84 protein-coding genes are annotated in these 83275 nt (G+C 39.1%); 38 read left to right on the top strand and 46 right to left on the bottom strand.

The window, feature by feature from the left end:
• Positions 1-30: 30 nt before the first annotated feature.
• A protein-coding gene (locus ACR2F3_RS15445; protein ID WP_432710882.1) for an IS3 family transposase occupies positions 31-1208 on the bottom strand; the annotation gives its coding sequence in 2 pieces (ribosomal slippage) (positions 31-938 and positions 938-1208; 1179 coding nt in all).
• A gap of 454 nt (positions 1209-1662) precedes the next feature.
• Between ACR2F3_RS15445 and ACR2F3_RS15450 the strand changes: the two genes are divergently transcribed.
• A complete protein-coding gene (locus ACR2F3_RS15450) occupies positions 1663-1932 on the top strand; it encodes a 4a-hydroxytetrahydrobiopterin dehydratase (protein WP_432710883.1) in 270 nt (89 codons plus the stop codon).
• A 22-nt stretch (positions 1933-1954) separates the two neighbouring features.
• Here ACR2F3_RS15450 and ACR2F3_RS15455 read toward each other — a convergent pair whose 3' ends face one another.
• Genes ACR2F3_RS15455 through ACR2F3_RS15465 form a run of 3 tightly spaced genes read right to left on the bottom strand, consistent with a single transcriptional unit; the run spans position 1955 to position 5446 of the window.
• On the bottom strand, positions 1955-2617 hold the full coding sequence (locus ACR2F3_RS15455; RefSeq protein ID WP_432710884.1) for an HAD family hydrolase: 663 nt from the start codon (positions 2615-2617) through the stop codon (positions 1955-1957).
• A complete protein-coding gene (locus ACR2F3_RS15460; protein ID WP_432710885.1) occupies positions 2610-3200 on the bottom strand; it encodes a biliverdin-producing heme oxygenase in 591 nt (196 codons plus the stop codon). Before ACR2F3_RS15460 ends, ACR2F3_RS15455 begins: the two co-directional genes overlap by 8 nt.
• A 26-nt stretch (positions 3201-3226) precedes the next feature.
• Positions 3227-5446: an ATP-binding protein gene (locus ACR2F3_RS15465; protein ID WP_432710886.1), complete on the bottom strand. Its 2220-nt coding sequence runs from the start codon at positions 5444-5446 to the stop codon at positions 3227-3229.
• 143 nt (positions 5447-5589) lie between these two features.
• On the opposite strand from ACR2F3_RS15465, the gene ACR2F3_RS15470 reads away from it, so the two are divergent.
• Together ACR2F3_RS15470 and ACR2F3_RS15475 are read left to right on the top strand one after the other, a co-directional pair.
• Positions 5590-6393, top strand: a complete 804-nt coding sequence (locus ACR2F3_RS15470; RefSeq protein WP_432710887.1) for a metallophosphoesterase family protein — start codon at positions 5590-5592, stop codon at positions 6391-6393.
• Positions 6380-6985 (top strand): hypothetical protein, encoded by a 606-nt coding sequence (locus ACR2F3_RS15475; protein ID WP_432710888.1) that lies wholly within the window; start codon positions 6380-6382, stop codon positions 6983-6985. Before ACR2F3_RS15470 ends, ACR2F3_RS15475 begins: the two co-directional genes overlap by 14 nt.
• Here the strand turns inward: ACR2F3_RS15475 and ACR2F3_RS15480 are convergent.
• Entirely contained in the window at positions 6976-7197 is a 222-nt protein-coding gene (locus tag ACR2F3_RS15480) for a hypothetical protein (RefSeq protein ID WP_432710889.1), read from the bottom strand. The genes ACR2F3_RS15475 and ACR2F3_RS15480 overlap by 10 nt on opposite strands.
• Positions 7198-7369: 172 nt before the next feature.
• Here ACR2F3_RS15480 and ACR2F3_RS15485 point away from each other — a divergent pair, with 172 nt between their 5' ends.
• Both ACR2F3_RS15485 and ACR2F3_RS15490 read left to right on the top strand, forming a co-directional pair.
• Positions 7370-9136 carry a thiamine pyrophosphate-requiring protein gene (locus tag ACR2F3_RS15485; protein WP_432710890.1) on the top strand — a complete coding sequence of 589 codons (1767 nt, stop codon included), beginning with the start codon at positions 7370-7372 and terminating at the stop codon, positions 9134-9136.
• A gap of 403 nt (positions 9137-9539) precedes the next feature.
• A complete protein-coding gene (locus tag ACR2F3_RS15490; RefSeq protein ID WP_432710891.1) occupies positions 9540-10073 on the top strand; it encodes a lipocalin family protein in 534 nt (177 codons plus the stop codon).
• A 2-nt stretch (positions 10074-10075) separates the two neighbouring features.
• Here ACR2F3_RS15490 and ACR2F3_RS15495 read toward each other — a convergent pair whose 3' ends face one another.
• The 3 genes from ACR2F3_RS15495 to ACR2F3_RS15505 form a co-directional block, all read right to left on the bottom strand.
• Positions 10076-11377, bottom strand: a complete 1302-nt coding sequence (locus ACR2F3_RS15495; RefSeq protein ID WP_432710892.1) for an ABC1 kinase family protein — start codon at positions 11375-11377, stop codon at positions 10076-10078.
• Positions 11374-12030 carry a TetR family transcriptional regulator C-terminal domain-containing protein gene (locus tag ACR2F3_RS15500; protein ID WP_432710893.1) on the bottom strand — a complete coding sequence of 219 codons (657 nt, stop codon included), beginning with the start codon at positions 12028-12030 and terminating at the stop codon, positions 11374-11376. The genes ACR2F3_RS15495 and ACR2F3_RS15500 overlap by 4 nt, the downstream gene beginning before the upstream one ends.
• 63 nt (positions 12031-12093) lie before the next feature.
• Entirely contained in the window at positions 12094-12765 is a 672-nt protein-coding gene (locus ACR2F3_RS15505) for an HAD family hydrolase (protein ID WP_432710894.1), read from the bottom strand.
• Positions 12766-12906: 141 nt separating this feature from the next.
• On the opposite strand from ACR2F3_RS15505, the gene ACR2F3_RS15510 reads away from it, so the two are divergent.
• Positions 12907-13257 (top strand): hypothetical protein, encoded by a 351-nt coding sequence (locus ACR2F3_RS15510; protein WP_432710895.1) that lies wholly within the window; start codon positions 12907-12909, stop codon positions 13255-13257.
• Between the two features lie 63 nt (positions 13258-13320).
• On the opposite strand, the gene ACR2F3_RS15515 is transcribed toward ACR2F3_RS15510, so the two are convergent.
• Both ACR2F3_RS15515 and ACR2F3_RS15520 read right to left on the bottom strand, forming a co-directional pair.
• Complete coding sequence (locus tag ACR2F3_RS15515; RefSeq protein WP_432710896.1) at positions 13321-13911, bottom strand: superoxide dismutase family protein; 591 nt, start codon at positions 13909-13911, stop codon at positions 13321-13323.
• A 68-nt stretch (positions 13912-13979) separates the two neighbouring features.
• Entirely contained in the window at positions 13980-15542 is a 1563-nt protein-coding gene (locus ACR2F3_RS15520) for a M28 family metallopeptidase (protein ID WP_432710898.1), read from the bottom strand.
• A gap of 289 nt (positions 15543-15831) precedes the next feature.
• On the opposite strand from ACR2F3_RS15520, the gene ACR2F3_RS15525 reads away from it, so the two are divergent.
• From ACR2F3_RS15525 to ACR2F3_RS15535, 3 genes are all read left to right on the top strand, one after another.
• The gene (locus ACR2F3_RS15525) at positions 15832-16272 is read left to right on the top strand and encodes an Hsp20/alpha crystallin family protein (RefSeq protein WP_432710900.1); all 441 of its coding nucleotides are present in this window, start codon (positions 15832-15834) and stop codon (positions 16270-16272) included.
• 136 nt (positions 16273-16408) lie between these two features.
• On the top strand, positions 16409-16582 hold the full coding sequence (locus ACR2F3_RS15530; protein ID WP_432710901.1) for a hypothetical protein: 174 nt from the start codon (positions 16409-16411) through the stop codon (positions 16580-16582).
• Positions 16583-16691: 109 nt separating this feature from the next.
• Positions 16692-18134, top strand: a complete 1443-nt coding sequence (locus ACR2F3_RS15535) for a trypsin-like peptidase domain-containing protein (protein ID WP_432710902.1) — start codon at positions 16692-16694, stop codon at positions 18132-18134.
• Between the two features lie 15 nt (positions 18135-18149).
• Here ACR2F3_RS15535 and ACR2F3_RS15540 read toward each other — a convergent pair whose 3' ends face one another.
• Complete coding sequence (locus ACR2F3_RS15540; RefSeq protein ID WP_432710903.1) at positions 18150-19301, bottom strand: hypothetical protein; 1152 nt, start codon at positions 19299-19301, stop codon at positions 18150-18152.
• Positions 19302-19462: 161 nt separating this feature from the next.
• Between ACR2F3_RS15540 and ACR2F3_RS15545 the strand changes: the two genes are divergently transcribed.
• Together ACR2F3_RS15545 and ACR2F3_RS15550 are read left to right on the top strand one after the other, a co-directional pair.
• A complete protein-coding gene (locus tag ACR2F3_RS15545) occupies positions 19463-20587 on the top strand; it encodes a hypothetical protein (RefSeq protein ID WP_432710904.1) in 1125 nt (374 codons plus the stop codon).
• A gap of 66 nt (positions 20588-20653) precedes the next feature.
• Complete coding sequence (locus ACR2F3_RS15550; protein ID WP_432710905.1) at positions 20654-21022, top strand: YccF domain-containing protein; 369 nt, start codon at positions 20654-20656, stop codon at positions 21020-21022.
• Here ACR2F3_RS15550 and ACR2F3_RS15555 read toward each other — a convergent pair.
• From ACR2F3_RS15555 to ACR2F3_RS15565, 3 genes are all read right to left on the bottom strand, one after another.
• A complete protein-coding gene (locus ACR2F3_RS15555; protein WP_432710906.1) occupies positions 21012-22673 on the bottom strand; it encodes a mechanosensitive ion channel family protein in 1662 nt (553 codons plus the stop codon). The two genes, ACR2F3_RS15550 and ACR2F3_RS15555, sit on opposite strands and share 11 nt — an antisense overlap.
• 183 nt (positions 22674-22856) lie before the next feature.
• Positions 22857-24122, bottom strand: coding sequence for a BamA/TamA family outer membrane protein (locus ACR2F3_RS15560; protein ID WP_432710907.1), 1266 nt, complete (start codon positions 24120-24122; stop codon positions 22857-22859).
• Between the two features lie 105 nt (positions 24123-24227).
• Positions 24228-24524, bottom strand: a complete 297-nt coding sequence (locus ACR2F3_RS15565; RefSeq protein WP_432710908.1) for a hypothetical protein — start codon at positions 24522-24524, stop codon at positions 24228-24230.
• Between the two features lie 185 nt (positions 24525-24709).
• Here ACR2F3_RS15565 and ACR2F3_RS15570 point away from each other — a divergent pair, with 185 nt between their 5' ends.
• Positions 24710-25687: a 2-hydroxyacid dehydrogenase gene (locus tag ACR2F3_RS15570; protein WP_432710909.1), complete on the top strand. Its 978-nt coding sequence runs from the start codon at positions 24710-24712 to the stop codon at positions 25685-25687.
• 8 nt (positions 25688-25695) lie between these two features.
• Here ACR2F3_RS15570 and ACR2F3_RS15575 read toward each other — a convergent pair whose 3' ends face one another.
• The 6 genes from ACR2F3_RS15575 to ACR2F3_RS15600 all read right to left on the bottom strand — a co-directional run bounded on the left by ACR2F3_RS15575 (position 25696) and on the right by ACR2F3_RS15600 (position 32766).
• The gene (locus ACR2F3_RS15575; RefSeq protein ID WP_432710910.1) at positions 25696-27609 is read right to left on the bottom strand and encodes an ATP-dependent DNA helicase; all 1914 of its coding nucleotides are present in this window, start codon (positions 27607-27609) and stop codon (positions 25696-25698) included.
• Between the two features lie 69 nt (positions 27610-27678).
• Entirely contained in the window at positions 27679-30210 is a 2532-nt protein-coding gene (locus ACR2F3_RS15580; RefSeq protein ID WP_432710911.1) for an LruC domain-containing protein, read from the bottom strand.
• Positions 30211-30239: 29 nt separating this feature from the next.
• Positions 30240-30767 carry a hypothetical protein gene (locus ACR2F3_RS15585; protein WP_432710912.1) on the bottom strand — a complete coding sequence of 176 codons (528 nt, stop codon included), beginning with the start codon at positions 30765-30767 and terminating at the stop codon, positions 30240-30242.
• A complete protein-coding gene (locus tag ACR2F3_RS15590; protein ID WP_432710913.1) occupies positions 30764-31102 on the bottom strand; it encodes an STAS domain-containing protein in 339 nt (112 codons plus the stop codon). The genes ACR2F3_RS15585 and ACR2F3_RS15590 overlap by 4 nt, the downstream gene beginning before the upstream one ends.
• Positions 31089-32231: a SpoIIE family protein phosphatase gene (locus ACR2F3_RS15595; protein ID WP_432710914.1), complete on the bottom strand. Its 1143-nt coding sequence runs from the start codon at positions 32229-32231 to the stop codon at positions 31089-31091. Before ACR2F3_RS15595 ends, ACR2F3_RS15590 begins: the two co-directional genes overlap by 14 nt.
• Positions 32224-32766: a hypothetical protein gene (locus tag ACR2F3_RS15600; RefSeq protein ID WP_432710915.1), complete on the bottom strand. Its 543-nt coding sequence runs from the start codon at positions 32764-32766 to the stop codon at positions 32224-32226. Before ACR2F3_RS15600 ends, ACR2F3_RS15595 begins: the two co-directional genes overlap by 8 nt.
• Before the next feature lie 38 nt (positions 32767-32804).
• Here ACR2F3_RS15600 and ACR2F3_RS15605 point away from each other — a divergent pair, with 38 nt between their 5' ends.
• Both ACR2F3_RS15605 and ACR2F3_RS15610 read left to right on the top strand, forming a co-directional pair.
• A complete protein-coding gene (locus tag ACR2F3_RS15605) occupies positions 32805-33719 on the top strand; it encodes a glycosyltransferase family 2 protein (protein ID WP_432710916.1) in 915 nt (304 codons plus the stop codon).
• 4 nt (positions 33720-33723) lie between these two features.
• Positions 33724-34890: a glycosyltransferase family 2 protein gene (locus ACR2F3_RS15610; protein WP_432710917.1), complete on the top strand. Its 1167-nt coding sequence runs from the start codon at positions 33724-33726 to the stop codon at positions 34888-34890.
• Here the strand turns inward: ACR2F3_RS15610 and ACR2F3_RS15615 are convergent, their stop codons facing one another.
• The 5 genes from ACR2F3_RS15615 to ACR2F3_RS15635 all read right to left on the bottom strand — a co-directional run bounded on the left by ACR2F3_RS15615 (position 34891) and on the right by ACR2F3_RS15635 (position 39299).
• The gene (locus ACR2F3_RS15615; protein WP_432710918.1) at positions 34891-35097 is read right to left on the bottom strand and encodes a hypothetical protein; all 207 of its coding nucleotides are present in this window, start codon (positions 35095-35097) and stop codon (positions 34891-34893) included.
• 224 nt (positions 35098-35321) lie between these two features.
• A complete protein-coding gene (locus ACR2F3_RS15620) occupies positions 35322-35876 on the bottom strand; it encodes a hypothetical protein (protein ID WP_432710919.1) in 555 nt (184 codons plus the stop codon).
• The gene (locus ACR2F3_RS15625; RefSeq protein ID WP_432710920.1) at positions 35863-36507 is read right to left on the bottom strand and encodes a hypothetical protein; all 645 of its coding nucleotides are present in this window, start codon (positions 36505-36507) and stop codon (positions 35863-35865) included. Before ACR2F3_RS15625 ends, ACR2F3_RS15620 begins: the two co-directional genes overlap by 14 nt.
• Before the next feature lie 277 nt (positions 36508-36784).
• Positions 36785-37033: a hypothetical protein gene (locus ACR2F3_RS15630; RefSeq protein ID WP_432710921.1), complete on the bottom strand. Its 249-nt coding sequence runs from the start codon at positions 37031-37033 to the stop codon at positions 36785-36787.
• A 97-nt stretch (positions 37034-37130) separates the two neighbouring features.
• Complete coding sequence (locus tag ACR2F3_RS15635) at positions 37131-39299, bottom strand: S46 family peptidase (RefSeq protein ID WP_432710922.1); 2169 nt, start codon at positions 39297-39299, stop codon at positions 37131-37133.
• 450 nt (positions 39300-39749) lie between these two features.
• Between ACR2F3_RS15635 and ACR2F3_RS15640 the strand changes: the two genes are divergently transcribed.
• From ACR2F3_RS15640 to ACR2F3_RS15695, 12 genes are all read left to right on the top strand, one after another.
• Positions 39750-40226, top strand: a complete 477-nt coding sequence (locus tag ACR2F3_RS15640; protein WP_432710965.1) for a GAF domain-containing protein — start codon at positions 39750-39752, stop codon at positions 40224-40226.
• Positions 40219-40827: a DNA-3-methyladenine glycosylase gene (locus ACR2F3_RS15645; protein WP_432710923.1), complete on the top strand. Its 609-nt coding sequence runs from the start codon at positions 40219-40221 to the stop codon at positions 40825-40827. Before ACR2F3_RS15640 ends, ACR2F3_RS15645 begins: the two co-directional genes overlap by 8 nt.
• A gap of 56 nt (positions 40828-40883) precedes the next feature.
• Positions 40884-41372 (top strand): pyridoxamine 5'-phosphate oxidase family protein, encoded by a 489-nt coding sequence (locus tag ACR2F3_RS15650; protein WP_432710924.1) that lies wholly within the window; start codon positions 40884-40886, stop codon positions 41370-41372.
• Positions 41373-41375: 3 nt separating this feature from the next.
• Positions 41376-42278 (top strand): histone deacetylase family protein, encoded by a 903-nt coding sequence (locus tag ACR2F3_RS15655; protein WP_432710925.1) that lies wholly within the window; start codon positions 41376-41378, stop codon positions 42276-42278.
• A gap of 111 nt (positions 42279-42389) precedes the next feature.
• Positions 42390-44231, top strand: coding sequence for a DNA topoisomerase III (topB, locus tag ACR2F3_RS15660; protein WP_432710926.1), 1842 nt, complete (start codon positions 42390-42392; stop codon positions 44229-44231).
• 83 nt (positions 44232-44314) lie between these two features.
• Entirely contained in the window at positions 44315-44692 is a 378-nt protein-coding gene (locus ACR2F3_RS15665; protein WP_432710927.1) for a response regulator, read from the top strand.
• Positions 44693-44713: 21 nt separating this feature from the next.
• Entirely contained in the window at positions 44714-45049 is a 336-nt protein-coding gene (locus tag ACR2F3_RS15670; protein WP_432710928.1) for a hypothetical protein, read from the top strand.
• Positions 45040-45846 carry a hypothetical protein gene (locus ACR2F3_RS15675; RefSeq protein ID WP_432710929.1) on the top strand — a complete coding sequence of 269 codons (807 nt, stop codon included), beginning with the start codon at positions 45040-45042 and terminating at the stop codon, positions 45844-45846. Before ACR2F3_RS15670 ends, ACR2F3_RS15675 begins: the two co-directional genes overlap by 10 nt.
• Positions 45843-46772 (top strand): tRNA (adenosine(37)-N6)-dimethylallyltransferase MiaA, encoded by a 930-nt coding sequence (gene miaA / locus ACR2F3_RS15680; RefSeq protein WP_432710930.1) that lies wholly within the window; start codon positions 45843-45845, stop codon positions 46770-46772. Before ACR2F3_RS15675 ends, miaA begins: the two co-directional genes overlap by 4 nt.
• Positions 46773-46854: 82 nt before the next feature.
• Positions 46855-47394 carry an outer membrane beta-barrel protein gene (locus ACR2F3_RS15685; protein WP_432710931.1) on the top strand — a complete coding sequence of 180 codons (540 nt, stop codon included), beginning with the start codon at positions 46855-46857 and terminating at the stop codon, positions 47392-47394.
• Between the two features lie 94 nt (positions 47395-47488).
• Positions 47489-48019 carry a DUF3347 domain-containing protein gene (locus ACR2F3_RS15690; protein WP_432710932.1) on the top strand — a complete coding sequence of 177 codons (531 nt, stop codon included), beginning with the start codon at positions 47489-47491 and terminating at the stop codon, positions 48017-48019.
• Positions 48020-48071: 52 nt separating this feature from the next.
• Complete coding sequence (locus ACR2F3_RS15695; RefSeq protein ID WP_432710933.1) at positions 48072-49358, top strand: citrate synthase; 1287 nt, start codon at positions 48072-48074, stop codon at positions 49356-49358.
• 78 nt (positions 49359-49436) lie between these two features.
• Here the strand turns inward: ACR2F3_RS15695 and ACR2F3_RS15700 are convergent, their stop codons facing one another.
• From ACR2F3_RS15700 to ACR2F3_RS15715, 4 genes are read right to left on the bottom strand one after another with little or no spacing between them, the layout of a single operon-like run.
• Positions 49437-50702 (bottom strand): nucleoside permease, encoded by a 1266-nt coding sequence (locus ACR2F3_RS15700; RefSeq protein WP_432710934.1) that lies wholly within the window; start codon positions 50700-50702, stop codon positions 49437-49439.
• Positions 50703-50746: 44 nt separating this feature from the next.
• Positions 50747-51361, bottom strand: a complete 615-nt coding sequence (locus tag ACR2F3_RS15705; RefSeq protein ID WP_432710935.1) for a bifunctional nuclease domain-containing protein — start codon at positions 51359-51361, stop codon at positions 50747-50749.
• Positions 51362-51400: 39 nt separating this feature from the next.
• A complete protein-coding gene (locus tag ACR2F3_RS15710; RefSeq protein ID WP_432710936.1) occupies positions 51401-52372 on the bottom strand; it encodes an electron transfer flavoprotein subunit alpha/FixB family protein in 972 nt (323 codons plus the stop codon).
• A 36-nt stretch (positions 52373-52408) separates the two neighbouring features.
• On the bottom strand, positions 52409-53146 hold the full coding sequence (locus ACR2F3_RS15715) for an electron transfer flavoprotein subunit beta/FixA family protein (protein WP_432710937.1): 738 nt from the start codon (positions 53144-53146) through the stop codon (positions 52409-52411).
• Between the two features lie 46 nt (positions 53147-53192).
• On the opposite strand from ACR2F3_RS15715, the gene ACR2F3_RS15720 reads away from it, so the two are divergent.
• Both ACR2F3_RS15720 and chrA read left to right on the top strand, forming a co-directional pair.
• Complete coding sequence (locus ACR2F3_RS15720; RefSeq protein ID WP_432710938.1) at positions 53193-53528, top strand: tetratricopeptide repeat protein; 336 nt, start codon at positions 53193-53195, stop codon at positions 53526-53528.
• Positions 53529-53539: 11 nt separating this feature from the next.
• Complete coding sequence (chrA, locus tag ACR2F3_RS15725; RefSeq protein ID WP_432710939.1) at positions 53540-54739, top strand: chromate efflux transporter; 1200 nt, start codon at positions 53540-53542, stop codon at positions 54737-54739.
• A 12-nt stretch (positions 54740-54751) separates the two neighbouring features.
• Here chrA and dnaB read toward each other — a convergent pair whose 3' ends face one another.
• Entirely contained in the window at positions 54752-56314 is a 1563-nt protein-coding gene (gene dnaB, locus ACR2F3_RS15730) for a replicative DNA helicase (protein ID WP_432710940.1), read from the bottom strand.
• 131 nt (positions 56315-56445) lie between these two features.
• Between dnaB and rlmB the strand changes: the two genes are divergently transcribed.
• Positions 56446-57213: a 23S rRNA (guanosine(2251)-2'-O)-methyltransferase RlmB gene (rlmB, locus tag ACR2F3_RS15735; protein ID WP_432710941.1), complete on the top strand. Its 768-nt coding sequence runs from the start codon at positions 56446-56448 to the stop codon at positions 57211-57213.
• A 115-nt stretch (positions 57214-57328) separates the two neighbouring features.
• Here the strand turns inward: rlmB and ACR2F3_RS15740 are convergent, their stop codons facing one another.
• Positions 57329-58420: a mannose-1-phosphate guanylyltransferase gene (locus tag ACR2F3_RS15740; protein WP_432710966.1), complete on the bottom strand. Its 1092-nt coding sequence runs from the start codon at positions 58418-58420 to the stop codon at positions 57329-57331.
• Positions 58421-58436: 16 nt separating this feature from the next.
• Positions 58437-59402 carry a KpsF/GutQ family sugar-phosphate isomerase gene (locus tag ACR2F3_RS15745; protein WP_432710942.1) on the bottom strand — a complete coding sequence of 322 codons (966 nt, stop codon included), beginning with the start codon at positions 59400-59402 and terminating at the stop codon, positions 58437-58439.
• An 87-nt stretch (positions 59403-59489) separates the two neighbouring features.
• On the opposite strand from ACR2F3_RS15745, the gene recQ reads away from it, so the two are divergent.
• Both recQ and kdsA read left to right on the top strand, forming a co-directional pair.
• Entirely contained in the window at positions 59490-61679 is a 2190-nt protein-coding gene (gene recQ / locus ACR2F3_RS15750) for a DNA helicase RecQ (RefSeq protein WP_432710943.1), read from the top strand.
• A gap of 26 nt (positions 61680-61705) precedes the next feature.
• A complete protein-coding gene (gene kdsA, locus ACR2F3_RS15755; protein WP_432710944.1) occupies positions 61706-62521 on the top strand; it encodes a 3-deoxy-8-phosphooctulonate synthase in 816 nt (271 codons plus the stop codon).
• Between the two features lie 58 nt (positions 62522-62579).
• Here kdsA and ACR2F3_RS15760 read toward each other — a convergent pair whose 3' ends face one another.
• The gene (locus ACR2F3_RS15760; RefSeq protein WP_432710945.1) at positions 62580-63203 is read right to left on the bottom strand and encodes a 7-carboxy-7-deazaguanine synthase QueE; all 624 of its coding nucleotides are present in this window, start codon (positions 63201-63203) and stop codon (positions 62580-62582) included.
• Positions 63204-63314: 111 nt separating this feature from the next.
• On the opposite strand from ACR2F3_RS15760, the gene ACR2F3_RS15765 reads away from it, so the two are divergent.
• Positions 63315-63647 (top strand): Rieske (2Fe-2S) protein, encoded by a 333-nt coding sequence (locus tag ACR2F3_RS15765; RefSeq protein WP_432710946.1) that lies wholly within the window; start codon positions 63315-63317, stop codon positions 63645-63647.
• A gap of 57 nt (positions 63648-63704) precedes the next feature.
• Here ACR2F3_RS15765 and ACR2F3_RS15770 read toward each other — a convergent pair whose 3' ends face one another.
• The 6 genes from ACR2F3_RS15770 to ACR2F3_RS15795 form a co-directional block, all read right to left on the bottom strand.
• Positions 63705-64586 carry a bifunctional 5,10-methylenetetrahydrofolate dehydrogenase/5,10-methenyltetrahydrofolate cyclohydrolase gene (locus ACR2F3_RS15770; protein WP_432710947.1) on the bottom strand — a complete coding sequence of 294 codons (882 nt, stop codon included), beginning with the start codon at positions 64584-64586 and terminating at the stop codon, positions 63705-63707.
• Between the two features lie 38 nt (positions 64587-64624).
• On the bottom strand, positions 64625-66412 hold the full coding sequence (gene lepA / locus ACR2F3_RS15775) for a translation elongation factor 4 (protein WP_432710948.1): 1788 nt from the start codon (positions 66410-66412) through the stop codon (positions 64625-64627).
• 29 nt (positions 66413-66441) lie between these two features.
• A complete protein-coding gene (locus ACR2F3_RS15780) occupies positions 66442-67245 on the bottom strand; it encodes a nitrilase family protein (RefSeq protein WP_432710949.1) in 804 nt (267 codons plus the stop codon).
• A gap of 32 nt (positions 67246-67277) precedes the next feature.
• Positions 67278-68423: a methionine aminotransferase gene (locus ACR2F3_RS15785; RefSeq protein ID WP_432710950.1), complete on the bottom strand. Its 1146-nt coding sequence runs from the start codon at positions 68421-68423 to the stop codon at positions 67278-67280.
• Between the two features lie 2 nt (positions 68424-68425).
• Complete coding sequence (locus ACR2F3_RS15790; RefSeq protein WP_432710951.1) at positions 68426-69271, bottom strand: CvfB family protein; 846 nt, start codon at positions 69269-69271, stop codon at positions 68426-68428.
• Positions 69272-69427: 156 nt separating this feature from the next.
• On the bottom strand, positions 69428-69784 hold the full coding sequence (locus ACR2F3_RS15795) for a YtxH domain-containing protein (RefSeq protein WP_432710952.1): 357 nt from the start codon (positions 69782-69784) through the stop codon (positions 69428-69430).
• Positions 69785-69962: 178 nt separating this feature from the next.
• Between ACR2F3_RS15795 and ACR2F3_RS15800 the strand changes: the two genes are divergently transcribed.
• The 4 genes from ACR2F3_RS15800 (at position 69963) to ACR2F3_RS15815 (ending at position 74856) form a co-directional block, all read left to right on the top strand.
• Positions 69963-71108, top strand: a complete 1146-nt coding sequence (locus ACR2F3_RS15800; RefSeq protein ID WP_432710953.1) for an MFS transporter — start codon at positions 69963-69965, stop codon at positions 71106-71108.
• A gap of 160 nt (positions 71109-71268) precedes the next feature.
• Complete coding sequence (locus ACR2F3_RS15805) at positions 71269-73680, top strand: AsmA family protein (protein WP_432710954.1); 2412 nt, start codon at positions 71269-71271, stop codon at positions 73678-73680.
• 119 nt (positions 73681-73799) lie between these two features.
• Positions 73800-74108 (top strand): RNA recognition motif domain-containing protein, encoded by a 309-nt coding sequence (locus tag ACR2F3_RS15810; protein ID WP_432710955.1) that lies wholly within the window; start codon positions 73800-73802, stop codon positions 74106-74108.
• Between the two features lie 61 nt (positions 74109-74169).
• Positions 74170-74856: a lysoplasmalogenase family protein gene (locus ACR2F3_RS15815; RefSeq protein ID WP_432710956.1), complete on the top strand. Its 687-nt coding sequence runs from the start codon at positions 74170-74172 to the stop codon at positions 74854-74856.
• Between the two features lie 4 nt (positions 74857-74860).
• On the opposite strand, the gene ACR2F3_RS15820 is transcribed toward ACR2F3_RS15815, so the two are convergent.
• Both ACR2F3_RS15820 and topA read right to left on the bottom strand, forming a co-directional pair.
• Positions 74861-75265 (bottom strand): hypothetical protein, encoded by a 405-nt coding sequence (locus ACR2F3_RS15820; RefSeq protein ID WP_432710957.1) that lies wholly within the window; start codon positions 75263-75265, stop codon positions 74861-74863.
• Between the two features lie 13 nt (positions 75266-75278).
• A complete protein-coding gene (gene topA, locus ACR2F3_RS15825; protein ID WP_432710958.1) occupies positions 75279-77882 on the bottom strand; it encodes a type I DNA topoisomerase in 2604 nt (867 codons plus the stop codon).
• 254 nt (positions 77883-78136) lie between these two features.
• On the opposite strand from topA, the gene ACR2F3_RS15830 reads away from it, so the two are divergent.
• Positions 78137-78649: a glutathione peroxidase gene (locus ACR2F3_RS15830; protein ID WP_432710959.1), complete on the top strand. Its 513-nt coding sequence runs from the start codon at positions 78137-78139 to the stop codon at positions 78647-78649.
• Positions 78650-78704: 55 nt separating this feature from the next.
• Here ACR2F3_RS15830 and mnmA read toward each other — a convergent pair whose 3' ends face one another.
• On the bottom strand, positions 78705-79796 hold the full coding sequence (gene mnmA / locus ACR2F3_RS15835) for a tRNA 2-thiouridine(34) synthase MnmA (protein ID WP_432710967.1): 1092 nt from the start codon (positions 79794-79796) through the stop codon (positions 78705-78707).
• 343 nt (positions 79797-80139) lie between these two features.
• Between mnmA and ACR2F3_RS15840 the strand changes: the two genes are divergently transcribed.
• On the top strand, positions 80140-81003 hold the full coding sequence (locus ACR2F3_RS15840; protein WP_432710960.1) for a sigma-70 family RNA polymerase sigma factor: 864 nt from the start codon (positions 80140-80142) through the stop codon (positions 81001-81003).
• A 36-nt stretch (positions 81004-81039) separates the two neighbouring features.
• On the opposite strand, the gene ACR2F3_RS15845 is transcribed toward ACR2F3_RS15840, so the two are convergent.
• The 4 genes from ACR2F3_RS15845 to ACR2F3_RS15860 all read right to left on the bottom strand — a co-directional run.
• Positions 81040-81357: a hypothetical protein gene (locus tag ACR2F3_RS15845; protein WP_432710961.1), complete on the bottom strand. Its 318-nt coding sequence runs from the start codon at positions 81355-81357 to the stop codon at positions 81040-81042.
• A gap of 85 nt (positions 81358-81442) precedes the next feature.
• Positions 81443-82057 (bottom strand): IMPACT family protein, encoded by a 615-nt coding sequence (locus ACR2F3_RS15850; RefSeq protein WP_432710962.1) that lies wholly within the window; start codon positions 82055-82057, stop codon positions 81443-81445.
• Entirely contained in the window at positions 82047-82910 is an 864-nt protein-coding gene (locus ACR2F3_RS15855) for an EamA family transporter (protein ID WP_432710963.1), read from the bottom strand. The genes ACR2F3_RS15850 and ACR2F3_RS15855 overlap by 11 nt, the downstream gene beginning before the upstream one ends.
• The coding region (locus tag ACR2F3_RS15860) for a dihydrofolate reductase family protein (RefSeq protein ID WP_432710964.1) at positions 82907-83275 on the bottom strand (369 nt) is incomplete at its 5' end. The genes ACR2F3_RS15855 and ACR2F3_RS15860, both read right to left, overlap by 4 nt.

Genomic DNA, 83275 nt, shown 5'->3' on the forward strand with positions numbered 1-83275 from the left:
TGGAATTGCAACAATAAAGTAGACATTCGGTTAAGCTGCAATATTTTGTTTGTTTAAGTTTTTTCCAAATTCTTCTGGGGACAAGTACCCCAGTGTAGAATGCAGTCTTTTTCGGTTATACCAAGTTTCAATGTATTCAAAAACAATACGGGCTGCCTGCTCCTTGTCGGTGAACTTATGCTGGTATACACATTCGGCTTTAAGCGTCTTGAAGAAGCTTTCTGCCACCGCATTGTCCCAACAATTACCTTTTCTGCTCATACTCCTGATAATCAATGGATTTTTTTCCAATAACCATCGGAATTCATTGCAGGCGTATTGAACACCCTGGTCTGAATGGAAAATCAGCTCCTGAGTAATCGGTCGCCTGGATTGTGCCATTTTAAAGGCAGGAATTGCCGTATGATTTGCTTTCATCGTTGTGCTTAATGCCCAGCCAATGATTTTTCTATCTCCAAGATCTATCACCGTTGTCAGGTATAGCCAGCCTTGCCTGGTCCTGATATAAGTAATGTCGGACACCCATACAGCACCTAATATTCCTGGCTTAAAATCACGATCCAATACATTGTCCGGCACAGGGAATTTATGACTGGAGTCTGTAGTAACCTTAAACTTCTTCTTCACAATGCTTCTCAGCTTTGCTTTTCTCATGATTCTGGCAACTCTCGGTCTGGAGACTTTAATCGCTTTTTTACGGAGTTCTAGAGTGATCCTGGGACTGCCATATATCTTTTTGCTGTTTTCAAAGGCTTGTAATACTTCGGCTTCAATCATCTGATTTTCAACACTTCTGTTTGATGGGCTGCTAATCATCCACTTATAAAATCCAGCCCGGCTAACTTTAAATACTGAACACATCTTCCCAACTAAAAATATCCTGCTGTGATCCTTTATGAACCCGAATATTTGTTGTCTCCCTTGGAGAAAATGCTGATAGCCTTTTTTAAGATATCACGTTCCATCTGCGTTTCACGCAGTTCTTTTTTCAATAAAGCCAGCTCTTGTTCAACTTCGCTGAATATAACCTTCCCGTTGCCAGGAAAACTGCTGCCTTGTTTGCTGCTAAATTCCTTCCGCCAGCGATACAACAATGCTGGGCTGATATCCAATTCTCTGGCTAAAGCACTCAGGTCTGTGCGGGTATTACTGAGTTCAACACTCATCACCTTGAACTCTTTTGGATACGCTTTTCTTTCTCGTGACATAATTTCTGTTAAGTTATCAAATTCACTTAACTTGTTGTCTACTCAAAGGTAGCAACTCCACTAAGGCCTTTCCAGCTAATGATTAAAAGGATGAATAAAAAGCTTTTTATCATTATAACTGCTTTAATTTAAAAACTCCTGTACTTTTTTAGTGTTTATAATTATACAGTCTACCAGAACATTTTGTTTGACCTTTAAACCCTTTTGATGAAAGCATTATATTGTCTCGAACACTAAAGAAAAACGGGCTCTTCAATACAGAGACTTTATCAGAATCTGTTGCTGATAAACTATATCGACAGTAGCGTGCGCAAGGTGTAGGTAATACAACAAAAGCCCTGCTAAACGATGATTACGCATTTGTTAAGGTTTACTAAGATGCCGTATAACTGACTCGATATTAAATTATAAACTGAATTTGAACCTTTACAAAAATAGTAAGTAAATACCCGATATGGAAAACTTCATTCAAAAACAATGGGAAGAAAAAGATGGTAAATTATACAAAGCGGTAATCTTTAAGGATTTTCAGGAAGCTTTTTCCTTTATAGTGAAGGTTGCCTTTCTCGCTGAAAAAAGCAACCATCATCCTAAATGGTCTAATGAATTTAATAAAGTAGAAATTTGGCTTTCCACCCACGACGCTGGCGGGGTGGTGACAGAAAAGGACCGTAAAATGGCCTCCGAAATTGATAACCTACTCTTTCACGATCTGGAGGAGTAGGTTTCAATTTTATTTACTTTTGTTATGCTGTTAACAGCGTTTTAACCTCGTTAAACGAGAGAGCTGTATAATCATTGATATACATACTGCATGGTGGGAGTTCTTCTTTTATATGTGATGTTAACACACCAACAACTTTCATTCCTGCATTTAAGGCAGCACTTATCCCAGAGAAAGAGTCTTCAAAAACCAGGCATTGTGAGGGCTCCACCTGAAGATTCCTTGCAGAGGTTAAATATACTTCTGGATCAGGTTTATGTTTAGTGACGTTTTCACTGGCAAGGATTGATCCGAACATTTCCCTGATGGGTACTTTGCTCAGGATCAGATCAAGATTCGCTTTTGGGGCCGATGTTGCAACGCCAAGTTTAACGCCATGCGTATGTAATTCTTCAATAAACGGCACGATCCCCGCAATCGGGTCAACATGTGATTCATAAATTTTCCTGAACAAGCCCTCTTTTTCTTCTTCAAGTTCCAGTAATTCAATACCTTCAATCTTTCGCTTTAAAAAGTGGCTCATGATATAGCTGTTGCTCTTACCATACATATGGGCAGAAAATTCTTCGTCGGTCGGATGGAGGTTTCTAGTGGAAAAAAATTCGCGGAAAGCGAGTGAATGATATGGATTAGTATGACAAATTACACCATCCATATCAAATATAATGGCAATTTCTTTATTCATTTTCCAAAGTTAGCTTAAGCCGAGGATAATGTTCCATCCAATGTTTAAACTTTACAAAAGTTTCATTTGCTGCAGATATAATTTCTTGTTCCTCTGCTGAACTACTAGCCTGTTTGTTCAGATAGTCTTTAAAGTCCGACCACATGGTCATGGTATTCTCTCCGTATCCGTTAAAAAAGCTGATGCCTGCAGCGTCATTACCGAGATCCAGCTGTTTGCTTATCATCTGGCTTATGTATATTCCACCCAAGGTAGATCCTTCAATAACATATAAGGCACCAACCGCCTGCAGGTGATTCTCGATTCTTGGTAAATCACTTTCCGTTGCAAGAGGGGGTATGGCCTCTCCGAAATGCGCTAAATCGGCAGCAAGGTCATCAGCTTTCCTACGTTCGGCTAGTGCGAAATTATCATGAAGCTGCGTTTTAATTTGTCGTTCAAGGCCACCAAAATAACTATAGAATATTTCAAGAATAGCGGTGTAATCAGCTATCAATTTTATCGACTTTAACTGGCGTACCATCAGGGCTTCGAGGGCCTGGTGGTGGGTTAGTGTATCTTTTTTAATTTGATCAGCTATCATTGTAATTTTTTGCTTCTAGTTGCTAATTAATTATTGAAGGAGATATAAAAGGTAGTTCCTACGCCAAGCGCACTTTCTACCCATATATTTCCATCATGTTTCTCTATTATTCTCTTCACAATTGCTAGACCAATTCCTGTGCCTTCAATATTTTTCACATTATCCATGCGTTTAAACAGGTCGAAAACATTAGGGAGTTGTTGTTCCTCGATTCCTATTCCATTATCAGTGATGCTGTAAACAACTTCGTTTCCCTGTATTTTCCCTTCAATCGTAATACATGGGTATTCATTTTTACTGGAATACTTTATGGAGTTACTTAATATATTAGAAAATACCTGCGAGATCATCAGCGGTTCGCCCTTTATCTGCGGGGTCTCGCCAATAATGACTTTCAGGTTATCCGTTTGGTAGGCAATACGCAGCTCTTTTAACAAGTCCTCCAACAAAATCTTTACATCGATTTTGACTTTACTGAGGTCTCCCTGGTTAATTCTTGAGTACTCAAGCACTTCCTTTATCATGTAATTCATTTTATCGGTAATGGTGATAATTCTGTCAATTACATTGGAGGAGTGCGCACTTAAAGTTTTATCACGTTTTAATATCTGGGAAAAACCTTTAATGGTGGAAAGGGGAGTTTTCAGATCGTGCGAAATGGTATAACTGAATGTGTCCAGTTCCTGATAAGCTTTTTGCAGTTTTTCATTTAACTGTCTGATTTGGTTGGCTTTGAAATTGATAGTGTATACTATTTCTTCCTTGAGGTGTTTTACGGTCTTAATTTCCTCCCTTGTCCAGTTTTTGGATTTTCCACTAACAGTCTCGGCCCATACTTCAAAGGATTTCCTTGGTGAAATGTTCAGGAGGCCAGTACTATCGATGGTGTGTTCTTTTTGCTGCTTTCCTGCCCAATGTATGGTTTGGATATACTCCGGTTTAAACCATAATATGTACTCATTTAATTCTTTCGATAATATACAAACCATCAGCCCGCTTGCAATATTTTGAAAACTTTCAGCTTTTGGAAAAGCAATTTTGAGGTTGTCTGTATGGTAAAAACGGTCGTGAACTGATTCTTTAATCCATTTCACCAGACTGTTAATTTGGGGGATAGTAGGCGTTGTGCCGAGTGTTTTAATACTTCCCTCGTACAACAGCGCCGCACCTGAACAATCTGTTACCTGTAGTAAGTTTACTTTATGAGCTGTTAGCGCCTCTATAATATGGCTTCCAGGTTGCATCAGTTCTTTGGACAAAGTATCGATACTTTCCCTATACTGCTTCATCTTCTGCTCATTTTCTTCATCCTGTCTAAACTCAAGTGCAGAAGACAGTATCTGGCTGATAAGTTTGGAAGATTCCCTTGATTTATAATCTATATATCTTGGACTGTAATGGTGGCAGGCAATTAACCCCCATAATTGATCATGAGAAATTAATGAAATACTAAAGCTGGTATTGACCTTCATATTTTTTAAATACTCGATATGAATAGGTGATACTGCACGGAGCTGGGCGTGGGTTAAGTCTAACTGGTAAGCTTTGTTTTCTTCCAATGTAATTAGCCTGGCCGGTGTAGCATGAACGTTGGTAATCAACCTGATCCGGTTAATCTTATACAGTTCGCGTGCCTGTTCGGGGATGTCGGTTGCAGGATAATGTAAGCCAAGCCACGATTCTAACCTTTCATCGCGTGCTTCTGCCACTACTTCACCATGGAAATCAGCCGCAAAGCGGTAAATCATGACACGGTCAAAGCCCGTTATTTTTTTAATTTGGTTAACACTATTATTCAGTAAGTTATTTAGGTTTTTGTCGGAGAGCATCTCAGCAATGGAACGGCCGATCACCTTATTCACATCAACGGTCGCTTCGGTTTGAATCGGTTCAAATTCTAATAAATAATAGTTGCCTGATGTGCTGATTATTAAGTAGAAAGCCTTTCCGTTGATTTCTATTGGGAACGGATTGATTTGTTCTAATCCGTTGGTTTTACCAATTGTCAATAATTGCTCTAGAATCGGATGGCGAAGCTGCTGACTTAAGATCCCGTCCAGTATGCTGATGGTTTTACCTGGCAGATTATCTGGTGCCGATGGTAAAAACGTTTTTATGTTTTCACTGGAAAACTGAATCACCATATGATGGTCTATCCCAATCAAGAAGCCATGAGATTGTATCATCCCTGGCGCATGAATAGGTTCCCGCTCGCAATTGGTTATGTCTACATTAAATTTATCCATTTACTTTTGAATTATGCGAAAGTAATGAAACAGTATTTTAAAGATATACATTTTTATTAATTGTCGTCCCATTGTTACGTTTTGGCTTTTTAGTATAAAAAGTAAATATATTTAGTCAATTTTGATTGCTCAAAGGACCCTCTATGTTTAAAAAAATCATTCTTGCCATTGGCATTATAATTTTATTTCAGTCTTGCGGAGGTTTTGAATACAGTCCGAATCAAAGTTTTAGTGGAGATACACGCAAAGACATTAACAATAAAAATATCAAAAGGTTGCAGGAATCTCTAGGTGATGACCGCATTTGCTTTGTGCTCACAGGAGATAGCCAGCGGGCCTATAAAGATGCTGTAGATCTGGTTGACGTCGTTAACAAACTACCCCAGGTAGACTTTGTTTTTTTGGCTGGTGACATATCAGATTTCGGTCTTTCCCAGGAAATGGAGTGGGTTGATCAGATTTTTTCTAAACTTCACGTTCCTTATTTTGGCGTCATTGGCAACCACGATATGGTCTCTACAGGGCAGAAGTCTTATAAAAGGCTGTTTGGAGAAATGGATTTTTCTTTCGTTTACCAGGGTGTAAAATTTATTTGCCACAACACCAACAGCCGTGAGGTTTCCTTTTCCGGCACGATACCTGATTTACCCTGGTTAAAAAAACAGTTCCTTCCTGAAAACGGGGTGGATGCTTATGTTGCTGTTGCACATATCCCTCCTGGAAGTGGGGATTTCGACCCCGCACTGAGTGACGAGTATGTTTCTATTGTAAACAAGTCACCCAACACTCTTGCCGCTTTATATGCCCATATGCATACAAGCGCGGTGTTTTACCCAGGGTATCAGTCTAAAATACCATATATTGTTACGGATGCCATCCAGAACCGGAAGTTTGTATTAGTAGAAATCGTTAACGGAAAATTAAAATTTGAAAATGTCCTTTACTAAATACCTTATTTTCGGCTTTGTAATGCTGTTGTTTTTTCCTGCACCGAAAGTGCATGCACAATTTTCAAAGGTCCTGATTCCACAAGATGTAACTTTACAACATGCTGGCAGCAACGGTTTCATGAGTGCTGGTTTTGGCTATAACTTTTTTAAGAATAAACGTGGGCACCTTGATCTTGGTTATGGTTTCGTTCCTGAAAAAAGGGGTGGTGAGTTACATATTTTAAGTTTAAAGTTCAACTATCGCCCATGGGAGATCCACATCACCGATGGGATAAAACTCTACCCGGCTAATCCTGGCGCCTTTGTAACCTATCATCTGGGTCCGCAGTTTGATTTCTATTGGGACAAAGATACTTATGAAGATGGCTATTACTGGTGGTCAACGGCGTTAAGACCACATTTGTCGCTTAGTACAGAATTCAATTTTGATATGAAAAAACTGTTTAAAACCGACAAAATTAAAAATATTAGTGTGTATTCAGAGTTCAATACGAATGAGCTGTATTTGGTCAGCTATTTTCAAAACGCGGGAACTTTAAACCTTACAGAGATTTTTAAGCTAGGGGTGGGAATACGGGTTCATTTGTAGTCCGGTCTGTCTCGATAAGCCCATTCCTGATCTTCAGGTAATTCTGGATAATCTTTTTTGTCGGTGAGCACCACATAGACGGTCCAGATGACAAGGAATGGCGCGATCAAAAACATTAGGGCAATGGTGCTTGATCCACCAAGTTGAGATAAGGCAATATACACTACTAAATAGGTGGTGAGGATGATTATCCAGATTACTGATTTATTCATAAAAAGCAGTTAGAATAGTTTAACAGTTTAGCTATTAATTAGTTTTGCAAAAGAAAATTTAATACCACCTCTGATTACCAATTCATTACTTCAAATCTTACAAAACTGAATCTGCGCTTTGTTGTTGGTTTTATAAGGATTATGACTCCTGAAACCAAAAATGCAAAGCAGTATGAATGTAAGTGATTTTTTTATTCAGCGACTTTCAGAGTGGAAAATAGAACGGTTGTTTGGCTATCCCGGTGATGGCATAAATGGCTTGCTCGGTGCATTGAACCGCTCTAAAAAAATACAATTTATTCAAAGCCGACACGAAGAGATGGCTGCCTTTATGGCTTGTGCCCATTCAAAGTTTACCGGTGAAGTAGGCGTGTGCCTTGCTACATCAGGTCCTGGAGCCATCCACCTGCTCAATGGTCTATATGATGCAAAAATGGATCATCAACCCGTTGTTGCCATTATTGGTCAGCAGAAAACTACCTCATTGGGTAGTGATTACCAGCAGGAGGTTGACCTCAACAATTTATATAAAGATGTGGCATCTGCATATGTACAGATGATTGTTGATCCTGCGCAGGTGAGACAGGTGATTGACCGTGCATTTCGGATTGCAAAAGCAGAGCGGACAGTAACCGCAATTATCATTCCTAATGATATTCAGGAAGAATCCGCTGTAATGGAGCCACCCAGAAAACACGGTAGTGTTTTTACGGGGACAGGCCATGCAAATCACACCATGGTACCTCTGGAAGCCGAACTTCGAGCAGCAGCCAATGTGTTGAACGAAGGCAAAAAAGTAGCCATCCTCATTGGTGCCGGTGCCATGCATGCAGCTGCTGAAGTACAAGAAATAGCAAATATATTGGGGGCCGGTGTTGCTAAGGCTTTGCTTGGGAAGACGGCAATCCCTGATGATCTTCCATACGTTACAGGATCCATTGGCATGCTGGGCACTAAAGCCAGCTGGGAAATGATGGAAGCTTGTGATACCCTGTTAATGATTGGCAGTAGCTTTCCCTACGCAGAATATTTACCCGAGCCTGGAAAAGCCCGCGGTGTACAAATTGATCTGGAATCGAAAATGTTAAGTTTGCGGTATCCAATGGAAGTAAACTTATGGGGAGACAGTAAGGATACCCTTCGTGCACTGATACCCTTGTTAAGGCAGAAAGATGACCGCAAATGGCGTGAAGATATAGCACAACACGTTAGTGACTGGTGGCAGACGGTTGAAGAGCGCGCAAAGCAACGAGCTAATGGCGTGAACCCCAAGTACCTCTTGCAGGAACTTTCGCAACTGCTACCCGACAGGTGTATACTCACGGCCGACTCCGGCACAGCAGCGTTCTGGTATGCCCGGAACCTGAAAATCCGGGAAGGAATGAAAGGCTCGTTATCGGGAAATCTTGCCACTATGTGTCCGGCAGTACCCTATGCAATTGCGGCAAAATTTGCCTTTCCCGACCGTGTACCAATTGCAATTGTGGGCGATGGTGCCATGCAGATGCTTGGTATGAACGAATTGATTACCATTTCTAAATACTGGCAGGAATGGAGTGACCCACGACTCCTTGTTATCGTGCTCAACAACCGCGATCTTAATATGGTCACTTGGGAACAACGTTTACAGGCTGGCGACCCGAAATATAATGCTTCGCAAGATATTCCTGATGTTCCTTATGGAAGCTTTGCTGAGTTGCTTGGTTTAAAAGGTATCCGCATAGAAACTCAGGATCAGGTGCAGGTTGGATTGTTGGAGGCGTTAAGTACCGACCGGCCTGTAGTATTAGATGTATTGGTAGATGCTAATGTTCCAGTATTCCCGCCAATTTTGGATAACACACAATTGCTAAATTTTAGTAAGGCTATGTTAAAAGGGGATTCGGAATCTGCCGGGGTAATCAAGCAAATGATTCGTGATATGATGAGAGGCAATTAGAGCTAGTTTCACGGTAGCTAATCACAAAATCCTTCTGAAATCAATTATGATTACGTCCTTATTTTTACCAAATAAAATTTTGCGATCGAATATTTTGAATTTTTACTCTAAATGTAAATACTAATAAAATTAGTATAAATTATATTCTATTCGGTCTGGATGTGGATGCCTGCATACAGTACTGGCGACCACGGATAATAATGAATTTATACTTTAATAAAGGATTATATTGTATTAAAAATCAAAAGTTTAAATGGTTTATATAAACTAATAATGTAGTATTATTTGTAGCGGATATCCTTCAATTTTAGACACATAAGCCGCACAAGAGAAAAACATTCCCACTAAATCGGTGTTGTTTTATCAAGTCTTTATCGAACATATTTTAAACCAATTTTTTATTATGAAATTAAATAAATGGTTCGTTGCCATAGCCCTTGGGGTTATCGCTATAAATCTTTCAAGTTGCAGATCTATACCTAAAGGTGCTGTCGCTGTTAGACCATTCGACAAGCAAAAATACCTTGGAAAGTGGTACGAGGTTGCCCGGTTAGATTTCAAGTTTGAAAGAAACTTGAATAATGTAACAGCCGAGTACTCGATGAAAGATAATGGAAAAATCCGTGTCGAAAACAGGGGGTATAACTACAAAGATAAGGAGTGGAAAGAGAGTATTGGCAAGGCGAAGTTTAGAGGCAGTAGTGAAGTTGGTCGTCTGAAGGTGTCCTTCTTCGGACCGTTTTATTCACCCTATAATGTACTGGCCCTTGACGACAATTACCAATACGCCCTTGTTGCCGGGAAGAACCTGAAATACCTATGGATCCTATCTCGTCAAACAACAATCCCCGATAACATTAAATCAGCGTATTTGCAGAAAGCAGAAAGTCTGGGTTATGATACCGGGGACCTGATATGGGTAGAACACAATAAATAGTATTACAAGTGCTGTGGTTTAAATGAGTCAGTTTTAACCACAGCTCCTAATTCATGAAGAATGGTATACAGACCAAAGTTGGTTCGGTTAACATAAATGAAGTGTTTTACCCCACGTGCCTGTTTAAACTCTGGCATCTTTGCCATCTTCTCGCCATACGCATATAGCTGGTTAAAAAATTCTGGCTTGCTGAAGTCGAAACTAGTAACTGTATACGGTTTTGCAAACAGTTCAATCATTTCCCGGTAGGCATTATAATAGAACTCTACTTGTGCTGGCGTATCGCCCACATGGATCATTTCTAACTTCCTGAATGCTTTCAGTGTCTTCTCCTTATCCTGCATTACATCAGTAGATACCAGAGAAAAAAATGGGTAATAAAAATCTTCCGGCATTTCTTTAATACAACCGAAATCAATCACACCCAACTTTTCATCAGGTGTAATCATAAAATTACCAGGATGTGGGTCTGCATGTACTGCACGAAGTTGATGCTGCTGGAAGTTGTAAAAATTCCACAATGCCTGACCGATTTTATTACGTAGTTCCTGTGATGGATTGGCCTTGAGAAATTCTTTGAGGTGCAAACCTTCAATCCAGTCCATAGTAATTACCCTTTTGCCGGAAAGTTCGGGGTAATAAGTAGGGAATACCACATTATCAAGATTTTTGCAAGCGGTGGTAATTTCCATGGATCGTTTTACTTCAAGAAGATAGTCGGTTTCTTCCAACAGACGCTCTTCCACCTCTTTGATGTAAACGTTAAGTTCCCTTTCACTCATTCCTAATAAACGGAACGCAAAAGGTTTCACTAACTTCAAGTCTGACGAAATGCTGTCGCCAACACCCGGATACTGGATCTTTATGGCTAATTTCTTTCCGTTAAGTTCAGCTTCATGCACCTGCCCGATGGATGCGGCATTGGTGGAAGCTAAGTTGAACTTATCGAAGACCTGCTCTGGCGACTTCCCGACATTTTTAGTGAAGGTTCTGACGATGAGTGGTCCAGAAAGCGGTGGTGCATTATATTGGGACTGCGTAAATTTATCTACGTAGGACTTGGGCATGATGTTTTTGTCCATGCTAAGCATCTGGGCAATCTTCAAGGCACTGCCTTTTAGTTCACTCAGCGACTTATAAATGTCAGTTGCATTATTTTCGTTCAGTTCATCTCGGTTAAGGTCTGGGTTAAATAATTTCTTAGAATAATGTTTAATGTAGTTACCTCCAATTTGAAAACCGGTTTTGACAAACTTAGCTGATCGTTCTGTTTTAGTCGTTGGAATTGATTGTTGTTCATTCATGATTTATACCTCATTTTTTCTTGGAGTTTTCCATTTCTGGATAAGAACTTCCCATATTCGAATAGGTTATCGAGAGGCGATCGCTGGAACAAATCAAACGTCACATTAATACCGCGCTCTATGGCCTCATCTGTCTTTTCAAAGCCATCACTGTCATCTGTTATCCAAAAGTTGATTATAAAGGCGAATTGCACCCATAGAGCGTCTTTGTAGCGCTTGGATAAAAACTTCCTGTCTGCAAGCTCCCCGCTTTCGAGCCCCTCATTGATAATGTTGGTAGCAAAGTCCTCAAAAATGGGCTTAACGCCAGACAACACCGGGGGAGTGCTCAACTGTTTGTGGGCTTTTAATGTATAGATTACGAAGCTTCTTTGTCTTTTTAAGGCTTCTACGTAACTGTAAAAGAATGCTAGCATTTTATCTCTGGAGGAATATTGGGACCAAACCTCCTGTTGTTGAATGGTGTAAATGGTTTCAATGGTAAAATCCACCCATATTGTCTTTTCGATACTCTCAAAAGAGCCGAAAAACTGGTAAAATTCACCCTCTGATATTTTAAGCTTTTTTGCAAATGTATAAACAGACTTGGGCTTTTCATCATGTGTAAGCACATAATCAACATAGCCGTTTCTTATTTGTTGAGACGTTGCCATATAGTATTTTTCTTTAAATAACGTAAATAATGACCATTTAGTTCTTTTTTATTGGTTGAAGCTTTAAACCAACCCCTGGGAAAGTAAATAATCTTTAGCCTGTTCAAAGTTCAAAAATATGCGATCAGCCTGGTGGAGACTTGCATGCTGCTGTTCATGTCTTTGGATGGCAATGCAAGTTAGTTGGGCTGCTTTTGCGGCTTTCAGTCCATTAACAGTGTCTTCAAACACCAGGCAATCTTTTTTTTCCAATCCTAATTGTGTACGGCATAAATTATAGCATTCTGGATTTGGCTTGGGTTGTTTTACGTCATTGTTGGTGACTATAATTTCGAAGTATTTATTGAGTCCATTCTTCTTGAAAAGGGTGTTCACCTCATCCTTATTACTACCGGTAACCAGGGCCATCGTTAGTGGCATTTGACTGAAATAATCAAGGATTTCCTTCGTGTAATACATTAAAGGGACTTCCGTATCCATCATCCGCTGTATGCTCAGAATCTCCCTGCGCCGTATAAGTTCGTCAAGAGTTGTGTTTAGGGCATACTTTTTAATTAATGTCGACGCATTTTGTGCGAGTGGGATACCGGCATAGGCGTTAAGCCAATCGCTATAAGTCAGGCGCACTTCAGATTCCTTCAATATTTCATTCCAGCACTCAAAATGGAACAACTCTGAATCAACAAGTGTTCCGTCTAAATCGAATAATATTGCCTTGAATTTCATGTCTTTCATATAAAGGTTAATCTTACGATGTTGTAATTACGTACGCTTGTGGAAAACACGTATTTAACAATTATGTTAAACTTACTCTCATGAATCCTGTTTTCCATAGAATTAACTTGATTTTTACTAAGATAAAAATTAACAACAATTATGGTGAAACAATTATTAATGGTCTTTGCATTAGCGGGAATAGCTGTTGCGGGATGTAAGTCTGACAAAAACAGTACCGGTAATACAGATTCCCTGATTACCGACACGACTATGATTGAGTCTGAAACCGAGGTTATAGACTCTGTAACCATGGTAGATAGCGCCGCAAGAACAGATACTATTGGCCAAGGTGCTGCAAGTAGTGCTGGCGCTGGTGGCGGCGGCGGTGCCGGTGGTGCTGCAAGTGGTGCCGGCGGTGGCGGTGGTGCCACTGGTGGAGGAGGTGGCGGTAATAACACAGGCGGAAGTAGTACAGGATCGGGTGGTGGTAGTACAGGGAATAGCCAATAATGAACCCACAAAAAAGCCGTTACTACAATTTGCAGTAACGGCTTTTATTTTATTAAACTGGTGTTAAACTTTAACGATTACTCCACAACCTACACGAGGACCGGAGTTGCCAGTTGGTTGGGTTTTATAGTCATCTGTTCCACCGTGAACGATAATGCCACGACCGATAATGGTTTTGATTTCGTCACCATCTACTGTCCATCTGTCAGTGGTGATTGTAATCTCACCATGGCCCTTGCTATCCAATTGGATATTCCCAATATCTCCAGCATGAGAAGCTGCTGAGCCCCATTTTCCATGATTTTCTTTTGTAGGGTTCCAATGGCCATGTGCGTTCTCGCCCATATTACCACAATCACCATGTTCGTGAAAGTGAACCGCTACAGTGCTGTCTGCACGCAAAGGGTAATTAATCACCAAATCCATACGTATTTTACCATCTTCTAATTGATAAAACCTAGCGGTTCCCATGTCTTTCGAATCTGCCGTAGTAGCTAATTTAGCTGAAGCTATTTCGGTACCAGAATTTGCGGAATCCGTACCCATACTTAGGGAGTCTTTTCCAGCATTGTCGGATGCTTTTTCATTGTTTCCAGAGCATGAAGCAAACACAGTAGAAGCAGCAAGTAAAGCAATAATAAGATAATTTTTCATATTTTTTCCTTTAAATAATTTTACCAATAACAACTCTTTTAACAATTAGTTTGGTTTATAAGGCCAAACTATGGCTTTGCATCAGGAGCCTGTGGTAGTGGTTTACGTGGAATTTGCGCAGCACGTTCTGAAGTATGGTATACAAATGACGCGACGATTGTTGCCGAACGTTTAAGCGCTTCAGCATCCAGACGGTCGTAAGTATCCTGATTAGAGTGGTGTGTTCGGGTTCCATAATCCATTGGGTCTTGTATAAACTGGAAGCCTGGAATACCAACTGCATCAAATGCCAAATGGTCTGTACCTCCAGTATTACCAATGGTTACAGTTTTTGCACCAATATCGTGAAAAGGACTCAACCACTCCTCAAAGATTGGCTTAGCTGCTTCATTGCCTTGCATGTAAACGCCTCTGATGGCACCTGTTCCATTGTCAAGGTTGTAATAAGCACTAACTTTCTTTTGATCTTTGGTGAGTACCATCGTTTTTGGATCACCATAATGTTTAGCTACATAACCTCTGGAACCAAACAATCCTTGTTCTTCAGAGCTCCATAGCACGACACGTAATGTTCGTTTTGGTTTGAAATCAATAGCTTTTAAAATACGCATGGCTTCCATCATCACAGCCGAACCTGCAGCATTGTCTGTAGCTCCGGTTGCTGCATGCCAGGAATCGTAATGGCCACCAATAATTACCACTTCATCTTTTAATTTTTTATCAGTACCTGGAATTTCAGCAATTACATTATAACCTTGTGGGTCTTCAGCGTAAAACGAGGTTTTGATATCTGCCTCCAGTTCTACTGGATGTCCTGCACGTAGTAAACGCAGCATATGTAAATAATCCTCTGCTGATACTTCCAGCTCTGGTGAAGCAGGTTTAGCATCTAATGCATAGGAAGCGCCATTACTGGTAAAAAGAGTACCATGGTTACCCCGGGCGAAACTAAGTAAAAGACCTATATTTTCTTCCTGTAAACGCTGGGCAATTGCTGCACGATTGGCTCGCTGACGCATCATGGCTGTCATTGCTGTTGGTGTTGCCCCACGTCGCTGTGCGCTTCCTTGTAAGGTAACTGTAGCCATTGCCTGTAAGGTAGAATCGCTATGAATGATTGCATCAGGTTTGTATGAGTTTTTTAACGGCTGTACATTGCTCTGATCAATCATTACAATTTTGCCAGCCAATTTGCCTTTATATTGGTCTAAATCACTTACGGTATCCGCTTTAATCAAAATAACTGATGATTTAATAAGACCGTTGGTACCGGTAGTCCATGCTTTAGGCGAAGCAATAATCGCTTTATAGAACGGAGCAGTAGTAGCAGCATAGTACTTGTCAATTTGCCAGCCTTTTCCAAATGTGCCCCATGCTTCCAGACGGGCATTTCTTAAACCCCAATCTGTAAATTGCTTTACTGCCCAATCCTGGGCCTTTTTTAATCCTGGTGAATTAGAGAGGCGGGGGCCAAGCACGTCCGTTATTTGAAAAGCAATATCCATTACTTTGGAGTTTTCCAGACCTTCTTTTCTGATTTTCTCTACGGCAGACTGGTCGACTTTCTCCTGTGCAATTGCAGAAACGAAAAGACCAACAGCCATCAAGGTTGCGGCAAATTTTTTATTCATGATTAGTTGTTTGTTTATTATGGCCTGAATTTATGCTTAATACAGATAATAAGTGTTTGTTCACTACATTTTTACACAATCCTGGTAACGTTCGAGCTGAAAGATTGGCGTTTTATACCATTATTACAAACTGTCAATATTTCCTCAATTATGAAAAAATTTCAGGAATAAGCTGCTTTAAATGCGATTTAGGACGCATTTTTCAATTGGCACAACGCTTGAATATACCCAACCAGATTTGAAAGTTTATTTAAAATTGTGATTGTCTAAATAAAAAGGAGGGTTTGTTATGTCACTTATTAAATTCAATAACGGTACAAAAGATAATAACTTAACCAAAGGATTTAATGACATTTTTGATAGTATGTTCCAAGACAGCTTTATGTCAGACAGGTTAATGTCAAAAGTTCCTGCGGTTAACATTTCTGAAACTGTGGATCACTACCATATAGAAATGGCAGCTCCAGGTTTAAATAAAGATGATTTTAAAATTAAATTGGACAGAAATCTTTTAACTGTTTCTGTAGAGCAGCAAAAACAAAACGTAGAGACAAATAAACAATACAGTAAACGGGAGTTCAGTTACAGTTCTTTCGTACGTTCATTTGCTTTGCCAGATACAGCTGATGACTCTGGTATCGAAGCTACTTACAAAGATGGTATTTTGAACATTGCCGTGGCTAAAAAAGAAGAAGCCAAACAAGTGGTTCGTCAAATAGAGATTAAATAATTAAATTTTTTACTTGCTTTCAAATCTTCTGGCCCATGCCTTTTTTTTAATAGGCGTGGGCCTTTTTTATAATGGTAGTCAATGTTTTCGGCAAAACCTTATGCACGCCACTATTGTTAAGACAAAAACAATCATCATGGAAGAACAAGATAAAGACAATAGACAAAACCAGGAAGACGTAATACCAGGAAGTGCGCTAGATAAAATTGTGGACGATCCGGAAAAAGGTAACCTGCCTAAAACCAATGGTACAGGGGCAAATAATCCAGTACCTACAGACGGTTCAGTAGTCATAAAAAAGGAAGACTAGGTTACAACAATTTGGTGTAATGCCTTATTGGTGGGGTAATTACCGTTTTGATGAACGTTAGTAATTGATTAGCATGATTTACGTATATTAGTGTATAGTATATACGCCTATGAAAACGTATAAACAGATTTTGATTGCCTTGCTCATCGTCGCTTTTACCACCGCAGGCACCTATTATGTGACGCAATATACCGCTCATAGGGAGAAGCCCCGCGTAACTCCAACTAGTAGGCTGATGAAACAAGAGGTGGATTTCGTGGAGGCAGCGCGTCTGGTAACACCTGCAGTGGTTCACGTGAATACCGTTTATGAAACCCCTGTAGATCCTTATGCTTTATTTCGCATGGATGGCCAGACTCCGGTGAGGAAAGGATCTGGCTCCGGTGTGTTGATTTCCACCGACGGTTACATTGCTACCAATAATCACGTGATTGAGGATGCTACGGCGATTGAAGTTATTTTGCCAGACCGCAGGGTGTTTTCGGCAAATCTTGTTGGTCGTGATCCAAACACAGATCTTGCCTTGCTTAAAATTAAAGGAAAGGATTTTCCAATCATTGATTTTGGTGATTCGGATTTACTGGAGGTAGGCGAGTGGGTACTGGCTATAGGTTATCCATTCTCTTTGAATACTACTGTCACTGCAGGTATTGTGAGTGCTAAAGGTAGAAGCATCGGTATCATTAACAGTGGACAGTCAGGCATAGCTTCGGAAGCAAATACGGCCATTGAATCTTTTATCCAAACAGATGCAGCTATAAACCCCGGTAACAGCGGGGGTGCATTAGTGAACATCAGTGGTGAACTTATCGGCATTAACACCGCTATTGCATCGATGACGGGAAGTTATGCTGGTTATGCGTTTGCTATACCGGTAACCCTAGCCAAGAAGATCCTGGATGACCTCAAGCAATATGGAAAAGTAAAAAGAGGGGTGCTTGGCGTGTCTTTTCCAGCACCGTCTGCTGAAGATGCCTATCTAAAACAACAAGGAATATCACCGGGAAGCATTACCGGAGTCATTGTGATGGATATTCTGCCTAAAAGTGCTGCTGCAAATTCAGGTCTGAAAGAAGGCGATATTTTACAGGGTATAGATGGCATATCTATTAATTCGTCGGCCGATTTCTCTGAACGTATCGCCAGGCTACGGCCTGGCGATACGGTTAAGCTTGATTACCTCCGTAATGGCAAAAAAAATAGTACAATAGTAACTCTCGAAAGCGAAGAAGCCATGGAAAAAGCAAATGGCAGATCGCGTGAAGAGATTTACCAAAGACTGGGTGCAACCTTTGCACCATTAAGTCTGGCACTAAAACAACGCCTTGAACTTAATGGTGGTGTGGTAGTAACTCAAGTTTTCCCCGGGGGTTTCTTTAGTCAGATTGGTATTCCTACAGGTACTATAATTGCTTATATAAATGGTCATGCGGTGAATACACCTGATGATATTGAGAAAATTTTAATGGGGGCCGGGAATAGCAGGGTGAAGGTATTTGCTATCGCCCCAGATGGGTCGCGTGTCGTGTTTGAGCTGTTGTTAGGTGCCTAACAACAGCTCAATACGTTAAAATCTAAAGGTGGCCGCGATAGTACTGTCATTAGGCATTTGCTCTTTTTCCAACACATACACATTGCCACCATTCATTACTGTTTGCACAGCAGCTTGATTAAACAGGCACTCATCTCCAGGTTCTTTATGGTCATGAACGACAAGCTGGTTATCTTCTTTGTTAAAGTTTCCCCACAGGTGCTGGTCTTTGGCAATGAACAGGTCGGACACTTGTGCATAAAAACTTGCAGGAATTACCTTTTCAGGCATAGACGAAGTTGCTGCCGTCGCGATCTGCATATAGTAATTTTTCAAGGCATCTTTTGTGCGTTGCTCAAAATAAGGGATCAATGGCTTTTTAGCTTTTTCAAATAACGCTTGTGTGCTTTCTTTCTCCTGATTTCCTGTAATAGCTTCCTCCACTATAGGCTTGTATTTGCTGACGCTTTTATATATCGGAATGAGGTATTCTACACCCGCAAGCAATAGCGGAGCGTTTTTATCATGTAAAACTTCAGCCATCAAGGTCCGGTCTACCTCCTGGAAATAGGTAGTGATATTTGCTTTATCGTCACTTGGTCCCTCATGACCATGATAACCAGCAGTTTCTGTACCCGATCCACCGCCTTTTCTAAATAACTGACGACCTTCTTTCTCTTCAAATTGCACCACATCGTCCATGCCATATGGAAGTCCTTCCACTTCTACATGCTGCAATCCAAACTCATTGCCCTGGTAAAATTTAGCATCATGCTTGCTTAATGATAGTAAATAGAATTCCTTGGTTTTGAGCATGGCTGGCAATATTGGCGTGACATAAAAAGAGCTATTTATATAACATTTTTCTGCCACCGAAAATGGAAGCTTCATCACCTTATTAAAACCTTCTGTAATGAAAACAGCTAAACCATCGAGTTGATTATTCCAGAAAACGTCATCGCCTATTAAATTTAACCCTGGTTCAAGCAAACTATCAATTTCCTGGGCATTTAAGCCCTGTTGTTGTAGGTTGCTTTGAGTGGTCTGCAAAGCGTTTTTAAAAACAATAACATCCTGTTTTTCATTTACCTGTACACCAGAACGGTGAGTAGGGATGTAAATAGAGATGCAGGGTGCAGTGGAATTCTGGTATTGGAGTAATTCTTTAAACGCGTCTTTAGTGATCATATCTATCATAGTTGTTTAATATTTAAAATGGTAAATGATTTATAATTGTTATGAATTAATTAACAGGATGAGTTGGGGGTTGTTTGTCAAAAAAAAATATTTGTGATGTCAACATCGTGTGGTCGTTGCTATATTCTTGGTATATTTAATTATTGGAAGTCATGAACTGGATTGTAAAATTCATCAACCTCTTTAAATTTAAACCCAATGTGAGGAACGATCACAACATCAGAAAGGTTTATTACAACCTCCTGCTGTTGATTGGTCTGATTACAGTGGTGATCTTGTTTTCATTTTACTTTTTCTTTCCTAAAAACGGGTACTTACAAGTGTTCAGCTTATTGGCGGTCATGGCTGCTTATTATCTGACTGGCTGCGCTGTAGGTTTTATTTTTGCGATCCCAAAAAGTGCACAAGGAGCCAGGCATGAGCTGCGCCGTACCAATAGTGGCAAGGGGCTAATCCCAGGGGAGTATTACAATGACAACACTAGCCTGGAAGAGATATCTGATTGGTTGGTTAAGATTATAATCGGCTTGAGTTTAACACAATTCTCTTATCTGCGAGATACGGTCGAATCTGCTGCCAGCAGTATCGCTGCCATTTTTCCATGTATCCCTCAGCGAAATGAATGCAAAAGTTTTTTTGTCTTCGCCTATGCCGTCATCATTTTTTACTCCATTGGCGGACTAATTATTGGATATTTATGGACCAGGATCGACTTTCCTAAGATCTTAACGCAGAGTAAAGGAGAATTAGAGTTGATTGCCAAATTGGAAAGGCAAAATAAAACAATGGTTCAAATGATTAATGATCCAGAATCTCCGGTAAGAACGAATGATTTGCTACAAACCCAAAGTTTTGACGATCCTTTGGTATTAGAACTGGTGGATAGAATTTCTGAGACTAAGCCAGTGATTACTTCTAGTGATGTACAAAAGGGTAGATGGGGAGGTAAAAGCAATAAAGATGGTTTCCAGCTTACGGCAACTGTCAGGAACGCTAACATTATTGATTTATACATCGTAACTATTACAGTTAGATCCGGACAAGGGAAGGCATTTAACGGGCCGGTAGTGATACTGTTGCCGGATTTCCTCTCGCCTAAAGTCCGCTTACTTAAAGCTGATGGCCAAACTGAAGTTTTTATATCGGTACTTGCCAGTGAGGTTTTTACTGTGGCAGCGCTGGTTGATATCCAATCGCAAAAGGAATACATCAGTTTGGAATTAGATCTCAATCAGGTGGAGTCCTTCCCTGAAAGTTTTTACTGGAAAAAAAGTTAATTATATGAGTTATATGTACAGCTTTGTAACTATATAGTTTTAACCGCATCATAATTAAAAAAACACATGAATTTAATCGGAAACATTATTTGGATCATCTTTGGCGGTATATTTATTTTCTTCGAATATATTATTGGAGGCTTACTTTTGTGTCTTACTATTGTCGGCATTCCCTTTGGTCTGCAATGTTTTAAATTCGCCATAGTTGGTTTGGCGCCCTTCGGCGTTAAAATTACCGAATACCCTCACGACTCAGGTTGTTTGTCAACCATCATGAATGTTATTTGGCTTGTTTTCGGTGGATTTTGGATTATGCTGACACATTTATTGTTCGGTATCCTGTTCTGCATCACTATTATTGGTATTCCTTTTGGCAGGCAGCATTTTAAATTAATGTCCCTTGCTTTTTCACCATTTGGAAAAACTATTTCTTAGGTTTATTGCTTACAGACCCTTCAGGAGGGTATGGCAATGTATTCCTAAGTTTTTCTATTTTCTCCACGCTAAATTTTGGTAGTTGTATGTCATTGGTCTCACGCCATTGTTTTACGCTTTCTGTTACAGCAGCAGTTTTTTCTTCAGAAACGCCCTCGTCATTTGCGAAATATAGCGTTTGAGATGGGAAGGCGAATCCAGTACCACTTTTTTCAACGATATCCATGATGCGTAATAATAAATCTTCCCTCACCTCCATAAATTCATCATTATCTCTAGTGCTGATGTAAGTCCAGACTTCAATATCAATGGAACTTGAGCCCAATCCGATCAACCGAACCCTAGCAGGTGCAGGGTCTACTTTTGGGTGTGCATATAAAGTTGCACGAATAGTCACCAGAAGATACCTGATTTGTTCTGCCGTTGTTTCATACCGGAGCCCGAAGGTATTTGCAAATAAGAATTTGTCACGCGGTGCAAAGTTATCAATTTTCATAGACGAGAAATCTCCATTTGGAATACTAACAACCGTTCGGGACAAGGTGCGGATTTGAGTAGAACGCATTCCAATTTGCTCTACTGTGCCTAATACATCTCCTGCTTTGCAAAAGTCGCCTACCCGGATGGGGTGGTCGACAATAAGGCTGATGCTACCCACTAAATTTTCGACAGTTTTTTGTGTACCCAATGCAAGCGCAATACCACCAATTCCAAGAGCAGTAAGCCATGTAGTAACATTAAAACCAAAGGTATCAAGTAAAACAAGCGCTCCAAGAATCACCAACGCTACTTTTGCAGCGCGACGGAAAAAAAGCAATGCCGAAATCCCTGATTGATTTTCGCGTAACCGCAATCTTTTCTCCATTAATATAGAGAGGAAGCCAATTAGCTGCCAAACAAGCAATATAATGGCAATTAAGCCAACCACAATGGTAAGTTCACTTAAACGCTGGCGTATAACAAGGGAGATACCAACCTGTCGACTGCCGGCCACAAATAGCCAGACCCCAAGATAGAGTTGAAATGGTTTTACAAATGACTGTATAATACCTGCTGTAGATTCCAGCCTTGCTTTGCGCCAAAATAGTGGGATTAAATAAACTATGAGCCTGGTAATGGCACCAGCAATGTAGTAGGCCAAAACAACCAACACAAGCATACCCAACCAATGTGCTAATGGTATACCTCTCCATTCATTACGTATTAAAATCGATGGAGATACTTTATCCACTAAAGTGCGTTGCACCTGAACGGTATCTAGGGGGACACTTTTTATAGTTTGCGAGGAGAATAGCCATATTGGCGCCCCCGTGGTATCTCTACTACGTTCGAGGATCAGATCGACAGACTTTCCATTCACGTTGAGATCACCAATCTTGTCCAACTCCTGCCCTAAATCATCATCTAATTTTCCATCTACATCATTGCTAATCCAGGAGTAAGGGTAAATACTGGCCGAATTTGCTATTGCGGTTTGTAGTGCCCGCGCATATGTTTCTTTGTCTCCCTTAAAACTGGAGTCGAGGTTTAAGTATTGCTCAGCCAGCACATAATTCTGCGTACCTGCTGCTTTTAAAAAGCGTTCTAATGTACCGCGTGGTGTTCGCCGGCCCAAAGAATCCGCAGGCCATACTGGTGTTCGTATAATCATTGAACTATCTTTTACAGAAGTAGTATCTTGGGCCTTTGTAATGTTAGGATTAAGTAATAAGATGCTACAAAAAAAAAGGACGAAATAATGATATTCTGTGACGGTATATTTTGCTTTTGTGTTCATCGTGAAGGCCTATTATATTATTTTGCAATAAAAGTAAAGGTTAATTAGCAGCGCTAACTAAAAGGATTCATTTAATCCCAGGAACAAACCACGGGCACCATAATTACCAACGGCATAGTCTATGCACAAATTGGTTCGGGTCGCTTTGTTAAAGAGCACTCGTAAGCCGGCACCCCCAGCTGGTTGCCAATGTTCAAAGAGCTTTGTACCAAGGTTATCGTTGGTAGTTTGAACATTAAAAAAGGTTACACCACTGAGAAATTTATTTTTGGTGATAGGAAAGCGATATTCAATTTCCGAGTAAAAGTAGTTGGTGCCTTTAAAGTACGCAATTGTATAACCCCGGCCACTACGGCCGTTATTGTCTTTTCCTGTTCCCGGCAATTCCAGGTATGGCAATGAACCACTTAGTAGATACGAACCCCAATTCCAGAATGCAATAACGTGTTCAGGGTTTCGATTTGAGAGGCTAAAGTATTGTCTGAAATCAGTATTAAGTTGAACGGCATTTTTAGTACTTCCTATCCAGCTTTGATTTACCCTAATTCCAGCATCAGCATATGTGCCCTTATAAGCTCTGTTTTGATTATCGCGGGTAGTATATTGAATGTTCAATAAAAAACCGTTAGCCATATAATGACTGGGATCATATCCTAAGCGTTCACTGTAAATATAATATGGAGTTTGCCTGTCTGTCGCGTTGCGGTCTTCGATTTTTCTTCTAATGTCGAAAGATACCCCCGCTCCAACAAATATGTTGTCTTTTATCTGTTTGTATACTTTTTCGCTGATTTTGTAATATTGCGCATGTAATACGTATCCTTTACGGTCAGGATTAGTTAATATACGATCGGCTTCGCTATCCCCAGGATCTAATCCAATACCTAGGCCGAAGTCGGGAGTAACCGTCTTTGCGGCAACTAAAATACCCTGTAAGTTCCATTTGTTTCCAGGGGTATAGACATTATGACTTAAATAAGCATATATAATTCCTTTGGTAGTAATGGATGCCGAAGTTGCCGCCACTGACATAAGCGTATTAGGGTCTTTGCCGAGTTTTTTACCCGCTACAGCTTTAATGCCTATCTGGAAACCAATGCTGGGGTTGTAAGCAAAATTAGGCATTGGGGTAATGGCAGATTTTGCCTGCATCGGCTTAGGTTTGCTATTGGGATGAAGGATATTTCTGATAAGGTCAGCAACATCATATTGTGAATTTACTATGACAGTATCGCGTTTTAGTGAATCTGTAGTGTTGGTTGTCTGGCCAAAAGTTTTTGCATGAAAGGTGATCAGAATCACTATGATGACGTATTTAAACATTATAAGTATTTTTTCTTTAGATTGCGAATCTATATAATCAACTTTGTGTGACCGGAAATGTTTGATTAAATAAAATATAATAGACACGGATCGTCTGAAAACAAGTTACCAAACATCGTCTTTAGATAGTTTAAGGGAGTCGATCACGAATTCTGCCAGTTCATCATCCTCATCATGATGGTCAATTCGTCGCTGCAATTCAATTTCCCAGTCTTTAATTGCTGCGTATGGGGAGTGGCCACTACCTAATATACAATTCTTTTCATCCTCGCCTAAATGGCAAAAGAAAATATTTCTGTTTTTAAACACAACCGGTTGTAAAGTTCTGAGTGTTCTGTTAGTATCCGGAGCTGTAAAATCAATAGCTACAAGCTGTGACGGATCAATTTTCATTTGTTTCATGACTTGAGGGATTAATTGAGAGTGGTTTCCAACCTAAAACGAATAAGAAGAAGCTTAATGTTTAATAGTTATTTAAACAACATAATAATTACTTAGTTTTACGTCGTTCGATTTCCCGTAGAAACCTGTTTACAATTATTATTTACGATACTTAACAGGTAGAAGTAACCATAAAAACGACAGCGATGAATATCTTTGTGACCAGAATTATTCCTCAGAAAGGGTTAGATTTATTAAATGCAGCCGGTTTTGAGGTTACACAGTATACTGAAAAAAAAGAATTATCACAGGAAGAATTGATATCAGCTTGTAAAGATTCTGACGCATTGTTGAGTGTAGGTTCAAATAAAATCGATGAATACTTTCTACAACAATGCAGTCATTTGAAAGGGATTGCGCTGATGAGTGTGGGATATGATAACGTAGATGTTGAGGCTGCCACGCGCTACGGAGTGCCAGTGAGTAATACACCAGGTGTATTAAGTGGTGCAACGGCCGACGTTGCATTCCTTTTAATGCTCGCTGTATCACGCAATGCTTTTTATATGCATAATTCAATTGGAAAAGGTGATTGGGGCTTTTATGAGCCTACTTCCAACCTTGGCCAGGAATTAAATGGCAAAACATTAGGAGTACTGGGATTAGGTAGAATTGGCACTGAGTTGGCACAAAAGTGTAAAGCTGCTTATTATATGAACGTGATCTATCACAACCGTAATCCTAATGCCGAAGCAGAACAAACGCTGGCTGCGCAGTACGTGTCGTTCGAGTCTTTATTAAAGGAAAGCGACGTGCTGTCAGTTCATGTTAATCTTACAGCGGAAACCAAAGGATTATTTGATAAATCGGCGTTTAATCAAATGAAACCCTCCGCAATATTTATTAATACTGCGAGAGGGGCCATACACAATGAAAACGATTTATTGGAGGCCCTGGAAAACCATATAATCTGGGGTGCTGGACTCGATGTAACTAATCCAGAGCCTATGAACCGCAATCATCCCTTACTATCTATGCCTAATGTTTGCGTTTTGCCACATATTGGATCTGCTACGGTGGAAACCAGGGATAACATGGCGGTTATGGCCGCTAAAAATATAATTGCTGTCCTGCAGAATCAAAAAATGCCTCAGACAATTAATCCTGAAGTATATCAAAATTAAAATTCCGTTTAAAACAACTGCAGGGTGTTAATCTGGTTTTCCCCTGATATGATATTGTCTTTAAGATAGGGGTGTTGCTTGTGTCTATCGATCCACGACGTATAAGTAGAAGCTTCAATCGGTTCTTTCCATAACGCAACAGCAAATTGCATACGCAATATACTATTTTCTATCACAGGTCTGAATTTCCTTAAAAGGTGTTGTAACAGCTGCTGCGTTTTATTCTTTGGCTTTATCCTTATGACTTTGTTTAAAGGATTGATAAAGGTGGCTGTAATTTCCTTAGTAAAATAATCGGCTGCGGCACTCACTCTGTTTTGAAGGGCTGACTGATCGTTAAAGCCTGATTGTTGATGTAAAACCATTACCTGAACCTGAAATTTGTCAGACAAAGTGATAAGATTGTTAATTGCCTTATGAAGCTGACCGGTCAAGGCCACAAATTCAGGCAGCTGTGCCTTGTTAAGTTCCGGGCTTGCCTTTAAGTCTTCTAATGCTATATTGATGCGATGGAAGGAGAAATGATCAAGTATCAACTTAAGTATGTATTTTTCCTGCGCACTAAGCAAAAGCTGACCGAGTTCTTCATCCTTTGCCGGGTTCATGTAATGGATTACCGCAGGGTTAGACCTTAAGCTTTCTGTGGTAATTTTAGATTTCAAAATTAGTCCTTCCAGCGTTCTAACACGGCTTAATGCTACATAAACCTGCCCGGCAACAAAAGACTTCCATGCATCAATGATGGCGCTATCAAAGGTTAATCCCTGACTTTTATGTATGGTAACTGCCCATGCCAGTTTAATAGGGTATTGTGAAAATTCACCTACCTGCTGTTGCACAATAACATCTGCAGGATCTGTTTTGTATTCAAAAGACTGCCAGGAAGATTTTTCCAGCAGCAAGTCATCCTCATGTGGAAAGGATATATATATGTTGCCGGAGACGATAGACTTCACTCTGCCAATTTTCCCATTATAAAACTTCCGGTTCTCACCGGTGTCATTCTTGATGAACATCACCTGTGCACCTTCTTTTAATTTAAGGGTTTGCTCTGCCTGAAGCCCCAGATCTCTGAATTCGCCACTAATCTCTCCTTCAAAAATATATTCTTCACCAGGTAGTTCCGCGATCTTCTCATTATTGATGGCATTGGCTTCGGCATTATGTGAAGTGATGATAATTGGATTTAACTCGTTGGATGCACTAAATAATGGGTCGTAGCGCTCATTGAGTGTTGCAAGGCTATCTTCACTGATTTGGTTATTCCTGATGTCATTCAGAATGTTAATGAACTTAGGTTCTGTTTGACGGAACACAATAGTCAGTTCAACCTGTAACAAAGGATTTCTTCGAATAACATAAGATTCGAAGAAATAAGGTGAGGCATAAGCTTTACTTAAAAAAGTCCAGTCCTCTCTTTTGGTTACTGGCGGTAATTGGTAGAGATCACCAATCAGCAGCAACTGTACCCCTCCATAAGGCGCATTGTTTTTGCGTACTGAGCGAAGAATGCCATCAATCATGTCCATCAGGTCGCAGCGTACCATGGAAATCTCATCAATTACTAGCAGTTCCAATTCGTTGAATAGCTTTATTTTGTCTCTGCTGAAAGTTAAATTAGCGACCGTCGATTCTATGGAGAGAATCCCTGATTGCAGGTGTTCCAGACTAATATCGCCAGGGAAAAAGGAGCCGGGAGGCAATTGGAAAAATGAATTGATGGTTGTTCCCTTTGCATTCATGGCCGCAACACCGGTTGGTGCAACAGTCACAATCTTCTTACTGCTATTTTCCTTAATTCTCTTTAATAAGGTGGTTTTTCCCGTTCCTGCTTTCCCGGTAAGGAAAATATTCTGATTGGTATAATCTATAAAAGAGATGACCTTATCAAAGATGGAATGGGAGGAATGGCCGTTATTCATGCTGCAAATTTAGGCAAAAAAAAAGGCTGAACCCACCAATGAGTTCAGCCTTTTTCCCTTAGAAGTCTACTATTTTGCTTTGTAGATATTCGCTGTATTTCGATAACCACTCGCGGTGTTGAAGTACCAATCCTTACTATTTACACCTCCCGAAGTTGCCCAATCAGCAAACTTCAGATAGGCGTCTGTGATTGCAATTCTCTCAGCAGGATATTCAAAAGGGTTAATCGGCACGCTAATCGCCCACGGAAGGTTAGTTACTGTGCTGTACGTTTTCCCTGTTTTTGAATTGTCGTCTTTCGTTCCGAAAGCTTCAATATTTGCAAACTTTGTAGGTGTTTTCCCCATCAAATGCGTTTCATTACCTCTATTGGCATTCCAAATGAAAGGATTGTAAGTACCTATTCCGAAAGCGGAGAATTGTGGACCGTCAACGACGTCAAAACTTACATCATAATTTTTAACTGGAGACGTGGCCTGCCCAGGAATAGTGTTCCAGGTAGCTTGTTCATTACGGCTGCTTGTAAAAAGAATCACAACAACACTATCTTGACCGCCTTCCAGCTTTACACCAGTCGTGGTTTTGAAGTTTGCAGCACTTTTTGCAGGCAAGTTAAATTGAATACCAGCACCACTTTGGAATTCACCACCGGTTGCTAATAAAGCATAGTCTGCTTTGATATGAACAACCTGGTTGGTAGCACTCGTAACTACTAGATACTTATATCCAATTACCACGTCATTTAAGTCGTAATCGCCTTTCGAAGGCCAGTTATCCTCAAATGCGACAGTAGAGCCGCCATTTTTATAGTTTACAGAGTAGTTGTTAAAGGCCTTTGCTTTATCTTCCGGGTAATCATCCTCAGTGTCAATAATGCCATCACCATCGGTATCCACTAATACTGGTCCGGGTACAATTCCGTTTCCAACAGGGTTACAGTTGTTAATCGCTATGAAAGCATCGCAGGCTTGAATAGCGCCGCCTGTAAATTGAGATGGTTTTATTGTGCGGCTTGGATCGCAGTACTGTAATGAATTTTTAAATTTCTGGTTGCCGTTATCGTTCACATTACTTGTTGAAGAAACATCTACTTTAAATAAAGAAGTATTTCCATGACCTGTTACTGTACCATCTAAACCAATTAATGTTTTAGTGCGGAACATGGCTGCGTTGTGGAGGTTAAATGTGCCTTTTATATTACTGCTGCCATCAACCTGAATATAGCTGTGGTTAACAATATCTGCATTGTTATCAAAATCAACCAATACATTCAAAAAACAAGTATTTGTAAGTGTACCAGAGTTAACGGTCATATTTTCAACAACCATATTTCCCGCATTCGTTAAGTTACCGGATACGTTCAACTTTGACAATTTCGCCGTAAACGTACCTGTGTTATTGAAAGTAGGGCCATTATTGAAGTTAATTTCCCCTTTGTCAGATACTATCGTACCACTATTCGAAAAAGCTCCAGCAATCGTCATATTATTTGCAAGGTTTAACGTTCCTGAATTAGTGAAATTAGGGTTATTGTTTGAATTGTATACACCAGCTACGGAAAGGTTGCCGCTGTTTACTATAGTTCCTGTTGCATTGAAGTTACCTCTAACCGTTACTGTACCGCCAAGATTAGCGGTAGCAGCACTACCTTCCATAATCAGTTCATTGGTCGTTAAAGTACCTGTGTTATTGAATGTGCCCATGATTTTAGTGTTACCGCTAACGGTAATGGTACTAATGTTGGACGCAGTACCACCTTCAACCAAAAATTCATTTGCGGTCAGTGTACCTGAATTGTAGAAACTTCCAGTGTTTTTAATATTACCAACCCTGGCTACTCCAAAGTTCTTGAATGTACCAGCACCTTCCCAGTTGAAGTTGTTAAAAGTGACGTCGCCTTTTGCAGCAACAACTACACTAATGTTGCTTCTCACCTTTAATCCGGTAATGGTAATTCCTGTACCGCAAATGCGAACATGACCACTGTTTAGATTGCGAAAGTTTACCGTGATGTTGTTTCCAGTAATCACATAGGTCTCTCCGTTTAAGTCGATTTGCTGAGCCGGTGAAGTGCTAATTTCAGTTTCACCAGCTCCAATGGTACAACCTGGACTGTTTTCAACAACTACATTAGCCCTAAGTGAAGGCAGCATTATAGATTTTTTAGCCATCGAAATTGCCTGAGTAACGCTTTCTGTGCCTAAAGACAGTGAGACTTCTGTTGTTTCAACAACAGCTTTCTGTGTGTTTTTAGAACCGTCAGGCGCAGTTTTAATCAGGTAGACTTCATTAACCCCCGCCGGAATCTCCGCTTTAAATTTAAAGGCCGTAGTTACCGATGCAGCACCTTTAGCCAGTGATATTCCATCTTTTGAAGGATCGCCAAGAAATACCTCCACAATATGTAAAGCATTCTGGAAACGTGTGTCATGAATGGCTACGTTGAAATTAACGTCTCTGGCAGTTTGCCAGTTAAAACTTGCCGGAACAATCATTGTATTAATGTCACCCGTACTGGTTAGATCATCATTTGAATCTTTCTTACATGATGATAAAAAAATGCTTAGCGCAAGGGTAGAGAGTAAAAGTTTGTTTTTCATTAAGTGTATTCTTTTATAAAATTATTCTGTTATAAATTCACCTGCACGATGAAGGTGTTTTTTTTTAATTCCGGGTCATATTCATATTCAAAACTGTTGGAAGCTACTGTAATGATAAAAAAACCAAAGTGTTCCGGAAAGTGGTTGATGCTCATATCATCTTTATAATTGTCCAGAAACTTGAATCTATAGTGATCAGTTACTTCAATGTCGTGTCTGTTGTTCTCAGAGAAACTAACCTGTAATGTTTTATCTAACTCTTTAAATGGGATTTGCTCTTCACTTTCGAAAACGATTTGCAGACCTATATCAATCTTTTCAATTGTCAACATGGGGTGTTTGATGGTGAGTTGCAGCAGGGCATCCGGATCAGTTGAATGTTTAATAGAATTGGTAATTAATTCTACTAAAATTAATTTAATTCTCCGTTCTAAGTCCTGAGTTAAGGTGGTGTACAGGCCAAGTTGTTGCAATACCTGTAATATATAACTCTGGATGTCGTCGGGATGGTCCGGAATTTTAAGACCAATCTTTGTTTGTGTGCCATTATTAATCATCGGAAATTCTCTAAAGACGTTTCTAGGGTTGATCTCAACGTGAAAATCTTATCAAGTCTGGTAAGGGTAAATAAGTTTAATATATCTTCATTTAACTCCGTAAGTACTAGTTTTCCATTCAAAGGAAGCAGTTTTTTGAGTACAGCAACCAGCGCACCTAAAAAAGAGCTGTCTAAATATTCGACATTTCTGAAGGAGATAATGAGTTCACGTGCACCAATCTCTACCTCATGAAGCATAAGTTCTTTGAATTGCTCTGCTTTGGATAGGTTGGCCTCTTTGTTCTCAATAACTATTACTAAAACATTATCAATCGTTTCTTTAGTTAACTTCATTTGGTGTCCTTTTTATAATGATTATACTACAGTCATCTACTTGTGATGTATGTTTATTAAATAGATGACTAACAATTTCTTCGGTAGGGTGTCGTTTTTCTTTTAACGTATTAAGTTTATTTTTAAATAATTCCATGTTCGATTTCTTTTCCCCATCTATTTCAAAATCTATCATACCATCAGTGACCAGAAAAACTTCGTCGGTGTCCTGTATCTTAATTTCCAGATCAGAATACTTTGCGGCTTCACTGAAACCCAATAAGATCCCGTCTGATTGAAAGGCAACAATGCTGTTTTCCTGTGAATCGTATTTTAATAATGGCAGATCTCCGGCCCCGGCATAACACAAAGTTGATTTTTCGTCATCTATTAACACGATACTGATGGTTGAAAAAATGTCTGCAAGGAATTCATCTGCGTAAACCACTCGATTCAACTTTTGAAGAATGGTAGATAAGGAGAAATCTCCGTCGAATACACAAAGACGAATTGCTGATCGTACGTAACTTAAGTAACTAAATGAAAAGAACCATGCACCCCATTTTTTTCCCATGACATCACCGAGGATAACGAAAGTATAACGATCATTGATTTGAATGAAATCAATAAAATCGCCCCCAGGTTGGTCTTGGTATGATTGATTAAAATATTGGAGTTGAAAGTTTTTTAGCTGCGGGGCAGTCTTAGGTATATTTCTCAAACTTAGTTTTTCGGCGATACCTTTGAGCTCACTTAGTGAGCGCTCATAGTGCTCTCTCACCGCTAACATCAGGTTGTTTATTTTTGACAAAATGCGCATTGGAGGCACATCCTTAGCCATATAATCAATAGCTTTAAGGTCTAAACCCTGTTGAATAAAATGCTCGTCGTTAACGGAGGTTAAAAATAGAAAAGGGACATTTTTAAGCAGATTGTTTTTCAACAGGCGTTTTCTAAACTCGAAACCGTTCTTATCAGGCATTTCATAATCAGAAATAATCAAGTCCGGTATGTCATAATCATTTAATATGATTTCCGCTTCATCTACCGACAGTGCAATTCTACAGGTATACCCGTTATTTTGTAATAATTTTTCGTAAAGCTTTAACTGAAAAAGATCGTCATCAACCAGTAAAACGGTTTTATTCATACATTTTTATATTTGTGGTTGATTTAATAATTATAAAGATTCCTACAGCAATAACAATTAATGAAATTAAATCCATTAATGTAACCCCGTCATCTGCTGTGAAATAGAATACCGTAAACATCTCAAAATAGGGTGGTGCAGGCATTATAATCATTGCAAAACCTAAAGTAACGAATAAAAATCCGATTACAATTTTTATGAATTTATTAAATTTTTCTAATAAATTAATTTTAATAGTTTGTTTTGTGTCTAAAAAGTTGTTGTTAAGTAAAAATTCTATTTTATCTAATTGATCGAGTTTATCTAAATTAGACAGCGATACTTCTTTAATTTCATTAATAAGTTTATGATTGGTTAATTTTTTGTCAATCGCTTCATTAACTCGTGCTTGTAAAAGCTTTATGTTTTCAGAGTCCAGGTTACTTTGTTCAAGTAAGGTAATGAACTCACTTAATTTCTGATTTAATTCCCCATCTTTGCGATCAAGTAGAGCAAATTGTTTAAGGTTCTCAGAAATTTTACTTTTTTCACCCAAAATAATATTGTATAAAGCTTTATTACAAATCTATAATAATGCCACTAATTTCAATTATAACCGTCAATTACAACCAAGCCCAGGCAACTATAGATTTATTAACGTCTATTAAGTTATACGCAAGTCATCTCCAATTGGAAGTTATCTTGGTTGACAACGGAAGTACTGAAAACAAAGAGCTTGACTATAAAGCTGGTTGCAAAGATATTAAATATATTCGTTCAAAGAAGAATGTAGGTTTTGCCGCAGGAAATAACTTAGGTATTCAACAAGCCACAGGGAAATATCTTTTCTTCGTAAATAATGATACCGAATTCACGCCAGGGCTTGTAGAAACGTTGTTTCATACTATGGAGGCACATCCTCAAATAGGAATGCTCTCCCCAATGATTAAATATGAACAGCAGCGCAATGTAATTCAATATGCTGGTTTTACGCCCATGAATTATTATACCTGCAGAAACGAATGTATAGGGCAGTTTGAAAAAGACCACGGTCAATTTGATGGCAAAGTTGGTCCCACAGGTTACTGTCACGGTGCGGCGATGATGATATCCAGAAAAGCGTTAGAAAAAGCGGGATTGATGGCAGAAAATTTTTTCCTTTATTATGAAGAAATGGATTGGTGTGAGAAAATTAAAAAAGCTGGATTCCAGATCTGGGTAAATACAGGAGCAACGATTTACCATAAAGAGTCATTAGCTGTGGGTAAAAACAGTGGTCTAAAAGAGTATTTTATGAATAGGAACCGAATTCTTTTTATTCGCAGAAACGCAACTTTATTTCAGCGTTACATTTTTTACGGCTACTTTCTCAGTTTTGTGGCGCCCAGAAATATAGTAAAGTATATTAAAGAGAAAAACCCTGCTTACATTAAATTATTGTTACGTGCCATCCAATGGAACTTTACCAATCCTGTTGACAGTAAATACCTTGGTTATACCCTAAACTAATTATATGCTCATTACCTTTTGGATTGCTATCTTCCTTGTTTGCTATACTTTTTTCGGGTACGGAATATTATTGTACGTCCTTATAAGCATCAAACGTTTCCTGCGTTCAAAGAAAAAGCCTTTATTCGCATTTGACGATCTTCCTAGCTGCACGCTGGTTGTGGCAGCTTATAATGAGGAAGATTTTATTGAGCAAAAGATTGCTAATACGCTCGCCCTTCAATATCCTGCTGGTAAACTACAACTGTTATTTGTGACCGACGGTTCCACCGATCGCACACCTCAGCTCGTTTCACAGCATCCTGAAATAAAGTTGTTGCATACCTCGGCTCGCAGTGGTAAAATTGCTGCCGTTCACCGTGCAATCGAACAGATCACCACTGAGTTGATAGTTTTTACCGATGCCAATACCTTTTTAAATCCTGAGGCCTTATTAAACCTTTGCCGGCATTATGCAGACAACAAGGTAGGTGCCATTGCAGGTGAAAAGCGGGTAATGATTGAGGCATCAGCTGATGCAACAGCCGGTGAAGGTTTTTACTGGAAATACGAATCCAGGTTAAAGGCATGGGATGCTGAGCTCTATTCAGTAGTAGGTGCTGCCGGTGAGCTTTTCAGTATTCGGAAGGCACTTTACGAACCGGTACCTACAAACAGTATCCTGGACGATTTTATGATTTCCATGAAGATTGCTGCAAAGGGGTATATCATTGTTTATGAGCCTGATGCATACGCACAAGAAACGTCATCTGCAAACATCGCAGAAGAACTAAAACGTAAAGTACGAATCGCAGCAGGAGGAATTCAATCAGTGATCTGGCTTAAGTCGTTGCTTTGGCCTTTTAAATATCCTCTGTTGACTTTTCAATATATTAGCCACCGTGTTTTACGGTGGACAGTTACGCCATTTCTAATGATCCTGGCTTTTATATTGAATGTGTTTTTGGTGATGCAACAGGCAGGTGTAACCTATCAGGTGTTGCTAATTGCCCAAATAGCATTTTATTTATCTGCTTACCTGGGCAAGTTTTTGGAATCCAGAAAGATCAGGGTTAAAGTGTTATTTATTCCCTATTACTTTTGCGTAATGAACTACGCGGTTCTGGCTGGTTTGTTACGTTATTTCTTTGGAGAACAGTCCGTTATATGGGAAAAGGCCATCCGGAAATAGCTATTTCTTTTCCGGTGGCGTAATTGGTTTTTCTGGTGGAGTAGAAACAATCTCTCCAAATTCATTCACGTAAGCCATCATGCTTTCTAAAGATCCGTCATTTGGATTTTGCTGGCGCTCTTGTTTACGTTGTAATTTGTCTTCTTTTTTCTTTTGTCTATTTTTTTCAAGTTGCTTTTTCATGAAAGTTGCCTGAGATTTAGCCATACGTTTTGTTGTTTAAGTTAGAAAATAACGATTCTCTGTATTATTTTACTGCAATTTAAAATGCTCATTTTAAATTGGTTATTCAGTAAAGTTAAAATTCTCGATGGTAACGGAAAAACATCAGGGGAATTTGGTCCAATCAGTTGATCCTGATAGGCAATGCATTAGAGAAAAGTTGTATAATTATTCCGTTTTATGCAAATATAAGCATTAATTATGAATATTTACATACCCAAGGTCAACTTGTAGCCAGCAACTGCCTTTGCTTGCAATGCCTTTGTGGTAGCATCCCTTAATTGGCCGCTAATCACGTAAGTAAGATCTGGAGCATTTAAATAGTCCTGTAGTTGTTGTGTTGTAGCGGTTACGGTGATGTTAATGGTAGTTGCATAGGATGTGGGAATATTAGTGTTTGCCCCAAGCTGGATAGAAGGTTTACCAGAAGCCTGTAGTTGTACGCTGAGGTAACTAAAGGCAGATATGCCATTTCCATTAGTATCTGGATTGTCTAGTTTAATTACAAATTTTGTAATCTGTGCAGATCGAAGGTCGGCTATGGTAAATTGATCCGTACTTTCAGTTACGTTCTGGCTCAAATCAATGCTATTTTTCAACTCTGCAATAATAACGGTATTCTCAAGGTTGGTTAGTATGGGGATTGTAAAGCCTATTGAGTCTGTTTCGATTACAACATCTCTTTGAATATCTTCTTTCAGTGTGCATGAAAACAAGATTAACGATATTAAACCAAGGATAAGGTGTTGTTTAATTTTTACCATTTATGATTGAACTTAAGTTTGGTTTTATACCTATGGAAATAGGGACGGATTGAAAACGCCTGTCCTGAATTTTTTGAAAGCCATGCATAAAACTGCTTTCCAAAAATAGAGAAACTTTATTTAAACTATACTCTATTCCAATTCCGGTTTCCAGAATACCCATACCCACGGTTTTATTGCTTTGGGTAGCCTCCGTGTTACCGTTCTCCAGGTTAATCCTGGGTACTAAAAGGAAGCCACCGCCACCCCCTAGAAATCCATAATATGCAAAGTTACCATGGAACTTGCGATAACCAAGGGCCATGTTTAATAAATAAGTCGTTGACCGTCCACTACGAAATAATGTAGTCTGCCCGGGTTCGAGCATTTGCTGGTCGTATTTATAAGCATGCAGGTCTACTTTCGGATACAAAAATAAACCGCCATCACCCAGGCCAATATTCAAGCCTATGGTAGTAGAGAATTTAGGTTTAAAGTAGTCTGATGTTTCACCCAAAGGGAAAGTAAAACCAAAACCACTAGAGGTATATAATTTGTCTTTTCTGCCTAGGTTATCAGTCTGTGCATAACTAATGCTGAAGCAAAAAAGTTGTAACGCGAGTAGGATAAGCAAACTTGTTTTTAGTCTCATAGTTGATTAGTTTTTACTTAAAACACTCACTTTCGGTATATGTTTCAATTACAAGTCCAATCTCTTATTCAGAATAAAATTTCGCCATTTAAGGGGCAAAATTAAATTTTTTAAATTATTTAAAATTCTAATATTCAGGATGCTTATTGGTTGTATCTAATCTTAAACTTTATTTATGTATTAGATTTAGGTGCCATATGTTTTGTTTGCACAAAATTATATTTTGTTTTAATATGTATTTATTTAATTTACAGTGTATTAAAATGATTATATAAATCTATTGTTGACGTATATATGCGGCTGAGAAATCATCTCTCATTAACTTGAAGCGATCCACTACAGTTGCGATGAACTCCTCATCGAGTAACTGGAAAACCTCATTAGCCCCGCCTCCGGTGAGGTCCATTTCCGATAATTTATAGCTCTGTTCAAAGCTGCCTAATTCGAACTTTACAATGTATTTCTGGTTCATATTGAACAAAGTAATCTTGCATGATGGGTGTGGTAATTCGGCTATTACTCTCATATCTTTTTCCTTTAAATTTGTTTATTACTGATAAAGGCCATTACCTAAATTCCATATATATACATAGGATTTAAATAATGGCCTTCTGAAACTTTGACTACAGTTTAAGGCCCATTTCCTTAACCAGGAAATCAGCTTTATCAACTTTGGTGGCTACAAATAATACATAGCGAATGTCTACACCGATCGAACGGCTGTAGCTTTCATTCCATGAATAATCATTGATGGTTGCGCCATAGGCACGGTCAAAATTAACACCTATTAATTCGCCTTTGGCGTTCATAATTGGTGAACCTGAGTTACCACCAGTGGTGTCCATATTGTATAGGAAAGACACCGGAACATCGTTTAAATCTTTCTTAGCAAACGGACCGAAATCTTTGGCGGTCCATAAGGTTTTAATTGTTTCCGGATAGCCGAACTCAGGAAGCCCTTTAGCACCTTTCTCCAGAATTCCCTTTATGGTAGTATACGGTTTCATGTAAGTGGCGTCAGCAGGAGAATAACCCCTAACATAACCATATGTTAAACGTAATGTACTATTCGCATCTGGAATGAAATCTTTTTTCAAAAACTTTTCTTTGATCCTAACATAATCACCCATCAATTTATTTAACTGACCTTCACGGGCATCCTTTTCCGGTTTAATAGCCGTAATCTGTTGTTGAATGTCTCGTTCAAATAATAGCAAGCCATCGTTATAGGCGTTTAATGCTTTTGGCGATTTCAAAAGTATATTCATTACATAGTCCTGATCTTTCAGCTTTGTAATGCCAAAAGTATTTTTGATGTATTGGTCAATCACGGCCTCGGTGTTGCTACCTTTGCTGGCAACTTTTGTCACCGCATTGATTTTCTGGTAAGGTGAGAACGCCGCAGCGTCAGTCAACATCTTTTTGAAAATAGTGCGATCTACATCGACATCAAAGGAAGCATAAGTGCCAGCTAAAGCCTGTTTAACCTGCGAAATGTTCTGATCGAAAAATGATTGTTTATTTGCGGGCCTCTGGGCATTTAAAGCTTCTTTAAAGTTATTAATCGTACGCGACACAGACAATAAGCTTGTTGAACTGTAAATTTGTCCAAGCCATAAATCTCTTTGCGCATCGCCATTAATCAGCTTATACAGGTTATCGATGTCGTTCATCAACGTTCCATATTTTGCTTTTTCTTCAACGTTATTGTTAATGAACTCAGCTAATGCAGCATCTTCCTGCTTTTTTTGTCCAATTAAATCTATGCCTTTTAAGCCTTGTAATTTACCACGGTAATTTTTCATCACGTTTGCATTTCTCTTAATGCGTGTGGCTAACTTAATCTCTGTTTCTTTGCTGTTCTTTCCTGCAGCTTCCATTGTTGCATTCTGAAAGTCATACAAGTTGGAAACATATGGCAATACAAATTTTTGTTGATTTTCTATAAATCCAGCTGGGCGATGACGGAAAGTTCTTCCAGGGTAGCCTAGGATAAACACGAAGTCTTCTTCTTCAGTGCCATTTGGATTTACCTTTAAAAACTTTTTAGGGGTATAAGGAACGTTTTCTTTTGAATATTTTGCTGGTTTACCATCTTTGCCCACGTAGGCGCGCATAAATGAGAAATCTCCGGTATGACGTGGCCACACCCAGTTATCTGTTTCCCCACCAAATTCGCCAACTTGTCTGTTTGGAACATATACCAAACGAACATCAAGTATTGTTTTATAACGGAACAGTACGTAGGTTTTACCAATAAACATTTCCGACACCTCTGCTTTGATGCTCGGATCCTTTTGTTCTGCTTCAGCTGCGATATTTTTCATCGCATTGTTAATAAGTTTTAAACGCGTAGCCGGGTCTGTAACCTGTGCCACCGGGCCTAAAATAAGATCCGACACGTCTTCGTAACTCTCCGTGATGCGGCAAGTAAGGCCTTTAGCTTCAATCTCTTCGCCATACGAACGAGCCACCAAACCTTTTGTCAGGTAATCTTTCTCAGGTGTGCTCGCTTGTTGAACAGCCCCGAATGCACAATGGTGATTAGTAATAATTAAACCTTGGTTAGAAACAAACGACCCGGTGCAACCACCAACATTTACCAGGGCATCAACCAGACTGGTGCCGTTTGGATTGTAGATTTCGTTCTGGTCAATTTTTAATCCTGCTTTTTTTAAGTCGATTTTATGAATTTCACTTAGAGGGAACATGCCTTCATCAGGTGGAGTATATCCTGACTGAAGGATGCCAAATATGAGCAAAAAGGTTAATAATAAGGTTTTGTTATTCATGTGTTTGAATTTTTTGTTAATGGCTGCAAATTTAGCAATTTTTAAGTTTATGTCACTTCAATAGCTTTTTTGATTTGAAAGTATCTGTCGGGTGCTTTATAACGTTACATGCATCGCTCGTGTAAAATTTACGCTAGAATAAAAAAACAAATTGATTGCTTTAGTTAAAAAGAAAATTTGACAATACCTACGCATAAATTCAAGGTGAATACCTGATGCTTAAGTGATGAATCCGATCCATTACGGACTCACGTACGCTCAAATTGGCTTTAGATTACCCCTGAAATTAACGTTGGCTATAATTTTACGACCTAAGACTTATTAAGAATGATTTTAATTTATGATTATTATTTTTTAGTGTAGGCGGAGGTGCTGCATGCTTTGAACGTTTATGTGGAATTTAACAAAGTATAATAATATAATAATTAGCTTTGTATGACATTTAAACTTATGGCTGAAGATTTAAAAATTATAGCGACTGGTTCTAAAGAGGCTCAATACCAATCTTTATTACCTCAGATCGAGGCATTGATTACGGGTGAAACAGATTTAATAGCCAACCTAGGCAATATTTCTGCGGCATTAAAGGAGCAATTTAATTGGTTATGGGTTGGTTTTTACCTGGTAAAAGCCGACGAACTAGTATTGGGTCCTTTTCAGGGGCCTGTTGCATGTACACGAATTAAAAAAGGTCGCGGCGTTTGTGGACAGAGTTGGGGAAAAGCTGAGGTGCTCATCGTTCCAGATGTTGAGGCATTTCCAGGGCATATCGTCTGCAGTTCCGCATCGAGATCCGAAATTGTATTGCCACTCTTTAAGGCTGACCAGGTTATCGGTGTGCTGGATGTGGACAGTGAGCACTTAGATCAGTTCGACGATGTGGATGCTTTATATTTGAATAAGATTATAAATCTGATTGATGCCTAAGTTACCTCATTCCTTTTATCAGAATGAGGTTGTAACCGACCTGGCTGTGCTATTGCTCGGTAAACAATTATTTACCCGGGTTGATGGTCAGTTAACTGGCGGTACAATTGTGGAAACAGAAGCCTATGATGGTTTGATGGATAAGGCCTCGCATGCCTATGGCGGCCGTTTTACCAATAGAACCAGGGTGATGTACGAGCAGGGTGGAGTTTCCTATGTTTATTTGTGTTATGGCATACACCATCTCTTTAATGTGGTTTCAGGGGTTGAGGGTTCGCCGCAAGCGGTGTTGATACGCGGAATTGAGCCGATTGTGGGCATAGATGTGATGTTAAAGCGGCGAAACATGTCCGCTTTAAAGCCTAACGTCGGCGCAGGCCCAGGTGCATTAGCCAAATCCCTTGGCATTGATATGAAATTAAACGCCAAAGATCTTTTAGGCGATGAAATTTGGATAGAAGATAACGGCATCCAATACACCCCTGAACAGCTGATTGCTGGTCCAAGAATAGGGGTAGCGTATGCAGGTGATCATGCTTTGTTACCATGGAGGTATGCTGTTAATGGTAATAAATATGTAAGTAAACCACATATTAAATAAAACATTCCGTGACGTATGCTGTTGGATAGGACATAAATTATTCAACGCTAAAGCTTATGAAAACGGAGAAAAACATAGCATTATTGAAAGAGAAGATTGAGGACGTTCGTATCTGTATGATGACCACTTTGTCAATGACCAACGAGTTCTCCAGTCGCCCGATGGCTACTGCAAATGTAGAAGATGATGGTAGTATCTGGTTTTTTACCAACGAATACACGGTTAAAACCACAGAAATTTCCAGAGACAATATTGTATCCTTAATTTACAGCAATCCCTCAAGTCATACTTACATGTATGTTAACGGAAAAGCTGAATTGGTAGATGACCAACGTAAGAAAGAAGCGTACTTTTCGGCTATTGATAAAGCCTGGTTTCCTGAAGGATCTGCTGATCCAAGGTTAATATTGATTAAAGTTACACCTGTGGTAGCAGAATACTGGGATAGTACCTCGTCTAAAATGGTAGTGGCTTTTAATATGTTAAAAGCGATAGTTACCGGCGATCAGTTTGATGAGGGGCAACATGATAAGTTAAATTTCTAAAATTTGATAAAAATTGCCTGGCATCCTATATACGTACATCCGCTCCCAATAGGGCATCGTTTCCCGATGCTCAAATATGAGCTGATCCCTCAGCAACTACTACATGAGGGCATCATTTCTGTTTCAAACTTATTTGAGCCAGAACCCGTTGACGAAAGATGGATCTTATTAACGCACCAGCAGACCTATTGGGAATCCCTTCGTGACATTACGCTTCCAGCGAAAGAACAACGAAGTATTGGATTCCCATTAACGGCGCAATTGGTTGAGCGAGAGCAAAGGATTGCCCAGGGTACAATTGACGGCACTCGTTATGCTAGAGTAGCAGGAGTGGCTTTTAATATTGCAGGAGGCACACATCATGCTGGGAGTTTCTGGGGCGAAGGCTTTTGCCTGCTAAACGATCAGGCAATTGCTGCCAATTATTTATTAAATAATAAATTAGCCGATCGTATCTTAATTATTGATTTAGATGTGCATCAGGGTAATGGCACTGCAGAGATATTTGAGCAAAACCCCCATGTGTTTACTTTTTCCATGCACGGAGATAAAAATTTTCCCTTTAGAAAGGAGCGATCCGATCTTGATTTTCCTTTGGATGACGACCTTAGCGATGCGCCATACCTGCAGAAACTAAGTGAGATTCTCCCACATTTATTTGAACAGCAACAGCCAGATTTCGTGTTTTACCTTTCTGGTGTGGATGTTTTGGCGACGGACAAACTAGGTAAACTCGCCTTATCCAAGGAGGGTTGTAAAGAGCGCGACCGCCTGGTGCTTCAACAATGCCGTGAATCAGGGGTCCCGGTGCAAATTAGCATGGGCGGGGGCTATTCTCCACAGCTTAAAGATATCGTAGATGCGCATTGCAATACCTTCAAGTTGGCCCGGGATATTTTCGGTTAGCTGTTTTAAAAAGCTAACATTCTTTCATTAAGCAAATTGTAATTTGGTAATTTTTAGTCCGAATTAGGATAATTTTAGTGAAATTTGGCGGTCCGGACTTAACCCTATTGAATGAAAGTTGTAATTGCAGAAAAGCCCTCCGTTGCACGTGAACTGGCGAAGGTTTTTGGGGCAACGACCAAGAGAAATGGATATATAGAGGGTAAAGGTTATACGTTTACCTGGGCTTTCGGCCATCTTTTACAATTGGCACCCCCACAAGAGTATGGTTTTATTGGTTGGCGAAGGCAACATTTACCCATGTTACCAAAAAAATTCAAACTCGCCATCCGTAAAGTGAAAACAAAAGATGGTTTCGTTGATGACCCTTCTGTTAAAAAACAGCTCGACATTATCAAGCAGTTATTTGATGAGGCCACAGAAATCATTGTCGCAACCGATGCCGGGCGTGAGGGAGAACTGATTTTCAGGTATATTTATTACTTTTTGAGGTGTAAAAAGCCATTCAAGAGGCTTTGGATTTCTTCGCAGACTGATGAGGCCATTAAAGATGGATTTCGCAATTTAAAACCTGGTACAGATTACGACACTTTGTTCAATTCTGCACATTGCCGTTCTGAATCTGATTGGTTGGTGGGCATGAATGCGACACAAGCTTTAAGTATCTCTGCAGGTTCCAGGTCTGTTTTATCACTTGGAAGGGTGCAAACGCCAACACTGGCGATGATATGTTCGCGTTACCTCGAAGTAAAGAACTTTGTGCCACAACCTTTTTACCAGCTTGCTATACAAATAGATAAGGACGGTCAGCTGTTCAAGGCCATGTCGGTTAATAATTTTGAGAAAAAGGAAGAAGCAGAGGTTTTATTTGAAAAAATTGAAGATATAAAATCTGGTTTTCCATTAGGTGCGGAAATTGTTGATGTGGAGGCAAAGCCCCGAAAAGAACCCCCACCGTTATTGCACGATTTAAGTAGCTTGCAGCAGGAAGCCAATAAAAAAAAGGGATTTACGGCTGATCAAACATTAGGGTTGTTACAGAACCTTTATGAAAACAAATTGGTATCTTATCCCAGAACGGGTAGTCGCTATATTGGCGACGACGTTTTCGCAAGTATTCCTGGTTTAATAGAGAAAGCCCAGTCGCACGCAGTGTTCGGCAAACAAGCAGAATACTTGTTAACGGTACCATTAAACAAAAGAAGTGTAAATGCTAAAAAGGTGACTGACCACCATGCGATCTTACCAACTGGTGAACCTGTACATGGATTAAGCGATGATAAACAAGCTATTTATGACATGGTAGTTGGACGGATGCTTGAAGCCTTTCATCAGGAATGCGTAAAGGAAATTACGAAAATTACCATATCAAGCGGATCCATTTTTGTTGCCAACGGTACTGTTATTCGGTCTCCAGGTTGGCGGTCTGTATTAAATGACAAGGACGACGACAAAAAGGAAGAAGACAACCCATCACTTCCAAAAGTGAAGGCTGGTGAGCATTTACCTTTGCCAGAGAAAGCATTGCTGGAAAAACTAACAAAGCCCAAAGCGATGTATAACGAAGCGTCGCTGTTAAAGGCACTGGAAACTTCTGGTAAAGAAATAGAAGATGAGGAGTTGCGTTATGCGATGAAAGATACTGGTTTAGGTACGCCTGCTACACGTGCATCTATTATTGAGACTTTGATTACGCGTGAGTACATTACCCGGGAGAAAAGGAATCTAATTCCAACACAGAAAGGCCTTGCCGTTTATGATGTAGTAAAAGACCAGAAAATTGCGCAGGCAGAACTGACTGGGCAATGGGAAAAAAGGCTGGAAGAAATTAGATCAGGGGCATCGGTAATGGATTTTAAAACGGAAATTTCCGATTATACCAGGACGATCACCAATGAGTTGCTGGTAGCCGGAACCGGATTACTTCATAAAATGGAAAATAAAACTAATTAAGAAGTTGATCATTATATCGTTGTGGTATTGTTTTTGCACAAATCTGTTTTTTCAATCCATCACAGGTTACCATTCCACACACAATGAATAAACAAAAGAGAGTAATGATCGCAGATGATGATCCGGGGATATTAGATGCCGTTGAAGCTATGTTAGAATTCGGTGGTTACCAGGTGAGTTCTACTCCCAATGGCGCTACATTATTAGATATTACAGATGATTTTCCTGATTTACTTTTGTTGGATATCTGGATGCCTGGAACGGATGGACGTGATGTCTGCAAGCAACTGAAAGCACAGGAAAGTAGTCGAAAAATGCCTATCATTATGATTTCCGCGAGCACGGAGCTGGAACGGTCTGCCAAAGAAGCCGGTGCAGATGATTTTTTGGAAAAGCCCTTTGATATGGATGAGCTTCTTCAGAAAATTGAATTTTACCTGAATAAAAACGAAAGTAATTAACCGCACATACAACTAAATACTATGAAAACAGACCCTGTAGAGATATTTCAAACGATTAGAGCCGCCTTACAACCTTATGCCGTATTAGGATTTACTAACCGGACTAATAGCGAAGCGCTATATGATTTATGGACTGAGAAACATATAACGATTGACGGTGAAAAACGCACGGAAACTTTCTTCGGCAGTGTAAGTGTTACACCCGAACATGTGCTGGTAAAGACGGGTTTTGAACATAAAGGGATTAATGGTCAGCACGATATCCAAGTAAATAAATTGGATGAGCTTTTAATGAACCAGATTGAAGAAATATTTGCTATAGGCTATAAAACATTTATAGAGAATGAATGGGTCTAAATGAAGACTGGACTAAAGATGTTGAAAACACTTTAAGGCAAGAAAACTTATTAGTGGGGCAAATAGAGCAAGGTGATTTTAAAATGCTGTGTTTGGAAAACGCCAATATTATCATTAATCTAATGCCTTTTCGCACTAAACTATCACCTCAATCTTTAATAAACCTGCAGGTGGAGTATCAATCTAACAACAAAAACCTCTTACACTTGTGGCAGGATGTGTGGCTTACCCGCAAGCAGCAAGTGTTGGACAGGTTAAAATCACTAGTAGGTCTTAATCAACGTATCCACGGGAGAAGCACCCTTACAAAGCGAATTTCTAAGAATGTTGCTGAAACTTTCCTTGAATCCTACCATTTGCAGGGGAGTGCCGGTGGCCGTTATCATTTTGGTCTATATCAGAAAATGGATCTGGTTGCAGTGGCTTCATTTAGCAATAAAAGAACTATGAAAAACAGGGCAGGAGTTCATACTTCGGCGGAGTTAGTCAGATTTGCCACAAAAGGCGGATATACAATTATCGGTGGGCTATCGAAGTTAATCAAATACTATGTAGATCTGGTCAGTCCAAATGACCTGATGAGTTATGCAGACCGGGATTGGTCGCAGGGTAAAGCTTACACGGCAGCAGGATTTCAGTTGATTGAAGTAACGCCGCCAGTGAGGTTCTATCTCGATCCAGTGCATTTTCAACGTTATTCTGTCAAGCAGTTCGAAAGTGTGAACGTCAGTGCCGGAGGATTCTATTTTGAAATATTTAATACGGGTAACTTAAAATACGTGCTCGACCTACCATGAAACCATCACTAATTATTATATTAGGAGCAACGGCAACAGGCAAAACGAAGTTGGCTGTATCTATTGCCCATGCGTTACAAGGCGAAATTATCAGTGCCGACAGCAGGCAGGTGTTCAAGGGGATGGACATTGGAACAGGTAAAGACCTTGCTGAATACCATATAGACGGTATCAACATTCCTTATCACTTAATTGACCACCTTGAGGCAGGTAGCCGTTACCAGGTTGATGCCTTTAAAGAAGATTTTTATAAAGCCTATACAGATATCGTTTCCAGAGCTAAATTACCAATTCTTTGCGGGGGTACTGGCATGTATATCCATAGTATATTACAAAACCATAAGTATACATCGGTTCCTGTAAATTCTTCTCTAAGAGAAGTGCTTTTGCCAAAAAGCAAAGAACAGTTAGAGGAACAACTAATTTCGTACCCCTTAGCGACAAGGGAACATGCAGATTTTTCTACCATTAAACGTCTGATCAGGGGTATAGAAATCGCCGAGTACCTAACGCATAACACCCTGATCGCTATAGAACGACCTTCCTTGGTACCCCACGTGATTGGCCTTACCTCTTCGGTAGAAACCCGGAGGCAACGAATATTTGAAAGGTTGCAATTTAGGTTGCAGCATGGATTAATCAAGGAGGTTGAACAACTGTTAAGCAATGGTGTAAGTGCGGAAATGTTGGTTTTCTATGGATTGGAGTATAAGTATGTGGTATCCTATTTAAACAATGAGATCAATTTAGATCAGCTGCAGGAATTGCTGTTTATTGCTATATGCCAGTATGGAAAAAGGCAAATGACGTTTTTTAGAAAAATGGAAAAAGACGGCGTGAAGATCCATTGGTATGACGTGGAAGAGGAGTTTACCCCCAATCTAATGTCAGATCTGGAAATTAGGATGCATCCTAATAAATATTAAACGAAATAATAGCGTGGCATGCATTTTGTTTAAGCCATACTGCCAAGTCAAATCTGGCATTTATAAACAAATAACATCGAATATGAAAAGAACTACAAAATTATTAGCCTCTGCAGTAGCTGCAGTAGCTTTATTTTTTACAACTAATGCAAATGCGCAAGGCCCAAAATTAGGAATAGGGATTAATGCCGGTGTTCCAACAACAGATCAATATAATTTTACTTTAGGTGCTGATGCTCGTTTACAATTTGACGTTTCAAAACAATTGTCAATTCCTGTTACCGCTGGGTATACCCATTTCTTTTCAAAAGACGCAATTGATGCGGGTACATTAGAGAAACAAAACTATTCTTATATTCCTGTTAAAGCGGGTGTTAAGGTTTTCTTTGACGAATCAGGATCTGGCCTTTATGGTTTAGCAGAAATAGGTGCTGCCTTTGGTGTAAGCGATCATGCTAAAACTGGATTCTTGTATTCTCCCGCAATTGGATACGCATGGAGTAGTGGTTTAGACCTTGGTGTTAAATACGAAGGTATTTCTAGTGCGAGAGAACAGACATTTGGCTATGATAAAAATGTAGGTCATGTAGCGTTACGTTTAGCTTACGGATTTAAATTGTAATCATTAACTCACAAAATTATGAGGCCCCTGATTTTTTCAGGGGCTTTTTTTTTATTCAAATTTAAAATGCTATTTTGAGCAAAAAACAATACATATGAATAAATATATAGGTGTAGTTCTACTATTTGCCTTGTTTTCTTGTAATAGTGCTACAGAGAACGGAGATCAAACTCAGGATAGTACAGCCGTAAATGTGGATAGCAATTCCACAAATATAGCGCTGAAAGATACAAAGGTTCAGGAGATCTATAACAATTACATCATTTTAAAAGACGCACTGGTGGCCTCTAACTTTGAGAAAGCAGGTCCTGCAGCTAATGACTTGTCTAACAAACTTGCAGTTTATGAAGGTTGTGAAAACACTGCACTAATTTCTCAGAAAATTGGAGCAGCAAAAAACATTGCTGACCAGAGAAAAGATTTCACAAATCTTAACGCTGATCTCATTGCTTTATTTAAGCATGCTGATTTAAATGCCGGTACCATTTATGTTCAACGTTGTCCCATGGCTAACAATGGTGACGGTGGAGAATGGTTGGCATCTGAAAAACAAATCCAAAACCCTTATTACGGCGACGAAATGATGGATTGTGGTGCAGTTTTAGAAGAAATTCACGCTAAATAATCAACCTCAATAAATATAGATTAGTTACTTTTGTTATTATAAAATATTAGATATGTCAGAAATTGCAGAGATTAAGATTGACGGAAAAGTTTACGAATTCCCGGTAATAACGGGAACGGAAGGCGAAAAGTCAATAGATATTTCAAAACTAAGAGAACAAACAGGTTATATTACGCTAGACTTGGGCTATAAAAATACAGGCTCTACGAAAAGCGCTATAACATTTTTAGATGGTGAAAAAGGGGTATTAAAATACCGTGGTTACTCGATCGAAGAACTTGCCGAAAAATCATCCTTTCTTGAAGTAGCTTATCTGCTTATTTATGGTGATCTTCCTAAAAAAACAGAACTGGATAATTTTCAATCTCAAATCAGCCGCCATACGCTGATCCATGAGGACATGAAAAAGTTTTTAGATGGCTATCCTTCTAAGTCACACCCAATGGCACAACTTGCCTCTTTGGTGTGTTCACTTTCAACATTCTATCCGGAGTCCCTTGTTGCTAATTCAGAGCCTGAGACCATGAATCAAACCATGATCAAGCTTTTAGCAAAATTCCCGACCATCGTGTCATTTATCTACAAAAAATCTTTAGGTCACCCACTGATTTATCCTAAAAACAAGTATGATTATGTTACCAATTTCATTAATATGATTTTTGGTCAACGCACAGAAGAGATAGAAATTGATCCTGTAGTGGTTAATGCAATGAATACCTTGTTAATTCTTCATGCTGATCATGAACAAAACTGTTCAGCTTCGACGGTGAGGATGGTAGGATCTTCTGATTGTAACCTTTACGCATCAGTTTCTGCTGGTATCTCAGCTTTATGGGGCCCATTACATGGTGGTGCTAACCAGGCGGTAATTGAGATGCTTGAAAACATTAAAGCCGACGGTGGAGATACTGAAAAATGGATCAACAAAGCAAAAGATAAAAATGATCCTTTCCGTATGATGGGCTTTGGCCATAGGGTTTACAAAAACTTCGATCCACGGGCAAAGATTATTAAGAAAGCCTGCGATGATATTCTGGAGAAATTAGGTATTAACGACCCGGTGTTAGAAATTGCCAAGAAACTTGAGGAAGCGGCATTAAATGATTCTTATTTTGTAGAACGTAAACTTTACCCTAACGTTGATTTCTATTCTGGAATCATCTACAGGGCATTAGGTTTTCCAACTGATATGTTTACTGTGTTATTCGCTTTAGGACGTTTACCAGGATGGATTGCACAATGGAAAGAGATGCATGAGAATAAAGAACCTATTGGTCGCCCGCGTCAAGTATATGTAGGCCATACGAATAGAGAATTTGTAAGCATTGAGAACAGGTAATAAATAATAAAATACCTGGTAACAAAAAGTCCTGTCTTCATCTCGAAGACAGGACTTTTTGTGTAAATAAGTGGGTGTTTAGCTATTCATTGCCTTTATAGCCGACTCTTCGGCACGGTTGTGTTTGTACTTAAACACAAATGGGAAGATGATGGCCAGTACTAAGGTGTATCCTGCAAAAGTAAGCCAGATATTCGTCCAGTCCTTACTTTGATCAGCGTTGGTGAAAAACTCTGTGATGATAATGCCACTGGCAAAGCTACCGAAAAGTGCACCAAAGCCGTTTACCATCATCATAAACAATCCCTGTGCACTTCCGCGCATTTTGGCATCTACCTGCGTTTCAACAAACAAGGAACCAGAGATGTTAAAGAAATCGAAGGCCATGCCGTAAATTATGCATGACAATACAATCATCCATAAACCACCGGCAGGGTCTCCAAAAGCAAAAAGTCCAAATCGTAATACCCAGGCAAGCATGCTGAACAGCATTACATATTTAATTCCGAATTTTTTTAGAAACAATGGAATGGCCAATATGAATAATGTTTCAGAGATCTGTGAGATTGACATGATTATGGCCGGATATTTAACGGCCAATAAATCAGCATACGCGGGTACATTTTTGAAATCATGCAAGAAGGTATCTCCATAAGCATTGGTAAGCTGTAAAGCTGCTCCCAACAACATAGAGAATAAAAAGAATACTGCAAATTTAGTTTGTTTTAACAGGGTAAATGCCCTTAAGCCTAGAGCATCGACAAAAGACTTTGCTTTGACCTGGTTGGCTAAAGGAGGACACTTAGGGAGTGTGAAAGCATATATACCCAGAATTAATGAAACTGCCGATGCAATATAAAACTGATTAGAGCTGGCTTCATTTCCAGTTAAACTTACTGTCCATAATGCGGCAATAAAGCCAATGGTACCCCAGATTCGAATGGGGGGGTAATCCTTTACTACGTCCTTATTGTCGTTTTTTAAAGCCGAATAAGCGACTGTAATAGACAAAGATAGGGTAGGCATGTAAAAGATCATGTTAAGTAAGATAACCCAGAAAAAAGTTCCTGGATCTTTTACCATAGGCAAACTAAATAACACCATTGCTCCACAGATGTGCAGAACTCCAAGTAGCTTTTCTGCATTAATGAAACGATCAGAAATTATTCCGATAATGGCGGGCATAAAAATGGACGAAATACCCATGGTAGAAAAAATAACACCGAACTCAGTGCCAGACCATTGTTTATTTTGAAACCAATAAACTCCGATCGTCAGAAGCCATGAACCCCATATAAAAAATTGCAAAAAATTCATTAGCGTTAAGCGAATCTTAACATTCATAATAGATGTGTGAGGTAAGAGTGGGAGATAGGACTAAATGGATGTTAAGATGAATTTCTTTTATTAAGTTCATCCCTTAAGCGGGCTGCTTTTTCGTAAGCTTCTTCTGCAATGGCTTCCTGCAATTTCTTTTGCAGCTCTTCTACAGATAGAGATTTATAATTATTTCCGGGGATGGAAGTAGAAATATCCTCTGAACCTTTTTCTTTAGTCATGCTATCCATGTTTTCAAGGAAAAGAAGGTCATTACCTTCGATAACTATACCTGCAGAGGAAATAATAAATTCGTAGGTGTATACGGCCGCTTTGAAACGTACGGCCAAGGCAATCGCGTCTGATGTTCTGGCATCTATTTCACGAACGTTAACGCCGTCAGTGCATATTAATTTGGCAAAAAATACGCCGTCAACCAAATTGTAGATTAAAACTTCCTCAATTTGAATGTGATAGGCCTGGGCAAATGACTTGAATAAGTCGTGGGTGAGTGGCCTGCTTGGTGTCATCTTCTCTAATTCGATGGCAATTGCCTGCGCTTCAAACGCACCTATAATAATAGGAAGTCGTCTTCTTCCATTTACTTCTCCCAGTACCAGTGCATAAGCGCCTGATTGGGTCTGGCTATAGGATAAACCAACAATATCGAGTTTTACTTTTTTCATATTAAAGAATATCTGGCAGGCCGTAACCTACCAGGTATTTTATCCTTTATGTACTTTTAACGCTTCTATTAATTGAGGCACTACTTCGAAGGCATCACCAACGATTCCATAATCAGCAACCTTAAAGAAAGGTGCTTCTGGGTCTTTGTTGATGACAACGATTACCTTAGACGAGCTGATCCCAGCCAGGTGTTGTATGGCACCGGAGATACCAACAGCAATATATAAATTCGGACTGATCGATATGCCGGTCTGTCCTACGTGTTCCGAGTGTGGTCTCCAATCGGCATCTGAAACTGGCTTAGAGCATGCCGTAGCCGCGCCTAGCAACTCAGCAAGTTCTTCAATCATTCCCCAGTTTTCAGGACCTTTTAATCCTCTTCCCGCTGAAACAACAATTTCTGCATCAGGTAAAGAAACCTTGTCAGTTGCCCTTACAATTTCTTTAACAATAGCACTGAAGTCATTTGCTTTAACTTCTGGAGCAAATGTTTCAATTGTTACATCTTCATTCACTTCCTTAACACCGAAAGCATTTGGCATTAAAGCAATTACTTTCTTTGCAGAGGTTAATTCTGTTACAGCAAAAGCCTTACCAGAGAATGCAGTTTTTCTTATTAAAAACTTTCCGCCGTCTGTCTCAGGTAGTGCTACTGCACCATCAACTAAACCTGCCTTAAGTTTAACTGCAATCCTTGGGGCTAGCCCTCTTCCAGAAAAAGAGTTTGATAGTACAAGAATATCAGCGCCCTCTTTATTGACCGCTTCAGCAATAACGGAGGCATATGCTTGATTTACAAAGTTTTTTAACTGCTCGTTATTGACATTCAGAATTTTAGAGGCTCCATATTTACCTAATTCTTTAAGTTCATTTTCTTCGATATTACCGATTGTAATCGCCGTTAAGTTAGTTCCCTGTGCAGTTGCTAGTGCTTTTGCATAAGAAACGGCTTCAAAACCAGATTTCTTAAACTTGCCTTCAACTTGTTCTATATATACTAATACTGACATATTATATTTTTATATTTTGTGGTACAAGATTAATCCTTAGATCACTTTTGCTTCGGAGTGTAATAAATCAATTAATTTCGTTGCTTCTTCCGAAGGTACCAATTTAACTGTTCCTCTTGGGGCTGGGGTATCATATTTCACTATTTTGGCTACTTCCTCAATGGCAACTGGTTCTACAACTACCAAAGGTTTGGTTCTGGCCGACATAATTCCCCTCATGTTAGGAATTTTAGCTTCTGCAACACCTTCGGCGCAGCTTGCAATAAATTTACCGGTAACCGATATTACTTCTTTACCACCTTCAATCTCACGTTCTAAGGTTGCGGAAGAGCCGTCGTAATCTAGTTTTTTAATGATAGAAATAGAAGGGATATCTAAAAATTCACCAATCATAGCTGGCACCTGGGCACCATTATAATCAATTGATTCCCGACCACATAGGATCATGTCGAATTCATTAGCTTTTACATATTCAGCGATTTGAAAAGCAGTAAAATAAGCATCACGAGGGGCTGCATTTATTCTTACCGCATTATCTGCTCCGATGGCTAAAGCTTTCCTAATTGTTGGTTCGGTGCTGCTTTCACCTACATTTAACACTGTAACGGTTCCTTTTCCACCTTCACAAAGTTCAATAGCTTTCGATAAGGCAATTTCATCATAAGGGTTTACAATAAATTGTACACCTGATGTATTGAATTGTGTATTATCGTTAGTAAAAGTTATTTTTGTCGTTGTGTCGGGCACATTACTGATACAAACTAATATTTTCATAAAAATTGTCTTTTTGCAAATCTAATTAAAAAAGCAGGGATTTAAAATGCAAAGTACCCGATTAATCACCTTATTGGAATTTTTAAAGAGTGATCCTAAGGATCCTTTTGTTGTTTATGCCTTGGCTACAGAATATAACAGTCTTCAGGACTCAGAGAAGGCGTTTTATTATTATAATATCCTTGTCAACGAACATCCCGATTATGTTGGAACTTATTACCATTTAGGTAAGTTATATGAGAAGACCGGCGATTTATCAAAAGCAGTAGTTGTTTACCAGAAAGGTATGGAAGTAGCCAGAAAGATAAGAGATAACCACGCACTTTCCGAATTGCAAGGTGCTTATAATTCGGCTATGGGTTTAGATTACGAAGACGACTAAGTCATTAGACCTTGAAGAATAGACAGTTTTTATTTTTAAGAAGTGTATTCCTTTTTACATTTACAGCTTTCGGTGGTGCTCAGGCGCATATGGCACTTTTACTTAAATACTTTGTAAAAAGCACCCCATTCATATCCGAGGAAGATTTGCTGGAGTTGAATGCACTTGCTCAAATTTTGCCTGGACCTGCGTCAACACAAACACTTGTGGGTATTGCATATAAGGTAGGCGGGTTGAAGTTGAGCTTAATCACATTTTTAATTTGGATTATTCCATCAGCTGCTGTAATGACATTTGTGGCCATCAATTTTTCAAGACTTGATCATAAGTCTGGTTTTACTAATATTCTACAGTATATTAATCCTGTTGCATTAGGTATTGTTGCATTTGCAGCCTATCAGTTATCAAAAAGGGTATTGGTAAACCAATTAGCCATTATGTTAGCCGTGGCTTCAGTTGTTGCTACGCTGGTACTTCAGAATGCATACGTTTTTCCATTGGCTATTTTAATTGGTGGTATTGTGTCCTCTGCCATTGGCAGTCCGAAGGAAGAGACTGAACTCAGGGTTCGGCTGTTTTCTAATGTTAACCCTAAAAAGTTGTCTTATTTAATCGGTGGACTCCTTTTTTTGGCATTATTAGGTGCGATAATTAATACTACTTCACCATTCAGCTTACCCATTAGGTTATTTGAGAATTTCTACCGGAATGGAATCTTTATTTTTGGTGGCGGACAAGTGCTGGTTCCCCTGATGTTTACAGAGTTTGTTCAAATGAAACAATACTTGATGGCATCTGACTTTTTATCGGGATTTGCATTACAGCAGGCACTTCCGGGGCCCACTTTTTCCTTCACCAGCTACGTAGGTTCATTAAGTATGAAAAATTTCGGGTACGGTGTATTCGGGCAAATTGCCGGTGGAATTATTGCCGTGGTAGGCATTAATTTACCGGGCCTTATTCTGGTGTTATTTATTGTGCCTTTTTGGGACGATTTAAAGAAGATAACCCGCATAAAGCATTCGTTAGCAGGTATTAATGCGGTTAGTGTTGGGTTTATCGTAGCGGCGTTTATGCTGTTGCTTAAGCCAATTACCCTGGACTTTTTATCGATTACAATTATGACGATAACCTTTTTAATCTTGAACTTTACTAGAGTTAGTCCTCCTTTATTGGTTATCGCCGTAATGTTGCTCGGATTTTTTTTATAACTATTATCTTAATTAAAAAGGTGCATCCTCATCATGCATATCGTCCATTCTTGATGGTTTGATAATAACATTTCCTGCAGGGCGATCAAACTCAGGAGAAGGAAGCATACCTGCTCCTGGACTATCGATGGAAAATGAATTTTGTGGCATAAAGTTTTCCTCTAAATCGGCGAATTTCACGTATTTACCAATGAATCGTAGTGGAACAATTCCAGTTTCACCGTTACGGTGTTTTGCAATGATTACTTCACCAATACCGGCTTGTGAACGACCTTGTTCATCTTCAGTTATTCCATAATATTCCGGACGATATAAGAATAATACCATATCCGCATCCTGCTCTATGGAACCGGATTCCCTTAAATCTGATAATAAAGGACGTTTTCCGTTTTGTCCCGGTCTGTTTTCCACTGCACGACTCAATTGCGACAGGGCGAGTACTGGTACATTCAGTTCTTTAGCTACGGACTTCAATGCCCGGGAAATACTACCAATTTCTTGTTCACGGTTACCACCGCCACCTTCGCCTTTACCATGCATTAATTGCAGGTAATCGATAATGACCATCTGGATGTCGTATTGGGATTTAAGTCTTCTGCATTTTGCACGGAATTCAAAGATGTTTAAAGCAGGAGTGTCGTCAATTAATAAAGGTGCTTCAGTTAAGCGACCAATTTTACTGTGTAATTGTTGCCATTCCCATTCGGCCAGGTTTCCTTTCCTGATTTTCTCCTGTTCAATTTCTGTTTCTCCGGATATCAAACGATTTACCAACTGCACAGAAGACATCTCAAGGGAGAATACGACCACCGGCTTTTGAAAATCAACAGCAGCGTTTCTAGCACAGGTTAGTACGAAGGCCGTTTTTCCCATCGCCGGACGAGCAGCAATAATCACCAAATCTGATTTTTGCCATCCACCCGTGATACGGTCAAGGTCCGTGAACCCTGAAGGCACTCCCGTTAAACCATCAGTTTTAGTTCTTAGTTCTTCTAAAGTGGCTAATGACTGTTTGATGATTTCATCCATTTTCTGCGTATCACGACGCAGGTTATTTTGAGCAATATCAAACAGGTTTTTCTCTGCATGATCTAACAGGTCAAAAATGTCGGTGGTGTCTTCATAGGCATTTTGGATAATCTCTGAAGAAATTCTAATGAGTTCTCGTTGAATATATTTCTGTGAAATGATACGGGCGTGGTACTCAATATTGGCTGCAGAGGCAACACGGTTGGTGAGGTTTGTGATATAGTATGCACCACCAACCATTTCCAGGGTACCCAGGTTACGCAGCTCTGTAGTAACAGTTAAGATATCTACCGGTTTTGATTTTTGAAACAACAGGTGTATGGCTTCAAAGATTTTTTTATGTGACTCCTGATAGAATACTTCAGGTTTTAAAATATCGATTACAGTAGAAAGTGCATCCTTTTCGAGCATTAAAGCTCCTAAAACTGCTTCCTCCAAATCAATAGCTTGTGGGGGGATTCTGCCCATTCCACCTGCTGTATTGTTTAACCTGGTCTTCCTGGCTGTATAGTTTGATTTTTCTTGACCCTGTGTATCGATACTCATTCAGCAAAATTAGTCAAAATTATATGGCCATCTATAATAGTTTATGAACATTATTTGCTAACCGTATGCTGATAAATATTTATGCCGAAAATCTTTTTATTTGCGCTATTTTTGCGCATTAATATATACGTATGGAAAACTTTAAACGGTCTGGAAGACCTAAAGAAAATAATGAGTTTGTATTTGGTATTCGCGCTGTAATTGAGGCCATTAAAGCTGGCAAGGAGATTGAAAGCATCTATATCCAAAGAGGATTATCGGGTGACTTGATTTCTGAATTAAAACCTTTAATGAGAGAAGTTGAAGCACCTATCCATACGGTTCCGGTTGAAAAACTAAATAGAATGACACAGAAAAATCACCAGGGCGTGATTGCTGTTATTTCTTCTATTACCTTTCAAAAAATTGAAGACATTATCCCATTTATATACGAAAAGGGGGAAACCCCGCTGGTTCTGATTCTCGATGGTATTACTGACGTAAGAAATATGGGGGCTATTGCGAGAACAGCAGAATGTGCAGGTGTTCATGCGATTTTAGTGCCTACAAAAAACTCGGCACAGATTAATGCTGATGCCATCAAGACTTCGGCGGGGGCACTGTTTAATATTCCGGTGTGCCGGCATGCCAATTTACATAAAGTGGCGTTGTATTTACAGGAATGTGGTTTACAGATTGTTGCCTGTACCGAAAAAACTAATGATTTGATTTATAACCCAGATTACACAGCTCCTACAGCAATTGTAATGGGGGCAGAAGATGAAGGTGTGTCTAACGAAATTATGCGAATGGCCAACCACCTGGCTAAGATTCCTATGTTTGGTGAAATAGGCTCTTTAAACGTATCGGTGTCTACAGGCATTATTTTGTATGAAGCGATTAGACAACGGACGACTTAACTGTTCAACATAAAATCAATTAAAAAAAACCGCTTTATCAAATGAAGCGGTTTTTTTTTAATTCAGTAAGTTAATGATTGTTCGAGTATTATGATGATGCCCTTGTAAATAACCATTAAATATATTTTGAACCGTGTTTAGCCTTTACATCAGCAACTACCAGTTTAACATGTTGTTCTTCACTTCTTGGGCAAATCATTAAAATATTATTTGACTCAACTACAATGTAATCGTGTAGGCCTTGGAGAACTACCAGTTTGCCATCAGGTACATTTACCATGCAGTTTGATGAATTGAACATCATCACTTTGTCTATCGGAATAACAGCATTACCTACATAGTCCTTTTCGGCCATCTCGTAAATAGACGCCCATGTACCTAAATCTGACCATCCAAATTCAGAAGGTAAAACATATACATTATCGGCCTTTTCCATGATACCAAAATCAATGGAAATGTTAGTGCATTGCTGGTAGGCATTGCTGATAAATCCTGCTTCAGCATCTGTATTGTAAAACGGTTCACCAGCGTGAAATATTTCATACATATCAGGCAAGTGCTTCTCGAAAGCTTTATTAATCGCTTTAGCAGACCAAATAAAGATCCCGGCATTCCACAAGAAGTCACCACTTTGAATAAATGATGTGGCAAGCTCAAGGTTGGGTTTCTCAGTAAAAAGTCTCACTTTATGAATACCTTCATCTGAGGCTAAAGTTTCATCCTCATATTGAATATAACCATAACCAGTATCTGGTCGACTTGGTTTGATACCCAGGGTTACCAAACAATCGTTTGTTGCAGCCGCGGCTAAAGCTCGATTAATGGCTTCGATAAATTTATCCTGCTGAGCGATAGTATGGTCTGATGGTGCTACCACAATGGTGGCTTCTGGATTCAGTTGAGCAATTTTCATTGCACCATAGGCAACACATGGCGCTGTATTACGCATTATTGGCTCTGCAAGAATCTGATTATCTTTGATTGCAGGTAATTGTTCTTTTATAATGCCTGTATAAGTTTCGTTAGTGACGATAAAAATATTCTCAGGTGGACATATATTTAAAAAGCGATTATAGGTGCTTTGTATTAATGTCTGTCCCGTGCCAAAAAAGTCTATAAACTGTTTAGGAAATTCTGTTCTGCTAACTGGCCAGAAGCGGCTTCCGATGCCGCCTGCCATGATTAACGCGTAGTTATTTTTATTCATCATTATATGGAGCGCTTTAGATAATACCTTCTTGAAGAAGGTCGTGTAAATGGATGATGCCGAAGTATTTGTCACCCTTTGTAACTAACAATTGGGTTATATTATTTTGTTTGATAATTTCCAACGCATTGATGGCCAATTCCGACTCATCAATCTTTTTAGGGTGTTTGTTCATAATATCCTTCGCCTTGATTTCAGCTAAATTAGTATGTTTTTCCAACATTCTCCTAATGTCACCATCAGTTATTACTCCTAATATAGTATCGTTTTCTATAACAACAACTACACCTAACCGATTTTGGCTAATTTCTATAATAACATCTTTAATCGGTGCCTGAGCAGAAATGGCGGGTTTTTCATTTCTAACGGCTAAATCTGAAGCTTTTAGGTATAATTTTTTGCCAAGTGAGCCACCAGGGTGAAATTTAGCAAAATCATCTTTATTAAAATTTCGTGCATGGAGTAGCGCTATCGCTAGTGCATCGCCCATGGCCAACTGAGCACTGGTACTCGTGGTCGGTGCGAGGTTATGAGGACAAGCTTCTTTTTCGACAGCGGTATTTAAAATTAAATCTGAACGGTGAGCCAGGGTGGAATCCAATTGACCAACCATTCCAATCAAGGTGTTACCTGCCAGTTTAAGAAGAGGAGCGAGTACCTTAATTTCCGGGGTGTTGCCACTCTTGGAAATGCAGATCACAATGTCGTTTTTTTGTATCATGCCCAAGTCGCCATGTACAGCATCAGCAGCATGCATAAACACAGCTGGAGTACCTGTAGAGTTGAATGTAGCTACTATCTTTTGTGCAATTATGGCACTTTTCCCTATCCCTGTAACCACAACCCGACCATCTGTTGCAACGATCAGGTTTACAGCGCTTACAAAATCAGCATTAATGCTTTTTATTAAGCCAAAAATTGCTTGAGATTCTAACTGTAACGTGTTGATTCCCGCCTCTATAATTGATTCTTTACTTTTCAAACAGAATTATTTAGTATCTTGATGCTTTAATTAAGGCAAAATTATGTTATTTTGAGTAAAAAATAGCACGGAATATTTTATACACGAATGGATGTGAAAAAGTCGTTGTTCGACAACTTACAAAACTTCTTTGGTTTTGACAATTTTAAAGGTGATCAGGAGGCTATCATCACCAACGTTCTTGAAAGAAAGAATACTTTTGTAATAATGCCAACGGGGGGTGGGAAGTCTATTTGTTACCAATTACCAGCATTAATGAGCGAGGGCACCGCTATTGTGATTTCCCCACTAATAGCTTTAATGAAAAATCAGGTAGATCAATTGAGGGCCTTTGGAGGGAGTGACAGTATTGCTCACTTTCTTAATTCTTCTCTTAATAAAACTGATATAGCACAAGTAAAAAGTGATCTGTTAAGCGGACAAACCAAGCTTTTATATGTAGCACCAGAATCTCTATCCAAGCAGGATAATATTGATTTTTTTAGGTTAATCAAAATATCTTTTGTTGCCGTAGATGAGGCTCATTGTATTTCGGAGTGGGGACATGATTTCAGACCGGAATACCGCAAAATCAGGCAAGTTATCAGTGGTTTGGGTAAAGATATCCCCATCATTGCATTAACGGCCACCGCTACCCCGAAAGTTCAGCAGGACATTATTAAGAACTTGCAGATGACGGAAGCTACACTATTTAAGTCTTCATTTAATCGCCCCAATTTATTTTACGAAATCCGCCCAAAACGTGATGTTGTTAAAGAAATCATCAGGTACATTAAGCAGAATACCGGTAAATCGGGTATCATATATTGTTTAAGCCGTAAAAAGGTGGAGGAAGTTGCCGACAGTTTAAATCTGAATGGCATCAAAGCTTTGCCTTACCATGCCGGGTTAGAACCTAAAGTAAGGGCTGAAACACAGGATAAATTCTTGATGGAAGACGCACAGGTAATTGTTGCTACCATAGCGTTTGGTATGGGGATAGATAAACCAGATGTTCGGTTTGTGATTCATCATGATATTCCAAAAAGCATGGAGGGGTATTACCAGGAAACCGGCAGGGCAGGAAGAGATGGTGGTGAAGGGATATGTGTGGCTTTTTATGCCCAGAAGGATGTAGACAAATTAGCGAAATTCATGAAGGACAAACCTGTTTCGGAAAGAGAAATTGGTACGCAAATTCTGAAAGAAGTGATCGACTATGCTGAATCTGGTGTTTGTCGCAGAAAGCAAATCCTACATTACTTTGGTGAAAACTTTAATGAAACCGGGTGTAACTGCATGTGTGATAACTGTAGAAAACCTAAACGGTTGTTTGATGCAGAAGAACATTTGAAGGCACTATTGGTGTTAATCAAAAATATAGGTGAGCGTTTTGACGATGCACATTTATTGAATATACTGATGGGCAGGGAAACTGCGCAAACTATTGCCTATGAGCATTCTAAAATTCCAGAATATGGCTTAGGAAAAATAGAAGGAGAGAACCTCTGGAAATCTTTGATCAGACAAGCTGGATTGAATAATTTTATATCAAAAGATATCGATAACTATGGGCTTCTCCGATTGACAAAATCTGGCCTAGATTTTATTGAAAACCCATATAGCCTAAAGTTTGTGCTTAATGATCCAATTGATGCCGCTCCGGATGATGATGAAGATGATGTAAAACATGGCACTGGGGCTTTAGATACACAGTTATTGGCCCTGCTAAAAGACTTGTGTAAAAAAATTGCCAAGCAAAAAAATGTACCTCCTTTTGTTGTGTTTCAGGAACCTTCATTAGAAGAGATGTGTACGCATTACCCTATCACGATGGAAGAGCTGAAGCAGATTTCTGGTGTAGGAAATGGAAAAGCTTTAAAATTTGGAGCACCATTTATCGAACTTATTAAGAAATATGTAGAAGATAATGACATTGAGCGTCCCGTTGATTTGATTATCAAAACGCAGGCTAATAAATCGCAACTTAAAGTGTCGATTATTCAAAACGTAGACAGGCAGATTAGCCTGGAAGATATTGCTAGGTCGAAAGGTATCACTTATAACGAGATTTTGAAAGAAATTGAGGCGATCGTAAATTCGGGTACCAAGTTGAACCTTAATTATTTTGTAGATGAGATGATTGACGAAGACCGGCAAGATGAAGTGTTTGATTATTTCAGACATGCGGAGAACGATTCTATTGATAGTGCATTGAAGGATCTCGGTGAATCAGATTATACACGTGAGGAAATACAGTTGATGAGAATTAAATTTATGTCGGAACTGGGGAATTAATAGATAGCTGCAAATAACAAGAATACATGATTAATTTTGATATAGATAAATTACAACATACACATAGCAACAATTTCTTTTTAATGGCCGGACCTTGTGCCATTGAAAGTGAGGAGATGGCCATGCGTATTGCGGATAAAGTAAAAACGATAACAGATAAACTTGAAATTCCTTATATTTTTAAAGGATCTTACCGTAAAGCAAATCGCTCTAAGGGCAGTTCATTCACAGGTATTGGTGACGAAAAAGCATTAAAGATATTAGAAAAGGTTGGCCAGACATTTGGCATACCTACCGTAACGGATATTCACGAAAGTGCAGAAGCGTCAATGGCCGCTGCCTACGTTGATGTGCTTCAGATTCCTGCTTTTTTATGCAGACAAACAGACCTGTTAATCGCGGCTGCACAGACAGGAAAAGTGGTGAATGTAAAAAAGGGCCAGTTTTTATCAGCTGGATCTATGAAGTTTGCTGTAGAAAAAATTATAGAAGCCGGAAATAACCGGGTTGTATTAACTGATCGTGGCAATACTTTTGGTTACCAGGATTTAATTGTTGATTATCGAGGTTTACCGGAAATGCAAAGTTTCGGTGTTCCGGTGGTTATGGATTGTACACATTCATTGCAACAGCCAAATCAAAGTAGTGGAGTAACTGGAGGAAAACCGGAATTGATTGGCACCATAGCAAAGGCAGCAATTGCAGTTGGCGCTGATGGCTTATTTATTGAAACCCACCCAGATCCAGCCAATGCAAAATCAGATGGCGCCAATATGCTACATCTCGATCGACTCGAAGAATTACTGGAAAAATTAATAAAAATAAGAAAAGCGGTTATTTAGCCGCTTTTCTTATTTTAAACAAGGTGGGCACCAGCTGCTCACATCTTATCACAAATTTTTAAGGTATATTAAGGTATTTATGCGTTTGCAACGAAATTTCCCATTTGGGGTTTGCCATCACGTAATCGATGATCATGGGTGTGATTTCTGCACCTTTTGACCATTCTGGTTGTAAATATAATTTGCAGCTTGGTGAAACTGTTTTGGCATATTCCTCTGCCCAGGCAAAATCACTTTTATTAAATACGATTACTTTTAATTCATTTGCAAAAGGGGTGATGTCTGGTCTTGGTGCTTTGAATTTTTTTGGCGACAGACAGATCCAGTCCCAGGTACCGGACAATGGATACGCACCAGAAGTTTCAATAAACGTAAGGATATTTTTTTCCTGTAACTTTGCAGTCAGGTAATCCATATTGTAGATTAAAGGTTCGCCACCAGTTATGACTACGGCTTTACCTGGAAAGGTCTCGGCTTTTGCAACAATATCATCTGCTAAAGTTAATGGATGTAGTTCTGCATCCCAGCTTTCTTTTACATCACACCAATGACAACCCACATCGCACCCGCCAAGGCGAATAAAATAAGCTGCCTTGCCAGTGTGGTATCCTTCGCCTTGAATGGTGTAAAATTCTTCCATCAATGGAAGTAGTGTGCCGTCGCTTGGTATTTGATGTGCCATAGAGTTGTGCAAATGTAAATAATTCCGAACAGGAATAACATTATATGTATCTTCATATTCATTTAAATGACCCGCCTGTGAATTTAGATTCCTTACACTAATCATACTGTTATGTTAACATGGTACAAGTTGGATGAGGAGCTTCCGGAAACAGACTTTGTAAAGCAAGTTTCTGTAGCTGGTAAAAAATTATGCCTAGTAAAAGATCAGGGAGAATTATATGCTGTACAAAATACATGTCCACATGCCGGTGGTGTATTAAGTGGGGGCTGGTGTAAAAACGGAAATTTAGTTTGCCCTATCCATCGATGGGAATATAACCTCAAAACCGGAAGGGGCGTTGAGGGGCAAGGTGATTACGTTAATCTATATCCAATAGAAAAAAGAGAAGAGGGTATATTTATCGGATTTAAAGAAAGTTGGTTTAAGAAATTCTTCACTTAACATCATTAATTCCACAACATAAAAGGGTAATTAACAACTTAATTAAGCAAGATTACCTTATTGGTAGATTTCCTTTTTTGCCGAAGCCAGGGTGTTTTTTAATAAACCTACAATTGTCATTAAACCAACCCCACCCGGTACCGGTGTAATCCAGGATGTCTTCTCGGCTACATGTTCGAAATCAACATCACCGTACAACTTAAAACCTGATTTGGTTGTTGTAGAAGTTTCTCTATTAATGCCAACGTCAATAATGATGGCACCTGGTTTAACCATATCAGCTGTTACAAAGTTTTTCTTGCCAATTGCGGCCACAATGATATCTGCCTGTAAGGCAAGTTCTTTGAGATTTTTGGTCTTACTATGGGTAAGGGTAACCGTACAGTTTCCCGGATTTGCATTTCTTGCCATTAAAATACTCATTGGGCTTCCCACAATGTTACTTCTACCAACTACCACGCAGTGCATACCAGTAGTATCTATTGCGTAGGCTTGTAACATCAGCAAGATACCGTAAGGAGTAGCAGGAATGAAACATGGCAAATTACGCATCATCCGTCCTAAATTAACAGGATGAAAGCCATCGACATCTTTTTTGTAGTCAATTGCCTCCGTTACTTTTTCCGGATCAATATGCTTAGGAAGGGGGAGTTGAACTATTAGTCCATCAACGCCCGGATCATCATTAATGGAAGCAATCTTTGCCAAAAGTTCCTCTTCGGTAACGGTCAAATCATAGCGCACTAATGACGATTGGAAGCCCACTTTTTCACAGTTCTTCATTTTGCTCGCTACATAGGTTTCACTACCACCATCATTACCTACGAGTATGGCTACCAGGTGAGGTTTTCTTCCGCTTTGATTTAAAAAAACCGCTGCTTCTTCAGCAATTTCCAATTTAATTTTCTCTGAAGCGTATTTCCCGTCTAGTAATTGCATATGATGGTGGTCCTAAAGTTTTATGTATATAATTTCGCTTAATCTAATTTTAATACTGCCATGAAAGCAGTTTGTGGTATTTCTACATTACCTACCTGACGCATACGTTTCTTGCCCTTTTTCTGTTTTTCTAATAGTTTACGTTTACGTGAAATATCACCACCGTAACATTTAGCTGTAACATCTTTACGCATGGCTTTCACATTTTCCCTGGCAATTACTTTAGCACCAATAGATGCTTGTATTGCAATATCGAATTGTTGACGCGGGATCAGTTCACGAAGTTTTTCACAGATTTTTTTACCAAAGTCGTAAGAATTTGACCGGTGAATTAAGGATGATAATGCATCAACATGCTCACCGTTTAATAAAATATCCAGACGTACCAAATCAGATTGACGGTAACCTATCTGGTGATAATCAAAGGATGCATAACCTTTAGAAATGGTTTTCAGTTTATCGTAAAAATCAAATACAATTTCACCCATTGGCATTTCAAAAACCAGTTCAACACGATCGGAGGTTAGGTAATTCTGATTAGTAATGATACCTCTTTTTTGAATACAAAGTGACATGATAGGGCCTACGAAGTCAGCCTTGGTGATGATGTTGGCTTTAATAAATGGTTCCTGAACATATTCAAGCTTACTTGGATCAGGGAGATCTGATGGATTGTTGACCAGGAACTCTTCACCTCTGGTTGTTTTTGCAATATAAGAAACGTTAGGTACGGTTGTAATTACCGTCATGTCGAATTCACGCTCTAAACGTTCCTGAATTATCTCCATGTGTAACATTCCCAGGAATCCACAACGGAAGCCGAAACCTAAGGCTGCAGAACTTTCAGGCTCAAAAACTATTGATGCATCATTCAACTGTAATTTGTGCATGGCTTCGCGAAGCTCTTCAAACTCGTCGGTGTCCACTGGATAGATACCCGCAAAAACCATTGGTTTCACTTCTTCAAAGCCCTGAATACTCTCTAGTGAAGGGCGTGCTACATTAGTAATGGTATCACCAACTTTCACTTCACGGGCTTCCTTGATGCCAGAAATAATGTAACCTACGTCGCCAGTTTTAACCACGGCTTTCGGTAACATATTCAATTTAAGCACACCTACTTCGTCCGCCAGGTATTCCTTACCGGTGTTAATGAATTTTACTTTATCACCTTTTCGTATTTCACCATTCACTACTTTATAATAGGCAATGATACCCCTGAATGAGTTAAATACAGAGTCAAAAATAAGGGCTTGTAGTGGTGCTTCCGGATCCCCAACAGGAGCGGGAACCCTGTCAATTATGGCTTGTAAGATATCTGTTACACCTAATCCTGTTTTACCAGATGCCGGTATAATGTCTTCTCTCTTGCAGCCTATCAAATCAATGATTTGGTCTTTGACCTCCTCTGGCATGGCACCAGGTAAGTCCATTTTATTTAAAATTGGAATAATCTCAAGATCATGTTCCAAAGCAAGATAAAGATTTGATATTGTTTGTGCCTGTATACCTTGTGACGCATCAACAATTAATAAAGCACCTTCGCATGCTGCAATGGATCGAGAAACTTCATAAGAAAAATCGACGTGACCAGGGGTATCAATCAAGTTAAGCGTATATTCTTGACCGTCAACAATATAGTTCATTTGAATGGCATGGCTTTTTATGGTAATACCACGCTCACGTTCCAGGTCCATATTGTCCAATAGCTGTGCCTGCGATTCACGCTGGGTAATCGTATTTGTATATTCTAATAAACGGTCAGCTAAGGTGCTCTTTCCGTGGTCTATATGTGCAATTATGCAGAAATTCCGTATGTGCTTCATCTTTGCTGCAAAGATAGGATTTTGATTGATTAAACTATCGTAAAATTATCTCCATCCTGAAGAAAAGGGTAGGTTCTGCGTATTTTAACAAGTTCTTCGTAACCAATGCTGAAAGTATAAAGGTCTTCATCTTCGGGTTTATAGTATACCGTATTACCATAAGGATCTATGCACATAGAGTGTCCGCTATGGTAAACCTGATTGCCATCGTGCCCTACACGGTTAACAGCCACTACATAACTTTGATTCTCAATTGCACGCGCAGGAATCAATGCACGCCAGTGTGACATCCTTTGATCAGGCCAACTGGCAACAATTAAAAGTAAGTCATATTCGTCACCTTGATTGCGTACCCAAACCGGAAAGCGCAAATCATAACAAATGGCCAAACGTATTCTCCAGCCTTTTAACTCTACGGTAACTTTTTCATTTCCGGCAGTATAGTATTCGTCTTCCTTACCCATACTGAATAAGTGGCGTTTATCATAATAGGTGTATTCATGTTCAGGCGTCATCCAGATCAGGCGGTTATAATTTTTTCCGTTCTCCTTAATCATTAAACTACCCGTTACTACACAATCGTAGGTACGTGCAATTTCAGCCATCCAATCCATGGTTTTACCATTCATTTCCTCTGCCAGCTGATCAGAATTTAAACTAAAGCCAGTATTAAACATCTCGGGCAAAACAATCAGGTCTGTTTTTTCCTTTACGCCAGAAGATAATCGTAAGGATAAATTTTGTAGATTTTTATCTACATTTTCCCAAAATAAATAAGCCTGGAAAACGGTAATCTTTAAGTTGCTTAGTTTTAGATAACTCGGTTGTTCCATGTTTGGTGGGTAGGGGTAAATATTTTAATGAACTATAATTTTATTAATCTATTAACGGCATTTTCGAGGGTTTCTTGCTTTTTAGCAAAACAAAATCTCAATACCTGGCAATCAGTACTGCGGGTATAAAACGCCGAAAGAGGAATTGCTGCTACGCCGAATTCTTTGATCAGGCGTGTAGCAAAAACGGCATCTCCTTCATCACTAATTACCTTATAGCTAACGCATTGGAAATAGGAGCCATAACAAGGAAGCAGTTCGAAACGTGTATTACTAAGTAACGAACGAAACAGATCCCTTTTTTCCTGAAAGAAAGCGGTAACATTTTGGTAAACAGATTCGTTCTGCAAATAATTAGCGATGGCCACTTGCATTGGCGTATTAACACTGAACACATTAAATTGGTGTATTTTTCTGAATTCTTTCATTAAGAATTCTGGTGCAATGCAATAACCTACCTTCCAGCCAGTTGTATGTAGTATCTTCCCAAATGATGCGATTATAAAAGACCGCTCTCTTAGTTCTGGGTATGCGGCCACGCTCAAATGCTTTTTACCGTCGTAAACAAGGTGTTCGTAAACTTCATCACTTAAAATCAATACATCTGTATCCTTAATTAATTTAATTAATGCTTGTATGTCATCTTCCTGAAGAATGCTACCAGTCGGGTTGTGTGGACTGTTTAGAATAATCATCTTAGTGTTTGCACTAAAAAGCTTCTTCACCATGTCCCAATCGATTTTATTATCGGTAAAAGCCATTCCATATGGCTTTACCAAACCGCCGAACATTCTTACCGTTGGCGCATAACAATCGTAAGCAGGTTCAAAAATAATGACTTCATCACCTGGATTAATGCATGATGCAATGGCAGTGAATATAGCTTGGGTGCCACCTGCAGTAATGGTCACTTCCTGGTCTGGATCGTATGCTGCATGATGGGTACGATTTACCTTGTCGGCAACCAAGTTCCTTAATAAAGGTATACCAGCCATATTTGCATATTGATTATGGCCATCCTTCATCGCATCGTTAACCAGCTCAATTAACTTGGGGTCACAAGCATAATCAGGAAATCCTTGCGACAAGTTAATGGCTTGATGTTCTTCAGCCAGCGTAGACATTACCGAAAATATATTGGTACCAATACCAGGGAGCTTGGAGTGACTCGATATCATGTTTATTCCGCTTCGTCGTCTTTAAAAAGTTTAATTTCATGGTCTCCAATGGTAATTAACCGGTCTTTGTATAGACCACCGATAATTTTCTTAAAGGCATTTTTACTCAATTTAAAACGGCTGTAAATATCGTCGGGAGAACTCTTGTCCCCTAAGTTAATCACGCCACCATCGGCTTTCAGTTCATCAAGCACAACATTTTTGTTGTCTAGAATGTGGCTGTAGCCCATTGGTTGTAAACTCAGGTCAATTTTTCCATCTACCCTTACTTTTTTAATCCAGCCCTTTCTGACTTCACCAGGGTGTAATTCATCGAAAAGCTCATTGGTATACAACAAGCCGATGTACTTATTATCAACGATGGCATTATAACCAAGGTCCGAGCGGTCTACAATTAGTAAACTTACTTCGTCGCCTTCATCCAGGTCGATATCTTCCTCTTCAACAAAGTTGGTCAACCTCGATGAAGCTACCATCCGGTCGTTTGCTCCATCTAAAAAGACGTAAACAACATGCTTGTCACCCTTAAACATAGGGCGTTTTTGTTCTTTCTCTGGAACATAGACATCCTTTCCAATCCCGAGGTCCATGAATACACCATCCTCACCATCATCTACAACGGTCAGGTAAGCGAAGTCGCCAACACAGGCGAAAGGACGTTTAGTTGTGGCAATTAAACTTCCGTCTTTATGTATGTAGACAAAAACATTAATATTTTCTCCAGGTTCTGCGCTTGCAGGGGCAAGGTTATAGGGTAACAAAACTTCTTTGTCTCCATCTGTTAATATAAGTCCCGATTCTGTTTTATTGATGATCCTTAAATCGTTGTATTGTCCAATTGCTATCATGATGTTTATGTAAAGCCATCCACTTCAATGGCGGTTAAATTGCTTAGTTTGCAAAGGTAATAAACTAGCGGTCCAATACACCTTAATGAATAACAAAATGATTAGGGACAGATTTAAAGCATAAAAAAGGCCGGTAATATACCAGCCTTTATTTGTTTAACTATTTTGAATTGGTTCGTTCTTACCGGCAGTTGCATCGGTTTCACCGCTCAGGTGATCAGCTGTCGCTTTTGTTTTTTTTCTAACATCGTCTACAACCTGGTCTTTCACTTCAACCGCTTTTTCTGATTCTGCAGTTAACTTTTCTTTAACACTTTGTATTTTGTCTTTTACACTGGATGCCAAATCACCTGCTTTATCTGATATTTTACCTCGAACATCGGCACCTTTTTCAGGGGCAAATAACACTCCTACAACTGCGCCAACGGCAAGTCCGGCTAATAACGCCACGATAGGCATTGAAGAATCAGTATGTTGTCTTGTACACTTGGATAGCAATTTATTTAGTTTCATGATAAAAGGTTTTTTACGTTTTAGAACAAGTATAGTATCTATATGTTTTAATAATCTGAATATTACTTCACCAGCGTGTTTCTATTTTTAAAAAATAAACAGCTTGTTCGTCTAAATATTTACCATACTCTGATTACAGTTAGCTAATTAATTACCTTTGCGAACCCATTACCAAGCGATGATCAAAAAAAATAAACACAGAATATTTTTAAGTCTTTTTTTCTTTATGTCGGGATTAAGCTTTTCCACCTGGGCATCAAGAATTCCAACGATTAAATCAGCCTTTGACTTTAATGATGCCACCTTAGGAACCATTTTGTTGGCATTGCCCATTGGGTCATTAATTGGACTACCAATTTCCGGTTGGCTTGTATCACGTTTTAATAGTAGGGTCCCCTTAGCTATTGGTTTCGGCCTGAATACTGTTGCATTGATGATGATCGGTTTTGCAAACAGTACTATAACATTAGTAATCTCAGTAATGGTCTTTGCTTTTACTATGCGTATTTTTAACATCTCCGTAAATACTCAAGGTATTACCCTTCAAAAACTATACGATCAGAAGATTATTGGATCTTTTCACGGGTTCTGGAGCAGCGGTGGAATCGCAGGTATTTTGCTTTCCACGCTATTCCTGGCGCTCAATATCAGTATGCAAGTCCATTTTATCATTGTAGGTATCATATCATTGCTTATAACCTGTTATTCTTACCAGTTCCTTCTTAAAGACGACAGGTCAACTTCTGGAAATAAATTGGTTTTAAGCAAACCAGATCCTTATATTCTTTACCTCGGCTTGATTGTTTTTTTCTCTGCTATTTGCGAAGGAGGTATGTTTGACTGGAGTGGAATCTATTTTCAGGATGTAATTAAAGTAAAAATCTTTACCTATGGTTACCTGATTTTTATGACTTTTATGGCGTTGTCCAGGTTTATCTCTGATGTTATAGTAGATAGGGTGGGTATGGCCGCGATGTACATCATCAGTGCAGGGTTTATTATATTCGGTATTTTGCTCGCTATAATCTTTCCTTATTTCTGGACGTCCATGATTGGATTCTCACTGGTTGGCTTTGGTACTGCGGCAGTAATTCCTATGTCTTATTCGTTAGCCGGCTTATCTAAAAAATATTCTCCCGGCATGGCTATATCCATTATCGCAACCTATTCTATTTCAGGCATGCTCCTTGGCCCTCCATTAATCGGCTACCTGGCACATGCGTTTGGTTTAAGGTCTTCGTTCGTTGTTTTTGCACTATGTGGGTTTATGTTAATACCAATTTCTCAATTGTTTTTTAAATACAAGCGTTCGGTTGAAAACTAAATTAAGCTTTCCCCCCTTGTCAAAATTAATTGGGGTTTTAATTACCTTAAAAGCATATTATGTTTATTCTGTAAGTATATAAATATAATGGGCTGATAAACTGTTAAATGCTTTTTAAAACAAAAGCATAGGTGGAGTTGTTACCTTCAAAATCTATCTAATGCCTCGCTGGACAAAAATAACACTCCTGTCTCTTTCTGCAATATTAAGTTTAATCCTAATCGCATTTATTGCCTTAGCAGTTTATGTAAACCTGCACAAAAAGGAACTGCTAGTTTCCATCACAAAAGAACTCAATAAAAATCTGGAAGGCAATATGACTATTGGCGGCATGGATCCTACTTTATTAAAAAGTTTTCCTGACGTATCGTTGTTATTGATGAATGTCGAGCTGCGTGACAAAGAATGGCAGCGTCACCACCAAACCTTGTTAAAGGCTAAAAGATTTAATATTTCAATAAACGCATTGGCAATGCTTAGGGGCGCTATAGCGATCAAAAAAATTGGTATCGAAGATGCCTCTATTAACCTTTTCACAGACACCAATGGTTATAGCAATGCAGCGGTCTTTAAAAAGAAACCGGGCTCAACAAAAAGCAGTGAGAGCAACTTGTCGACCGAACTTAAAAGGTTTTCCTTTAAAAAAGTCAACTTTAAAGTTGACAATCAAAAAGGGAATAAATTATTTGATTTTGCTGTGAACGATTTAACAGGTAGAATAGATTATCTGGCGGCAGGCTGGCATGCCCGTTTTAAACTTAATACAAGGGTTAGAAGTTTTGCCTTCAAAACTGATAAAGGAAGTTTTATTAAAGATAAACTTCTTGAAGGTCCTTTTTCAGTTGAGTATAATGATAAGATGGACCAAATCGTTGTTAAAACAAGCCGTTTAAAGATTGGTGAAGGAAATTTTAGGGTAGGCGGTAAGTTCAATCTCGCTTCTGATCCCGTAACCTTCACCTTGAACATCAAAGCAGACCAGATCCATTGGAAAGCTGCAAGTAGTTTGCTTTCACCAAAAGTTCGGTCAACATTGGATAAATTCAATTTTGATAAACCTCTTGATGTAAACTGTGATATAGCTGGGAATCTTGGTGGTGGCAACCCATCGATTAGAGTGTCTACCGATGTGAAAAATAATACGCTAACCACACCTGGGGGTAAGATAACCAATTGTAGTTTTAATGGTTCTTATACAAATAACCAATATAAAGGAAGAGGATTTAATGATGCCAATTCTGCAGTGATGTTATACCAGTTTAAGGGCAATTTTGAAGGCATTCCTTTGGAAATCGATACAGCGGCGATCAATAATTTAAAAAGGCCGGTCGCCACGGGGGTTGTCAAATCAAACTTTAAAATTGAAAGGTTGAACGAGGTGATTGGTGATGACCTATTAAGATTCGAAAAAGGAACGGCACGTGTAAATCTACGTTACAGGGCTGATATGGTAAACCTACAATTGTCAAAGCCCTATTTACAAGGTACAGTGGCTATTGATGATGCGTCTATCAATTATGTGCCACGTAACCTGCAGTTTAGAAATACGTCTATTTCTCTGGTTTTTACGGAGAAAGATTTGTTAATCAAAAACCTGCAGTTACAGAGTGGCAAGAGTGTAGTAATGATGGACGGTACGATTAAAAATTTCCTCAACTTATATTACAATGCTCCAGAGAAAATCGTGCTTTCGTGGGATGTAAGGAGCCCTCAAATACATTTGGGTGAATTTTTAGGTTTTCTTGGCAGTCGGAAAGTTGTAGCGACAAAACGTAAAAAGACAAATTCTTTCTCAAACAACCTTTCAACTGCATTTGATAAAAGTAATGTTGATTTAACTTTAAATCTGGATAAAGTGTACTACAATAAGTTCCTGGCTACAGGTGCGCACGCAAATATATATCTTTCTCAAAATGGAATTGATTTAAAAAATGTTAGGGTTAATCATGCAGGCGGTTCTTTAAATATGAATGGCAGATTAACACAAAAAGGCAAAAACAATTTATTTACTTTGAAAGCCAACCTAAGTAAGGTAGACATTAAGGCGTTTTTCAGGGCTTTTAATAATTTTGGTTTAGCAACATTAACATCTAACAATTTAAAAGGTTACTTATATGCCAAAACTACCTTAAAAGGATTGATTACAGATCAAGGGGCTTTGCAAAGGAATTCGATTTATGGGAATGTGATATTCGATTTAAAAAAAGGAGAATTAAATGATTTCGAACCAATTCTTAACGTGGCTAAGTTTGCATTCCCCCTAAGAAACTTAAATAATATTACCATCCGTAACCTAAACGGGAAGTTTGACTTAAATGGGGAGAGGATTACTATTAATCCAATGCAAATTAATTCAAGCGTGTTAAATATGGACGTTGCAGGTATTTATTCCTATGCTAATGGAACAAACATAGCATTAGATATTCCCCTGAGGAACCCTAAAAAAGATAACGAAATTGAAGATCCCGCTGAACGCAAAGAAAGAAGAATGAGAGGTTTGGTCTTACGCATACTTGCAGTAGATGGAGAAGATGGCAAGATTAAGTTAAAATGGAACAAGGATAAAAAATAATTCAAAACCTTTTATTTTTTGAATTGTTGAAGATTCAGTAGGAAAAAATGGTTTAACTTACACTCACATGCAAATTCGACATATAATTTCGTTAGATTTGTACAAATTTTAAGACATTAATGAAGATATTTATTACAGGCCTTCCTTTAGAAGTAGGGGAAGATGAATTGACGGCCGTATTTGGTGATTTCGGTCAAGTAAAATCACTAAGGATTATCAAGGATCGTGAAACTGGTCAGAGCCGCGGTTTTGGTTTTGTAGAAATGCCAAACGACGAGGAAGCGAAGGAAGCCATTAAGAGAATGAATGGCGGCGATTACAATGGTAACCGTATTAAAGTTGCTGAGGCGCAAGAAAAACCAAATACCGGTGGCGGTGGTGCTGGGGGTGGTTTCAAGCGTAACAACAATAGAGAAAGAAGCTATTAGAATATATATATAACTAGCTGTAAGGTTTTACAGCTAGTTGTTTTATATTAAAACACTGCTCATGTTGATAAAACATAAAGCATTTAGTCTGCTATTTTTTATTGTTTATAGTCTTTTATTGGCATCGGCATTTTTTCAGGATGCTGTACTGTACCAGGTCGCCCGACCATTCATGGTATTATCACTGCTTATATACTTTATTGTAAAGATCAAGCTCAAAGGCCGGTTTCATAAAAGACTTTTCATAGGCCTTCTTTTTGCTTTTTTAGCAGATTTACTCCTTGCATTTTACAAGAATTCAGCATCTCTATCGGTATATACCTATTCGGCGTACAGTTTAGCTGCCATATTTTACATTCGTGCATTTTACCTGGATTTCAGGTCTGCTCAAGAACTTGATAAGCGTGGTGCTAGAATCGGTATTGCGTGCTGCACGATCTTGGGGATGGGTTTTTACATTTATTTAAGACCCCATGTCAGAGAAGAAGTGTTTGCGGTTATGCTCGCTACTTTTTTAATCTGTATGTTGTTAATGATGTCTATTTTCAGGAACCAGCGCGTCAACAAAATAAGTTTTAACCTTATTCTTGCGGGCTGCATCTGCCTTGCACTTACCTTGGCTCTTTTCGCTATAAAGCAATTTGTAGTGCCATTTACCGGAGCTCATCTCGTAGTATTTACAGGGTACCTATTAGGGCAATATTTAATTGTGATGGGTGGTATTGAACGCCACCTGATTCATAAATAACAACTTACTTAATCATCACGCCTGGTTTGTTCACAAGGGGTATCTTGATAAGATTTTCGTCTACAATACTTTCAGGTAAAAAGATAAATTTCTTGTCATAAATGGTACCACCAATGTAATAACTTAACCAATATTCATTAGTCAAACCAAAAACCGCAGTATCAATTGCCTCAACACCTGCAAAAGAATTAGGGGAAATATCGCCAAGAAAGTGACGTAAAACGGAGGTTTTTACCACCCGCCCATCTTTTTCACCATAGCCCTTGGCACTAATTAACACGTTGGTTATAGGTTCGTTTTTAAGGTTAACCAGGTAAACCGTCCAATGTTTCACTTCCGGAGTTTCATTCATCAGTACAACTGCCATGGCTACATCTTCGACTATATTTTCTGGGAGATCCTTTTTCATAAATGATTAATAGCTATTTTGCCTTAACTACTTTTTTCTTGGCGGCTGGTTTTTTAGCAACAGCCTTTTTAACTGTCGTTCCTGTTTTAGGCGCAGCTTTTTTCTTAGGGGCTTTCTTTTTTACCTCGAAGGCATTAGGAATTTGTTCTTCAATCAGTTTTTTGACGTCTTCTAAAGACAATTCCTTAAGTTCATCCTGGGTATACTTTTCCCCGGTTGCCGGATTTTTACTCAGTTTGAGCATTTCTTTCCCAAAACGGATAAATGGTCCCCAACGCCCGTTTTCAATGGCAATTTTTTCGTCATTCCACTGCTGAATATAACGGTTGGCTTCTTTTTCTACTTTCTTACCAATCAATTCAATGATGTCCTGATCACGAAGATTATCGAAATCATATGCTTTTGGAACATTGATAAACAGGTCGTTCCACTTGATAAACGGACCAAACCTTCCGGTACCTTTGGTAACAGGGAGGTCTTGATAATACGCCACCGGAGCATCAGCAAGAATCTTTTCATCAATGATTTCTATCGCACGTTCTATATCAATGGACAGTGGGTCTTCATTTTTAGGTACAGATATAAAAGCTTCTCCCCATTTAACATATGGGCCGAAACGGCCAACACCAACAGAAACTTCTTTACCTTGGTAATCTGCTAATTGAAATGGGAGTTTGAATTGTTCTAAGGCATCTTCAAGGGTAATGGTGGCCACAGATTGTGATTTAGGTAAGCTCGCATAACGTGGCTTTTCTTCATCGTCGTTTTGACCAATCTGAACTAATGGCCCGTATTTACCAACTTTCGCATAAACATTCTTCCCTGAGGCAGGATCAACACCAAGTAATCTTTCCCCGTTTGCTCTATCGGCGGTCTCTAATGTTGTTTCCACTTCCTGATGGAAAGGTGTATAGAAGGAGTGGAGCATTTTGGTCCATTCCTGTAAACCCTGTGCAATTTCATCAAATTCTTTCTCCACTTTAGCGGTGAAATTGAAGTTGACGATGTCTTTAAAATGTGCAACTAAAAAGTCGTTTACCACCTCACCAATATCGGTGGGAAATAATTTATTCTTTTCTGCGCCCGTTATTTCTGTTTTTGTTTGTTTCTGTACAGTTCCATTTGCTAAAGTGATAGAAGTGTAGGAGCGTTGTTTTCCTTCCTTTTCTTCTTTAACCACGTAACCACGGTTTTGAATGGTAGAAATGGTAGGTGCATAAGTAGATGGACGGCCAATACCCAGTTCTTCTAATTTTTTTACCAAACTAGCTTCTGTATATCTTGCTGGCGGACGAGAAAATCGTTCAACCGCATTCATTTCTTTTAGTTTTAAAGCCTGGCCTTTCGCTAGAGGCGGCAATAGGTAATTGCTGTCACTTTCATCCTGGTCTTCATCATCAATAGATTCCAGGTAAACAGTTAAGAAACCGTCAAATTTTAGTACTTCACCTTCGGCAACTAAATGTTCGTCGCGGGTGCTGATCGCTATGTGTGCTGTAGTTTTCTCAAAAAGTGCCTCGCTCATTTGAGAAGCGATTGCGCGCTTCCAAATAAGGTCATACAACCGTTGTTCAGAACTGTCGCCAGTAATGGTGTGTTCGCTGAAGTAAGTAGGCCTGATGGCTTCGTGAGCCTCCTGAGCGCCGGCTGATTTGGTTTTATAGACACGCGTATGAAGGTATTTTTCTCCATAAGCAGACTTGATCTCTTTTGAAGCCGCTTGAATGGCAGTTTCAGACAAGTTTACCGAATCGGTACGCATATAGGTAATCTTACCGCTTTCATACAACCTCTGTGCTACCTGCATTGTCCTGGCTACTGAAAATCCAAGTTTCCTTGACGCCTCTTGTTGTAGGGTTGACGTGGTAAAAGGTGCAGCTGGGTTACGTTTAGCCGGCTTTGTCTCCAGACTTGTTACTTCAAAATCGGCATTAATACAATCGTTTAGAAATTTTTCTGCCTCCACTTCGTTATCAAAACGCTGAGGCAGTTCAGCTTTCACCAGTTCTTTTTGTTTGTCAGTAAAAAACTGTGCAGTTATTTTGAAAGCAGCGGTAGGTTTGAAGTTGTTATATTCTCTTTCACGGTCTACAATTAACCTTACGGCAACAGATTGCACGCGTCCGGCGGAGAGAGAAGGTTTAATTTTCCGCCATAAAACAGGAGAGAGTTCAAATCCCACCAAACGATCTAACACCCGGCGTGCTTGTTGGGCATGAACCAAATTATAATCAATGGTTCTCGGTGTTTCTATTGCTTTTAGGATGGCTGGTTTAGTGATTTCATGAAATACAATTCTTTTGGTTTTGTTTTCCTGGAGACCAAGGGTCTCAAAAAGATGCCATGAAATTGCTTCTCCTTCACGATCCTCATCGGACGCTAGCCATACCATTTCGGCAGATTTGGCTAACTTCTTTAATTCAGCAACTACCTGTTTTTTGTCGGCAGGTACCTCATAAGTCTGGTTGAAGTTATTAGCAACATCTATCCCCATATCCCCTTTAACCAAGTCACGAATATGTCCATAACTTGATTTAACCAGGAAATCTTTCCCTAAATACCCTTCGATGGTTTTAGCTTTTGCAGGGGACTCAACTATTAATAAATTCTTCGCCATTCAGAACGTTTTTCTGCAAATAAAGCTATAATAACCGCCAAAATCAAAATACAATCCATTTTTTTATAAATAAACAATCAAAAAGGAGTGAGCAACAAGGGGATGAATGTGAAACAAATTGTAACCAAAAAACAACAACTATAGGAGATAAGCCTATTATACTGGATATTTACAAAATATATAAAGCTTTTTGCGGAAGCATGATATTACATTAGTTATAATGATTAAATTCGTTAACATTAATCCAATTCTCTATGAATATTTTATTAATAATAATCAGCTTGTTTTTTACACCTCCAAAAAACATCTATGATTTTACCATCAAAACCATCGACGGTAAAAACGTGAAGCTTTCTCAGTTTAAGGGCAAAAAAATCTTATTGGTAAACACGGCTTCAAAATGTGGCTTTACTGTTCAATACGAAGAGCTTGAAAAGCTACACAAGCAGTATGGCAACAAAGTAGTGCTTATTGGATTTCCTGCTGGTAACTTTGGCGGACAAGAACTAGCCAGCAATGATGAGATTAAGGAGTTTTGTAAAAAGAATTTCGGAGTTACCTTTTTAATGAGTGAGAAGGTGAGTGTTAAAGGCTCGGATATTAATCCGTTATTTAAGTACCTGACCACAGAACAGAATCCTGATTTTACGGGTGATATTAAATGGAACTTCGAGAAATTCCTAGTTAATGAAAATGGAAAGCTGGTACACCGTTACCGCTCAAAGGTTACTCCTTTAGATCCGACCATCACGACTAACCTTAAGTAGAATTCAATCATAAAAAAAGGGCCATGGCCCTTTTTTTATGATTATATATTTTTGATTAACAAAGAAATCCGCCGCCCAGCAAATCGTTCCCTTCATAGAAAACAGCACTTTGTCCAGGAGCGATTGCAGAAACTTTATGGTCAAATACTACACGCATCTTGTCATTTTCTTGAACGATGGTACTAAGCATCCCGGCGTCTTTATAACGGATTTTCGTAATCACGTTATCCATAGGCTCATTAATATTTTCATATTTAACCAGGTTAATGTTACGCACTAACGCTTCACCACGCTCCAATTCATCTGCGCGACCTAACATTACAGTATTGCTCTCCGGTAAAATCTGGGTCACAAACATAGGTTCCCCAAAAGCAATTCCTAATCCTTTACGTTGACCAATAGTGTAAAAAGGATAACCTTTATGTTGACCAACCACCATACCATCACTGGTTACAAAATTCCCACCTGCAACTTTCGCTTCCAAATCACCTACTTTATGTTTTAAAAAAGCGCGGTAATCGTTATCTGGCACAAAGCAGATCTCATAGCTCTCGCTTTTTTTAGCTAATTCCTCCTGGCCCATGTCTAAAGCCATTTGTCTGATCTCAGATTTGGCAAATGATCCTAATGGAAATTTAGTGCGGGAAAGATTTTCCTGAGAAACACCCCATAGTACATATGACTGGTCTTTATTCTCATCACGACCTTTCGAAATCACGTAACGGCCACTATCTTGTTGTCTGATATTTGCATAATGTCCTGTTGCAATAAATTCACAGTCCAGTTTATTTGCTCTTTTTAATAAGGCTTCCCATTTAATATGGGTATTACATAACACACATGGGTTAGGTGTTCTGCCTGCCAGGTATTCATCTACAAAGTTATCGATAACATAATCGCCGAATTCATCTCTGATATCCAGAATGTAATGGGGGAAACCGTAATTAACCGCCAATGTTCTTGCATCATTGATGCTATCCAGACTGCAACAACCGGTTTCTTTGCTACTTGTACCTGATGTGGCATAGTCCCAGGTTTTCATCGTTAGGCCAATCACTTCATACCCTTGTTCGTGTAGCATTACTGCAGCTACAGAACTGTCAACGCCACCACTCATGGCTACTAATATTCTGCCTCTTTTACTCATTGTGTTATTTTCAGCCACAAAAGTAAATCTTTTAAAGTAGAAATTAGGCCTATAGCGGTCAATGGCTTGTAAAAAGCAGCGTTTCATTTTCACCTTTTGGTTTAATTACCAATGTTTAACTCTAATGCATAAGACAGCTGGGTTGACGTTTTTAACATTATGTTAAAAACATTATTATATAAATTTATTTGACTATTTTGAAATGTAAAAAAATGTTTTAATATTTGGTAAGATAGCGTTTGGGCCTATTTAGGTTAATATATGTCTTATAAGGTAATAGTGAAATACCAAGCGGTGCCGGTTTTAAAGATTAAAGACGAAAGAACTTTTTAATGTAAAATATATGAGGCAGTTAAAAATTGGACAAACCATCACCAGCAGAGATTCCGCGTCTCTTGATAAGTATTTAAGCGATATCGGTAAAATTGATCTCTTAAGTTTGGAAGAGGAAATTGACCTTGCCAAACGGGTAAGAGAAGGTGACGATCGTGCACTTGACCAGTTAGTGAGGTGCAATTTAAGGTTTGTGGTATCGGTAGCTAAAAAATACCAGCACCGTGGCATGTCTTTAGGCGACTTAATTAATGAGGGAAACATGGGACTTATTAAAGCCGCCCAACGCTTTAATGAAACCAAAGGCTTCAAATTTATCTCTTTTGCCGTATGGTGGATACGGCAATCCATACTTCAAGCCATATCAGACCAAACCCGTATGGTAAGGCTTCCTTTAAATCAAATCAGCTCCATTACCAGAATTAATAAAGCTACGCTCAGTCTGGAACAGGAGCTTGAAAGATTGCCTTCGCTTGTTGAGCTTTCCAAATATCTGAATGTGGATCAGGAGCGGATAGCTGACCATTTGGATATAGCCAGGATGACCGTTTCTTTGGATTCGGAAGTAAGTGAAGACGTAGGCTGCTGTTTGCTTGATACCATTTCAAATGATAGCCCGAGCACCGACCACGAGTTAATGTTGGATTCCTTTTACGCCGATATCCGCAAAATTCTTTATACGCTTCCATTGAGGGAACGCAATATCATCACTTTATATTTTGGATTGAATGGACACGATCCTATGGTTTTAGAAGAAATTGCCATTGTAAATGGTTTGAGTAAAGAACGTGTAAGGCAATTAAAAGATAAAGCACTAAGAGAATTAAGGAGGCGATCAACCATGTTTAAAAACAAAATCATCAATAACGATTAGTGCTAAAATGGTGTAAAGAACCAAGATAGGGGTTCTTTACACGAATGCAGGTATGGCACCAGGCTCATTTCCCTGAATCTGGTTTCTTCTCATGTCTGCAGCTTCCTTAGGCCTCCTGTTTGCAAAAAGGTTAATTCCAGTAGCGCCATTATATAAAAGAAAACCTCCTAATAATACTTCTTGCAGTGCTATTACTGGTGATTTAGTAATTATTCTTACGCCACGCTGGAATAAATATGCTCCGGCAATAATAGAAATCAGTCTTTTACCAACCTCCATTTCTTTTGTATCCTCATTATTTAACAAAAGTTTGCCTGTAAGTATTGCTATTTTATGATTTAAGTATCCTAACATCTGTTTAATCTTAAGTTTTAATATTTCAACAGACATGCCTTAATTTTGTTTCCCAAATTTGATTATTGGGAACAGTCACAAAAAATTAAAATGTGCCAATGTAGTTTGCCGTTAAGGTATCAATAGCCTCCAAACGACCTAGCACCACGTTCACCCTTGCCTTTCTAATTTCTATTTTTATACTGCATTTTGTATCGTATACTGGTGACTCCACTGCAATTTGCTCCTCTTTAAGCACCTTCATTACCTCATTCATCGCCAGATAGTCGAAAGTAATTTGGTAAAGGTCATTAACAGTTTTTTCAATTACTTTCGCATTAGCCAATGCTTCTACGGTAGCACTTTTATAGGCATTAATCAGTCCAGGAACGCCAAGCAGTGTACCACCAAAATACCTGACTACCACAACCAGCACGTTTGTTAGTTCCGCTGACAACAATGTATTGAGAATGGGTCTTCCCGCCGTGCCCGAGGGTTCACCGTCATCATTTAAGCGGAATACACTTCGTTCAGGGGTTAAACGAAAAGCCCAGCAAAAATGCCTTGCTTTATGATGTTCAGCACGAAGGTTTGATAGCAGCGGTTTAACTTGTTCTTCCTGCGTTATGGGATAGGCGTAAGCTATAAATTTACTGCCTTTGTCTCTAAAAATACCCTCTGCAGGTGCTGCAATCGTATGATATGTATCTTCAAACAGCATAAATCTGTGATAAGGTTATTAAAACAACAGCGCCTAAGGCTAAACAAAGGCCTGCATAATTCACTTTACTCAATTTTTCCTTAAAGAGGAGGATGCCGATGATACTTCCAAGGATGATTACACCTAAATTCATGGCCGCAAATACTGTAGTTGGGTTACTGGCGAAAGCCTGGTGGGCCTTAAGGTAAAATAAGATATTCCCAAAATTAAATATCCCCAAAATAAAGCCGCATAGTAAATTAATGCGTTCAACCTTACCTCTCTTTCGAATGGCCATCACCAGCATGTAAGTAAATGAGATCATAAAAGCGATACTAAAGACCACAATTAAAGAAGTAGTATAAGGTATAACTTTCAAAACAGCTACCTGTTTAAACAATATATCAATTATCCCGAATCCAAAAAAGACCACCAGGGGATAAGTCCAATTGGTTCCAGTGCCAGGTTGTTGCTGTTTTTTAACTAAGGTGAGTAAAATAGCCAGTATACCTATAACTAAGCCTATAATTTTAAGCGTAGAAAGTCTTTCATTAAATAGGAAATACGCAGCCAGAATTGGGAGGAACAGGGAAAGCCTTTGCGCGATATCTGTTTTAACAATCCCTATTTTTTTAATAGAAGCGGCCAAAAACCAGAATATGACAGGCAGCAGGATACCAAGTGCGAGGTAGACTGGCGCGGGACGCCGCAGTACATCATTGACATCAGGTTTAAAAAAAAATACAGCCAAAGCTATGGCTGCAAGGTAATTCCATGTAACAGCTTGTACTATATCTATATTATATCGTCGGGCTAGTTTTAAGAGTACAGCAACTGTAATGCTGCAGCAAATGCTAATTAAAATATAGATCATGGACGTTCCCAGTTTTGGTAAACCACCAGTTTGTCACCGCCAATTTCTACCACCTCTGTAATCAACCCATGTATGGCCGGCGCAGCGATTCCTGTTGCCCAGTTTGATGGTGAATTAAATACTCTTGCTTCATCCCACAAATCAGCCTGAATAAACTGATTAAGGATATTGGCGCCCCCTTCAATAATTACGGATTGTATATCCATGAGGTAAAGCTGAAAAGCAATCTTTTGTGGTAAATAGTATTGCATATCTTCCATTTGTACGTATTGAAGATTTTCTGAGTAGACAGATTTCAATTCATTGAATATGATTGTTTTAGCAGCGCCATCAAAGATATGTTTGTCTTCAGGAATTTGAAGGTT

Origin of the sequence: Pedobacter sp., assembly GCF_045627485.1 — a bacterium.
Classification (GTDB): domain Bacteria; phylum Bacteroidota; class Bacteroidia; order Sphingobacteriales; family Sphingobacteriaceae; genus Pedobacter.

Coding starts and splice junctions, on each gene's coding strand:
- ACR2F3_RS15810 (WP_432710955.1), top strand. CDS start 73,800: ATGAAGATATTTATTACAGGCCTTCCTTTAGAAGTAGGGGAAGATGAA.
- ACR2F3_RS15855 (WP_432710963.1), bottom strand. CDS start 82,910: ATGATCTATATTTTAATTAGCATTTGCTGCAGCATTACAGTTGCTGTA.
- ACR2F3_RS15505 (WP_432710894.1), bottom strand. CDS start 12,765: ATGAAAGACATGAAATTCAAGGCAATATTATTCGATTTAGACGGAACA.
- ACR2F3_RS15480 (WP_432710889.1), bottom strand. CDS start 7,197: ATGAATAAATCAGTAATCTGGATAATCATCCTCACCACCTATTTAGTA.
- ACR2F3_RS15605 (WP_432710916.1), top strand. CDS start 32,805: ATGCCACTAATTTCAATTATAACCGTCAATTACAACCAAGCCCAGGCA.
- ACR2F3_RS15510 (WP_432710895.1), top strand. CDS start 12,907: ATGGTGAAACAATTATTAATGGTCTTTGCATTAGCGGGAATAGCTGTT.
- ACR2F3_RS15845 (WP_432710961.1), bottom strand. CDS start 81,357: ATGTTAGGATACTTAAATCATAAAATAGCAATACTTACAGGCAAACTT.
- ACR2F3_RS15590 (WP_432710913.1), bottom strand. CDS start 31,102: ATGAAGTTAACTAAAGAAACGATTGATAATGTTTTAGTAATAGTTATT.
- ACR2F3_RS15780 (WP_432710949.1), bottom strand. CDS start 67,245: ATGGAACAACCGAGTTATCTAAAACTAAGCAACTTAAAGATTACCGTT.
- recQ (WP_432710943.1), top strand. CDS start 59,490: ATGGATGTGAAAAAGTCGTTGTTCGACAACTTACAAAACTTCTTTGGT.
- ACR2F3_RS15785 (WP_432710950.1), bottom strand. CDS start 68,423: ATGATATCGAGTCACTCCAAGCTCCCTGGTATTGGTACCAATATATTT.
- ACR2F3_RS15515 (WP_432710896.1), bottom strand. CDS start 13,911: ATGAAAAATTATCTTATTATTGCTTTACTTGCTGCTTCTACTGTGTTT.
- ACR2F3_RS15830 (WP_432710959.1), top strand. CDS start 78,137: ATGAATATTTTATTAATAATAATCAGCTTGTTTTTTACACCTCCAAAA.
- ACR2F3_RS15500 (WP_432710893.1), bottom strand. CDS start 12,030: ATGGCAACGTCTCAACAAATAAGAAACGGCTATGTTGATTATGTGCTT.
- ACR2F3_RS15495 (WP_432710892.1), bottom strand. CDS start 11,377: ATGAATGAACAACAATCAATTCCAACGACTAAAACAGAACGATCAGCT.
- ACR2F3_RS15795 (WP_432710952.1), bottom strand. CDS start 69,784: ATGAAACTAAATAAATTGCTATCCAAGTGTACAAGACAACATACTGAT.
- ACR2F3_RS15760 (WP_432710945.1), bottom strand. CDS start 63,203: ATGGCACATCAAATACCAAGCGACGGCACACTACTTCCATTGATGGAA.
- ACR2F3_RS15540 (WP_432710903.1), bottom strand. CDS start 19,301: ATGATCACTAAAGACGCGTTTAAAGAATTACTCCAATACCAGAATTCC.
- ACR2F3_RS15520 (WP_432710898.1), bottom strand. CDS start 15,542: ATGAATAAAAAATTTGCCGCAACCTTGATGGCTGTTGGTCTTTTCGTT.
- ACR2F3_RS15815 (WP_432710956.1), top strand. CDS start 74,170: ATGTTGATAAAACATAAAGCATTTAGTCTGCTATTTTTTATTGTTTAT.
- ACR2F3_RS15770 (WP_432710947.1), bottom strand. CDS start 64,586: ATGCAATTACTAGACGGGAAATACGCTTCAGAGAAAATTAAATTGGAA.
- ACR2F3_RS15705 (WP_432710935.1), bottom strand. CDS start 51,361: ATGAAAAAAGTAAAACTCGATATTGTTGGTTTATCCTATAGCCAGACC.
- ACR2F3_RS15720 (WP_432710938.1), top strand. CDS start 53,193: ATGCAAAGTACCCGATTAATCACCTTATTGGAATTTTTAAAGAGTGAT.
- mnmA (WP_432710967.1), bottom strand. CDS start 79,796: ATGAGTAAAAGAGGCAGAATATTAGTAGCCATGAGTGGTGGCGTTGAC.
- ACR2F3_RS15595 (WP_432710914.1), bottom strand. CDS start 32,231: ATGAATAAAACCGTTTTACTGGTTGATGACGATCTTTTTCAGTTAAAG.
- ACR2F3_RS15650 (WP_432710924.1), top strand. CDS start 40,884: ATGAAAACGGAGAAAAACATAGCATTATTGAAAGAGAAGATTGAGGAC.
- ACR2F3_RS15475 (WP_432710888.1), top strand. CDS start 6,380: ATGTCCTTTACTAAATACCTTATTTTCGGCTTTGTAATGCTGTTGTTT.
- ACR2F3_RS15700 (WP_432710934.1), bottom strand. CDS start 50,702: ATGAATGTTAAGATTCGCTTAACGCTAATGAATTTTTTGCAATTTTTT.
- ACR2F3_RS15470 (WP_432710887.1), top strand. CDS start 5,590: ATGTTTAAAAAAATCATTCTTGCCATTGGCATTATAATTTTATTTCAG.
- ACR2F3_RS15675 (WP_432710929.1), top strand. CDS start 45,040: ATGGGTCTAAATGAAGACTGGACTAAAGATGTTGAAAACACTTTAAGG.
- ACR2F3_RS15850 (WP_432710962.1), bottom strand. CDS start 82,057: ATGCTGTTTGAAGATACATATCATACGATTGCAGCACCTGCAGAGGGT.
- topB (WP_432710926.1), top strand. CDS start 42,390: ATGAAAGTTGTAATTGCAGAAAAGCCCTCCGTTGCACGTGAACTGGCG.
- ACR2F3_RS15740 (WP_432710966.1), bottom strand. CDS start 58,420: ATGAATAAAAATAACTACGCGTTAATCATGGCAGGCGGCATCGGAAGC.
- topA (WP_432710958.1), bottom strand. CDS start 77,882: ATGGCGAAGAATTTATTAATAGTTGAGTCCCCTGCAAAAGCTAAAACC.
- ACR2F3_RS15715 (WP_432710937.1), bottom strand. CDS start 53,146: ATGAAAATATTAGTTTGTATCAGTAATGTGCCCGACACAACGACAAAA.
- ACR2F3_RS15535 (WP_432710902.1), top strand. CDS start 16,692: ATGAAAACGTATAAACAGATTTTGATTGCCTTGCTCATCGTCGCTTTT.
- ACR2F3_RS15805 (WP_432710954.1), top strand. CDS start 71,269: ATGCCTCGCTGGACAAAAATAACACTCCTGTCTCTTTCTGCAATATTA.
- ACR2F3_RS15490 (WP_432710891.1), top strand. CDS start 9,540: ATGAAATTAAATAAATGGTTCGTTGCCATAGCCCTTGGGGTTATCGCT.
- miaA (WP_432710930.1), top strand. CDS start 45,843: ATGAAACCATCACTAATTATTATATTAGGAGCAACGGCAACAGGCAAA.
- ACR2F3_RS15625 (WP_432710920.1), bottom strand. CDS start 36,507: ATGAGACTAAAAACAAGTTTGCTTATCCTACTCGCGTTACAACTTTTT.
- ACR2F3_RS15550 (WP_432710905.1), top strand. CDS start 20,654: ATGAATTTAATCGGAAACATTATTTGGATCATCTTTGGCGGTATATTT.
- ACR2F3_RS15610 (WP_432710917.1), top strand. CDS start 33,724: ATGCTCATTACCTTTTGGATTGCTATCTTCCTTGTTTGCTATACTTTT.
- ACR2F3_RS15685 (WP_432710931.1), top strand. CDS start 46,855: ATGAAAAGAACTACAAAATTATTAGCCTCTGCAGTAGCTGCAGTAGCT.
- ACR2F3_RS15670 (WP_432710928.1), top strand. CDS start 44,714: ATGAAAACAGACCCTGTAGAGATATTTCAAACGATTAGAGCCGCCTTA.
- ACR2F3_RS15690 (WP_432710932.1), top strand. CDS start 47,489: ATGAATAAATATATAGGTGTAGTTCTACTATTTGCCTTGTTTTCTTGT.
- ACR2F3_RS15570 (WP_432710909.1), top strand. CDS start 24,710: ATGAATATCTTTGTGACCAGAATTATTCCTCAGAAAGGGTTAGATTTA.
- lepA (WP_432710948.1), bottom strand. CDS start 66,412: ATGAAGCACATACGGAATTTCTGCATAATTGCACATATAGACCACGGA.
- ACR2F3_RS15465 (WP_432710886.1), bottom strand. CDS start 5,446: ATGGATAAATTTAATGTAGACATAACCAATTGCGAGCGGGAACCTATT.
- ACR2F3_RS15455 (WP_432710884.1), bottom strand. CDS start 2,617: ATGAATAAAGAAATTGCCATTATATTTGATATGGATGGTGTAATTTGT.
- ACR2F3_RS15530 (WP_432710901.1), top strand. CDS start 16,409: ATGGAAGAACAAGATAAAGACAATAGACAAAACCAGGAAGACGTAATA.
- ACR2F3_RS15460 (WP_432710885.1), bottom strand. CDS start 3,200: ATGATAGCTGATCAAATTAAAAAAGATACACTAACCCACCACCAGGCC.
- kdsA (WP_432710944.1), top strand. CDS start 61,706: ATGATTAATTTTGATATAGATAAATTACAACATACACATAGCAACAAT.
- ACR2F3_RS15615 (WP_432710918.1), bottom strand. CDS start 35,097: ATGGCTAAATCTCAGGCAACTTTCATGAAAAAGCAACTTGAAAAAAAT.
- ACR2F3_RS15560 (WP_432710907.1), bottom strand. CDS start 24,122: ATGTTTAAATACGTCATCATAGTGATTCTGATCACCTTTCATGCAAAA.
- ACR2F3_RS15580 (WP_432710911.1), bottom strand. CDS start 30,210: ATGAAAAACAAACTTTTACTCTCTACCCTTGCGCTAAGCATTTTTTTA.
- ACR2F3_RS15640 (WP_432710965.1), top strand. CDS start 39,750: ATGGCTGAAGATTTAAAAATTATAGCGACTGGTTCTAAAGAGGCTCAA.
- ACR2F3_RS15545 (WP_432710904.1), top strand. CDS start 19,463: ATGAACTGGATTGTAAAATTCATCAACCTCTTTAAATTTAAACCCAAT.
- ACR2F3_RS15450 (WP_432710883.1), top strand. CDS start 1,663: ATGGAAAACTTCATTCAAAAACAATGGGAAGAAAAAGATGGTAAATTA.
- ACR2F3_RS15525 (WP_432710900.1), top strand. CDS start 15,832: ATGTCACTTATTAAATTCAATAACGGTACAAAAGATAATAACTTAACC.
- ACR2F3_RS15800 (WP_432710953.1), top strand. CDS start 69,963: ATGATCAAAAAAAATAAACACAGAATATTTTTAAGTCTTTTTTTCTTT.
- ACR2F3_RS15585 (WP_432710912.1), bottom strand. CDS start 30,767: ATGATTAATAATGGCACACAAACAAAGATTGGTCTTAAAATTCCGGAC.
- ACR2F3_RS15710 (WP_432710936.1), bottom strand. CDS start 52,372: ATGTCAGTATTAGTATATATAGAACAAGTTGAAGGCAAGTTTAAGAAA.
- ACR2F3_RS15695 (WP_432710933.1), top strand. CDS start 48,072: ATGTCAGAAATTGCAGAGATTAAGATTGACGGAAAAGTTTACGAATTC.
- ACR2F3_RS15645 (WP_432710923.1), top strand. CDS start 40,219: ATGCCTAAGTTACCTCATTCCTTTTATCAGAATGAGGTTGTAACCGAC.
- ACR2F3_RS15665 (WP_432710927.1), top strand. CDS start 44,315: ATGAATAAACAAAAGAGAGTAATGATCGCAGATGATGATCCGGGGATA.
- ACR2F3_RS15765 (WP_432710946.1), top strand. CDS start 63,315: ATGTTAACATGGTACAAGTTGGATGAGGAGCTTCCGGAAACAGACTTT.
- dnaB (WP_432710940.1), bottom strand. CDS start 56,314: ATGAGTATCGATACACAGGGTCAAGAAAAATCAAACTATACAGCCAGG.
- ACR2F3_RS15840 (WP_432710960.1), top strand. CDS start 80,140: ATGAGGCAGTTAAAAATTGGACAAACCATCACCAGCAGAGATTCCGCG.
- rlmB (WP_432710941.1), top strand. CDS start 56,446: ATGGAAAACTTTAAACGGTCTGGAAGACCTAAAGAAAATAATGAGTTT.
- ACR2F3_RS15635 (WP_432710922.1), bottom strand. CDS start 39,299: ATGAATAACAAAACCTTATTATTAACCTTTTTGCTCATATTTGGCATC.
- ACR2F3_RS15790 (WP_432710951.1), bottom strand. CDS start 69,271: ATGATAGCAATTGGACAATACAACGATTTAAGGATCATCAATAAAACA.
- ACR2F3_RS15485 (WP_432710890.1), top strand. CDS start 7,370: ATGAATGTAAGTGATTTTTTTATTCAGCGACTTTCAGAGTGGAAAATA.
- ACR2F3_RS15820 (WP_432710957.1), bottom strand. CDS start 75,265: ATGAAAAAGGATCTCCCAGAAAATATAGTCGAAGATGTAGCCATGGCA.
- ACR2F3_RS15620 (WP_432710919.1), bottom strand. CDS start 35,876: ATGGTAAAAATTAAACAACACCTTATCCTTGGTTTAATATCGTTAATC.
- ACR2F3_RS15630 (WP_432710921.1), bottom strand. CDS start 37,033: ATGAGAGTAATAGCCGAATTACCACACCCATCATGCAAGATTACTTTG.
- ACR2F3_RS15565 (WP_432710908.1), bottom strand. CDS start 24,524: ATGAAACAAATGAAAATTGATCCGTCACAGCTTGTAGCTATTGATTTT.
- ACR2F3_RS15555 (WP_432710906.1), bottom strand. CDS start 22,673: ATGATTATACGAACACCAGTATGGCCTGCGGATTCTTTGGGCCGGCGA.
- ACR2F3_RS15575 (WP_432710910.1), bottom strand. CDS start 27,609: ATGAATAACGGCCATTCCTCCCATTCCATCTTTGATAAGGTCATCTCT.